The organism is Clostridium beijerinckii (assembly GCF_036699995.1).
GTDB classification, from domain to species: domain Bacteria; phylum Bacillota; class Clostridia; order Clostridiales; family Clostridiaceae; genus Clostridium; species Clostridium helianthi.
In genome coordinates this window covers 3,984,727-4,100,069 of record NZ_CP144906.1, presented here as the reverse complement: position 1 = coordinate 4,100,069, position 115,343 = coordinate 3,984,727, and the positions used below count along the sequence as shown (strand labels likewise).

At 30.4% G+C, this 115,343-nt stretch carries 98 protein-coding genes and 2 pseudogenes (1 of these 100 running past the window's edge); 85 read left to right on the top strand and 15 right to left on the bottom strand.

All coding sequences use genetic code 11. The annotated features are described in order from the left end of the window. The first annotated feature begins 388 nt into the window (after positions 1 to 388). The 9 genes from PZA12_RS18945 to PZA12_RS18905 all read left to right on the top strand — a co-directional run bounded on the left by PZA12_RS18945 (position 389) and on the right by PZA12_RS18905 (position 12,221). Positions 389 to 2,854 (top strand): GxGYxYP domain-containing protein, encoded by a 2,466-nt coding sequence (locus PZA12_RS18945; protein ID WP_078116822.1) that lies wholly within the window; start codon positions 389 to 391, stop codon positions 2,852 to 2,854. 353 nt (positions 2,855 to 3,207) lie between these two features. After that, entirely contained in the window at positions 3,208 to 4,221 is a 1,014-nt protein-coding gene (locus PZA12_RS18940) for a LacI family DNA-binding transcriptional regulator (RefSeq protein ID WP_026885641.1), read from the top strand. 100 nt (positions 4,222 to 4,321) lie between these two features. Then, positions 4,322 to 4,753: an L-fucose mutarotase gene (gene fucU / locus PZA12_RS18935; protein WP_077843138.1), complete on the top strand. Its 432-nt coding sequence runs from the start codon at positions 4,322 to 4,324 to the stop codon at positions 4,751 to 4,753. Positions 4,754 to 4,796: 43 nt separating this feature from the next. Next, positions 4,797 to 6,311, top strand: coding sequence for a xylulokinase (locus PZA12_RS18930; RefSeq protein ID WP_078116821.1), 1,515 nt, complete (start codon positions 4,797 to 4,799; stop codon positions 6,309 to 6,311). A gap of 2 nt (positions 6,312 to 6,313) precedes the next feature. Continuing rightward, on the top strand, positions 6,314 to 7,345 hold the full coding sequence (locus tag PZA12_RS18925) for a galactitol-1-phosphate 5-dehydrogenase (protein WP_017210278.1): 1,032 nt from the start codon (positions 6,314 to 6,316) through the stop codon (positions 7,343 to 7,345). 126 nt (positions 7,346 to 7,471) lie between these two features. After that, entirely contained in the window at positions 7,472 to 8,482 is a 1,011-nt protein-coding gene (locus PZA12_RS18920) for an aldo/keto reductase family protein (RefSeq protein ID WP_077843141.1), read from the top strand. Between the two features lie 168 nt (positions 8,483 to 8,650). Beyond that, on the top strand, positions 8,651 to 9,583 hold the full coding sequence (locus tag PZA12_RS18915; RefSeq protein WP_078116820.1) for a 2-keto-3-deoxygluconate permease: 933 nt from the start codon (positions 8,651 to 8,653) through the stop codon (positions 9,581 to 9,583). 142 nt (positions 9,584 to 9,725) lie between these two features. Then, complete coding sequence (locus PZA12_RS18910) at positions 9,726 to 11,222, top strand: sugar ABC transporter ATP-binding protein (protein WP_078116819.1); 1,497 nt, start codon at positions 9,726 to 9,728, stop codon at positions 11,220 to 11,222. An 18-nt stretch (positions 11,223 to 11,240) separates the two neighbouring features. Continuing rightward, positions 11,241 to 12,221, top strand: a complete 981-nt coding sequence (locus PZA12_RS18905) for an ABC transporter permease (RefSeq protein ID WP_017210282.1) — start codon at positions 11,241 to 11,243, stop codon at positions 12,219 to 12,221. Positions 12,222 to 12,539: 318 nt separating this feature from the next. On the opposite strand, the gene PZA12_RS18900 is transcribed toward PZA12_RS18905, so the two are convergent. Next, positions 12,540 to 13,823, bottom strand: a complete 1,284-nt coding sequence (locus PZA12_RS18900; RefSeq protein ID WP_103698882.1) for an IS110 family transposase — start codon at positions 13,821 to 13,823, stop codon at positions 12,540 to 12,542. Between the two features lie 394 nt (positions 13,824 to 14,217). Here PZA12_RS18900 and PZA12_RS18895 point away from each other — a divergent pair, with 394 nt between their 5' ends. The 11 genes from PZA12_RS18895 (at position 14,218) to PZA12_RS18845 (ending at position 29,652) form a co-directional block, all read left to right on the top strand. Beyond that, positions 14,218 to 15,216 carry an ABC transporter substrate-binding protein gene (locus PZA12_RS18895; RefSeq protein WP_078116818.1) on the top strand — a complete coding sequence of 333 codons (999 nt, stop codon included), beginning with the start codon at positions 14,218 to 14,220 and terminating at the stop codon, positions 15,214 to 15,216. Positions 15,217 to 15,543: 327 nt separating this feature from the next. Next, positions 15,544 to 17,238 carry a methyl-accepting chemotaxis protein gene (locus tag PZA12_RS18890; protein ID WP_078116817.1) on the top strand — a complete coding sequence of 565 codons (1,695 nt, stop codon included), beginning with the start codon at positions 15,544 to 15,546 and terminating at the stop codon, positions 17,236 to 17,238. Positions 17,239 to 17,532: 294 nt separating this feature from the next. Next, on the top strand, positions 17,533 to 18,387 hold the full coding sequence (locus PZA12_RS18885; protein WP_078116816.1) for a tagatose bisphosphate family class II aldolase: 855 nt from the start codon (positions 17,533 to 17,535) through the stop codon (positions 18,385 to 18,387). Between the two features lie 51 nt (positions 18,388 to 18,438). Then, positions 18,439 to 19,365, top strand: coding sequence for a 1-phosphofructokinase family hexose kinase (locus PZA12_RS18880; RefSeq protein WP_078116815.1), 927 nt, complete (start codon positions 18,439 to 18,441; stop codon positions 19,363 to 19,365). Positions 19,366 to 19,594: 229 nt separating this feature from the next. After that, on the top strand, positions 19,595 to 20,473 hold the full coding sequence (locus PZA12_RS18875) for an aldose 1-epimerase family protein (protein ID WP_078116814.1): 879 nt from the start codon (positions 19,595 to 19,597) through the stop codon (positions 20,471 to 20,473). Between the two features lie 359 nt (positions 20,474 to 20,832). After that, positions 20,833 to 22,650, top strand: coding sequence for a sensor histidine kinase (locus PZA12_RS18870; protein ID WP_103698883.1), 1,818 nt, complete (start codon positions 20,833 to 20,835; stop codon positions 22,648 to 22,650). Continuing rightward, positions 22,635 to 24,224 carry a response regulator transcription factor gene (locus PZA12_RS18865; RefSeq protein ID WP_078116812.1) on the top strand — a complete coding sequence of 530 codons (1,590 nt, stop codon included), beginning with the start codon at positions 22,635 to 22,637 and terminating at the stop codon, positions 24,222 to 24,224. The genes PZA12_RS18870 and PZA12_RS18865 overlap by 16 nt, the downstream gene beginning before the upstream one ends. A gap of 144 nt (positions 24,225 to 24,368) precedes the next feature. Then, a complete protein-coding gene (locus tag PZA12_RS18860) occupies positions 24,369 to 25,664 on the top strand; it encodes an ABC transporter substrate-binding protein (protein ID WP_078116811.1) in 1,296 nt (431 codons plus the stop codon). Positions 25,665 to 25,763: 99 nt separating this feature from the next. Beyond that, positions 25,764 to 26,630: a carbohydrate ABC transporter permease gene (locus PZA12_RS18855; RefSeq protein WP_078116810.1), complete on the top strand. Its 867-nt coding sequence runs from the start codon at positions 25,764 to 25,766 to the stop codon at positions 26,628 to 26,630. A gap of 1 nt (position 26,631) precedes the next feature. Continuing rightward, positions 26,632 to 27,480: a carbohydrate ABC transporter permease gene (locus PZA12_RS18850; RefSeq protein ID WP_242964562.1), complete on the top strand. Its 849-nt coding sequence runs from the start codon at positions 26,632 to 26,634 to the stop codon at positions 27,478 to 27,480. A gap of 51 nt (positions 27,481 to 27,531) precedes the next feature. Beyond that, positions 27,532 to 29,652, top strand: coding sequence for a glycoside hydrolase family 36 protein (locus tag PZA12_RS18845; RefSeq protein WP_078116809.1), 2,121 nt, complete (start codon positions 27,532 to 27,534; stop codon positions 29,650 to 29,652). Between the two features lie 163 nt (positions 29,653 to 29,815). Here the strand turns inward: PZA12_RS18845 and PZA12_RS18840 are convergent, their stop codons facing one another. Continuing rightward, on the bottom strand, positions 29,816 to 30,577 hold the full coding sequence (locus PZA12_RS18840; protein ID WP_103698885.1) for a response regulator transcription factor: 762 nt from the start codon (positions 30,575 to 30,577) through the stop codon (positions 29,816 to 29,818). Beyond that, positions 30,574 to 32,391 carry a sensor histidine kinase gene (locus PZA12_RS18835; protein WP_078116807.1) on the bottom strand — a complete coding sequence of 606 codons (1,818 nt, stop codon included), beginning with the start codon at positions 32,389 to 32,391 and terminating at the stop codon, positions 30,574 to 30,576. The genes PZA12_RS18840 and PZA12_RS18835 overlap by 4 nt, the downstream gene beginning before the upstream one ends. A gap of 146 nt (positions 32,392 to 32,537) precedes the next feature. Between PZA12_RS18835 and PZA12_RS18830 the strand changes: the two genes are divergently transcribed. The 4 genes from PZA12_RS18830 to PZA12_RS18815 all read left to right on the top strand — a co-directional run bounded on the left by PZA12_RS18830 (position 32,538) and on the right by PZA12_RS18815 (position 38,082). Continuing rightward, positions 32,538 to 33,851, top strand: a complete 1,314-nt coding sequence (locus PZA12_RS18830) for an ABC transporter substrate-binding protein (RefSeq protein ID WP_077843149.1) — start codon at positions 32,538 to 32,540, stop codon at positions 33,849 to 33,851. A 67-nt stretch (positions 33,852 to 33,918) separates the two neighbouring features. Then, entirely contained in the window at positions 33,919 to 34,797 is an 879-nt protein-coding gene (locus tag PZA12_RS18825) for a carbohydrate ABC transporter permease (RefSeq protein WP_065419034.1), read from the top strand. After that, positions 34,797 to 35,624, top strand: a complete 828-nt coding sequence (locus PZA12_RS18820; RefSeq protein ID WP_077843150.1) for a carbohydrate ABC transporter permease — start codon at positions 34,797 to 34,799, stop codon at positions 35,622 to 35,624. The genes PZA12_RS18825 and PZA12_RS18820 overlap by 1 nt, the downstream gene beginning before the upstream one ends. A gap of 16 nt (positions 35,625 to 35,640) precedes the next feature. Beyond that, positions 35,641 to 38,082, top strand: coding sequence for a TIM-barrel domain-containing protein (locus PZA12_RS18815; RefSeq protein WP_103698886.1), 2,442 nt, complete (start codon positions 35,641 to 35,643; stop codon positions 38,080 to 38,082). A gap of 849 nt (positions 38,083 to 38,931) precedes the next feature. Here the strand turns inward: PZA12_RS18815 and PZA12_RS18810 are convergent. Continuing rightward, positions 38,932 to 40,365: a DDE-type integrase/transposase/recombinase gene (locus tag PZA12_RS18810; RefSeq protein WP_168983577.1), complete on the bottom strand. Its 1,434-nt coding sequence runs from the start codon at positions 40,363 to 40,365 to the stop codon at positions 38,932 to 38,934. Positions 40,366 to 40,538: 173 nt separating this feature from the next. Here PZA12_RS18810 and PZA12_RS18805 point away from each other — a divergent pair, with 173 nt between their 5' ends. From PZA12_RS18805 to PZA12_RS18775, 7 genes are all read left to right on the top strand, one after another. Next, positions 40,539 to 42,536 (top strand): methyl-accepting chemotaxis protein, encoded by a 1,998-nt coding sequence (locus PZA12_RS18805; RefSeq protein ID WP_078116805.1) that lies wholly within the window; start codon positions 40,539 to 40,541, stop codon positions 42,534 to 42,536. Between the two features lie 161 nt (positions 42,537 to 42,697). Next, complete coding sequence (locus PZA12_RS18800) at positions 42,698 to 43,384, top strand: M15 family metallopeptidase (protein ID WP_078116804.1); 687 nt, start codon at positions 42,698 to 42,700, stop codon at positions 43,382 to 43,384. A 20-nt stretch (positions 43,385 to 43,404) separates the two neighbouring features. Next, the gene (locus tag PZA12_RS18795; protein WP_077838285.1) at positions 43,405 to 44,094 is read left to right on the top strand and encodes a response regulator transcription factor; all 690 of its coding nucleotides are present in this window, start codon (positions 43,405 to 43,407) and stop codon (positions 44,092 to 44,094) included. After that, on the top strand, positions 44,084 to 45,187 hold the full coding sequence (locus PZA12_RS18790) for a sensor histidine kinase (protein WP_078116803.1): 1,104 nt from the start codon (positions 44,084 to 44,086) through the stop codon (positions 45,185 to 45,187). Before PZA12_RS18795 ends, PZA12_RS18790 begins: the two co-directional genes overlap by 11 nt. A 207-nt stretch (positions 45,188 to 45,394) precedes the next feature. After that, complete coding sequence (locus tag PZA12_RS18785; protein WP_168982543.1) at positions 45,395 to 45,559, top strand: hypothetical protein; 165 nt, start codon at positions 45,395 to 45,397, stop codon at positions 45,557 to 45,559. Between the two features lies 1 nt (position 45,560). Next, positions 45,561 to 46,133 (top strand): zeta toxin family protein, encoded by a 573-nt coding sequence (locus PZA12_RS18780; RefSeq protein WP_077843155.1) that lies wholly within the window; start codon positions 45,561 to 45,563, stop codon positions 46,131 to 46,133. A 751-nt stretch (positions 46,134 to 46,884) separates the two neighbouring features. Then, a complete protein-coding gene (locus PZA12_RS18775; RefSeq protein WP_078116802.1) occupies positions 46,885 to 47,529 on the top strand; it encodes a YidC/Oxa1 family membrane protein insertase in 645 nt (214 codons plus the stop codon). A 334-nt stretch (positions 47,530 to 47,863) separates the two neighbouring features. On the opposite strand, the gene PZA12_RS18770 is transcribed toward PZA12_RS18775, so the two are convergent. Further along, positions 47,864 to 48,697 carry a helix-turn-helix transcriptional regulator gene (locus PZA12_RS18770; RefSeq protein ID WP_103698741.1) on the bottom strand — a complete coding sequence of 278 codons (834 nt, stop codon included), beginning with the start codon at positions 48,695 to 48,697 and terminating at the stop codon, positions 47,864 to 47,866. A gap of 140 nt (positions 48,698 to 48,837) precedes the next feature. On the opposite strand from PZA12_RS18770, the gene PZA12_RS18765 reads away from it, so the two are divergent. Then, positions 48,838 to 49,689 carry an NAD-dependent epimerase/dehydratase family protein gene (locus tag PZA12_RS18765; protein ID WP_078116800.1) on the top strand — a complete coding sequence of 284 codons (852 nt, stop codon included), beginning with the start codon at positions 48,838 to 48,840 and terminating at the stop codon, positions 49,687 to 49,689. Between the two features lie 208 nt (positions 49,690 to 49,897). On the opposite strand, the gene PZA12_RS18760 is transcribed toward PZA12_RS18765, so the two are convergent. Continuing rightward, the gene (locus PZA12_RS18760) at positions 49,898 to 50,722 is read right to left on the bottom strand and encodes a DMT family transporter (RefSeq protein WP_078116799.1); all 825 of its coding nucleotides are present in this window, start codon (positions 50,720 to 50,722) and stop codon (positions 49,898 to 49,900) included. A 193-nt stretch (positions 50,723 to 50,915) separates the two neighbouring features. Between PZA12_RS18760 and PZA12_RS18755 the strand changes: the two genes are divergently transcribed. The 7 genes from PZA12_RS18755 to PZA12_RS18725 all read left to right on the top strand — a co-directional run bounded on the left by PZA12_RS18755 (position 50,916) and on the right by PZA12_RS18725 (position 57,676). Further along, positions 50,916 to 52,250, top strand: a complete 1,335-nt coding sequence (locus PZA12_RS18755) for a PLP-dependent aminotransferase family protein (protein ID WP_078116798.1) — start codon at positions 50,916 to 50,918, stop codon at positions 52,248 to 52,250. A gap of 176 nt (positions 52,251 to 52,426) precedes the next feature. Beyond that, positions 52,427 to 53,809: an NAD(P)H-dependent oxidoreductase gene (locus PZA12_RS18750; protein WP_078116797.1), complete on the top strand. Its 1,383-nt coding sequence runs from the start codon at positions 52,427 to 52,429 to the stop codon at positions 53,807 to 53,809. Further along, positions 53,802 to 54,332, top strand: coding sequence for a hypothetical protein (locus PZA12_RS18745; protein WP_041898562.1), 531 nt, complete (start codon positions 53,802 to 53,804; stop codon positions 54,330 to 54,332). The genes PZA12_RS18750 and PZA12_RS18745 overlap by 8 nt, the downstream gene beginning before the upstream one ends. 273 nt (positions 54,333 to 54,605) lie before the next feature. Next, on the top strand, positions 54,606 to 55,154 hold the full coding sequence (locus tag PZA12_RS18740; protein ID WP_017210326.1) for a LytTR family DNA-binding domain-containing protein: 549 nt from the start codon (positions 54,606 to 54,608) through the stop codon (positions 55,152 to 55,154). 12 nt (positions 55,155 to 55,166) lie between these two features. Next, the gene (locus PZA12_RS18735; RefSeq protein WP_078116796.1) at positions 55,167 to 55,601 is read left to right on the top strand and encodes a hypothetical protein; all 435 of its coding nucleotides are present in this window, start codon (positions 55,167 to 55,169) and stop codon (positions 55,599 to 55,601) included. Positions 55,602 to 55,926: 325 nt separating this feature from the next. Beyond that, on the top strand, positions 55,927 to 56,574 hold the full coding sequence (locus PZA12_RS18730) for a CatA-like O-acetyltransferase (RefSeq protein ID WP_078116795.1): 648 nt from the start codon (positions 55,927 to 55,929) through the stop codon (positions 56,572 to 56,574). A gap of 259 nt (positions 56,575 to 56,833) precedes the next feature. After that, the gene (locus tag PZA12_RS18725) at positions 56,834 to 57,676 is read left to right on the top strand and encodes an ABC transporter substrate-binding protein (protein WP_078116794.1); all 843 of its coding nucleotides are present in this window, start codon (positions 56,834 to 56,836) and stop codon (positions 57,674 to 57,676) included. Positions 57,677 to 57,992: 316 nt separating this feature from the next. Here PZA12_RS18725 and PZA12_RS18720 read toward each other — a convergent pair whose 3' ends face one another. Continuing rightward, complete coding sequence (locus PZA12_RS18720; protein ID WP_078116793.1) at positions 57,993 to 59,216, bottom strand: MFS transporter; 1,224 nt, start codon at positions 59,214 to 59,216, stop codon at positions 57,993 to 57,995. A gap of 298 nt (positions 59,217 to 59,514) precedes the next feature. Between PZA12_RS18720 and PZA12_RS18715 the strand changes: the two genes are divergently transcribed. The 4 genes from PZA12_RS18715 (at position 59,515) to PZA12_RS18700 (ending at position 62,196) form a co-directional block, all read left to right on the top strand. Then, complete coding sequence (locus PZA12_RS18715; protein ID WP_078116792.1) at positions 59,515 to 60,114, top strand: TetR/AcrR family transcriptional regulator; 600 nt, start codon at positions 59,515 to 59,517, stop codon at positions 60,112 to 60,114. A 309-nt stretch (positions 60,115 to 60,423) separates the two neighbouring features. After that, positions 60,424 to 60,891, top strand: coding sequence for a MarR family transcriptional regulator (locus PZA12_RS18710; RefSeq protein ID WP_078116791.1), 468 nt, complete (start codon positions 60,424 to 60,426; stop codon positions 60,889 to 60,891). Between the two features lie 26 nt (positions 60,892 to 60,917). Further along, positions 60,918 to 61,493 carry a methyltransferase family protein gene (locus tag PZA12_RS18705; protein WP_078116790.1) on the top strand — a complete coding sequence of 192 codons (576 nt, stop codon included), beginning with the start codon at positions 60,918 to 60,920 and terminating at the stop codon, positions 61,491 to 61,493. Between the two features lie 247 nt (positions 61,494 to 61,740). Then, positions 61,741 to 62,196: a DUF1453 domain-containing protein gene (locus tag PZA12_RS18700; RefSeq protein ID WP_078116789.1), complete on the top strand. Its 456-nt coding sequence runs from the start codon at positions 61,741 to 61,743 to the stop codon at positions 62,194 to 62,196. A 264-nt stretch (positions 62,197 to 62,460) separates the two neighbouring features. Here the strand turns inward: PZA12_RS18700 and PZA12_RS18695 are convergent, their stop codons facing one another. After that, positions 62,461 to 63,027, bottom strand: a complete 567-nt coding sequence (locus PZA12_RS18695) for a TetR/AcrR family transcriptional regulator (protein ID WP_041898547.1) — start codon at positions 63,025 to 63,027, stop codon at positions 62,461 to 62,463. A 116-nt stretch (positions 63,028 to 63,143) separates the two neighbouring features. On the opposite strand from PZA12_RS18695, the gene PZA12_RS18690 reads away from it, so the two are divergent. The 11 genes and pseudogenes from PZA12_RS18690 to PZA12_RS18640 all read left to right on the top strand — a co-directional run bounded on the left by PZA12_RS18690 (position 63,144) and on the right by PZA12_RS18640 (position 76,860). After that, on the top strand, positions 63,144 to 63,902 hold the full coding sequence (locus tag PZA12_RS18690) for an EFR1 family ferrodoxin (RefSeq protein ID WP_078116788.1): 759 nt from the start codon (positions 63,144 to 63,146) through the stop codon (positions 63,900 to 63,902). A gap of 334 nt (positions 63,903 to 64,236) precedes the next feature. Next, the gene (locus PZA12_RS18685; RefSeq protein ID WP_078116787.1) at positions 64,237 to 64,812 is read left to right on the top strand and encodes a TetR/AcrR family transcriptional regulator; all 576 of its coding nucleotides are present in this window, start codon (positions 64,237 to 64,239) and stop codon (positions 64,810 to 64,812) included. A 403-nt stretch (positions 64,813 to 65,215) separates the two neighbouring features. After that, positions 65,216 to 66,022 (top strand): nitroreductase family protein, encoded by an 807-nt coding sequence (locus PZA12_RS18680; RefSeq protein ID WP_078116786.1) that lies wholly within the window; start codon positions 65,216 to 65,218, stop codon positions 66,020 to 66,022. Between the two features lie 463 nt (positions 66,023 to 66,485). Beyond that, positions 66,486 to 67,373, top strand: coding sequence for an AraC family transcriptional regulator (locus PZA12_RS18675; protein WP_078116785.1), 888 nt, complete (start codon positions 66,486 to 66,488; stop codon positions 67,371 to 67,373). 311 nt (positions 67,374 to 67,684) lie between these two features. Next, entirely contained in the window at positions 67,685 to 68,578 is an 894-nt protein-coding gene (locus tag PZA12_RS18670) for an SDR family oxidoreductase (protein WP_078116784.1), read from the top strand. Between the two features lie 116 nt (positions 68,579 to 68,694). After that, entirely contained in the window at positions 68,695 to 70,152 is a 1,458-nt protein-coding gene (locus PZA12_RS18665) for an MFS transporter (protein ID WP_078116783.1), read from the top strand. Between the two features lie 340 nt (positions 70,153 to 70,492). Then, positions 70,493 to 71,107 carry a TetR/AcrR family transcriptional regulator gene (locus PZA12_RS18660; protein ID WP_103698740.1) on the top strand — a complete coding sequence of 205 codons (615 nt, stop codon included), beginning with the start codon at positions 70,493 to 70,495 and terminating at the stop codon, positions 71,105 to 71,107. A 15-nt stretch (positions 71,108 to 71,122) separates the two neighbouring features. After that, positions 71,123 to 73,777 carry a phosphoenolpyruvate synthase gene (locus PZA12_RS18655; protein ID WP_103698739.1) on the top strand — a complete coding sequence of 885 codons (2,655 nt, stop codon included), beginning with the start codon at positions 71,123 to 71,125 and terminating at the stop codon, positions 73,775 to 73,777. A 12-nt stretch (positions 73,778 to 73,789) separates the two neighbouring features. Beyond that, a complete protein-coding gene (locus PZA12_RS18650) occupies positions 73,790 to 74,011 on the top strand; it encodes a hypothetical protein (protein ID WP_103698738.1) in 222 nt (73 codons plus the stop codon). Between the two features lie 201 nt (positions 74,012 to 74,212). Continuing rightward, positions 74,213 to 74,326: pseudogene (locus PZA12_RS18645) on the top strand (flavodoxin family protein); the annotation flags it as partial. A gap of 539 nt (positions 74,327 to 74,865) precedes the next feature. Beyond that, positions 74,866 to 76,860 carry a methyl-accepting chemotaxis protein gene (locus tag PZA12_RS18640; protein ID WP_103698737.1) on the top strand — a complete coding sequence of 665 codons (1,995 nt, stop codon included), beginning with the start codon at positions 74,866 to 74,868 and terminating at the stop codon, positions 76,858 to 76,860. Positions 76,861 to 77,151: 291 nt separating this feature from the next. On the opposite strand, the gene PZA12_RS24985 is transcribed toward PZA12_RS18640, so the two are convergent. After that, the gene (locus PZA12_RS24985; RefSeq protein ID WP_420912944.1) at positions 77,152 to 77,208 is read right to left on the bottom strand and encodes a hypothetical protein; all 57 of its coding nucleotides are present in this window, start codon (positions 77,206 to 77,208) and stop codon (positions 77,152 to 77,154) included. Positions 77,209 to 77,256: 48 nt separating this feature from the next. On the opposite strand from PZA12_RS24985, the gene PZA12_RS18635 reads away from it, so the two are divergent. From PZA12_RS18635 to PZA12_RS18625, 3 genes are all read left to right on the top strand, one after another. Beyond that, positions 77,257 to 78,189, top strand: a complete 933-nt coding sequence (locus tag PZA12_RS18635; RefSeq protein ID WP_103698736.1) for an exonuclease domain-containing protein — start codon at positions 77,257 to 77,259, stop codon at positions 78,187 to 78,189. Positions 78,190 to 78,280: 91 nt separating this feature from the next. Continuing rightward, complete coding sequence (locus PZA12_RS18630) at positions 78,281 to 78,415, top strand: winged helix-turn-helix transcriptional regulator (protein ID WP_023974186.1); 135 nt, start codon at positions 78,281 to 78,283, stop codon at positions 78,413 to 78,415. A gap of 66 nt (positions 78,416 to 78,481) precedes the next feature. After that, positions 78,482 to 78,922 (top strand): hypothetical protein, encoded by a 441-nt coding sequence (locus PZA12_RS18625; protein WP_103698735.1) that lies wholly within the window; start codon positions 78,482 to 78,484, stop codon positions 78,920 to 78,922. On the opposite strand, the gene PZA12_RS18620 is transcribed toward PZA12_RS18625, so the two are convergent. Continuing rightward, positions 78,912 to 79,103, bottom strand: a complete 192-nt coding sequence (locus PZA12_RS18620) for a hypothetical protein (RefSeq protein ID WP_103698734.1) — start codon at positions 79,101 to 79,103, stop codon at positions 78,912 to 78,914. The two genes, PZA12_RS18625 and PZA12_RS18620, sit on opposite strands and share 11 nt — an antisense overlap. Positions 79,104 to 79,316: 213 nt before the next feature. Between PZA12_RS18620 and PZA12_RS18615 the strand changes: the two genes are divergently transcribed. The 18 genes and pseudogenes from PZA12_RS18615 (at position 79,317) to PZA12_RS18530 (ending at position 98,450) form a co-directional block, all read left to right on the top strand. Then, a complete protein-coding gene (locus PZA12_RS18615; RefSeq protein WP_103698733.1) occupies positions 79,317 to 79,877 on the top strand; it encodes a class I SAM-dependent methyltransferase in 561 nt (186 codons plus the stop codon). Between the two features lie 17 nt (positions 79,878 to 79,894). Then, positions 79,895 to 80,581 carry a response regulator transcription factor gene (locus PZA12_RS18610; RefSeq protein ID WP_103698732.1) on the top strand — a complete coding sequence of 229 codons (687 nt, stop codon included), beginning with the start codon at positions 79,895 to 79,897 and terminating at the stop codon, positions 80,579 to 80,581. After that, positions 80,578 to 81,660: a HAMP domain-containing sensor histidine kinase gene (locus PZA12_RS18605; protein ID WP_103698731.1), complete on the top strand. Its 1,083-nt coding sequence runs from the start codon at positions 80,578 to 80,580 to the stop codon at positions 81,658 to 81,660. The genes PZA12_RS18610 and PZA12_RS18605 overlap by 4 nt, the downstream gene beginning before the upstream one ends. 116 nt (positions 81,661 to 81,776) lie before the next feature. Continuing rightward, complete coding sequence (locus tag PZA12_RS18600) at positions 81,777 to 82,709, top strand: oxidoreductase (RefSeq protein WP_078116771.1); 933 nt, start codon at positions 81,777 to 81,779, stop codon at positions 82,707 to 82,709. Positions 82,710 to 82,814: 105 nt separating this feature from the next. After that, positions 82,815 to 83,489 carry an MFS transporter gene (locus tag PZA12_RS18595; RefSeq protein WP_103698730.1) on the top strand — a complete coding sequence of 225 codons (675 nt, stop codon included), beginning with the start codon at positions 82,815 to 82,817 and terminating at the stop codon, positions 83,487 to 83,489. Continuing rightward, positions 83,464 to 83,955: an MFS transporter gene (locus PZA12_RS18590; protein WP_181006019.1), complete on the top strand. Its 492-nt coding sequence runs from the start codon at positions 83,464 to 83,466 to the stop codon at positions 83,953 to 83,955. Before PZA12_RS18595 ends, PZA12_RS18590 begins: the two co-directional genes overlap by 26 nt. A 794-nt stretch (positions 83,956 to 84,749) precedes the next feature. Next, entirely contained in the window at positions 84,750 to 86,009 is a 1,260-nt protein-coding gene (tetA(P), locus tag PZA12_RS18585) for a tetracycline efflux MFS transporter TetA(P) (RefSeq protein WP_103698729.1), read from the top strand. After that, positions 85,993 to 87,951, top strand: coding sequence for a tetracycline resistance ribosomal protection protein (tet, locus tag PZA12_RS18580; protein WP_103698728.1), 1,959 nt, complete (start codon positions 85,993 to 85,995; stop codon positions 87,949 to 87,951). The genes tetA(P) and tet overlap by 17 nt, the downstream gene beginning before the upstream one ends. 387 nt (positions 87,952 to 88,338) lie before the next feature. Then, on the top strand, positions 88,339 to 89,037 hold the full coding sequence (gene vanR / locus PZA12_RS18575) for a VanR-ABDEGLN family response regulator transcription factor (protein WP_078116766.1): 699 nt from the start codon (positions 88,339 to 88,341) through the stop codon (positions 89,035 to 89,037). Further along, positions 89,015 to 90,148: a vancomycin resistance histidine kinase VanS gene (gene vanS / locus PZA12_RS18570; protein ID WP_206490880.1), complete on the top strand. Its 1,134-nt coding sequence runs from the start codon at positions 89,015 to 89,017 to the stop codon at positions 90,146 to 90,148. Before vanR ends, vanS begins: the two co-directional genes overlap by 23 nt. A 93-nt stretch (positions 90,149 to 90,241) precedes the next feature. Then, positions 90,242 to 91,129 (top strand): carbohydrate ABC transporter permease, encoded by an 888-nt coding sequence (locus PZA12_RS18565; protein WP_103698727.1) that lies wholly within the window; start codon positions 90,242 to 90,244, stop codon positions 91,127 to 91,129. 131 nt (positions 91,130 to 91,260) lie between these two features. After that, complete coding sequence (locus PZA12_RS18560) at positions 91,261 to 92,142, top strand: carbohydrate ABC transporter permease (RefSeq protein WP_103698726.1); 882 nt, start codon at positions 91,261 to 91,263, stop codon at positions 92,140 to 92,142. 28 nt (positions 92,143 to 92,170) lie between these two features. Then, positions 92,171 to 93,442 (top strand): efflux RND transporter periplasmic adaptor subunit, encoded by a 1,272-nt coding sequence (locus tag PZA12_RS18555; RefSeq protein WP_242984860.1) that lies wholly within the window; start codon positions 92,171 to 92,173, stop codon positions 93,440 to 93,442. A 30-nt stretch (positions 93,443 to 93,472) separates the two neighbouring features. Continuing rightward, the gene (locus PZA12_RS18550) at positions 93,473 to 94,879 is read left to right on the top strand and encodes an ABC transporter permease (RefSeq protein WP_103698725.1); all 1,407 of its coding nucleotides are present in this window, start codon (positions 93,473 to 93,475) and stop codon (positions 94,877 to 94,879) included. Position 94,880: 1 nt separating this feature from the next. After that, positions 94,881 to 96,323: an ABC transporter substrate-binding protein gene (locus PZA12_RS18545; protein WP_103698724.1), complete on the top strand. Its 1,443-nt coding sequence runs from the start codon at positions 94,881 to 94,883 to the stop codon at positions 96,321 to 96,323. 57 nt (positions 96,324 to 96,380) lie between these two features. Next, positions 96,381 to 96,556: pseudogene (locus PZA12_RS18540) on the top strand (vancomycin resistance histidine kinase VanS); the annotation flags it as partial. 93 nt (positions 96,557 to 96,649) lie between these two features. Then, on the top strand, positions 96,650 to 97,612 hold the full coding sequence (locus PZA12_RS18535; protein ID WP_103698723.1) for a D-alanyl-D-alanine carboxypeptidase family protein: 963 nt from the start codon (positions 96,650 to 96,652) through the stop codon (positions 97,610 to 97,612). A 313-nt stretch (positions 97,613 to 97,925) separates the two neighbouring features. Continuing rightward, entirely contained in the window at positions 97,926 to 98,450 is a 525-nt protein-coding gene (locus tag PZA12_RS18530) for a VanZ family protein (protein ID WP_103698722.1), read from the top strand. Positions 98,451 to 99,063: 613 nt separating this feature from the next. Here PZA12_RS18530 and PZA12_RS18525 read toward each other — a convergent pair. Then, a complete protein-coding gene (locus PZA12_RS18525) occupies positions 99,064 to 99,624 on the bottom strand; it encodes a nitroreductase family protein (protein ID WP_206490882.1) in 561 nt (186 codons plus the stop codon). Positions 99,625 to 100,064: 440 nt separating this feature from the next. Here PZA12_RS18525 and PZA12_RS18520 point away from each other — a divergent pair, with 440 nt between their 5' ends. After that, positions 100,065 to 100,958, top strand: a complete 894-nt coding sequence (locus tag PZA12_RS18520) for a LysR family transcriptional regulator (RefSeq protein ID WP_206490884.1) — start codon at positions 100,065 to 100,067, stop codon at positions 100,956 to 100,958. Between the two features lie 288 nt (positions 100,959 to 101,246). On the opposite strand, the gene PZA12_RS18515 is transcribed toward PZA12_RS18520, so the two are convergent. Together PZA12_RS18515 and PZA12_RS18510 are read right to left on the bottom strand one after the other, a co-directional pair. Continuing rightward, complete coding sequence (locus PZA12_RS18515; RefSeq protein WP_103697958.1) at positions 101,247 to 102,437, bottom strand: MFS transporter; 1,191 nt, start codon at positions 102,435 to 102,437, stop codon at positions 101,247 to 101,249. Between the two features lie 243 nt (positions 102,438 to 102,680). Next, a complete protein-coding gene (locus tag PZA12_RS18510) occupies positions 102,681 to 102,824 on the bottom strand; it encodes a hypothetical protein (protein WP_181005983.1) in 144 nt (47 codons plus the stop codon). Between the two features lie 113 nt (positions 102,825 to 102,937). Between PZA12_RS18510 and PZA12_RS18505 the strand changes: the two genes are divergently transcribed. From PZA12_RS18505 to PZA12_RS18485, 5 genes are all read left to right on the top strand, one after another. Next, positions 102,938 to 103,825: a LysR family transcriptional regulator gene (locus PZA12_RS18505; protein ID WP_103697959.1), complete on the top strand. Its 888-nt coding sequence runs from the start codon at positions 102,938 to 102,940 to the stop codon at positions 103,823 to 103,825. 406 nt (positions 103,826 to 104,231) lie between these two features. Continuing rightward, positions 104,232 to 104,669: a MarR family winged helix-turn-helix transcriptional regulator gene (locus PZA12_RS18500; RefSeq protein ID WP_103697960.1), complete on the top strand. Its 438-nt coding sequence runs from the start codon at positions 104,232 to 104,234 to the stop codon at positions 104,667 to 104,669. An 84-nt stretch (positions 104,670 to 104,753) separates the two neighbouring features. Continuing rightward, positions 104,754 to 106,115 carry an MATE family efflux transporter gene (locus tag PZA12_RS18495; RefSeq protein WP_103697961.1) on the top strand — a complete coding sequence of 454 codons (1,362 nt, stop codon included), beginning with the start codon at positions 104,754 to 104,756 and terminating at the stop codon, positions 106,113 to 106,115. Positions 106,116 to 106,527: 412 nt separating this feature from the next. After that, entirely contained in the window at positions 106,528 to 107,709 is a 1,182-nt protein-coding gene (locus PZA12_RS18490; RefSeq protein ID WP_103697962.1) for a cation diffusion facilitator family transporter, read from the top strand. A 296-nt stretch (positions 107,710 to 108,005) separates the two neighbouring features. Then, positions 108,006 to 109,217: an NAD(P)/FAD-dependent oxidoreductase gene (locus tag PZA12_RS18485; RefSeq protein WP_103697963.1), complete on the top strand. Its 1,212-nt coding sequence runs from the start codon at positions 108,006 to 108,008 to the stop codon at positions 109,215 to 109,217. Positions 109,218 to 109,765: 548 nt separating this feature from the next. Here PZA12_RS18485 and PZA12_RS18480 read toward each other — a convergent pair. Next, positions 109,766 to 110,188 (bottom strand): MerR family transcriptional regulator, encoded by a 423-nt coding sequence (locus PZA12_RS18480; protein WP_077853734.1) that lies wholly within the window; start codon positions 110,186 to 110,188, stop codon positions 109,766 to 109,768. 227 nt (positions 110,189 to 110,415) lie between these two features. Between PZA12_RS18480 and PZA12_RS18475 the strand changes: the two genes are divergently transcribed. Together PZA12_RS18475 and PZA12_RS18470 are read left to right on the top strand one after the other, a co-directional pair. Beyond that, complete coding sequence (locus PZA12_RS18475) at positions 110,416 to 111,180, top strand: SDR family NAD(P)-dependent oxidoreductase (protein WP_103697964.1); 765 nt, start codon at positions 110,416 to 110,418, stop codon at positions 111,178 to 111,180. Positions 111,181 to 111,783: 603 nt separating this feature from the next. Further along, positions 111,784 to 112,140, top strand: a complete 357-nt coding sequence (locus PZA12_RS18470; protein WP_103697965.1) for a hypothetical protein — start codon at positions 111,784 to 111,786, stop codon at positions 112,138 to 112,140. A gap of 491 nt (positions 112,141 to 112,631) precedes the next feature. Here PZA12_RS18470 and PZA12_RS18465 read toward each other — a convergent pair whose 3' ends face one another. After that, positions 112,632 to 113,522 carry a LysR family transcriptional regulator gene (locus PZA12_RS18465; protein WP_103697966.1) on the bottom strand — a complete coding sequence of 297 codons (891 nt, stop codon included), beginning with the start codon at positions 113,520 to 113,522 and terminating at the stop codon, positions 112,632 to 112,634. A gap of 238 nt (positions 113,523 to 113,760) precedes the next feature. On the opposite strand from PZA12_RS18465, the gene PZA12_RS18460 reads away from it, so the two are divergent. Next, positions 113,761 to 114,939, top strand: coding sequence for an acetyl-CoA C-acetyltransferase (locus PZA12_RS18460; RefSeq protein WP_103697967.1), 1,179 nt, complete (start codon positions 113,761 to 113,763; stop codon positions 114,937 to 114,939). Between the two features lie 192 nt (positions 114,940 to 115,131). Next, positions 115,132 to 115,343: the 5' end (the start) of an epoxyqueuosine reductase gene (locus PZA12_RS18455; protein ID WP_103697968.1), read on the top strand. Its footprint extends 820 nt past the window's final position; the window shows 212 of its 1,032 coding nt (coding positions 1-212); its start codon is at positions 115,132 to 115,134; the stop codon falls past the right edge of the window.

Here is a 115,343-nt window from a genome sequence, read left to right as displayed (position 1 = left end):
TTAAAATATTTATGATTCCGGTAAGTTACCACGTAAATCAAACTCTTAAGTTGTTTATCTATACAAAATGTCTATAATTTATAGATATACTTACACATGGTGTAAAGTTCCATTTATTAATGTGAAACTATGAATGGTTTAGATTTAATATCTTATATTTGGAGGAAGAATAAAAAGTATATAAAATTACAACGAACTTTGTGATGTATTGATTCAAGATAAATACAAATAAAGTACGTATAATATCAATGTATAGACCAAGGTGAAAGAACAAGTATATTACATTTTGAATTTATATAATTTTAAATTATTATTTTGAATAAAAAGTATTCTCCTATAGGATACTATCATTATAACTAATGATTATCTACAATATAGGAGGAACAACATGAAGAGAAATTTTAAAAGGATTACAATTTTAATGCTGCTGATAGTCAGTATTTTCTCATTTGCTGTGAATAACAATGCAATAGCTGAGGTACCGTCGGATAAGGATAATGGAGTACATCTAATTTTGGATTCAGTTAATTATAATAGTGTTTTACCAAAGCATTTCCGAAAAACTACTGATTTAGCAGTTGTAAAGGACAATAAAGATTTAGATCTTAAGGGGTTAGATAAGCTGAATATTTCTGGCAGTCAACAATTTTCAGGGAATAATATAGATCTTTTAATAAAGGCAATTGATACTTCTCTCCCTACGACAGTAATAGATTTAAGGCAAGAGTGTCACGGATTCATAAATGGGTTCTCAGTTAGCTGGGCAGATGCAAAGAATAATGCTAATGTAGGACTTACAAGAGATCAAGTTATAGCTAAAGAAAAAGAGGATTTAAAAAGTATCAAGTTAAATGAACCTATAACTTTTTATAATAATTCTAAACAAACCATGGATGTTAAAACAGTTCAAAGCGAAGAAGAACTTACTAAATCAAAAAATTTAGGATATGAAAGAGTAACAGTTAGAGATGGTGGAATACCTACTGATGATATGGTTGATTATTTTATGGAATTCATAAAAAATAAACCAAAAGATTCTTGGCTTCACTTTCATTGCAAAGAGGGTATAGGAAGAACATCTACTTTCATGATAATGTACGACATGATTAATAATTATAAGGATGTCAATGCTGATGGTATAATTAAAAGACAATTGGCATTAGCAAATTTTGAGGATACTACATTGAAGTCTTTTTATAATAATGAAAGAATGGGATTCTTAAATAAATTTTATGATTATTGCAAAGCTAACGGAGATTCATTTAATACTAAATGGAGTGAGTGGAATAGTAAAGCTTCGAGTATAGATGAAACAGATAAATCTAATGCTATCAAGGTATCAAATGTAAATTCTGTTCATATGAAAAATAATATAATTCCTAAATCTTTATATGCGATTTCTTTAGATTCTATGACACCTGGTGAAAGAACAATGACAACTAGCCTTCAGGGGCTAGTTAATAATCATTGTTCTTTTCAAATATATACACTTAATTCTTCTCAGCCTGATTATAAAATATGGTTGGAAGATTTAAAAAGTAATCATAATGTACCTTATGAAATGATATCAGATCCTTGGGAGCTAATAAAAATATATAAAGACTATATAAAAGGGTACGTGCTTTATAATGGTGAAACTAAAGATCCTTCAATAAATAATGCTTGTTCCTTAGCAGGCCTTAAAAACGCTATAGTTATTGATGAAAAGCTGGAACCTAAAATAAAGGAGCTTGGTATAGAAAATAAAGGAGATTGTAGAAATACAGATGAAAATTGGGCCTATGATAATTTGTGGAATAAAGGGCTAAATCATTCTATGGTAATGGAACTTTCCCCTGATAGAATTGATGCATTAAGAGATTATGCCATAATGACTAAATCCTTAATATTTTACGAAGGAAGTGTAGATAAAACAGCTCTTAGAGATAAGGTGTTTTCGTCTATGGATAATAACGCTACATGTTTGGGCTGGGGTCCAGATGAGTTTATTAACGTGAGTACAGCTTCAAAATATGGTGTAAGCATGGTTGCAGCAGATTGGTCCTATAATTTAACTACATTAAGTGCTTTCAAAGAACCTCATATTAATAAAAACTCTTCATTAAAAGTTCCTAAAGAAGAAAATGTTCACTATGTTACTTTTATAATGTCAGATGGAGATAATCAGCAGTGGAACCTTGGAACTAATTATGGTTCGCCTAAGTGGTTTGGTTATGAAAATAGAGACAAACTTTCTTTAGGTTGGTCTATGACTCCAGCGTTATATTATTTAAGTCCTACTGTATTTGATTTATATTATAAAAGCGTAAGCAATGAAAATCCAAGGAATAATTTTATTGTGGCTCCATCTGGAAATGGATACATATATCCAAGCAAATTCCCACGTAATAAATTAAGTTCATATGTTGACTTATTAAATAATTATATGAAAAGAGTAAATGAAAATTATGTATCAATAATAGATGATTCTGCGTTTCATGATATTGAGCTTTGGAATGAGTTTACTAAAAAATCAAATATCAAAGGTTTATTTTATCTTGATTATCATAGGCACGATAATTATAAAGGAGAAATTTTATGGTCTAATAATAAACCTTTAGTGTCTTGCAGAGATCTACTTTGGAATTCACTTGAAGACGAAGAAGAGCTAGTAAAAAAGATAAATGACAGGGTCAGCTTAGGTCAAACAAATGTCCATAATCCAGAAGCATACACCTTTGTCTATGTTCATGTATGGACAAAAGAGACAAGTAATGTAGAGAAAGTTACAAACATGCTAAAAGAAAACAAAAGCGTAAGAGTCGTTCCTCCTGAAACTTTTATGGAGATTATAAGTAAGAACATTAAACATTAATACAGAGCTAAACGTATTATCCTATTTAGATGACTAATATTTTAATTATTTAATGAGGAGTTAAGAAAATAGAAATAGTACAATAAAAAATAGAATGAATCAAAAAGAGGAATGCTAAAAAGGCAAGTACTAGGCAGTAATTTAAATGATAATAAAATGAAATATAGAAACTCTAAAGTGATATAGTAGGTTGAAGTGCATTCCTCAATCTAAACACTGGCTTAGATATTTGTAATTAATGATATAAGAAAATAAATTAGTACTAATTTATTTAGTAAAATTAGACATTATCTATTGACAAATAAAATAGAAAGATATAATATTGAATTAAGCTAAACGTTTCACTTAGGGAGGTGGTTATAATAAGTGCGACAATTAAAGATGTAGCTCGAAAAACAGGCTTATCAATAGCAACTATATCTAAATACATAAATGGTGGAAATGTTTTAGATAAAAATAGAGAAATAATTCAAGCTGCCATTGAAGAATTAAATTTTACAGTTAATGAAATGGCAAGAGGATTAAAGACTAATAAAACTAGAACAGTAGGGATAGCTCTACCAGATTTAAATAATCTGTTTTTTACATCAATTGTTTCAAAAATAGAAGATGTTCTTTTGAAAGATGGTTACGGAACTATAATATGTGATTATAAGCAAGATTATGACTTAGAAAAGAAGAAATTAGAATTCTTAGTCAATAAATCAGTAGATGCAATAGTTTTAGTACCATCAGGGAAAGAAGTAAACGAGTTACGTGATATATTAGAAAGTGGAATACCAGTAATACTTATTGATAGACTTTTAAAAGACATAGAATGTGATGTAGTACTTGGGGATAATTTAAATTCATCATATAATGCAGTAGAAACTTTATTTACCAAGGGACATAAAAGAGTAGGTGTAATTGTAGGACCTCAAGAAATGTATACTGCTGAGCAAAGATTAAAAGGTTATTATAGAGTGCATGAAGATTATTCATTTAAAATTGATTCGAATTTAATAAAATACGGAGATTACAGAATGGATAGTGGATATGCTCTTTTCAAGGAATTGTTGAGCATGGATGATCCGCCAACTGCCGTTTATGTAACTAATTATGAAATGACATTAGGTGCAGTAATGGCAATAAATGAGATGGGGATTAATATACCTGATGATTTATCGATAATAGGTTTCGATAATATGGAATTAATAAGGGTATTGAATCCGCCGCTATCAGTAGTAGTTCAACCTATGGAAAAGATAGGTGAAACTACAGCAAAATTATTGCTTAAAAGAATGAGTGGGGATAATAGCAATTTCCCATCAATAAATAGACTGAAATCAGATTTAATTGTTACAAAATCTATTGGAAAAGTTAAGTGAAAATACGTGTGTAAGAAATTACACATGATTTTTAAATAAAAAAACAAAACGTTTCGCTATGATATAAAGTTAATAGGTGAAACAATTAGGAGGAGCTAATATGTTAAAAGGAATTTCGAAAATATTATCACCAGAGCTTTTGAAAATTTTAATGGAAATGGGTCATACAGATGAAATTGTGATTTCTGACGGAAATTTTCCAGCTGGAACATATTCTCAAAGGTTAGTTAGATTAGATGGACACAATGTTCCAGAAGTTCTGGAGGCTATATTAAAATTATTCCCTCTTGATACTTATGTTGAAAAGCCAGTGGCACTGATGGAAGTTGTAAAAGGTGATCCTATAGTTCCTACAATTTGGGAGGAATATAGAAAAATAGTTAAGAATAGTCATGATGATTTTACAGATTTTGAATATATGGATAAATGGGACTTTTATGAAAGATCTAAAAAAGCATATGCTGTTGTAGTTACTGGCGAATCAGCTTTATATGCAAATATTTTAATTAAAAAAGGCGTTGTAACTGAGTAAAGTTAATAGAATTAGAAATATTAATCTATAAAGAGGTGAAACAATGGAAAAGTTGTTATTAGGAATAGATATTGGAACGTCAGCTTGTAAGGTTGCAATATTTGATTTAGATGGACATGTAGTATCACAATCTAATAAGGCATATTCAGTGTATTATCCAGAAAAGGACTTTGTAGAGCAAGATGCTGAAGAATGGTGGAATGCTGTGTGTGAAGCAACAAAGGAATGCATTGAACAGAGTCATATTAATCCAGAACAAATAAAGGGTATTGGAATAGATGGACAAGGCTGGGCTGCACTGCCTGTAGATGCAGAAGGTAAACCTCTTCATAATGCAATGATTTGGATGGATAGAAGATCTACAAAACAATGTGAGGAAGTTATAAAAAAAATAGGAGAGGACAAAATATTCGAAGTTAGTGGTAATTCATTTGATGCCACATACACAACTCCTAAGATTTTATGGCTTAAAGAAAATAAGCCTGATGTATTCAGTAAAGCTTATAAATTCCTTCAAAGTAATAGTTACATAGCATTCAAATTAACAGGTGCTATGACACAAGATTTATCACAAGGATATGGGCTTCATTGCTTTGACATGAAGACAGGAAAATATGATGCTGAACTATGTGAAGAACTAGGAATACCTATGGAAAAGTTACCAGACATAGTTCCTTGTGATCAAGTTGTTGGAACTGTAAACGATATTGCAGCAAAGCAAACTGGGTTAGCAATTGGAACACCAGTAGTAGCTGGTGGATTAGATGCGGCCTGCGGAACTTTAGGAGCTGGAGTTATTGAGTTTGGACAAACGCAGGAACAAGGTGGACAAGCTGGAGGTATGAGTATTTGTTTAGATAAGCCCATTGGCCATAAAAAATTGATATTAGGATTTCATGTAATTCCTAATGCATGGCTGCTCCAAGGAGGAACAGTTGGTGGGGGAAGTCTTAAGTGGTTCAGAAATGAATTTGGAGAATACGAAAGGTATATGGAAGAACAAACTGGAGAAAATTCATTTGATGCATTAGTAAATAAAGCAAAGGGTGTAAATATTGGAGCAGATGGGGTGATATATTTACCGTACATGGCAGGTGAGAGATCACCTATATGGGATAAACATGCTAAAGGAGTGTTCTATGGACTAGGATATGATAAGACAAAAGGCCACATAGTACGATCTATATTAGAAGGAACAGCATATTCATTAGAGCATAATTTACAAACTGCAAAAGAGGTAAATGTTGATGTTGAGGAACTGATTGCTATCGGTGGAGCTGCTAATAGTTTAACTTGGACTCAAATAAAAAGTGATGTGACAGGAAAACGAATTAAAGTTCCAACTTCAGATACAGCGACTACCTTAGGAGCAGCATTATTAGCTGGAGTTGGTACTGGTCTTTATAAGGATTATAGGGAAGCAGTTCAAAGAACTATAAAAATCACTAGAGTACATGAACCTGATATGAAGGCTCATGAAATATATAAGAGATATTATCCTATATATTTAGAAATATATGAAAATTTGAAAGACACATTCAAAAAAAGCGAGGTGTAGAAATGAAAGCGTTAGTTATAACTGGTATTTCAAAGGTAGAATTGCAAGATTTAGAAATACCTAAATATAAGGATGACGAAGTATTAATAAAAGTTAAGTATTGTGGAATTTGTGGATCTGATCTTCCAAGAGCTTTAGATGGAGGTGTACATTCATTTCCTATAGTGGTAGGACACGAATTCTCTGGACAGATAGTTGAAGTAGGAGAGAATGTAAAGAATGTTAAGGTTGGCGATAGGGTTACAGCAGGAGCATTACTACCATGTGGAAAATGTGAAGCTTGTCAGCAAGGCAGACCCGCAATGTGTAGTGATTATGGATTTATAGGTTCTAGGCAAAATGGAGCTATGGCAGAGTATGTAGCAGTTAAATCTCAAAATGTAGTTAAATTACCAGATGAAGTTGATTATAAAGAAGGAGCTATGATTGAGCCATTAACAGTAGCACTACATGGTATTCAAAGAATTAATATTAAAGCAGGAGCAACAGCTTTAGTCTTCGGTGCAGGAACTATAGGTCTTTTAGCACTTCAGTGTTTGAAGGCAGTAGGTGCGGGCAAAGTTTATATGGTAGATGTTGTTGATAAAAAATTAGAATTGGCAAAAAAATTAGGTGCTGATGATGTAATAAATTCAATGAAGGTGGATTTAAATGAGTATTTAACTGAACATGGTAAGCCAGAAGTAGTAGTTGAAAATTCAGGATCACCTATAGCTCAAGCCCAATGTTTAGAAATAGTAAAAAAATGTGGATCTGTTGTATATATAGGAACTGCAACTAGAGATTTAACACTTAAACCAGAGACTTTTGAAAAGATTTTAAGAGGAGAATTAAATATAACAGGTTCATGGATGTCTTATAGTGCACCTTATCCAGGATATGAGTGGACTACAGCAGTTGAATATATTAAAGAAAAGAAAATAGATTTAAAATCAATGATTACAAATGTATATAAATTAGAAGATGGGTTAGCACCATTTGAAATAATGAGAGACAGAGAAGCTTGTGCTACAAAAGTATTGTTTGAGATTTAAAAGTTAATTATATAAGAATAGACAAGCTTAATTAATAGCTGATTAATAGCTATTTTAAGATAAATCATATTAAAGGAATTTATAAAAAATAAACTATAAGAAATAAATTAAAGAGGAGAGATAAATATGAATTTTACACCTATAGACCCAAATAAAGTACCACAAAGAACATTATATACAGGGGCTAAAATGCCTGGAATAGGAATGGGAACTTTCGGTTCAGATCGTTTTTCAGCTGAAGATATTGCAAATGCAGTAAAAGGAGCAGCTAAATTAGGATTTAGGCTTTTTGATGGAGCTAGTGTTTATGGAAATGAAGATTTGATTGGCGAAGTTTATAAGGAAATATTAGCAAGTGGAATCAAAAGAGAAGAATTATTTATAACATCAAAAGTTTGGAATGATCAACATGATAATGTTATAGAATCTTGCAAGCAAACATTAAAAGATCTTCAATTAGATTACTTAGATTGTTATTTTGTACATTGGCCATTCCCTAACTTCCATGCTAAAGGAGTATCAGTAGATTCTCGTGATCCAAATGCAAAACCATATATACATGAAGATTTCATGAAGACATGGAGACAAATGGAACAATTAGTTGAAATGGGACTAGTAAAACATATAGGAACATCTAGTGTAACAATTCCTAAATTAAAATTAATATTAAGAGATGCTAAGATTAAGCCAGCTGTTAATGAAATGGAATTGCACCCATGTTTCCAACAACCAGAATTATATAAATTCTGTAAAGATAATGGTATAGAAGTAATTGGATTCTGCCCAATCGGATCACCAACTCGTCCAGATAGAGATAAAACTGATGATGATATTGCAGATATTGAAGAACCTACAGTAGTTAAAATTGCAAAAGCGCACAATGTTCACCCAGCAGTAATTTGTGTTAAATGGGGAGTTCAACATGGACATACACCAATTCCATTTTCAATTCATGAAAATGAATACTATAGTAATCTTTTAAGTGCAATTGAAGATCCTTTAACTGATGAAGAAATGAAAGAGCTTGAAGAGGCTGATAAGAATTGTCGTCTAATTAAAGGACAAGTATTCTTATGGGAAGGTGCTAAAGGTTGGGAAGACCTATGGGATCTTGATGGGACAATAACAACTCTTTAAGAATTTATAATAATATATCAGGCACTTGTGTTTTTAAGCTGATAGAAATTTACCCATGAGTATATGCTATAAAAATTTCACTAGATCTATGCAAATTATATAAAGTAAGACTAAAATGACCAGAAAAATATAACTGAAAAAAGTATATAGCAAACAGAGGTGAATATTTTGCGAATTTTAAAAACTATAAAAAGAGTGCCTGGTGGATTAATGATGGTTCCATTAATATTAGCTGCTGTAATAAACACTTTTATACCAGATGTAATGAAAATAGGATCGTTTACAACCGCTTTATTTTCAGCACAAGGATCTGCCACGATAATAGGAATATGCTTATTTTGCTTAGGAACAAATTTTAAAATTAGAGATATCAAAGAATGTTTTAAAAGAGGATCCGTATTGTTAGCCGTCAAAGTTTTATCTGGAGCTATTATTGGAATTACATTAAATGCATATTTTGGATTTGATGGTATTTTAGGTATATCCACAATTGCAATTGTTGGAGCTGCTACTAATAGCAATAATAATTTGTATTTAACTCTAGTAAGTGAGTATGGTGATGAAAAAGATTTAGCCGCTCAGAATATACTAAATTTTAATACAGGTGCTTTTTTTACCCTTATAATTTTAGGTATAGGTGGCAAGGCTAATATATCGATAATTAGTTTTATTAGTGTAATGGGACCATTTTTAGTTGGAATGTTAATTGGAAATATAGATGAAGAGATAGGAGAGTTTTTTAAATCAGGAGTAACTATGATAATTCCATTAATGGGCTTTTGCATAGGCGCTTCTATAAACTTACAAAACGTTGTAAAAGCTGGATTAGGTGGACTTTTACTTGGACTAATTGTTCTTATAGGAACGGGAATACCTTTGGTGGTGATAGATAAGGTCATAAATAAAAGACCAGGATATGCAGGGGCTGCGCTATCTAGTGTTGCAGGTAATGCTATAGCAACGCCTTCGGCATTAGCGTTACTAGATAATAGATTTCAGATTTATGTTGAATCTGCAACTACTCAAATCGCTGCTGCAGTAATAATTACTATAATATTAACTCCGCTATTTACAATGTATGTAAATAAAAACTGGAGGTGAAAATTTCTATAATATTGTGTAATTACATATTGTAAATGATACCATAATGTGATATCATTATATAAATAACGGTTAGATGTTAATTAAATAAAAAAAGCTAAACGTTTAGCGAGAAAAATAATAGGAAGTGGTGAAGTATAAAATGGATGAATTATTAAGAATGGAAAATATAGAAAAATCATTTCCAGGAGTTAAAGCTTTATCAGGAGTTAATTTATTATTAAAAAAAGGAGAACTTAATGCTTTAGTTGGAGAAAATGGAGCAGGAAAGTCAACATTAATGAAAATATTAGCAGGGGTTCATCAAAAAGATGCTGGAAAGGTATTTATAGAGGGCCAAGAAATACAAGATTTAAATCCTGATATATCCTTAAAACTGGGTGTAAGTATAGTGTACCAAGAATTCAATCTATTTAAGGATCTAACTGTCGCGGAAAATTTATTTATTAAACGTGAGAAAATGAATAAAAGTTTTAAATTTATAATTGATGATAAAAGTCAAAGAGAAAGAGCTATAGAATTACTAGATAGTTTAAATCTTAAAATCAACCCAGATGAAAAGGTTTCAAATCTAAGTGTGGCTGAGCAGCAAATGGTTGAAATAGCAAAATCGCTACTAGTAAATTGTAAGATTCTAGTTATGGATGAACCCACAGCTGCATTGACAGAAAGCGAAACAGAAAACTTATTTAGAGTAATAGAAGAACTTAAAGAAAAAGGTGTAGGAATTATATATATATCACATAGATTAGAGGAACTTGAAAGAATATGTGATACTGTAACTATATTGAGAGATGGAAATTTTATAAAGACCTGTGCTTACAAAGACATAACGATGAAAGATATGATAGCATCAATGGTTGGACGTGATATGAGTAATAAATTTCCTACAGCTAAATATGAGGTTTCTGATAAAAAAGAAGTAATCTTAGAAATTAAAAAAGTTAAACAAGGAAAGAAGCTTGATATTGAAAATGTAAACTTATACAAAAATGAAATTTTAGGGTTCTATGGTTTAATGGGCTCTGGAAGAACAGAGTTAGCGAGAATTTTATTTGGAGCAGATAAAGCTGAGATTGTAGAATTTAAAATAGAAGGAAAAGATATAAAGGTAAGATCAACACATGATGCTATGAGCCAAGGAATAGCATACCTAACAGAGGATAGAAAAAAAGATGGACTAGCTTTAGGCCAATCAGTAGAATATAATATCAATTTATCTAATCTAGAGAAAATTAGCAAATTCAAAGTTGTAAACGATAAAAAAGCTAAAGAAAATGCTGAATCTTATATAAAAGGTCTTAGAATAAAAACACCAAGTATGAATCAATTGGCTAAAAATTTAAGTGGAGGTAATCAACAAAAAATAATAATAGGAAAATGGCTAAGTAGAAATCCTAAAATATTAATATTCGACGAGCCAACTAGAGGAATAGACGTTGGTGCAAAATACGAAGTGTATGAATTGATGCAAAGGCTTGTAGAAGGCGGAATAGGTGTAATAATGATATCATCAGAACTACCAGAAATTATTGGGGTTAGCGATAGAGTTATTATTTTCAGAGAAGGAAGTGTTGCAGGAGAGTTAGAGAAAAAAGATTATTCAGAAGAAAATATACTTTCTTATGCAATAAGTTAAAGTTTTGGAGGTATGGAGATGGAAAAAGTAGTTGTAAATTCAAAAGAAAAAACTGTAGATTTAAAATATTTAATAAAAAATTCAGGGATTCTTATCGGACTCTTATTAATGGGAATAGTATTCACAATATTAAGTGAAAATTTTTTGACTGTTAATAATTTACTTACAATAGCATTGCAGACATCAGTAATAGGTGTTTTAGCAATAGCAGAAACATATGCGATTATAACCTCAGGAATAGATTTATCTGTTGGATCAGTACTAGCGGTTTCAGGTGTTGTTTCTGGTAAACTTATGGTTTATGGAGTTCCAGTACCAATTTCTATACTAGCAGGTCTTGCAGTAGGAACTCTATGTGGATTATTAACAGGATTAGCAATAACAAAGCTTGAAATTGCACCATTTATAGCAACATTAGGAATGATGAGTATTGCAAGAGGTGCAGCGTATATTATCACAGGCGCTCTACCTGTATCAGGATTACCAGAAAGCTTTTATGTAATTGGTGGAGGTAAAGTGCTTGGAATACCAGTAGCAGTACTTATTATGTTTGCTCTAGCATTTATATTTGGATTTATTTTAAGAAAAACTACTTTTGGAAGATATGTATATTGTTTAGGAAGTAACGAAGATGCAGCACAACTTTCAGGAATTAATGTTGATAGAACTAAAATCGGCGTTTATATGATTTCAGGATTATTAGCAGCTGCCGCAGGAATAATATTAGCATCTAGATTAGTATCAGCTCAAGCTACTGCTGGACTTAGCTATGAAATGGATGGAATATCAGCAGCAATAGTTGGTGGATGTAGCCCTTTAGGTGGTGTAGGTAAAATAAGAGAAACAATAATTGGAGCTTTTGTAATAGGAGTTTTAAGAAATGGCTTAAATCTATTAAGCGTTAGTGCATTCTGGCAACAAGTAGCAATTGGTCTTGTAATTATATTTGCTGTTGCATTAGATACTTATAGAAGAAAGAAAACAGCCAAAATAATGTAAGAGAAGTAAACGATATTATTGAAATTTTATTATATGACTGATGTAATAATGAAACAGAAAATGATACGAGGAAGTATTTACTAAAGCATTATTATATCAAGATAAATAAAATTTTATAAATATAAAAATACTGAACACTATATTTTAAGTAACTGAACAAATTAAGAAGAATGAAGACGACTGGTAGTATGTCAAGATAAAATTTTAATAAAATTGGGAATTTGTTAGTTTGTCTTATGAAAAAAAGAAATCACTTAATAAGCCTTTTTTAATTTCCAAAATTTAACTGGTAATTATAAGGCTGCACACAACATCATATTAAATTATAGCTTTTCCAACTACCTCTTTAGAGGTATAAAGTTGATTATTGTGTAGCAAAGCAAAAATCAATCTTACAAGTTTACGTCCAGTTAGTGCAAGTGCTCTTTTGTGTTTATGTACTAAGGCTTCATCATATTTTTTATGATAATAATCACGGTATTCATCACTATGTCTAACGACGCTAGCGGCAGCTTCTAATAAATAGTATCTTAAATATTTATTACCCGTTTTAGTTAGAAAGGTATTGTCAGCAGTAAAATTGCCTGATTGTTTCTTTCTCCAAGTTAAACCAGCATATTTAGCTACGCAACCTTGATTATTAAATTTGGCTATATCACCAATTTCGGATATTATTCCAGCTGTCAATACAGGACCAATGCCTGGAATTGATAATAGGCATTGAAATTCATGATTATCGATTCTTTTAATAGCTTTTTCAATAGCTTTATCTAATCCTTTAACCTCTTTCTCTAAAGCTTTAATACAGTTTAGAGAAGCTGCAATAGTCGCATTTAAAGGATCATACAAAGCTTTGTCTAACCGATAAGAATCTCTAGCAGCTTTTTGAAGCAACTTGGCAGTAGCTTCTGGATTTGAGAATCTGTTTTTACTTTTCTCAACTAAAAATGCAACTAAATCTTCGATACTTGCATTAGCAAGCTCTTCGGTAGACATGTATTCTGTTAAAACAGCTAATGATGTAGCTCCAAATGTATTTGAAAAAGGATTTTCACTTTTATCAAGTACAGCTAGCTCACTAAATTTTAAAAAGATATTTGATAAAATATAAGACTTTTCACGGCTTATATTTTCCATAAGATGAAGTCTGCATCTAGTAAGTCTTTGTAATGCTATATATTGAGCACCATTCCATGGAGCAGTAGTTATTTTACCAACTCTTGCAAAGTCAGCGATAACAAATGCATCCTTTGGATCGGTCTTATCCATATCAATAAAAGATTTCTTATATGCACAAATCACTCTTGGGTTCATGCAGTGAACTTTAGGTTTAAACCATACCAAAGCCTCGTGAGTAGCTAATGTATTGGCTAAATGCCAGCTATAAAATGAGGTTGATTCCATAGCTATTGTTAGGTGTGTTAGGTTGTTTTCTTTAAGGCAAGATAAAATAGTAGAGACTATTTCTTCCGAACCTGGAAGGTTGTTATTTACTTGAAATGATAATAGTTTTTTACCAAAGAAATCTAAAGCAAAGACATAATTGGATTTTGAACTAACATCTATACCAATGAATAAGGTAGTTGTTAAAGCGTTATTCATGGTATCACCACCTTTCATTTAAAATAGAAAAAAGAACTGGCATAGGATTACCCCTAATTTGTAATGCATCAACACCCTCGCACTAATAAGAACTAAGCTATTAATCTTTTGGGATTAGTTGCTACGCTAATCGATTAATAACCCGAACAACGACTGGGTTAGAAGTTAACAATACAAGTAGGGAAACACTCTTTATAAGAAGTACCACCGAGGTGGCCAACAAGGAGAAACCGAATAGCCCTACGCCAATTCTTCATTATAAATATTGACGGTTAGAAGCAATTCTATACTGTTCTTATAATTTCCAGTTATCTTTAGGAGTTTGTAGTTAGTTAAGATACTGGAAATTGATTAAAAACTAACTACAAAATTTATTATACGAGGGAGAATTATTATGAAATTAAGAACGAAAAAATTAGCTTTAATTCTTGCATTAGCAATGGTTTCAAGTGTTGCTGTAATGGGGTGTGGAAGAGGTACATCATCAAATCAAGCAAGTAATGGTGGAAGTAGTAATGGGGGAAATAAGAAAATAACAGTAGTAGTTAAGACTGTAGAATCACCATATTGGCAAACGGTTAAAAAAGGAGCAGAAGAGGCAGCTAAAAAATATGGAGCTAGCATAGATTTTGTTGGAGCACCAGGTGGGGAATCTGATATTAATGGACAAGTTACTCTTGTTGAAAATGCAGTAAGCCAAAAACCAGATGGAGTTGTATTGGCAGCTTCAGATTCAAAGGCAGTAGCACCAGCAGCACAAAAATTAATAGATGCTAAAATTCCATTAGCTTTAATAGATTCAGCATGTGATGTTCAAGATTACTTATCATATGCAACAACAGATAACGAACAAGCTTCTTATCAAGTTGGTAAAAAACTTGGAGAATTAACTGGCGGAAAAGGAAAAGTTGCAATAGTAAGTTTTAGTCCTGGAGCTGGGTCAGCAATAGCAAGAGAAAAAGGATTTAAAAAAGCTATTAGTGAATTCTCAGGTATGGAAATTGTTCAAACAGTATATTGCGATAGTGATAAGGCTAAAGCATTGACACTTACTCAAGATATAGTGACAGCACATCCAGATATAACAGCAATCTATGGAGCTAATGAACAATCATTAGTTGGTGTTGCAAGAGGAGTTAAAGAAACAAATTCAAAAGCTATTGTAGTTGGATTTGATTCATCAGATGATGTTATTCCTTTATTACAAGATAAGACTATAAAAGCTACAGCCGTTCAAAAACCATATACAATGGGATATGATGCCGTAGAAAATATTATGAAAAGCTTAAATGGAGAAAAAATTGAAAAGAATGTTGACACAGGTTGTGTAATTGTAACACCAGAAAACTTTAATGATGATGAATCACAAAAAGTTTTATATCCATTAAAGTAGTATAAAATCGGTAAATAAAATATATTTTAGAAGTCATTGCAGCGAAATTAATAAAAATATTTTGAAATCTGCTTTAGTGAAATACAAAAAAGATATTTAAAATAGTCTGTGAGTAACTCATTATAATAAAGATATAAACGCAAAGTTTTATCAAACTTCAAGTGCTCACAGACTATAAATTTACTATTCGCATCTAAATCAAATAAATATGAATTTTAAATTTATAAGAATAACCTTGCATTAAAACTGTTTTTTAGGAAATCACTGATAAATTATAATGTTATCACCGATAACAATTTTAACTTATTGTGAGGAGCGTTGATTCAAATGTATAAGATATTTAAATCAAAATTAGAGAATTACCCTATTAAAAGAAAAATAGGGATAGGATTCTCATTGATTATTGCACTAACAATTCTTTGCGTCATCACAACATTGATAAGTTTGAGAAGTGTAGCAAATAAAACTAACACTTTATATAATGGACCTTATAATGTCACTAACATGATATGGGATATGAGAAATGACTTTATGATGATGGATAAAAATATGTATGAGGCTATGTTAGAAACAGATCCGCAAAAGATAAAAGATAATGTTGCAAATGCCAATTATGAAGCTGAAAAAATTGAGGAAAAAGTAGAGAGTCTCAGAAATTTGTTTTCTGAGCAAAAGAAGTTAATAGATTCATTTGAAGTATATATGAGTGCCTCACAAGCATATAGGGATAAGATAAGTGAAGCTCTTCTAGAAAAAAACAATAATCAGGCAATAAGCATGATGAAAGGTACATACAAGCAAAATATTGATGGTGCTTTAGATTGCTTAACTAATATTTCAAAGATTTCAGAGGAAACAGCAAGCGAATTTGTTAGTCAAACGAACCAATATAAAAATGTGGTTTTCATAATAGATATATTAATGATAATATTCATACTTGGAACAGCAATTTTAGTAGCTAAAATAATGCAAGAAATTATAATTAAAGGTATATATCATGTTATGAAGATATCCGCGGATATATCTCAAGGAAATCTGAAAGATGATGATACTTTTGTGTCAGAAGATGAACTTGGAATTATGGTTAAAAATTTAAATGAAACTGTGAAAACACTAAAATCATATATAATAGATTTATCTTCGATTTTAGAAAATATATCAGATGGAAAATTAGATATTGATATTGAAATGGAATATAAAGGTGATTTTATACCAATGAGAGATTCATTAGAAAAAATTATTTACAAGTTAAATGATATTTTTAATAATATCAACACTGCTGTCAATTTGGTTGCAAGTACTTCTATGAGCATTGCATTAACGACTCAAACTCTTTCAGAAGGTTCTATAGAACAAGCCAATGTTATAGAAAAATTAGCTTTTAGCTTTAATGAAATATTAAATAAAGCAAGAAAAAATGAACAAAATGCAGAGCAAGCAAATAATTTTTCTAGTACGACTAAAGAGATAGTGGCTGAAGGTAGTAAGAGAATGAATATACTAATGAGGTCAATGGAAGAAGTGAATGAATCATCTAGAGAAATAGCTAATATAATAAATACTATTGAGGATATTTCAAAACAAACAAATCTTCTTGCATTAAATGCCGCGATAGAAGCCGCAAGAGCAGGTGAAGCAGGTAAAGGTTTTGCGGTTGTTGCAAATGAAGTTAAGATATTAGCAGAAAAATCTTCAGAAGCAGTTAAAAATACAACACAAATAATTAGAAAATCCATAAAGGCTGTGGATGAAGAAACTAATTTAGCACAAGAAACCGTTGAATCATTAAAAAATATAGTCACAAATATTGAACAAACAACTAATTTAGTTAAAGAAATTTCAATATCTTCTGAGAATCAAACCTTAGAAATAAGTGAAATTACTAGTGGGTTAGATAGAATATCTACTGTGGCTCAGATGAATTCAAATACATCTCAAAAAGTTGCAGCAGAAATCCAAGAGTTAGCATCTCAATCACAACTATTAAAAGAGCAATTGGATAGATTTAGTTTAAAAATTTAGAAATAGAAAGATGTATTTAATAATCATAATTTTATTGCAAGAAAGGTAAATTTAGACATAAAAAATACATTTTTAATATTTAGGAAAGATATTAAATTATACTTGAAAGCAATAAGTTTTTGATATATAATGAAAAAAACATATAATTTACCATTAAAGCTAAACGTTTCGCTTTTATAAAGTTAAATAAGAAAAAACGCTTAGAAATTTAAAGCCATTATGTAATCTTTAAATGTAAATTAGAAATATTAATATAAAAAATTGTACATATTCAAATTAAGAGGAGGAGTAAAAATGATATTATCAACTAGAGAAATGTTAAAAAAAGCACAAAAGGATGGGTATGCAGTACCTGCTTTTAATATTCATAATTTAGAGACGCTACAAGTTGTAGTAGAAACAGCACACGAAATGAGATCTCCTGTAATTATAGCTGGAACACCTTCAACAATTACAGATTATGCAGGGCCAGATTATATAAAAGCGATGGCAGAAGTTGCAGCAGGGAAATATGACATTCCAATAGCTATTCATTTGGATCATTTTGAAGATGTTAATGAAATCAAAAAAGATATAGATATTGGTTTTAGATCATGTATGATTGATGCTTCAAAACATGAATTTGAAGAAAATATTGCAATTGTAAAAGAGGTAGTAGATTATGCTCATAAATTTGATACAACTGTTGAAGCTGAACTAGGAAAACTAGGTGGAAGAGAAGATGATTTAGTCGTAGATGAGAAAGATACGATGTATACAAATCCTGATGATGCAGCAGAGTTCGTAGAAAGAACTGGCGTAGATTCTTTGGCTGTTGCAATAGGTACAGCGCATGGATTATACAAAGGAGAAGCAAAACTTGATTTCGAAAGATTAAAGGAAATTAGAAATAAAGTAAATATTCCGCTAGTACTTCATGGAGCATCTGATGTACCGGACGAGCTTGTTAAAAGAGCCATTTCACTTGGAATATGTAAAGTAAATGTTGCTACAGACTTAAAGATTCCATTTTCAAGTGCTGTGAAAGAGTTTTTTGAGGTACACCCAGAGGAAAGTGATCCAAGAAAATATATGACTCCAGGTAAAGAAGCTATGAAAAAGATAGTGAAGCATAAGATTGAAGTTTGTGGTAGCGCAAATAGATATTAATTTCTGTTTTATAAGAGATAGAAAATTAATACAAGATGGAGGAGAAAAAAGATGATATTAGTTATAAACCTTAATGCCTCTGTAGATAAGAGATATGAAATAGATGATATAAAAAAAGGACAAGTAATGAGGGCAAGGTATGTAGAAAATACACCAGGAGGAAAGGGCTTACATGTAGCTAATGTAGCAACTATCTTAAAAGAAGATTGTATAGCAACAGGTTTACTTGGAGGTAAATCTGGTGAGTTTATAGAAGAAAGTCTTAAGAAATACGGGATAAAGCAAGATTTTGTAAAAATAAGTGGAGAAACTAGATCTTGTTTAGCATTTATTACTGATGATAATGTTCAGACAGAAATACTCGAACCAGGACCAGAAGTAAGTGAAATTGAACAACAAAATTTCTTAGATAAATATATAGACTTAATTGAGAAAGCTAGTGTTGTTGTAGCCTCTGGAAGTGTTCCTAAAAATGTACCTAAGATTTTCTATAGGAAATTAGTGGAGATGGCTAATTCTCAAGGTAAGAAATTTTTATTAGATACAAGTGGTGATCTTTTAAGAGAAGGTATTGAAGGAAAACCATACTTTATTAAACCTAATAAGGATGAAATAGAAGCGCTAACTGGAAGAAAAATTAAATCCGTAGAAGATGCTATAAGAGAAATAAAGGAATTCCAAGCTAAAGGAATATCACTTGTAGCTATATCCTTAGGAAAAGACGGTTCAATAGCTGGATTTGAAGGAAAGTATTATAAAGTAAATGTGCCCAAAATTGAAGCTGTAAATCCTGTAGGCTCAGGCGATTCTTATGTTGCAGGAATAGCAGTAGCGCTGCAAAGAAATTATGATATCAAAGATACTTTGAAATTTGCTTCAGCTTGTGGAACAGCAAATGCTATGGAAAAAGAAACAGGATTTGTAAGTGAATCTATAGTAAACGAACTTTTCAATAAGGTAACAGTTGAAGAAATTTAGATAAGTCCTACGTATGATATCCCCCTTAAGTTAATATATAAATGTGAGAGTTAGGGAGAATTAATAACCTAACTCTCATAATTTTTACTAAATATATATTGCAAAAATAATTCTTCATCATAATTCTAAAAATATTGTAAGAATTTTAGCTGTAATTGTGAATTGTGCATTGCAACATATATATATATATATATATCATAAATTTAATATCTATGAAAGGATGAGTTATATGATTTACTCGATAGAAAATTCAAAAATAAAAATCACAGCAAGTACTCATGGTGCAGAGTTACATTCGATAACAGGACAAAAAGAAGGCACAGAATATCTTTGGAATGGAGATGCGAAGTACTGGAAATATCATGCACCACATTTGTTTCCTATAGTTGGGAAGGTGGTGGATTCTAAACTTAAAGTTGATGGAATTCAATATGAAATGCCCGCACATGGACTTGCTAGAATATCTGAATTTACCTTATTAATAGAAAGTAATAATTCACTAACTTTTGGATTAAATTACTCAGAGGACACATTAAAGATTTATCCTTATAGGTTTTCTTTATTTGTAACATATACATTAGAAGAAAATTCTATTATAGTCACATATAAAGTAATAAATTTAGATGACAGGGAGATAGTATTCTCAATTGGCGCTCATCCAGCATTTATGTGTCCTATAGAGAAATGTGAAGAATTAGAGGAGTGTTATCTACAATTTAATAAAAAAGAGACAAGTTCTATTATTGAGGTAACTAAGGATACATATCTTTCTCGTAAAAGGATAGAATGTCTTAGAGATACTGATACATTACCACTTTCCAGCGAACTCTTTAAAGATGGAGTATTAGTATTTGATGATATAAAATCTGATAAGATATCATTGAAATCAAAAAATCACGATAAGTCTTTAAGTATAGAATTTAAAGGATTTCCACACTTAGGTATTTGGGCACCTGAAACTGGTGCACCATTTCTATGTATAGAACCATGGTTTGGACATGCTGATTATGAAGATTTTGCAGGTGAATTTAGGGATAAAGAGGGTACAATCTCACTATCAACTGATAAAGTATTTGAGTGTAGTTATAAGATATCTATTGAGGAATAGTAGTGCATGCTTGATAGAATCTTATGTAGAAGAAAATTATCAAGTACATTTCTATAATTGATTAATTACAATTCTTTATATATGTTGAAATTGAGTTTCTACATTTTGCCTTAATTGAGATCTTAGCCTACTAAAATTTGAAATGTAAATTTATTATTGCAATATATATTACTAATAATTGAATATAAAAAATACGAATAGAGCGCATTTCTTAGGAATAGGAATTGCGCGCTATTAATTTAAGTATAGATACTAAGATAGGAATTAGAAAATAAGTTAGAGATCATTAAAATATAGGAAACTATAAAGAATATTTAAGATATAAAAATATGGTGAAAAGCTAATTATGGAGATATGTTATGTTAGAGAAAATATATAAGAAATTTTTAAACATGAGTTTTTTTCTTAAAATGACTATAGGCTATTCTGTTATAGTGATTATTTCTATATCTATTACTGCGCATATAATCATATCTAAATTTTCTAGTATACTTCAGCAAAAAGAGGTACTAATAGATAGAGAAGTGGTAAAAAAAATTGAATTATATGCTGAAGAAGAATATTTACGACTATATAACCTATCAAATTTAATGCATTCAGAAAGAAATATAGGGGAAATTTTTTCGAACCTTGAAAAATTTCCAGACCAAGCTTTTGATTTAAAAACTGTAAACGTGATAAACGATTTTATGCGTGGTATTTGTATATCTGATAAAGATATTACTGATGTTATTCTTATAACAAAAAATAATGTTGTGTATTCTGATTCACCATTGAAGAGCAGAACAATAATGCCAAGCTATAAATTCATTCAGGATAGTATTATTAAAAGACTGATAGCATCTGATGAAGATATGCAAATTATTTTTGATGATACATCAAGATATTCTAATAATAGAAATGACAAAATGGTTTCATTTATAGGAAAGATATATAATCCGAGTTTATTTCCTCAAAAATATATTGTTGGGGTATATATTATGAATGTACCAATTGAAGCTTTTGAGAGAAGTTATAAGGAGTTTGAGGGAAACACAAAGGGAGAATTTATTCTAAAAAACAGAGATGGACAAATATTATACAGCTCGAATGAAGATATCGTGGGTCAAAATTATAAGAATTTACAGATAAACAATGTACATTTTAATGAAGGTGAAATAAATGAGGCATATATAACAAATTCAGTGAAAGTAGGCTTGTCTGGCATGGAGGTTTTAAATATAATTCCAAAGAATATTATGTGGTCTGAATTAAATGAACTGATTATGAAAATGTCTTCAATACTACTGATAAGCTTAATATTGACAATAATTTGTACAATATTAATATTTAACTTATTTAATCTAAGAATTAAAGCTCTCATAAAATTTATGAGAGGGGTAGAGACAGGAAAATTAAATATTGAGTTTCCTATTAAGGGAAATGATGAAATTGATCAGCTTGGGATAGCATTTAATGAGATGTGTCATAAACTTAATATTTATATAAAAAGAGTATATTATGCTGAAGTCAGGAGGAAGGGAGCTGAACTTGTGGCTTTGCAGTCACAAATAAATCCACATTTTTTATATAATACACTAGAATGTATAAGAATGAGAGCTGAACATGATAAAAATATGGAAATTTCTAATATGCTGTCTTTATTAGGAAACCTATTTAGATGGAATGTTAAAACTAAAGAAAAGATAGTCACAATTGAAGATGAGATAGACTATATTTCAACGTATCTTGAACTCCAAAGGCTTAGATTTAGTGATAGAATTGATGTAATAATCGATATCTCTGAAGAAATACTTGATATGGGGATACCTAAATTGTTGCTTCAACCAATAGTGGAGAATTCTATAATGCACGGTTTTAATGATAAAGAGAATAATTGTCTTGTAAAAATTGAAGGTAAAAATATTGGAAATAATATTGAAATTTCAGTTTATGATAATGGTGTGGGGATCAAAGAAAAAATTGTTGAAAATATCATTCAAGAAATGGATGATCCTGTGGACGATGAAAAAATAAATAACTTAGGTATAAAAAATGTATATCAACGAATAAAATTGATATTTGGAAATGATTATGACCTTAAAATCCAGAGTAAACCCAATTTTGGTACAACCATAAAAATTATCATTCCTGCTATGAGAAGAGAGGAGATGAAAAAATTATGTATGGAGTCTTAATAGTTGATGATGAATCGATAATTAGAGAGGGATTAATAGAAATAATTTGTTGGGAAGAATATGGTATGAAGATAATAGGTCAGGCATCTAATGGAGAAGAAGCTCTGAAAATTATAAAATCACATAACCCCAAGATTGTAATTACAGATATCAGAATGCCATTTATGAACGGTATAGAGCTAATTAAGGCGATAAAATTAAATAGCATGAATATAAGAACTATTGTTTTGAGTGGATATGATGATTTCTTATATGTTAGGGAAGCAATGAAATATGGTGCTGAGAATTATATTTTAAAGCCTGTTGATAAAGATGAATTAAATAATACTATAAAGGAAATTTTAGAACGTATAGAAAATGAAATGTTTTCTGAGAGTCAAAAAAAAGAAAGTACAGTGCTGTTAAGGAATAATACATTAAATAGAATAATAAGTAATGAAATTACATTGAAGGAATTTAGAGAAAAGCAAGAATTGCTTGAAATAAATCTATATTGTTCACAGATGTGTATCGCAGTTATAGAATGTAATTTTTATGAGATAAGTGAAGCTGTTGATGAGGAAAATTCTGTACATTTAAAAAGGTTTAAAGCTTTAAATATATGTGAAGAAATTATAGAGCGATATATTCATGGAATAGTTTTTGAAGATAAAATTGGAAATATAACTGTGATTTTTAGAAATACAGACGCTGAAATCACATTTGCAGAAGTTAATGAAATATTAAATAAATGCATAAATGGCATAGAAAAGCATCTAAAAATTAGTTCAGTTGCGGCTGTCGGAGCTATGATATCTTCGCATAGGGATTTGCATCGATCCTATAAAGAGGCAATAGAAAGTTTGAATTACAAATTTATCTTCGGATATAATAAGGTGCTTTTTTTTGATAGTATACGTGGGTATAAGAAAAAGAATACTGATATTTTAATGATTAATTTTGATCTAATAAGTAATCACATAAAGTTATGTAAAGAAGATGAAGTCAAATCATATATTAGTCAAATATATGACTGTATTATAGAAGGAAAACAAAATATAGAACAAGATTTAATTATAAATGGTTCATTAGAATTATTAATATGCATATTTAATGCAGCTAAAGAATTCAATATTAATGCTAAAGACTTATTAAGTTTTAAGAATCATGCTTTTAGTGAAATAGAAAATGTTAGGGATATAAATGCTTTAAAGGAAAAACTTTTAGAATCTGTAGCTGAAATATTTAATATTATTAGGCAATTGAAAAATAAAAAGTTCTCTAAAGTAGTATCTAATTCTATTAAACATATAGAAAAAAAATATTATTCACAGGAAATATCGTTAAAGACATTATCCAATAGTATGAATATAAATTCAGCATATTTAGGAAGAATATTTAAAACTGAAACTGGAGAGTTCTTTACAGATTATCTTAATAAGGTAAGAATTGATAAGGCTAAAGAGTTACTTTTAAATACAAATTTGAAGGCAAGTGATATATCAGTGAAAGTCGGTTTTGTAAATAACAATTATTTTTACACAATTTTTAAGAAATACACTGGTATAAATCCAGGAGATTTTAGAAAAGTATAATATTTATAGTCTTTGTATAATTATTGTAATTGATTGCAATTGGTGCTGAGAGTAATATTTAATTAAGGATATTGAAAAGTTTACCGGTAATATTTCTTGCCTTATATTAAAGATCAAGATAGAAATTTATGGGGGGAGTAATTTGTGAAAAAATATATTAGTTTGATTTTATTTACTTTAGTTGTAATATCACTTTTTGCTGGATGTGGGAGTACTTCAGGTAGTAGTACTGAAGCAAATGAAACAAATAGTGATGGGAAAGTTAAAATTTCCGTAGCAGTTTTTGAGACAGATAATTATACTGCCGATTTTTGGAAACATATATTTGATTCATTTGAAAAAGATAATCCAGATATAACAATTGAGAAGGTTCTTATGACTGGAGACAGCAGACCACAGTTTTTAAAGACACTTATGGCATCAGGTAATTTCCCAGATGTTAATATAGATCCTGTGGAACTTTCCAAAATAGACGGGATTTATGCAGAAGTGCCTACTGATTTATTATCTAAATTTGAGGATACAGCTAAGGTGAAATCTAATGGTAAAAATGTGCTTATTCCTGCGTACAAAGCGTATAGAGGGCAAGTGTACTATAATAAAAAGCAATTTGATGATTCGGGAATAAAAGATGTTCCAAAGACTTGGGACGAGTTTCTTGAAGATTGTGAGAAACTAAAAGCAAAGGGATATGTGCCTTTGATTACTGGCGGATCTAAAGATATTTGGGCTACAGGATCTTGCTATTGGACGGGTGTTGCGAATTCTGAAATAGAAGAAGCATATCCTAATTTTAACTCTGATGTTTTGTCGGGTAAGGTCAAGTGGAATAATCCAGTAGTTAAAGATGTTTTGACAAGATGGCAGGATCTCAATAAAAAAGGATATTTCCATAAAGGATCTATGTCATACGGATATACTCAAGCTTCCGCTGAATTTATAAAAGGTAGTGCAGCAATGATGTTTGATGGTGGATGGCTTGCTCCTTCGTTAGATAAAGCAAATAACAATGATATTGGAGCTTTTGTAATGCCTGCAAAGACAGGGGTTAAGAGCTACTGTACAATGCCTCAATATTGGGCAGTATCAAATACATCAAAACATAAAGATGCTGCATTTAAATTCTGCGAATATGTATTAGGTGGAAATAAAGAAATTTATAAATATTATTTGCAGGCTGATGGGACATTCCCTGTAACAAAAGATACTGTAACTTATGATTTAGGACCATTACAAACAAAATATATGGATAATTATAAAGGTTATAAAGAAGTTCCTGAAATAACTAAAGTTGTTGGAGATAACTCACTACCAACTGGATGGGAGGATTTTCAACTTAAATCATTACAAAAAATATTTGTAGGTGCAGACATTTCTCAAGAATTAGATAGTTGGGATGCTGAACAAGTAAGATTACAACAAGCGTCTAAACAGAATTAGCTTATATATTTAAAAAAGGTATTAGAAAGATATTTATTAGGCAGTCTCGAATTTTGTTAGTGTCGAGGTTGCCTTTAAAATAAAAGAGGTGAGTTAGTTATGAGAAAAAAATCAATGTTATTTGCAGCTCCAGCATTTATTATATATACTGCATTATTAATCATACCTATTTTGGTAGCATTTTTTTTAAGCTTTACTAATTGGAATGGTATAGCATCAAGTAGTATAAAGTTTGTAGGCATTAACAACTTCATAAATTTATTTAAAGATGCACGACTTTTAAATGCTATAAAAGTAACATTCACTATTGCAATTACAGTTACAGTTGTAGTTAATATTTTAGGACTAGTTTTTGCTATATTATTAAACAAGGCAGGAAAGTTAACGAATATTTTTAGAAGCATATTTTTTATGCCATACGTATTAAGTACAGTTGCAGTATCGTTCATATGGATATCAATATTATCATATACAGGAGCTCTCAATAGTATTTTAGGTGCTGTAGGACTTACAAGTTTGCAACAAGATTATATTGGAAATGCAAAAAATGCAATAAGAAGTATTTGTATAATTGAAATTTGGAAAACTGTAGGTTTCAATATGGTAATCTATTTAGCATCATTACAAACTGTACCAGCAGAATTATATGAGGCATGTACAATTGATGGCGGAAGTATATGGGATAAGTTTAAAAATGTAACATTTCCTATGATTATACCAGGAATTACTATAAGCGTATTAATGAGTATTATAACTGAAATGAGGCAGTTTGATCTTGTGAAAGTTATAACTGATGGTGGACCTGGAAATAGCACAGAAACAATTGCTTATAATATTATAACTCAAGCATTTGGTAATAATATGCTTGGATATTCCTCAGCAATTGCATTAATCTTATTTATTATTACTGGTACAATATCCATATTACAGATTAATTTATCTAGAAGAATGGAGGTTGAAAGCTAGTATGATGATAAATAAAGTTAAAAAAGGTAGTAAGATAGACAAAGTTTCAATAATACCTAAATTAGTTTTAACTATTTCTATTATATTCTTTGGTGCACCGCTTTATTTGACTATAATAAATGTATTTAAAACAACAGATGCAATAAGTAAAAATCCATTATCTTTTCCAATTAATCCAACTTTAGAAAATCTCAAATATGTAATCACAAGCCCAAATCTAAAGATTTCTTCAATGTATTATAACTCGTTAGTTATTACTGTATTTGGAACTAGTTTGTGTATATTAGTTTCGGCTATGGCAGGATATTATACTTCAAGGACAAAAAATGGAATGGCAAGATTCCTATATGTTTTCTTTATACTTGGACTTATGGTTCCGTACGCAATAGTGTACATGCCTTTGGTTACAATCTTTAAAAACTTTGGTCTTATGGGCAATTTTCCAGCATTAGTTCTTGTATTTGTTTCAGGTAGTATTTCATTTTCAGTATTTATGTATCACGGATTCATAGGTGCAATACCAATAGAACTGGAGGAATCGGCAGCAATTGATGGGGCCGGATCTTTTAGAATATTTTGGCAGATAATATTTCCACTTCTTAAACCATGTACTGCTACTACTGCAATATTTATAGGATTATCTATGTGGAATGATTTTTTAACTCCTTTGCTTATAGGACAAAAGCAGACTATTACAGTTGGTATATATACAGCTATAGGTCCGCATGCAGCAGAGTGGGGAAATGTTTTTGCTTTTGTGTTTTATGGAACTTTCCCTATTGTGATTCTATATTTACTCGCTCAAAAACAATTTGTAAAAGGTCTTACTTCAGGAGCAGTAAAGGGATAGAAATAATTAAAGTGAATAGATAAAAAAATAATGAGTTTTTGGAGGGAAATAATGAGTAAGGAATTACTTTCAAAATTTTGCTGCGGAGATATATTAATTCAATATATAATAGATAATTCTAGTGGAAAAATAGAATTTAACATGATTCCGACAGAGCTTGAATATCTAGTTGATTATCAGAAGCAATATAATTTAGATTCATTAATACAGATAAAAATAATTGGTGATGATTATCCAAATGGATTTGCACATGGGGTAACTATGAGAAACAGTATGACAACGCTAAATCTGAAATATCATTGCCAGACTTGTGAAGAGAAGGATGATTGCAGAATAATAAAAACAATTTTAGTTGATTCACGAGGATATTTATTAGAACATAAGGTTATATGGTACTTCGGATATAGTGCAATTGAGATAATAACAAGCTTCAAAAATACTAGTGAATCGAAAGTATCTATAGAACTATTATCAAGCTTTTCGGTAGGAGGAATAACTCCGTTTGAAGAGGATGATGCTTCTAATTCTCTTATACTACATAGAATTAGAAGTGTATGGAGTTCTGAGGGGAGATTAGAATCTATTCCAGTAGAAGACATACAGCTAGAGCCATCATGGTCATTATATGGTGTGCGTTGTGAAAGATTTGGACAAGTTGGTTCTATGCCTGTAAGAAAATATTTTCCGTTTGCAGCAATTGAAGATAAAAAGCGTAATGTATGTTGGGGAGTGCAACTTGCATGTGCATCTTCATGGCAATTAGAAGTTTATAGAAATGATAATTCTATATGTCTATCAGGCGGACTTGCAGATAGGGAATTTGGACACTGGGTAAAAGATGTTTTACCTGGAGAGAAATTCACTACTCCTACTTCAATAGTATCTGTTTCACAAGGAGATATTGATTTATTATGCCAAAGGTTAACGCAATTTCATAATAAAGCGTTGTTAGAACAAAATATTAAGGTAGAAGAAGAATTACCAGTAGTATTTAATGAATTTTGTACAACATGGGGAAACCCTACTTATGAAAATATATATAAAATTGCTAATTGCATTAAAAATAAAGGAATTAAATACTTAGTAATAGATTGCGGATGGTATAAAGCGTCAAATAGGAACTGGGATTGCAGCATGGGAGATTGGGACATATCTTCAGAGATGTTTCCAGGAGGGCTTGAAAATGCAGTTGAAATAATAAAGTCTTGTGGTATGATACCTGGAATATGGTTTGAAATTGAGGTGGCAGGACGTGATTCAGATTCATTCAATAATACAGAGCACCAATTAAAGCGTGATGGAGTTCCAATTACAACGGGTAATAGACGATTCTGGGATATGGAAGATCCATATGTTATTAACTACTTGACAAAAAAGGTAATAGATTTAATAAAAAAATATGGATTTGGATACTTGAAGATAGATTATAATGATAACATAGGAATTGGATGTGATGGTTCAGAATCATTGGGAGAAGGATTAAGAAAAAAAATTATTGCATCACAAGAGTTCATAAAAAAAATAAAGAGAGAAGTACCTAATATAGTAATAGAGAATTGTTCCTCTGGAGGCCATAGACTTGAGCCATCAATGATGTCAATAACAAGTATGACATCTTTCTCAGATGCTCATGAATGCAATGAAATACCAATAATTGCTGCTAATTTACATCGCACTACACTTCCTAGACAGAATCAGATTTGGGCTGTTTTTAGGAAGGAAGATTCAAGTAGAAGATTAATTTATTCATTAATTAGCACATTTCTAGGACGTATGTGCCTATCTGGTGATATATACAATTTAGATGAGAATCAGTGGGATATAATAGATAAAGGCATAGCCTTTTACAAAAAGATTTCACCAATAATTAAGGAGGGGAATACTCAGTTTTTTGGTAATAGAATAAAAAGTTATAGGAATCCAGAAGGGTTTCAGGGAATTCTTAGAACAAGTAATGATGGGAATAAAGCAATTATGATTATTCACACTTTTAAAAATAATGTAGAGGAAGGCATATCGATGACTTTGCCTGATAACTTTTCACTTTCTATACATTCAATTTTTGGAGAAAAGGGAATAAATGCAAAGATTATAGACGGAAGGCTTCAATGTAATCTTAATAAAAGCTTTCAAGCTGCTTGCATATATATGGAAAAAAGTGAAATTCGCTGATTAATTCATTAAACAGATTATAGATGTAAAATATCCACTAGTTATTTAGATATAATACTAGTGGATATAATTTTGGGATAATACTTTCAAATGCTCATTTCACAAACATGTATCAAATTTCTTTGCTTGAGATATTTCAAATTTTTAATGAGGAACCCTATATTTAGTTTATTAATTTTAATTGCTCTCTATAGTCAGATGGACTCATGCCGGTAATTTGTTTGAAAGTTTTACTAAAGTGAAATTGATCTGGATAGCCAACTTTTTCACCAACTGTGCTAATTGGTAAAGAAAAATTCCATAATAATTGTTTTGAGATATTAATACGATACTCTTTAATAAATTTTGAGGGAGTCATATTCATGTATTTAGTGAATATTTTTGTTAAGTAAGAAATTGAAAATCCAAAATGTGATGCAAGTGCAGCTAGATCAATTGTTTCATGGTAATTATTTTTTATATATTCAGTCACAAGCTCCACAATTTCATTAGGCTTTTTGTAAGAAAACTCATCAACTTTAAAATCGTTTTGACTTGCCAGAAGATTTTTTTCTATTTTATTCAAGGTTGTAGTTAATTCGCCAAGATTAATAGGTTTCAATAAATAGTCGGACACCCCATATCTTATGGCAGTTTTAGCATAGGAAAAATCACTATGTCCACTAATTATTACACAATGGATAAAAGGATATTTTTCGAAAATAAACTTGGAGAGCTCAAGGCCATCCATTACTGGCATGCAAATATCAGTGAGTACAATGTTTGGAAGAAAGGATTCTATTAGTTCTAATGCTTCTTTACCATTACTAGCAGTTCCTACGACTTCAAAGCTCTCATTAGCTCTATATATGTTTTTAATTATGTTTTTAGCAATTAATCTCTCATCCTCTACAACAATAGCAGAAAAAGTAATCTTATTTGTCATAATTTAATCCCTCCCATAATAACAGTCGCCCCATTTGGAGTGTTATTGATTAATCTAAAAATTTGTTTTCCATTGTATAAAATTTTAAAGCGAATATAAATATTCATAAGACCCATTCCGTTTAATTCTAAGTTTGGAAGAACTCCATTTGCGTTGATTGAATCTATCTTTTCTTGCAATTGTTTTAAATTGTCTTCTGCAAATCCACTTCCGCTATCTTTAATTTGCATTTCCCAGTGAGTATCAGTTACATAACCGGTAATATCAATATGCCAAGGCAGCTCAGTTTTTGTAGTAAATTTTACTGCATTTTCTACAATGAGCTGCAAACAAAGTTTTGGGATTTTAATGTTTTGCATCTCATCAGGAATGTTTAGGGTATACGTTAAATCGTTATCATAGCGAATCTGCATACACTGAAGATAATCAATGGTATGAGCTATTTCATCGGTTAAACTAACTAATTGTTCACTGTCTGATGAAATATATCTTAATATTCTTGAAATGCTTTGGCACATTATTATTATTTCTTCATTCATTTGTTCATCAGCCATAGCTTGGATGGTTGACAGGGCATTGTATAGAAAATGTGGATTCATCTGTGATTGAAGAGCCAACATTTTTGACTGCATTTCACGATTTTGAAGAATTAATTCATTTGTCATTGCTTTTTTTGCTTTTTGCTGCATTTTTAAAAAGGCTTTGAATAAAGTATTTAATTCAGTAATATGTGTATCTATTTCTTTAAAATTAGTAGATGCATCGTCAGTTATCTGAAAACCTCTAACTTGATTATATATTTTATTCAATGGGGTGGTAATAATTTTTGCAATAAAATAAGATAATGTTGCAGTAGCAAAGGTAATTAATAACGATAGCACTACATTTGTTTTGATATATTCATAAATGGGAGACATGAGTTTTGAGTTGTCTATTGTTGCCACAATAGTGAAATCACTATATGAAGAGGTATCAAATAATACATATTCATTTTTATATTTAAATAAATTATTGCTTATATTTTTATCGACATTAGTAGAGATAAGATTATAATAATTAGTTGTAGATGAACTTTGATCTATAGGATATATTAGTTGTCCATTTTTATAATAAATATAAACATTACTGCCATAAGCATTATTAAAATCTTTAATAATAGTAAAAATATTTTTAAATGACTTTTTAACTTCAATAATTCCTTGTGGAACATTAAGAGTATTATAGTAAACGCGATATAATGAAAGGAAATACTGACCTTCCTCATAAGGTGAATATTTGCCTAGTCGATCATCTTTATTAAAGTAAATAACCTTATCGCCTTTAGAAGATAAAACATCATCATACCATGCCTTGTTATTCACTGAAATATAGGAAGAGGAATTATCTAAACCAACTCCTAATTCAAGATTATGCAAATCATAAAGATAAATCTGATCTATAGGATGGTTAGGTCCCATCATTGTGACCAATAAATCATATAAAATTTTTGTGTTCTGAATATTATCAATTTTTTGGTGTTCAGATAGATTGGACAAAGATTCAGAATTATAATTTATATATTTAATAAAATGATCCTTGATTAAATTAGAATAGATGATATTTTGAGATAGAGTATCTAAAGAATTAATCTCAACATCTAAATTGTTATTAATATTTTTTATATTACTATTAAGAGTTGTAAGAGCATTTGTTTTAATTTTAGTAGATTCATTCATTACAAAATAAAACATAAGAAAATTAAAGATAATTATAAATAATATGGTATATGGGATAAAGAGAGTTTTTAATATGCTACGTTGTTTCAAAAGTTTCATGAGAAATCAATCCTTACAATAAATAATTTAGTCAAAAATATACATGGAATAGGAGAGATATGAACATTCAAAATCAGCTTAGTACAGATATATAATATAACCATAGCAACAAATAGTCAATAATATATAAATTGGGAGGAATTATTATGAAACATTTTAAAAAGTTATTGTCAGTTGTGACATTAGCCGGATTAACTATGTCATTAGTAAGCTGTGGTAATAGTACTAGCACTACAGAATCAGGTTCAAAAAATAATGATGTTACTATTTCTTTTATGGCAAGTCAGGATTGGATTCAAGATGCTGAATTGAATTTAGCAAAAAAATTTACTGAAAAAACAGGAATTAAGATCGATTATCAAATTGTTCCATCAGATCAATATAATAACTTGTTAATGACAAAATTAAATTCTGGAGAAGCTACTGATATTTTTGCTGTGAATGCTGGAAGGTTTGATTTAGAAACACAAGTTAATGCAGAAAAAAATGCGTTGGATTTAACAAATGCCTCTTGGGCAAAAAATATAGATAAAGAAGTTGCTGATGAGCTGACTGTAAACGGTAAACTATATGGAGAACCTATTCAAGATGTATCATCTGTTTGGGCAATTGGCTATAATAAAAAGATTTTCAAACAGTTAAACTTACAAATTCCTAAGAATTATCAAGAATTTAAAAACATATGTGAGAAAATAAAGGCATCTGGTGTTACTCCTATTTATGAAAGCGTTTCAGATGGATGGCATCACACATTATGGTTCCCAGAAATAGCCTTAGCAGCGGATACAGCAGATTCAGGATTAGTAGATAAATTAAATAATAATACTGCAAAATTAGAAGGAAATAAAACATTTGAAACTATTTTAGGACAAGTTAATGAAATGGTGAAACTAGGATATTGGGGAGATAATTATATGTCTAACAAATATGCTGATGCTCCAAAAAATATCGCTTCAGGACAATTTGCAATGACAATCGCTAACCAAGGTTTTGGTGCAGAAGTCAATAAAGCGGATTCTAGTTTCAGTGCAGATGATATTGGATATTTTGTGATTCCTTTAGCAGATAATCAAATATTAAATATTAATCCAGTAGGACCATCAAGACTTATATATTCAAAATCTAAACATGCAAAAGAAGCACAAGAGTATTTAGATTTTCTTGCATCAGATGAAAGTCTTACTTATCTAACTGAAAACGTTTCTAAATTTAATAAGCTTCCATACAGTAATGCTCCAGTTAAATATACTGATACAGTCAAAGAATTTTATAAATCATATCCTAAGAATGCTGTTGTATTACAATCAGCAGTCAAGTATATAAATCCTCAATGGATGGAAATAGGCAAAGATATGTCTGCAATGTTAGTTGGAGAGATGGGGCCAGAAGAACTTCTAAAGAATATTGATAAAAATAGAGGAGATCAGGCAAAAGCTGCCGGAGATAAGGATTGGAAGTAAAATTCTAAATTATGTAACCAGATATACTTGTCTGGTTACAGTACTATAAAAATAAGGAGAAGTGTAAATGAATAAGAAAAAAATATATCCGAGTTACTTTATATGGGGAGCACTTATAATTTATGGAGTCTTATTTGTAATTCCGGGAATTATTGGCATTGCATATTCCTTTACAGACTGGTCAGCTTACAGTGATAAAATAAATTTTGTTGGATTTGATAATTTCAAAGTAATATTTTCAGGTAATGAGAATTATATGAAGATTTTAGGTAATACCTTGTGGTTTACAATAATTACAACCATATTAAAAAATGCTATAGGATTATTATTGGCAGTATTGCTAACAAAATCTATAAAATTCTTGAATTTTCACAGAGGGGTTATGTTTATGCCATCTGTGTTATCTACATTAATTATTGGTATGATTTTTACATCAATTCTTGATCCTAAGATAGGAATTCTAAACGTTTTTCTTAGAGGCATTGGTTTAGATACATTAGCAAAACAGTGGCTTACTTCACCACAATTTGCTTTTGGATCCGTAGTTGCAGTTGATGTTTGGAGAGGGATTGGATACATTATGACTATTTTTATAGCGGGTATTTTATCTATCTCTAGTGAATATTATGAAGCGGCTAATATTGATGGAGCAACAGGACTACAAAAATTTCGATTTATTACATTTCCGTTAATACTCCCAACATTAGCTACTACTACAGTATTAAATGTAATTTATGGATTGAAAGTATTCGATATGATTTACGTATTAACAAATGGTGGCCCAGGAAAATCTACAACGGAAGTATTGTATACAATAGTATTTAAAAAATTTGGTATGGGTCAGTATGCTATTGGTACTGCATTATCATCTGTTATGTTTGTAATCATGGTATTTATTGGAGTCTTTATGATTAAAATGATGACTAAAAATGAGGTGATGGAATAATGAGAATAAAGAAAACATTACAAAATATATTTTCTAATGGAATTGCATGGGTTATAACGATTATATCTCTTATACCATTAGTATTAATCCTATTTAATGCTCTTAAAACTAGCAAAGCAGCTTCTGATATGAATCTGAAACTTCCTACATTTCCAATACCAGTTGAAAATTTTTCTACAGTAATAGAAAGAGGAAAGCTTGCAACATCTTTCATTAATAGTTGTGTTTATTCTATAGGAAGTGTAATCTTATGTGCCATCTTAGCAGCAGCAGCTTCCTATGTATTATGTAGAAATAAAACAAAATTAAATCGCATCATTTACATGTTTATTATATTAGGAATTACAATGCCTATAAATTATGTAGCCTTAATGAAGGTAATGTCTGCGTTACACTTAATGAACTCAATGCTTGGAATAGTGCTACTATATACTGCAATGCAGCTTCCGTTTTCGGTGTTTCTCCTTCATGGATTTGTGGCAAGAATTCCAGTGGAATTAGATGAAGCAGCTGTAATTGATGGATGTTCTCCAATTAGGATATTTATCTATATTATATTTCCACTATTAAAACCAGCGTTAGCAACAGTTGTAGTTCTTACTTTTTTAAATACATGGAATGAATTTGTATCTCCATTATACTTTTTAAGTAGTTCTTCAAAATGGCCAATGACCCTTTCAGTATATAATTTCTTTGGAATGTATTTTAAAGATTGGAATTTAGTTTGTTCAGATATTATGCTAACTAGTTTGCCAGTTATTGTAGTTTATTTATTAGGTCAAAAATATATCGTTTCAGGAATGACAGCTGGAGCAGTTAAAGGTTAATGAGGGCGGTGATTAAATGGAGATTTTAGGATATCGTAAGGATGGCAGAATAGTAAATTTGAAATTAGAAGATGGAATAATTCAGTTATCTGCTGTGGGTAAAGAAATTATTCGATGTACTTATACAAAAGAAAAAAATATAAAGAATTCATCAGTTATTGGAATTAACCATGAAATAGAGAAATTAAATAAATTTGTTGTTGAAGAGACACAAGATAATATTATTTTAAGAACTGGATTAATTACTTTAACTATTAATAAGAAGACAGGACAATTTGTATGGAAAAATGGTAAGAATGATGAAATATTGCTGCAAGAAAGAGATAAAGAACTTGTTTCAATACCGGTTGAAAAATATTCTACAAATGGTGAAAAAGCCATTATTAAAAGAGTACAAACTGTTGATGGAGAAAGAAGCTTCGTTGAAAATTTAAAACCATATATTGATAGAATGGCATATCGAGCAAAATTATACTTTGAGTGGCAAGAAAAAGAAGCAATACATGGATTAGGACAAGGAGAAGAAGGAATTTATAACTATAGAGGGAACTCTCAATACTTATATCAGCACAACATGAGAACTCCATTCCCATGTTTGGTATCAAATAAAAATTATGGTATTTTATTTGATTGTGGATCATTGATGACTTTTAATGATGATTCAAGAGGAGCATATGTTTATTTAGATGTAGTAGAGCAATTAGATTACTATTTTGTTTTTGGTGAAAAGCTCGATGATATTGTAGGTGGTTTTAGAAAAATAACAGGACGAGCTGCCATGCTACCAAAATGGGCGTTTGGTTATATTCAGTCGAAAGAAACATATAGAAACCAAGAAGAATTAGTTGAAGTAGTTAAAGAGTATAGAAAAAGAAATGTACCAATAGATTGTATTGTACAAGATTGGCATACTTGGGGAGAAGGTTTATGGGGGAATAAGCGATTAGATAAAAATAGATATCCTGATATAGGTAAAGCAAATAAAGAAATTCACGATTTAAATGTTCATACTATGGTTTCTATTTGGCCCAATATGAATGTAGGTGGAGAGGATTATGAAGAATTTTTACAAGCTGAATATTTATTAGGAGACAATTCTACATATGATGCTTTTAATGAAGATGCAAGAAAAATGTACTGGGAACAAGCAGAAAAAGAGTTATACAAGGGAGGCTTTGATGCTTGGTGGTGTGATTCAACGGAACCATTTAGTGGACCAGATTGGAATGGAGAAAAAATTAGAGAACCTTGGGAACGATTTATGTTAGTGGGAAATGAGCATAAAAAGTTTTTAGACCCAGCTAAAGCTAATTTATTTGCATTAATGCACGAGAAAGGCATTTTTGAAAATCAAAGAAAGGTAGCGCCTGATAAAAGAGTTCTTAATTTGGCAAGATCTGGCTATATTGGCTCTCAAAAATATGGCGTTGTTTTGTGGTCAGGTGATACTAATGCAACCTGGGGAACTTTTAGAAAACAAATTACAGAAGGTTTGAATTTATGTTTGAGCGGTTTACCTTATTGGACATTAGATATTGGAGCGTTTTTTACAGTAGGAAGTGAATGGAGAAACAGAGGATGCGGTTGCAACAATAACCCGAACCCACTTTGGTTTTGGCAGGGAGATTATAATGATGGTGTAAATGATTTGGCTTATCGTGAATTATACGTAAGATGGTTTCAATATGGTGCATTTTTACCAATGTTCCGCTCTCACGGAACAGATACTCCAAGAGAAATATGGAACTTTGGGGAAAAGGGAGAAATGTTTTACGATGCCATTGAAAAGTTTATAAATTTAAGATATAGCTTAATTCCATATTTCTATTCTTTGGCTGGGAAAGTAACGCAAAATCATTATACTATGCTTCGAAGTCTTTTATTCGATTTTAGTAATGATGAAATAGCAAAAGAAATTAGTGACGAATTTATGTGTGGAGATTCTATATTGGTATGTCCTGTTACAAATCCGATGTATTATGAGCCAAATAGTAAGTCAATTAATGAATCTAAAATAAGAAAATGTTATTTGCCAAAAGGAGCTGACTGGTATGATTTTTGGACGGAAGAACGATTAAGTGGTGGAAGCTATGTAATAGCAGACGCTCCAATAGATAAGATTCCATTATTTATACGAGCAGGTTCTATTATTCCAATGGAAGAAGGGCTACAATATGCTGAGCAAGTAAGTGATAAATCATTTCAAATTCATATTTATCCTGGGGATGATTGCGAATTTGAATTTTATGAAGATAGTGGTGATGGTTATGAGTATGAGAAAGGAATTTATAATAAGATTTTGATGAAATGGGAAGACAAAGAAAGTAAATTTACTATTGGAAAAGCAGATTATGATTTCCCACAATCTATTAAAAATCGTTCTTGTACCATTTTTCTAGATGACATGAGAATAGATTTTATTTATCGAGGTGAACCATTAACTTTTGTTATGAAATAATAAAGAATATCAAATAGAGAGCGAATTTCATATTTAAACCCTCTTATTTTTTTATACAATACTCTTATAAATTTATTATAAAAAATCTCAAACATATTTAAAATGTACCCTTTGTCAAGGACAGTTTAATTTGGTTTGGGACTTTTTTTATTCTTAAGGAAATTATAATGCAATTAAATCTAGGGATAACTTTTATAGTAGTCTATTTTACTAGGGGAGTTACTATAAAAGAATAAAAAAATAAATCATATTCGCCTGATAAAATGTTCTTATATGCAGAATAGTTCAGTATTGTAGCATAGCTACTCTTTTTATAGGTGCATAGCTGCCATTTCTTATGTGCAGATTTTTCTCACATGCGTTCGAAAAGGCAGATGCGTGAAAAAAATCTACACATATGAAAAGAGTGCGAAGCACAATACGGAACTTAACCACAGTCGCCTGCGATTTTTTTATTCTCAATAAATTTATAATAAAATCAAATTTATGAATATATTATGGGATAATATTACTTACAAATATATATTTGGAAAGGAAATAAAAAAGGAATTTGATAATTAATGACGAAATCAAGGAGTATAGAGTTAATATGATTTAACACCTAGAGAAGGTTAAAATTTTTTAGATGGGGTAGTGTAAAAAATATATGAAAAATCAATCCAACTACCATTTAATGTTAAATTATGTTTGCTAGTTGCCCTTGACACACCTAAAGATAAATGGTCTTAGGCAGTTAAGGACGGGTGAATGATAATTTTGAACATGACTAATAGACCCGCCTATTGAGATATTTTACCATTTATCTTTGTGGGCGTGTCAAGGGTGCGTTTCACCAACTGCTTTAGATCATTAGGCAGTTATTGTACAGTTATTTAGAACAAAGTCTTGAGATAGTTCAATAAATTTGCACCATCTAGTAGGCATGTTGGACATTGACTCTAACTCTTCAAGGATTACAGGAGTTTTGCCTTCAAGGGCAGAATGTGGTCTTAGAAAGTTAAAGTATGCCACAAACATAGTTACAAATGCAACCGACCCGTTAGGACTTCCGAAGCCAGTAGTAGCTCTATAATTGCCTTTAAAGGTTCGGTTAAGACGTTCAATAATTTGCTTCAATGGCCTATATTCTTTTGAAACTTCATCTTTATTGGTTAAGCCTATAACTTGAGTAACATCGAATTTTATACTATGGCTTGCAAAGAAGTGCTGTGCAAGAAGATATATAGGGTTACCATCAGTTATAAGATTAAGATCTTCAGGTATTTCTTTTAACTTACTTAGAACATCATCGATGGCTTTTACAGCCGTTTCGGTATCTCTATGTGGTGATACTCTGTAAGATAGAATAATCTTTTTAACAGCATCAAAAAAGAAGAAAATATAGTTCCACTTACCGTTAACTTTTATGTAGGTTTCATCGCCGCAGAAAGAGTCAGAAAGTTTATAATCGTAGTTATCTATAAATGGCTTAACTACAATTGAAACGGCATTAACATAGTTTAAAATTGCTTGATGAGATATTTTAATATCATGAATATCTTTAAGCAATGCAGCTGTCTTTCTGGAAGATAAACCGTAGTTAACGTAGTAAGTTAGAATGAGTCCTAAGGTGTAAGAAGAAATCATAATGTTTGGAAGAGAAACCTTTGATTTTACCGGACTTTCTTTAGAAAGTGGCTTAAAGTCAAAAGTGAAATCTCTAAATATGTATCTAACTTTGAACTTACCAGGATTCTTCTTAAAATCTTGTTTTTCAGATTTTGTCATTGATTTAAGATTATTTTGGTAAAAAGAGCAATTATCATTCTTACACTTATAAACGTAGAAATCCTTACGCGCCTTGATTCTTTCAAGTGTTTTACTGCAGTGAGGACATCTTAACACTATGGATTTCTGATAGTAATTTTTAGGATTGAATGTGGTATCACAGACTTTGCAAAGATATTGTCCTCGGCCTCCGTTATTATCGTAAAGATAGGTATGTGGAGCACCACACTTAGGACAGATAACATCCTTAGGAGCTAACGCTTTGTTTTTGCGAGGTTTCACAGGAGCAAATTCTTTGCCGTGCTTAAACTCATATTCAGCTATTAGAAGCTTATAGTTAAGTTTTTCGGGAACATCAAAGATTGGTTGATCATCTACTTGAAGCTTTCGGTATTCTTTCTTAACAGGTTCGTCCGAAATGCTTTTAAGCAAGTTTTTGCCAACCAGCAAAGTCATGAGATACTTTATAATTTCAATAAGATAAATTACAGTTTCAAGAAGAAACTTATTAATCATGGTAATAGCTTGCCTCCTTTTTTAGTTCAGTGTTTTTGTTTTGCAAGTATAAAATATCTTAACTTTTTGGGGGTGGCAAGTTATTTATATAAAAAATAAGAAAAATTAAAGGGTTGCTGCCTTAGTTAGATAAAAAACTTTGACAGTACCTAGATGGCAGGAGGGGGATAAGTATGAAATTTAATTCAATAAAGTTCAAATTGATTCTATTTATTTTTGGACTAACAATTTTACTGTTTAGTGCTAATATAGTTATCAGTACAATTAGCTTTAATTCTTATTCAGATCGTAACAATAAGACTGAAGTGATGAATGCTAATGAAACAATAAGTGAAAAAATTAAGGAATTGAAAAATGAGTCTTTAAGTATTGGAAGTCAATTGGCCTTAAATCCTAGAATAATAAAGGGAATTGAAAATAAAGATAGTCAGGGGAGTTTTAACGATTTAAAAGATATATTAAAAGATCTAGATGTAGAATTTGTTACAATAACTGATGAAAAAGGTAATGTAATTGTAAGATCTTATGAACCAGATAAAAAGGGAGATAGTATTTTAAATCAGGCAAATATAAGAAATGCTCTTGCTGGTAAATTAAACTCCCAAGTTGAAAGTGGAACTCAGATTAAACTTGCCGCTAGAGCAGGTGCGCCAGTAAAGAACGAAAATGGAGATATTATTGGAGTTGTGTCTGTAGGATACAGATTAGATTCCAATAATCTAGTAGATTATGTTAAAAGTAAATTTGGATGTGATGCTACTATCTTTATGGGAGATGTAAGAATTGCAACAAGTATAATGAAAGATGGCGAAAGAGTTGTTGGAACTAAACTTGATGAAAAAATTGCAAAAGTTGTTTTAGGTAATAGTGCATATTCTGGGGAGGCTGATATTTTAGGAAGTAGATTTGATGCATACTATTCGCCAATTACTGGAGATAACAATGAGACAGTTGGAGTTATATTTACAGGTAAAAGTAAGGCTGAAAGTCAGCTGTTTATAAAAAAATTTGTTATAAATAATATTATATCTTCTCTTATAGTGTTAATCTTGGTTGGGATAGCAATATATTTATACATAGATAAAAAGGTATCAAAACCACTAGCAAGTGCAGTGACACACTTTAAACACTTATCAGAAGGTAATTTTACTGAAAAGACATTAGAAAAAGATTTAAAACGAAAAGATGAAATTGGAGATATGTCTAGAGGAATTGAGCATATGAGGCAGGATTTAATAAATCTAATTAAGAAAATAATGAACAATTCACAAGATATGAGTGCAGCGAGTGAAGAATTATTTGCCACAGTTGAAGAATTTTCAGCAATGTCTCAAAATATTAATTCTGGAATTGGTAATATTAATTTTGGTATTCAAGAAACTAGTTCAGCGGCAGAGGAAATAAATGCTTCAGTAGAAGAAGTTGAGGCAAGTATTAATGTATTAACAAATAAGGCAGTAGAAGGAAGTTATAATGCAAGTGCTGCAAAAACTAGAGTAGAAGATATGCAAAATAGATCTTTGGAATCCATTAGAGAAATAGAAATATTGTTTAGTGAAAAAGAAGAAAAAATACTTCAAGCAATAAAAGAAGGACAAGTAGTAGAAAATATAAAAGTTATGGCGGACACTATTGCAGAGATATCAGAGCAGACAAATCTATTAGCACTAAATGCAGCTATAGAGGCGGCAAGGGCTGGTGAACATGGAAAAGGATTCTCAGTAGTTGCTGAAGAAGTAAGAAGTCTTGCAGAGCAATCTTCAGATGCCGTAGAATCTATAAAAAGTACAATTTTAAAAGTTCAAAATGCATTTAGAAATCTTTCAAACAATAGTGATGAGGTACTAACTTTCATGAAGGAAAGAGTAAATCCTAAGTTTGAAGACATGATTGAAATTGGAAAAGAAAATCATAAGGATGCAGAATTTGTAAGTAAAATGTCAAATGAAATAGCTGAAATGACTAAAGAGATTTCAATTACAATGGAACAGGTTACTAAAGCGGTGGAGAGCATGGCTGATACAGCACAAAAATCTTCACAAGAAACTGATGAAATAGTAAACAATATTGATGAAGTTAATAGAGCAACAGATGAGATAGCAAAAACGGCTCAAGAACAAACACGTCTTGCTCAGGATTTAAATGAAATGATACAGAAGTTTCAGGTTTAGTATTGCCCCCCTTTATAGTATGCAGTTAAAATAATAAAACTGTTTCTATAAAGGGGGGATTTCGTTTTTTATAAACTTAAGATTTCGTAAGGTTTATTTATAATTCTTGTAAAGTATATCTTCTACAATGAAATTATGATATTTGAAAGGAAGTAGAAGATATGAGAAAAGTATATAAAAAGATATCAGGATTTATAATAATGATGATAATAATTTGCGGATTTTGGTATATTGAAGGAAATACAAGTAATTATGGCTCAAATGATAAAGATAAGTTGGTTGAAGTAAACACTGCTAATGGGAGTGAAAAAATACTATTAGTAAATGAGAAGCATGGATTAAGTGGAAATTATGTACCAGAAGGGCTTAGCATACCCAACATACCATTTTCAAATGGATCAGATAATGAAGAAAAACACGTAGCTGGAACTGTTGTAAAGCCATTAGAAGAATTAGTAAATGCGGCTAAAAAAGACGGGATAATATTACTTGGTAATTCGGGTTATAGATCTTATAAGTCACAAGAAGATATTTATGAAAATCGTGTTATATCTCAAGGAAAAAAGCTTGCAGATGCATATGTAGCTAAACCTGGATTCAGTGAACATCAAACAGGGCTTTGCATTGATATAACTAATAAAAGTGGATATTTTGGAAAGGGAACTAAGGAGGCAGATTGGCTTGCAAAAAATTGCTATAGGTTTGGTTTTATTATAAGATATCCTTATGGAAAGAAAAGTGTAACAGGAATTGAATATGAACCATGGCATATTAGACATGTAGGAAAGGAAGCTGCTAAGTATATTCATGATAATGGAATTACATTAGAAGAGTACTTACAAAAATAATTATAAAAATGGAGGAATAAATGAATAATATTCTTGTAGTAGACGATGAAAAAGAAATAAGAAATTTGCTAGAAATAAATCTTAGAAATGAAGGCTACAATGTATTTAAGGCAAGCTGTGGAGAGGAAGCCTTAGATATTTTGGAGAAGGAAGAAATTCATCTGATAGTTTTAGATATAATGATGCCCCACATGGATGGTCTGGAGGTTTGCAGAAGGGTAAGGGAAAAATATAATATACCAATTCTTATGCTAAGTGCAAAATCGGAAGATATGGATAAGATTCAAGGGATTATGACTGGTGCAGATGACTATGTATGCAAACCTTTTAACCAATTGGAACTTATAGTTAGAGTGAAGGCATTAATGAGAAGATCATATTTCTTGAATTTAAAAATGCAAGTTTCAGAGGATCTAATAAGAATTGAATCAATGGTTATAGATAAGAGTAAACATAAGGTGACTATAGATGATAAAGAAGTAGATCTAACGGCTAGAGAGTTCGAAATATTATATTTGTTGGCTACAAATAGAGGAAGAGTTTTTAGCGCGGAGGAAATTTTTGAAAAGGTATGGAAGGAAAGATATTATCAATCTAATAATACTGTTATGGTACATATGAGTAGATTAAGAGATAAAATAGAACATCATATGGAAGGAAATAAGATAATTCATACTATATGGGGAGTTGGATATAAAATTGAAAAATAAAAGATTCTATAAATATTGGCTATCACCATTAGGTGAGATTGGAACTACGTTATTATTAACTTATATAAGCTTAATGATAGTTAGTAAAATATTAATATATTTATATTTAAATACTAAAATTCAACTCATTAATTATATTTTTAAATTTCGAAGACTCATTGATTCTGTAATGTTTGAAGGTGCAACCTATGTGATTGCTGGAATTTCGTTATTTGTAGGAGTATATTTACTTATTACTTATAGAAAAACTAAAAGTTTGGTAGCTATTATAGATCAAACTGAAATAATGGCAAGTGGTGACTTGGACAGATTAATAGAAGTTGATGGAGAAAATGATATTAGGAATTTAGCAGAAAATATTAATAATATCTCAAGGCAGCTTAAGGAGATAACAATAGTAGAAAGAAAAGCTCAACAAACTAAAAATGACTTGATAACTAATGTTTCTCATGATTTAAGAACTCCATTAACGTCTATAATAGGTTATTTAGAAATAATTGATGCTGATAAGTATAAAGATGAAGTAAGACTAAGATATTATGCTAATATAGCCTTTGAAAAGGCAAAAGCATTGAATTTACTTATTAATGACTTGTTTGAACTAACTAAAATGCAAAATAACACCATTAATTTAGATAAAGTTGATATTAATTTAGTAGAATTATTAGGTCAGGTAGTTGCGTATTTTGAATATCAATTTAAAAATGCAGAAATGCAATCGAGAATCAACTTTTCTGAGGATAAGCTAATAATAAATGCAGATGCAGGAAAATTAGTTAGAGCATTTGAAAATTTGCTGTCAAATGCAATTAAGTATGGCCGAGATGGCTTTTATGTTGATATAATAACAAAAATGGAAGAGAATATGGCAGTAGTTCAAGTTATAAACTATGGTCAATCGATATCAGCAATAGATTTGCCATATATATTTGATAGATTCTATAGAGTAGAAAAATCAAGAAATAGCGATATAGGTGGTTCTGGATTAGGGCTAGCTATCACAAAAAATATTATAGAGTTGCATAAAGGAACGATAAAAGCCTATAGTGATGATAATAGAACTATTTTTGAAGTAAGATTACCAGTTAAATAAAGAGATGGCATTAAAAACTTATAAAGTTTTGCGTTGGATATTCACAAGCTTAATGTTCTTGAAATTAGAGGTATGTACTATTTAGCAAAATTAGATTTTGTTAAAAAATATGAGAACATACTATTCTTATATTATGAAGCTAGGGTATAATATAAATATGAAAAGTGTTTTTTTAATACTAACGTATTTTTATGGAGGTATATTGAAATGAAAAATAATAATGAAAAATTATATGATATATTTTTAAACTATTCTTATAATGATTTAATGGATTTGTTTAAAAAAGCTAAATCTAAAGAAGAGCAGGATTTTTATGCTATGCTTTCTAATTTAGTGCTTCAAAAAGAAGCAGAAAAGGTCATAGGTAAATAGTATGCCAACATATACAATATTTGCAGGAGTTAATGGGTGTGGTAAAACTTCCATCTATAAATCAACGTACTATGAACAAAATAAAGGTGAAAAGAGAATAAACACCGATGAAATGGTAGCTAGAATAGGGTCTTGGGAGGATAGCAATTTGCAAATTAAATGTGCTAGAGAAGCTGTTAATCTTATAAGGCTATACATTTCTGAAAATATATCGTTTAATCAAGAAACTACATTAAGTGGTAAAAGTATTATCAGCAATATAAAAAAAGCTAAAGAAAAAGGATTCTTAGTTACTATGAATTATATAGGAGTAGAAAGTTCTCAAATTGCTAAAGAAAGAGTTAGATTAAGGGTTAGTAGGGGTGGACATGGAATACCTGATAAGGATATAGAAAGAAGATACGATGAATCTTTAAACAACTTGCTCAATGTTGCTAACTTATGTAATGAAATAAATATTTATGATAATACAGATATATTTAAATTAGTGATATTTATAAAGGATGGTAAAATAATATGGTATGATAAGAATTTACCAAACTGGACAAGAACGATAATGAGTTTAAAAGTTTGAAAAGTTCTTAACATTAACCAACATTCATCATGTTAAGACATTTGTTAATTTAGTTAAGAAATGGATTAATATCAAAGGAATTCAAGGATTTTTACAGAAGTTAATAATATGTTTTCTATTTATAAGATAAGGAGTTCTCCAGAATCATTTTGGGGGATTTTTTTGTATAAATAATACTGGCGGTTAGACTGGTGGTTCAAAAAGCTCTTATTCATGAGCATAAAAAAGATAAAAACTAAAATGTAAGGTAGTGGCATGCTTACCGATAACAGCTAAAATATATGGGAGTGGCTGATGAGAAAGTTATAAAATAGATGATAGAGAAAATAAATACATTATGGAAAAGAACTTGGAATCAATTTTAAAATAAATTATTAGACAATAAAAAGAAAAATTTGAGTTCATAAATTGAAGTTATTGTAAATAAATTCTAAAGTGATATACTATATGAATATATAGAATTTCGTGAGGTAATTTTATGAGAGCAGAGTTAATGAATACTATGCAGTTGTTTTTTGTTCTAGTGTTTCTTATAAGTATTATTACTTGTACAATTACATATTTAAGAAAATATAGAAAAAAGTTAAATTATAATATTGTAAGTAGAATTTATATTAAATACTTGGATTATTCAAGATTTATGATAATAAATGATTATATATCATATGAAAAATATGATATTTGGCGGTATTGTGTACAGTTTTAAATGAAATGATGTTTTTTATTTATTTTAAATTTTAGGAGGAAGAATATGAACATCATTTCAAATTTATTAAACGTATCACTTAATTATTTTTTTAATATTACAGGAGATTTAGGAATAGCAATTATACTATTAACTATATTGGTTAAGCTGATTCTTATGCCAATATCATTCAAGCAAAAGTTAAGCATGTATAGTCAGCAAGAGTTTTCTAAGGGGCTTGAAGAAATAAAAGAAAAATATAAAAGTAATAAGGAAAAGCTAGAAATTGAGACTCAAAAGTACTTTAAGCAAAATGCAAAGGGAATGATAGGTATTTTATCAAGTTTACTTCAGATACCTATAGTTTTTAATTTATATAGAGTGATTTTAAATATGCCTATGCAAGTTGGAACTGCGCTTATACCTTGGGTTGTTAGCTTAAAGATGTCAGATAGTTTATTTATAGTGCCTGCAATATATGCAGTTTCAATGCTTAGTCCAAATATATTACCGTATATACCTTTTCTTAGATTAAAAGCTCAAGCTAAACTAAGCAAAACTAACATCATAATAACAACTGTAATAAGTGGATTGGTTACTTTTAAGGCTCCTATTGCCTTAGGAATATATTTTATAACCACAAGCTTATTCTCATTTGTTGAAGAAGTAGCTTTTAGGCTATATGCTAAAAGAAGAGGTTTGGCAGTTTAAAAACTGATGTTTGATAATATTTAAGTAAAAATTATTTTAATTTTATAATTATTCACAAATTTAAGAGGTAAATGAATCTATATTAGATTCATTTACCTTTAATAGTTTATAATATATATTTTGAAGTTAAATTCCCATATTCTAATTCTGAACATATTTAAACGGTAGGTGCGCACAGGTTATAGACTTAAAGTTTAAAATGAAAGGTAAATAAATACGCAGAAGGAAAGTGGCTTTTGCGTATTTATTTAGGTAATTTACGAAAAATGTCTACATAGTAAATTGGTAATGTAAAGTATCTTTTTATAATTGAGCTGTCAATTACGATGTATATTCACTTGGTTGAATATATTTTTTGTTTAAGCTTTTCTAATGTAGAAGGTGAGGCTGTGTAAATCATCAATTTAAAATCAGGACAGTTTGATACTTGCAAATTCACATGTTCAAATTCCAAATCTCCAATCTCAGGGTGATTCCATAATTTATGACAGTCAGTGACAGTTTTAACTTCATAACGAGGCCAACATTTGCTGAAGAATTCACTTTCTTGCTTAAATTTCTCAATCATTTCATTTAATCTTGCATCCTGAGGATACCTAGCACAATCTGCTCTAAATCTTGCAATCATGATTTTAGCACGTTCTTCCCAATTTGGATTGATTTCTTTTTTGAATGGATCAATTAAAAATTGATGTAATATGTTTGGTTTTGAATCTATGCTGGTAGAATATGAAGGAAATCCAAATATAAATTCTGCTGAACGATTCCATAATAGTACATCCCAGTATTTATCCATTATATATGCGGGATTGGGTTCCAATGCGAAAACGGTTCTTTCTAATCCTGTACTAATTTCTTTATAAATTTTTGATTCTTCTATTTCATCAGATTTAGATAATAAAAAAAGATATCGGCGTTCATCTTCGGATAATCTTAAGGCAGTAGCTAAGCTTTCTAATATTTGATAAGAAGGGTGTACATCTTTTCCTTGTTCTATAGATGTGTACCAAGAAACTCCGATATTGGCAAGTTGAGCCACTTCTTCACGACGAAGTCCAGGTGTGCGGCGGCGTCCATGTGAAGGTAATCCAACCTGCTCTGGCGTAAGGCGTTCTCTAATTGCACGCAAAAATTCACCTAACGACTGCTGTAATGTAATTTCTTTCATTTATTTTCCTCCTCTTATCCTACTACTCTCAATCGTAGGATAACCACAATATGGTTGAATTATTTTAACTCTGATATATTAGCAATATAACATAAAAATAACTGATGAACAAAACTATTTAGATTGGAGTGAATTAATTTATGAAAATATTTGTAACAGGGGCAACAGGTAAGGTTGGAAGTCGATTTGTACCGTATTTACTTAAGCAAGGCCATGAAGTTCGTATTCTTGTAAGAAACTTAGAAGGTGCATCCACTTTAAAAGAACAGGGGGCAGAAGTAGTATTAGGAGATCTTTTAGATAATGAAAATCTAATTGAAGCCGTACGAGGTGTTGATGCTGTTGTACATATAGCAGCTCAATTTCGAGGTGGTATTAGTGAAGAAATGGCTAAAGCCATCAATATAGATGCAACTATTACACTCGCTAAAGCAGCATTAGATGCAGGTGTCACAAGATTTGTTTTTACAAGCACAGGCAATGTATATAACAATTCTCTAGTAAATAGACCATGCAGAGAAGATGATGTTCTTACAGCAACGGCATTATATCCTAAAACAAAAATGGCTGCAGAAGAAGCTCTACTTAGGTTATATAGTGAACAAGGACTAGATATTCGTATTATGAGACTAGGATTTGTTTATGGTGATAATGACCCACACATTCAAGAAATTTTACCGTTTCTAAGTAACTGGAACCCTTCAAAAGCAATGTCTGTAGTGCATCATGCAGATGTGAGTCAAGCATTACTGCTTGCTGCTAGTACACCTGGTATTAGCGGTCGCATATATAATGTTGCTGATGATAACCCTATTACTGTAGGTGAATTTTATAAGCTACAAGGGGAATCAGAGCAGGTATCTCCAAATGGTGGGTGGCCAAGTTTTAATCAATGGGATATGATATTAGATACAGCACGTATTAAAAGCGAACTAAATTTCAATGCTAAATATCCTTCTCTTTATATTGCTAGAGATATGGGAGCATTATAGTTGGATTTTGAAAAAGTGTAATGTTAAGCTATGCGAGCAATGATAAATTCAAATATTAGTTTCTTATATAAAAACATGGCAGATTATTTATGTTACAATTATAGATTGTAAATTTTTTATATACCCAAATTAAGAAAAAATAGTTATATCAAAGCCTTTAGTTCATGACTTTGTAGAAGTTATTGCTCTAGCAGAAGATTCGATATAACTATTTTTTTATACATAATTCTCTTACACTTATAGCTGTAAGTACAATTAATCCTCCTATAAAGGCATAAGTTCCGGGTATTTCACCGGTAAATAAAAATACCCAAAAGGGATTGAGCAGTGGTTCTAGGACAGGAATTAGGATTGCTTCAATAGGAGAAACCTGTTTAACAGCTAATGTATAAAATATATAAGAAATTCCTAATTGGAATATTCCTAAGATTAATAATCCCAAAATACTATTTAAGTTTGGAACTGATTGAAAGAAAAAAGGTATAGCTATAATAAATGTAATTATATTTCCCAGGAAAGTCATTTCAACAGGAGAACCATCTTTTATAAGTTTTAGAAATATAACAGTTCCAGCCATTGAAATACCACTGAGTATTGCAATAAAATTTCCTATAATATTGCCACGTCCTAAATCTCCTATAAAGAATAAAATCATTCCAAGTATGACAAAAACAATTACGGCTAAATCAGACTTTTTAATTTTTTTCTTTAGGAAAACCTTAGAAAATAATAATACCCATATAGGCGCTGTAAACTGTAGAAGTATAGCGTTTGCCGATGTTGTGAGTTTATTAGCAGTAACAAAAAATATGAGAAGGGATGAATATGCGCATGCACCTAGCAGCTTTGTCTTTCCTAAATGTATTGCTGGCTTTTTTAAGTATAATAACATAACTATTGCTGCTATACCGCTACGTGCTCCAGCAATAGCAATAGGATTCCAATTTACTAATTTGATAAATAAACCTCCGATACTCCATAAAACTGATGCAATTACAAGATATAATATTGCTTTTTTTTGATACTTTTCCATACTTAACTCCTTTATGTTTGCTTTAATTTTGTTGAAATTAAATGATTAATTGACTTACAATTTATTATTAATTATCTATATAATGGAATTATAAGAATTTAGAGCATACAGTACAATCTTTAAAAGAGTGTTTTGTACCGGTATAAAAGGATTAATATGCTTGAAAAATTAAGATAAATTGAAGGGCAAGATTATGAAAAAGAAATATGAAATTATAATAGAATATATTGAAGAACTTGCAGAAAAAAATGAATTAAAGCAAGGGCAAAGATTACCAGCAATAAGAACTTTGGTTGATAAGTTTGAATGCAATAAGTCCACAGTAATAAGAGCTTATAAAGAACTTGAAATAAATCATAGAATATACTCTATTCCTAAAAGTGGGTATTATCTTGTGGAAAATAATTCTGAAGAGAATGCTGAAAGTGGCATTATTGATTTTTCTTTAGTAGTTCCTGATTCAAGATTACTTCCGTATAAGGAATTTAATCATTGCATAAATAGAGCAGTTGAGTTATATAAGAATGACTTATTTATATATGGAGATACTGAAGGATTTAAATCTTTAAGAGCATCATTGGTTAACTTCTTTTCTGAATATCAAATATTCACATCCATGGACAAAATATGTATTACATCAGGTTCACAACAGGCAATAAGCATTGTTTCAAAAATGTCTTTTCCAAATGGGAAAAAGAATATTTTAGTTGAGCAGCCAACATATAGTTTGATACACAAATTGGTAGAGATTAATGGAGAACGATTAATAGGAATAAATAGAGATTTTAATGGCATAAATTTGGAAGAATTAGAGAACATATTTAAAAATCAAGGTATAAAGTTTTTCTATACAATCCCAAGATTGCATAATCCTTTAGGGACAAGTTATTCAGAAAAAGATAAGAGATGTATTGCAGAATTAGCTGAAAAATATGATGTTTACATTGTTGAAGATGATTATTTAGCTGATTTGGATAAAAATAAAAAATCATTGCCAATTTATTATTATGATATATGGGAAAGAGTAGTATATTTAAAAAGCTTTTCCAAAACATTTATGCCAGGGATAAGACTAGGAGCAGTAGTGCTTCAAGAAAAATTAAAAAGTGAATTTTTGAAACATAAGAGATATTATGATTTAAGTACATCAGCATTAGAACAAGGAGCCTTAGAAATTTATATTAATAGTGGGATGTATAAAACGCATATTCAAAGAATCCAATTTGCATATATGAAAAAAATGAATTATTTAAAGGACTGCTTAAAAAACATAGATACAGAGGGCGTGGAACTCTTTATTCCAGATACAGGATTTTTTATATGGATGCAGTTTACTAATCATATTGATATGGAAACACTAAATAAAAGATTAAATGAAAAAAAGATTTATATAGCAGAAGGAAAGGCGTTTTTTATAGATAGTAATTCAAGAATAAGCTGTTTTAGACTGTGTATATCTAAACTTGCAAAAGACAAGATAAAGTTAGGACTCCAGATATTATTTGAAGAGATACACAAATTGATTTAGTATATTATTAATCTAAGTAACAGAGGAGAACCAAATCCATATAGAGGAGGTTCTCTTAATTTTTGCGGATCATTAATGCATCTTATTTTATTTAAATTGCATCTTAAGCAAAATATATAGTTTTAATTCATGTTTTCTAATAGAATAAAAATATAAAAAAAACGGAGGTATTGGTTATGAAAATAGTTGTTTTAAATGGGAGTCCGAAGTTTGAGAAAAGTGCTACAATGCAATCAATGAAGTATTTGGAACAAAATTATGAAAAACATGAATTTCAGTATATCCATATTGTTAAGGAAGTAAAAAGTTATGAAAAAGATACTGAAAAATTAAAAGCTTTATGCACAATGGTTCAGGAAGCAGATGCAGTTATATGGGCATTTCCACTATATCATGCTTTAGTGCATTCTAATTATAAGAGATTTATTGAACTTATATTTGAAAATAAATTAGAAAGTTATTTTAAGGATAAGTATACTGCTGCATTTTCTACGTCTATTCATTATGCAGATATTCATGCACATAATTATATCAGGGCAATTTCTGAAGATTTAGGCATGAACTATGTGGAATATTTATCTCATGAGATGCAGGATTTAACTAAGGAAAATAGAAGAAAAGAGCTTAAAGTATTTTTTGAAAATCTACTTGATTTTGCAAATGAAGGTTTAACAACCAGTAAATTGTATAATTCAGTAAGTAAAAGTAACTTTGAATATAGTTCAGGAGTAACAGACAAAGTAATTGATACAAATAAAAAAATAATCATAATTACAGATGCTGCTAAAGAAGATACTAATCTTAATGAGATGATTGGCAAGTATAAAAGATTTGTAAAAGGTTCTGTAGAGATCCTTAATCTTAATGAGGTTGATATAAAAGGACCATGCCTTGGCTGCTGTAAATGCGGAGCTGAAAATAAATGTGTTTATGATGGTAAAGATGGTTATAGGGAGTTTTTAGACCATATCATTAATAATGCAGATATCATAATTTTTGCAGGAAGTATAAAGGATAGATATTTATCTTCACGTTTTAAGCTTATTTATGATAGAAGTTTTCGCTATAACCATGTTCCTATATTCAAAGGCAAACACATAGGATATATAATTTCAGGAAAATTAAGTGAAAATCAAAATTTAAGACAGATACTAGAGTTTCATACACAAGGAGGCAATTTAATTGGATTTGTCACTGATGAAGCTGAAGATAATTCTCTTATAGATAATCAAATATATGCTTTTGCTAAAATGAGTATAAATTATGCTGAAAGAAACTATTTCAAGCCTGAAAACTTTTTAAATATAGCTGGAAGTAAACTATTTGCAGATGCAATAGAAGGAGGGCTAGGAGCTATTTTCATAGAAGACTATAAATATTATAAGAAAAATAATCTAATTAAAAAAGTTCCTATAAAGGAAAAAGCTCAAGGGAAAGTTATGAGATACCTTATGAAAAGGAAAAAATTCAAGGAGCATGTACAGAAAAATATGGTTGATTTCATGATCACAGGTCATAAAAAGGCACTTGAGAAAGATAGAGGAAAAAATAATGGGTAGTAGTTTAAAAGCATTTCTAAATGTAACATTAAGTTTTCTGCCTTTAATGCTCTTTTGGAGTATTTCGAGTAATTTATGCTTTGTTTTAGGATTTGCTTCTATACTGATGCTTTTTATAAGAGATATAATTAATAAAAATATAGGAATTATGTCAATAGTACTAGTAGTTTATTTCACTATTTCTAATATATTGTATTTTTATTTAGGAATTAATTCCGTTATGGAATATAAATATTTAACTTCATATATAGTATTAGCTTTAACAGGTTTCATTTCTATTATGATGGGAAGACCTTATACAATGTATGATGCTAGAAGAGGATATGAAAAGGAATTTGGAAAATCTTCTTTATTTATAGAAGTTAATATAGTAATAACAAAAATATGGGCTGTAATTTATTTAATTAATGCTATTATAGAATTATCAGGGCATAATATTATGACTGTTATAATTATGAATGGGCTGGTGATTTTAGGAATTATGCTATCAATTATAATTCCAGGGGTATTGCCAGAAGTTTAAAGTAGGGGATGTGAAGGTAAATAACAAGTAAAAGATGCTATGGGATGTTCTTATATGCAGCATAGTTGCTATTTTTAAGGTGTATATTTTGTGTTGATAAGGAGCTAAAGTTGCAGGCTATTAGTAAGATTTATAGGCGAAGTATAGCACAAAATAGACTGGCATACTGATTTGTTATTTTTTTGAACATCCTCGAGAGGATAGAGTTTAAGTTTTTAATATATCCTTGTCAGAAAGGCATTGCTTAAAGTTTAAAGCAAAAGGGGAAATTACATGGAGTTAGATTTAATTTGCAGCGAAAATCTAAAAAGAATGCTGGAAGAAATCCTTACAAATCGCAAAATAAAGATTAATGAAAATGCTGATGTATGTTTAATTGAAAAAGGATTTGATTTAAAGAGCGGCAAAATAGGGATATACTTTGATATAGAAACCATAAATATTTTGATTGGTTATTTAGATTCTATTTCAGGCAGCAAAGAAGAAGCTAAAAATATAATCACAGGAAGATGTGATGAGGATGAGCTTAAAGTATTAAATTATGATGAGATATATTATTTCGAAGCTATGGGAAATGAGGTTTTTTGCATGACCAAGGATAAAAAGTATAAAGTAAAAGAAAAGCTTTATGAACTTGAAGAAAGATTGGAAGCAAAAGGTTTCATAAGAGTAAGCAAATGCTTTGTTGTAAATATAGTGAAAGTAGATAGAATAATTTCATGGTTTAACAGCAAGCTTATATTAAAGCTCATAGATATGGATGAAGAGGTATATGTCACAAGAAAATATCTAAATAACTTTAAGCAATATCTCGGATTGTGAGGTGTGTAAATCATGAAACAGAATTTAAAGGATTTTTTATTTAATCTTATTATATCCATGCTCCTTGGCGTAGTGGTTGGTATGACTCAAATGATTGTTAAAAATATAAATGCAGGAATTATAGAAGAATTAATTATGTTTTCAATTATTGGAGGTGTTATTGGTACTATTTCTAGATTTGTTTTTATTTATCTAATTGGAATAAAACAAAAAAGTGCATTACTAGCTTTTGTTTGTGTATTTATAGTAATAGGGGGGATTTCCTGCTTACCATCTATTTACTACTATTTTGTATATAAAAAAATTGCTTCAATTATAGAGTTAATAGCTATTTTAATAACTGCAGAGTTTTTGGGGATGAGTTTTTGCTATTATTCATATAAAAGAAATTTAGAATTTAATTCAAAACTTATGAGCAAAAAAAATCAGCTATTAAGAAAAAACTAAATATAAAATTGGGAGAGGTCGCAATATTCAGAGTGAAGTTGCGGCCTCTCCAATTTTTTATCTGAAAGGCTTTATATATTTTAGATGACTGTTAAGCATCTAAAATTATTATGTGAATGTACAAGGAAGATATTAAGAATATGCATTTTGAATAGAGAATAAAAATAGATTCCATTAAAACTGAGCAATATAATTTACAGTCTATGCTATAATTGATTTATAATGGGAAGTAAAATCAAAGCACAGACTATAAAATAATAGGTCTAGTAATCTTGAAATAGAAAAAATATGAATATAAAAATTAAATACAAGGAGAAAATAAAATATGGGATTTAATGTAATTAATATGAATACTTGGGTTAGAAAAGAATGTTTTAATCATTTTTTTAATAATGCAAAATGCACATACAGCATAACTGTTAATATTGATATTACAAATCTTTATAATTACATAAAAACTAACGAGTTACGATTTTATCCAACTTTTACATGGGTTGTTTCAAAGGCCATAAATAGTTATGAAGAATTTAAAATGGCATTCGATGAGGAAGGTAAATTAGGATTCTTTGATGAAATTGGTCCAAGTTATTCTGTATTAAATGATGGGACTAAAGTAATGAGTGATTTGTATACACCATTTAATAATAAATTTTTAAGCTTTTATGGAGACATGGAAAATTCTTTAAACAATTATAAACAGGATGCTAATTTTACTACAAAGTATCAAAACAATTTTTTTATTGTTTCATGCCTACCTTGGTTTGATTACACATCTTTTAATGTAAATAATGAAGGAAGTAGCCCCTTTCTGTTTCCAATGGTAACATGGGGAAAATTTTTTGAAGAGGGGAATAAAATTATTATGCCAGTAACCATTCAGGTTCATCATGCAGTTGCTGATGGATATCATTGCTCATTATTCTTCTCAGATGTAAAAGAAATATCATTAAACCCAGAATTATATTTAAAATAAGCTCAGATCATTTACTCAATATGAGTTGGTTTGACGCAGTAAATAAAAAAACATGATCTTGGAAAGTTAAATAATATGTGATGGGTGCTATTCAATAAAGGGTAAGGTAAGCTGATCATTGATCTCGCTTTAAAGGTTAACATAAAAGGCAAGCATTATTTTTAAAAGTTTGAATTTTTTTCAAATGAGGATAATTTAAATTTAAATTCCAAATAATAATTATTAAAATATGTTTAGCATTTTAAGGAGATTTCTATTTATGAAAAAAATATTTACTTCAATTGTTATTATAAATATTATTGGAATAATAATTGGACTTATGATAGCGCCTAGAGAAACTATACTGGCAGATAGCTCAATAGAAAAAGATAGATTGGAAATGATAAAAGAAAAAGGAATAATAGCTATTGCTGCACCATCAAAGGAAATTCCATTCTTTTGGATAAATCAAGAAACGAATGAGATGAGTGGAATTGATGCGGATATCATAAATGAAATTACAAGGCGGCTTGGAGTTAACAAAGTTGAAATTAAGGAAGTAACATTTGCAAATTTATTAGATAAATTTAATGGTGATGATAGTATAGATATAGCAGTTGGTGGAATATTTATAACTCCTGAAAGTGAAAACCTAGCAGCATTTACTCAGCCATTGTATAAAGAATCAGAAACTGTTATTGTACCAAGATTTTCAAAAATTAATTTTATGAGTGATTTAAAAAATGCAGTGGTTGGAGTAGAAAAAGGAACAATATTTGAAGATCTAGCGAAAAAGTGGAAGGAAAATAGCTTAATAAAAGATGTATTAAGTTTGGATAGTACAACCGATTTATTTAATGCTATAAATAATGGGAAAATTGATGCTGGCTTAGCTGATTCTATTATTATAAACTACTATATAAAGGAAAAGAACCCTTTATTAAGGCAGTTAAAAGGTTATACTCCTGAGTTACAAGGAGTAATGGGAATAGCAGTTAAAAAAGATGATGTTTCCTTATTAAACGCATTAGATAAAGCAATTAATGATATGAAAGCAGATGGTGCGTTATATTCTATTCTTGTAAAGAATGGATTAGATAAAAATAATATGATTAATAATTAAGCTCACAATTCTAAAATATTGTTAAGAAGATATATTCTTAACAATATTTATTCTTCAGAATACTAGAATATATATTCTGATATTCTGAAGAATATGCTTGTATAATGCGGGTTTGAAGATTATTAGCTTGAGAAAGTCCTAGGTTTTTGCATAATTTTAAGATAGAAAAACAGATCTTCAGATTAAGAAAGAAAAATCTTTTACTGATAATAAAATTATGGCGTTTTTTTCAAATTGGCCAAAATGTAAATCATTAAGAACAAACTCTCATGACATAGAGTATCTAAAGGGAAATTTAAAATATATTGATACTTAATTATTGATCGTTTGATTGTAGTTTGTTAACTTCTAAAGTATTTTTATATCGTAGGGCATAATTCATAAAATACCCTATGGTAACTAAAATGCATAGAAGCATATCAAAACCAATGAGTAGTTGATAGCTCTTACTGATATCAAAGGAAACACCTCCGATTAAGCTACCAATGATCCCGCCTGCTTGATGGAATAGAAGGAGACTTCCAATGAACTTTCCTTTTTCTTTTGTATTCTCGTTAGCAATTAACATTCCTCCTGGTACAGCACCTAGGTAAGTAAATCCGAAGAAGACTGCAAACACAATTGGTGACCATGGCGAATGTACAAACAAAATTATAAACGCTAAGATGCGTATCCCGTACAACAACGACATCGATGTAAATTTATTGATACGATCCAAAAGATATCCGAAAATAAGAGAACCGATTATTTCCATAATTCCTAAGGTACTCATGGATACGGCAATCAAGGCAGGCTTTACGCTAGACAATTGATAAATAGCCACTAAATTCATTTCTACAGTACCCATATTAAACCCACAAGTAAACAATGCAAAACCAATAAATAGAAATAATAACATATGAGGCCCTTTAAAAAGCATTTTCATTTTTGGTTGTTCGGATTCTTTTGCTTTCTTCTGTGGATTTTCAGGATTCCGAATAAGAAACTGAATAACTGGCAATGCAACAAAAAGGCTGAGCAGGCAAGAAATCAGAAATGCGTCCTTCCATGTCAACCAACTGTTCGAGATAAAAATTGGAGTGCAAACGGCGAGGCCAATAGATGATGAGCTTGCCAGAAGTGCAGTAGCTTTTGCTCGATGATGTTGGAACCAGTCAAATATTAGAATATATGTGGCAGAGGCTCCTATACCGTAAAAACCTGATATGACTCCATATCCGATAAAAAACAAAGCTGGATTATGCCCCACAAAAACGATACTTGTCCCTAAGATACTAAAAATTGTACTTAGTAGCATTAATTTCTTAGGTCCATAGCGGTCCGCAATCCATCCTCCTATTGGGGTGCATAATGCTGCAATTAGTAGGTTGGTTGACCATGCCATAGAAATTAAGCTTCTACTTATATTCAAATCTTGAGAAATTTGAACTTGATAAGTAGCCATAATGAAACGCAATAATGCGCCAATAAAGCCGATAATCCACAAAGCAGCCAAGCCGATCCAAGCATACTTACGTTCTTTAAACCATGTGTCGTTCATTTTCTTCACCTCATTTTAATATAATAAAAAGATACTGAACGATATCTTTTTTACTATGTTAACACACCCATTAAGAAAGTGCAAATTTATATTCATATTTCTGATGCTTGGAATATTTTTTATTATTTATAATTATATAATTGGCATTTTGGATTAAAAAATCAGGTTCATCGGAGAAATAAACCCTGGCTTGCAATAACTATTTAAATTTTTGGAGATATGCTATAATAATTAAAAAAATAACATGTGCAATGAGGATGAAATTACGAAGAATTACATTCCTTGGAGGATAGATACTATGACTAAAGGAGAAAATACACGCAAGTATATAATTAAGAAATCGGCTGAACTTTTTAACCAGCGAGGTTACGCAGGATCTTCGCTCTCTGATATTACTGAAGTAACTGGAATCAAGAGAGGGGGGATTTATCGTCACTTTGCATGTAAGGATGAGATTGCGCTTGAGGCATATGATTACGCAGTAGGAATTGTTAATGAAAAATTTACCCAAGCTGTGGATAATCAACAGTCAGCGATTGATAAAATTCTAGCTATATTTAGGGTATATGAACAAGTTACGGAACATCCCCCATTTATCGGAGGATGTCCTTTATTGAACACGGCTATTGAAAGTGATGATACTCATCCTGAATTACGAAAAAAAGCCCAAAAAAGCCTTGAAAGGATGTTGCAATATATTAAGGAAATTCTTTATCAAGGGATACAGAACTGTGAATTAAGGTCAAATCTTGACATCGATGCCCTTGCTACTTTCATTTTTTCAGCCTTAGAAGGTGGTATAATGCTAAGTAAACTTGAGGGGAATAATCGTCATATGCAATTTAATATTGAAAGTTTATCCAAGTATTTAGAACAATTTTCATTACAATCATCTTAGTTCTTTAATTCTAAATTGTAACGTTAGTGAATATGAATCAGAACCATCGGTTAAGCCGGTGGTTTTTTAGTTTTTTAGAAATTTATATTCCAGTAAAATCTGTGGACGAGGTGCTCCTTGAGGGAATAACTTAAAAAAGGCTGATTGAATAGTTTTGGTATTTTAAACAGTGGAAGTTGTTCATTAGGTATTACAAGTGCTTAATTAAATCTAGGAGTAAGTCTTTAAAGTGAAAATTGTTGACATGGAAGAAATAATATTATAATATAATATTACTTCCAAGGAAGAAATGTTAAGGGGGAAATTAATATGGATATTGTTAATGAGATTATATTTTCACTAAAGAAAATACAAGAAAATAATGAAATAGATGTTCCTAATATAAAGAATAAACTTACTTTTTCACAAATTCATTGTATTGCAGCTATAGAATATATCGAAGATGCAAATATAACTAAGCTATCACAAGAATTAGGAATGACAACAGGTGCTATAACTAAAATGTGTAAAAAGTTATTAAACGAAGGCTATGTATCGAAGTATCAAAAGGAAGGGAATAATAAAGAAGTATATTATGATTTAACGGAATTAGGATTAAATGTGTCTGAAATTCATAAAAAAATTCATGAGAAATCATATAATAAGAAAAAAGATATTATAGCTCAATATAATGATGAGGAGAAAGCCACAATATTAAGGTTTTTAGATGAGATGAATTCGGTGACAAAGGATACGTTTTTGGAAGTTACGGAAAAATATATTAAAAGTGGTGATTAAATCTAATAAAATGTGAGGAGGATTTTATGAGTAATATTACTGTAGATAGCTATATTTGGGGTATATTTTGGATTTACTGGATATTAGCAGCGATAAAAACTAGGTCAAATGTGAAAAAAGAATCAAGTGGCCAAAGGAACATACCAAGAATAGTGCATTTAATATTAGTAATAGTCTCTTATGCCATTACCTTTTTTCAGTTTAAAAATATATTCTTATGGAATAGGATATTGCCTAGTTATGAATATGTTGACTATGTAGGTATCGCAATTTTAATATTCTCTCTTTTATTTGCAATATGGGCTAGAATAGTATTAGGTAGAAATTGGAGTGGAGCGATTCAAAAAGTAGAGGGGCAAAGATTGGTTCGTAGTGGACCATATAAATATATAAGGAATCCTATTTATACAGGAATAGTATGTGGCTTTTTTGGAACTTTTATTACACTTGGAAGTTTAGCTTCAATTATAGGATTTTGTATCATTTTAATTACTTATATTATAAAAATAAATAGAGAACAAAGATTTTTAATATTGGAACTTGGTGAAGAATATGAGAAATACATAAAAGAATCATGGGCGTTAATTCCTTATATATTCTAAATTTATAATATTTATTACAGCGAGCTTAACTAAGTGAAATTCTTATGGTTAGTAAAGGTGTCATTATTAGAGACAGCTGTATCCAAGGTAGGTATAAAAATTAGGTTTACAATTACTGTTAATAATTAGACTTTAAAAGATAAGATATTGAGAGATTGTTATTATCTACAGTTCCAAAGCGCTTGTATTATTATATCAGAAAATTTTGAGGAATAGAAAATAAAGTTTAGAGGTGGAATTAGTGTCAATGGTTTATGTTTTATTGATTTTTATAGTATTAAAGTTTTTAAGAATACTTAATGGAAAGAATAAAAGAATTAAGTTCCCTAATTTATGGTTGTTACCTATACTACTTATTCTAATGATTGTTGAAGATTATGCAAAAACATTAAGTTTTTCATTGAAAGAGATTGTAATAATAATTATTTGTTCAATTATTGGTCTAGGAGTGGGAATAATTCGTGGAAGAACATTAAAATATAGTAAGGATGAAGCTAAAGGTGAGGTTTATTATAATGAATCGTATTTAAGCCTTGGGGTCTATGTTTTCCTCATCGTTGTAAAATCGGCTTTTAGGTATATTGGTGGAAATATAACTAGCTTTATAAGTATAGGAATTCTTGCATTTGGGTGTGCTTCAATGGTAGGAAGAAGTATATGGCTATCATATAAGTACTTTAAAATTTTAGGAAATGCTCAATAGTTATTTTATAAAATTAGAAGTGTCCAGTTCTTGAAATCAACAAACAAGAAATTATGTTTGAGGAAATGTATTAATTAAAGTCAGCTCAGACTCGAGAGTGTGTAACGTTCTATGTAAATGCATTTCTATGATAATATTTTAGAAATGGTATGGGAGGGAGGAGCATTCCCATAATGCATTATTAATATATTCTTAAATTAGAGTCAATTAAGTAGCAAATCTTTCTTATTCATTTCTCCTACTTGGTATATATACTGGATCTAATCAGAAATTTGTTAAGGTGATTCCAGCAATATGATTTGAAAGTCTCTCATGAACAATTTCTGCCATCTTCTCGTCACTCTCTGTCATACCACTTTTGCACCAAATCATCAATACATTAAAAAATCCCCCTGCAATGAATCCAATATTATACTTTTCAAATTCAGGAGAGCAGTCCATGGTGCATGTTATAGTTTTTGAGTATATATTAAGAAATTCGATAGACCGTTCAAGTATTAAGTGGGTTAATTTAGACCTTAGTAGGTTTTCAATAAATTTTTGATGTTGTCTAAAATAGTAAAAAAATAAACGTGTCATTTCATAATTACTTATTTCTTTATGATTTAAAAGGGTTGAATACTCTCTAAACATGTCATCCAGATGATCAATAAGGATATCTTCCATTATGCTGTAATTACGATAAAAAGCCATCCGTGATACACCAGCTTTTTGTGATACTTCTGTAATAGATATATTCTTAAAGTCCTTTTTCTCCATTAAAGACATAAGAGCACCCAAAATACTCTCTTTTGTAATCTTATTTTGTTCAGCATTGTACTTATTAGTCATAAACAATATTCCTCCTTTTGTAACAGCTAGCCTATATTCACTTGAATTATTTATGTTATCAAATTATACTATAGTTCATAAGGAGTTACAAGTGAAACGTCTGAAAGGAGTGCATTATGAAAATATTTTACTTTACAGCAACTGGAAATAATTTATATGTGGCAAAGAGAATTGGAGGGGAAAGTTATTCTATTCCTAAGTTAATGAAACTAGAACAGTTTGAGTTTGAAGATGAAAAGATTGGTATTGTATTTCCGAGTTATTATGGAGGAGTTCCTAAAATTGTTGAGGAGTTTCTAAATAAAGTTAAACTAAAAAGTAAATATATTTTTGCCGTAGTGTCTTTTGGATCTTTTTCAGGAGCAGTCATACCTGAGCTTTTAGAAATTGGAAAAAGAAATCAAATCCAGTTTTCATACATTAATGAAATACTTATGGTTGACAATTACCTTCCAGTGTTTGATATAGCTAAAGAGATAAAAAAAGAGCCAAAGAAAAATATAGAAGAAAGCCTTGCACAAATAATCAATGATATACAAGTTAAAAAAGTATATATCAAGAGACATTCTGCAGTTATAAAATGTATTGAAGCAATAATAAAAAAGTTTCATTCTAAGACTAAGGCTAACGCTCAATATGATAAGAATTTCTATGTAGAAGATACCTGTAATAGCTGCAAAGTTTGTGAGAAAGTTTGCCCAGTAAATAATATTAATGTAGATACTAAACCTGTTTATAAAGGAAATTGTGAGCAGTGTTTAGCTTGTATTAATCATTGCCCACAGAATGCTATACGGCTTAAACAGGAAAAAAGTAGAGCTAGATTTATTAATCAAAATGTTAAATTGAAGGAAATAATAGAGGCAAATAATTGATCCATTTTAAGAGGCAAAGGAATGCTTAATTATAAGGAAAAAGTTACCTTGGTTACAGAAGCGTCATCTGGTATTGGAAAAGTATATGCAGAAGAATTGGCTTCAAAGGATGCCACTTTATATTAAGATCAAAAGAGAAATTAGATATAAACTCATTTAGTGAAGTGTTTTAGGCAGAAAATTGTAGGCTAGGGTAGGGGCGCTTGTGTTGTGCCAGGTAACTTTTCTTCCCAGCATGTAATGTGCGAAAATATAGGTATGATTAAATATGTAAATAATTCTTGACCGATCGTTCTCAAAATGCTAATATTAATTCTATAAAGGAGGGAACTTGATGGGACGAAGCAGAGAATTTGATGAAAATGTAGTTCTTCAGAAAGCAATGGAACTATTTTGGAAACAAGGCTATGAAAAGACATCTTTAAATGATTTAGTAGAACATATGGGAATCCATCGTAGAAGTTTATATGATACCTTCGGTGATAAACACACATTATTCTTAAGAACTGTAGATTTTTATGCAGAATTAATAAAAAATAAAATGCAGGCTGGAATTTCACATGCAGAAACAGCAAAACAAGCCATAAAATTTATCTTTGATTTTACGATCGAAGGATATGAAGATAAACAATGGGGTTGCTTAATTGTAAATTCAGCAACAGAGATGGCTCTTAGGGATAAAGAGATAGAAGAAAAAATTGAAAAGATATTTATGCAAACAGAACAACTACTTGCTGATCTTGTTCGAAAAGGCATGGAAACAGGTGAATTTTCTTGCAAGTATGATCCAGAAGTTTTATCAGAAATACTTCAAAATACATTGCTTGGAATTCGTGTGCAGTTAAGAATGTCAGCGAGCAAAGAAAAATTACATCGTATAGCAGATTTTTTTTATGGATTTATTAAATAACTAATTTCCTTGTACTAATTAGAATGAGCGTTCTCAAAAAATTTTATGTTCTGTTGAGCCCTTTTACATAGTAGAAAAGTATAACCACTACTCAAATCAATAATACAATAAATTTAGGTAATAAAGAAAAGGCATGATATTGTGGATTTTCTGATTTATTGAATACATAATTTTTTTATATCAATTAGAATGATTGTTCTCAAAAGGTACTAAGCATAGCTAAAGGAGGTGATAATAAGACGTGATACATTTATGGAAAGGCACTGGGCATGATTTAAAATGAAAAATTAATTAGAAGAAGCAAGTTTTAGGAAAAATTTTTTAACATGTATTATAAATCAAATAAGAATTAAGTGTATTCGTATCATATGCGAGTGTAAAAATTAATAAGGAGTGAATAAAAATGAGTTTAATATCTGTAAGCAAAGAAAAATGTATAAAATGTGGAATGTGTGTGGTGGAATGTCCAACAGGAGTATTAAAACTAGAAGCGGACGGTCCAAAAGAAGTCAATCCTAATGGATGCATAGAATGTGGTCATTGTGTGGCTGTATGTCCCAAAGAGGCTATAGATAATAAGAAATCTCCATTAGCTATGCAAAGTGAGATAGGAGAAATCAAAAAGCTAAATCCAGAAGAAGCAAAGAATTTTATTAGATCACGAAGATCTATTCGTTCATATAAGAATATACCAGTTGAAAGAGAAAAGTTATTGGAACTTGTTGAGGTTGCACATTTGGCCCCAACTGCAAGTAATTCACAAGGTATATCATATCTAATAGTAGACGATAAAAAAACAATTGAATTAGCAGTTGAGGAATGCATTAATTGGTTTGAAAATAATGAAACTTTGAGTAAAGTATTAGCAGGAATGATTAGTGGCTACAAGAATACTAAAATTGACACTATCTTAAGAGATGCACCTAGTATAATTATAACTTTGGCTGATGAAGATTTTCGTAATGGTAGAGAAAATTCAGTTCTTTCATTATCGTATCTTGAATTATATGCTCCATCTCTTGGGCTTGGATCATGTTGGGCAGGAGTATTTGAAATTTGTGCTCGTAGTGATAATTCGCCAATGTACAAGATTTTTAACATTCCAGAGAAAAAGAAAATAACAGGAGTTGTAATGGTAGGATATCCTAAACATAGCTTTAAAAGATTCACAGAAAGACAACCGCTATCAGCTTCTTTTTTTGAAAAGTAAATTATTGAATAAATCAAAGTGTGCAATTTACAATGACAAATAACTAATCCAATAAGGGGAAAGTGTTATTGTATATACCCTCATAATTTCTTTAATATACCCATATACTTTTTTGAAGCACTTAAGGATGAGTTTACTTGCTGTAGTAATTACATAAAACTCTTGAAAAGAGTATTAATGTTTGATGTTAGCTTGTAAACTCTTCTATAAGTGCTTTATTTCATATAAAATGGCTGTTTATAATTCATATAATACAAGGATTTAGATGATAAACGTAATATTATGGAATTCAGTTATTGAAAATATGAAAAAAATTATATAATATTCTGCTGAAAAATTGTATTATTAAGTTATTAGATTTTATAGAGGACCATAAGTTATAAAAAATTTAAGTTGCCTGATAGGTACAATTTTAGATGATTAAGCAAAAATTCAGTGCAGTATTAGGAATCTGGGGGGAAACATGGGAAAAGATTTTATAATAGATGAGAATATGTATGGTTATTCATCAGAGACTGTAAGAGGAGCCTCTGTTAATGTAGAACACTGTTTTATTAATGGAAGAGAAAGTATTTTTCCGCCTCATTGGCATGAGCAACTATTGCTAATGTATATTAAAAAAGGGGAATTGCTGCTTAAGTGCAGGGAAGAAAGAATTTTAGCAGAGCAGGATTCAATTGCTGTTGTGAACCCAAATGAAATACATTCCATAGAAACTTTAGGTTCGGATTTGGAGTATTATTTGATAAAAATTGATCTTTTGTTACTTTTAGGTAACCAGTCTGATTTACAGCAAAATATATATACAGAGCCCCTTTTGAAAAACCGCTTATTGTTTGAAAATAAAATCACCTATGATGATTCTATATTTATAATCATGAACAATATCATTGAAGAGTTCCATGAGAAAAAAGAAGGTTACGAAATTGTAGTTAGAGGATTAGCCTGTCAGATATTTATAGCCCTTTTGAGAAGGCACAAAAAGACAGTACCAGATCAATCAGAATTGGATATGCAGTATAGAAGATTGAACCAAATCAAACCTGCTATTACATATATGGAGACGCATATGGCAGAAAAAATTACTCTTGTAGAGCTTTCAGAAGTAACACACTTAAGCCCGAACCATTTCTCTAGAGTTTTCAAAATTGTGTCTGGATTTTCACCAATGGAATATCTAAATATAATAAGGGTCCAGAAAGCTGCTCAAATTTTACTAAATACTAATAAAACTATTGTTGAAATCGCTATGGATACAGGATTTAACGATGGGAATTATTTTAGCAGAGCCTTTAAGAAATGCCGTAACGAAACTCCTAGTGAATTTAGGGAAAGGTATTTAAGAGGATGAATAAGTTAAAACATTTGTTTACTAATTCTTCTTTATAATAATAGTGAGATGATTATTGAAAGCTTTTAGTCATAAGATTATGCTAATATCTTATACAAGAATAAAAAGACATTCTAATGATGGAGTGTCTTTTTTCTTTTTCAATGATAAGATTATGCTATATTTTGATTGAATAATTCATGAACCTGAAATTTAGATATGATAAATTTATTATAGAAAGTGCAAAACACTTTTAGGGGATATTAGTCAATAGTCTCCTATAGAAAATAATAGAAATACTATAACTAAAATAAAAGAAAAGAGGGATTATAATGCGTGTATTCGTAACAGGAGCAACTGGATTTGTTGGCTCTGCTATTGTTCAGGAATTAATTAATAATGGGCATAAAGTAATTGGACTTGCCCGCTCAGAGAAGGCGGCTAAGTCTCTTATAGAGGTTGGCGCTGAGGTACATAAAGGCGATCTTGAAGATTTAGAAAGTTTGCGCAGGGGAGCGGCCCTTGCAGATGCTGTAATTCATACAGGATTTAATCATGACTTCTCAAAATTTAAAGAAAACTGTGAAAAAGATAAGAATGCAATAGAGGCTTTAAGTTCAGTTCTCGCTGGATCTGACCGCCAATTGATTATTACATCTGCTATAGGAATTCTTCCTATAGGTCAAATTGTTACAGAAGAAACTTTACCAATCTCTGGGCCTAATGCAAATCCTCGAGTAGCTTCAGAAGAGGCTGCGGCGTCTGCTATAGCACGAGGTGCAAAGGTGTCAATAGTACGACTTCCTCCATCTGTTCATGGGGAAGGTGATCATGGTTTTGTTTCGAACTTGATTGGTATTGCCCGCGCAAAGGGCATTGCAGCCTTTGTAGATGAAGGAAATAACACTTGGCCTGCGGTTCATAGATTAGATGCTGCTCATCTCTTTAGACTAGTTCTTGAAAGGGGAGTTTCGGGAGTGTATCATGCAGTAGCTGAAGAAGGAGTTCCTTTTAGGGAAATTGCTAATGTGATTGGACGCAGACTGAACATGCCAGTTGTAAGCAAAACCTTGGAGGAAGCAAATAATTATTTTACATGGTTCACCCATTTTGCAATGATGGATATTAGATCTTCTAGTGATATAACTAGAAAACAGCTCGGATGGCATCCTACACAACCTGGTCTTATGGAAGATCTTAATAGTTCGTGTTATTTTGAAATGTAAACTGGCGCCACATTTGTGGCGTCTTAATACTTTAGGCGTGAGATTGTAGGAAAGCTCATGTTACTGATAGAAATCATTTATGTAAAAATATATGCAGAAATATAAGGAGAAATATAATGGAAAAAACAAATAGATTAAGTTTAAATAAAGCAAGTAGCGGATTAGTGATTTTTGTTCTCTCACTTACAACTCTTATGTCAGCTATTGATACTAGTATTGTTAATATAGGATTACCAACTATAGCAAGGGCATTCAATGCCGATTTTACAAGCTTACAGTGGATAGCACTTAGTTATCTTCTGGCAGTTACCTCTCTTATAGTAGGTATAGGACGAATAGGAGATATATTTGGCAAGAAAAATATCTTTATTTATGGAATTATAATCTTTACTGTGGCATCCTTGTTATGTGGAATTTCAACATCAATTTATGAGCTTATTATATTTAGAGCTTTGCAAGGAATAGGCGGTTCAATACTTATAACATTATCTTTCGCCATTGCAGGAGATTTGGTTCCTAAAGAAAAACTAATACAAAGTATGGGAATACTTACGTCAATGCTGCCTATAGGATTTGCTCTTGGACCATCCGTTGGAGGATTTTTAATAAGCTTATTTGGGTGGAGATATATATTTTTTATTAACATACCAATGGGGATTCTTGCATTAATATTGACTATGAAATTTCATGAAATTTCAATATCTAAAAAGAAACAAAAATTTGATTTTTTAGGGATGTTAATATTAACTTCCACGCTTATTTGTTATGTGCTTTCTGTAACCTTAGCGGAAGAACAGGGATTTAGTGCTGAAGTTATTGGACTTGCTATTGTAGCGATTATTGGAATAATAGTATTTATATTTTTAGAAAAAAATATCACTTTTCCTTTGATAGATTTAAAGCTATTTAGAAACAGTGTGTTAAGTTCAAGTCTTGTTATAAGTATATTAGTTTATACGGTTATATCAGGGGCTGTTGTTATTCTTCCTTTTTATCTTCAACAGGCAAAAGGATTTACAACAGCAGCATCAGGACTATTAATGATGACTGGGCCTATAGGGTGTGCAATTTTTACACCTATAGCAGGAAGGGCTGCTAAACGCTTTGGAAATTTTACTGTTATGATATTTGGAATCTTAGCCTTGTGTATAGGAACTTTGCTGATGTCCATGATGAATTTATCTTCAAGTGCTGTTTTATTTGCCATAGTTTTGTTCGTATTTAATGGCAGCCTAGCATTTTTTCAAACACCTAACAATGCTTCTATTATTTCTATGGCAAAACCTGAGCAGCGTGGACTCGCATCTGGTCTCCTTAATTTATCACGTACTATCGGACAAACCACAGGGGCTGCTGTAATAGGTGCAATATTTTATCTTTTTAATAAAACTAAAACAATGGATAGTTCAAGTCCTGAGAATATCATAGCAGGTATACACAATACTTTTTTAATTGCTGCACTGATAATGGCTTGTGGATTAATCCTAGGAGTAATAACACTTTCCTCAAAAAAGAACGAGGGGACAGACAGATTAGAGAGAGTTTGTTTTGAGATCCATCGGGTGGATCTATAACAGCTCCAAGTTTTGTTGATATTATAGTATTTAATTTGTTAATTGAGGCTGATAAGACATTTATTTGTTTATCTAGACGAATTAGCAGAACCGTATCATAAATAACGTATTATTTTTTGAACAGAAGTAACGAGTGCTTCGCTTTCACCATGAACCACGACCATTTGTATGTGGCTTAAATAGCTGCTTACAGATGGTCGTGGTTTTTGTTTCAAAGTCTTAATATAAAGAATATTGACTTCTAAAAATATTTGATGTAGCATAAAATTATACGGAGTATAAAAATAAACTGAGTTCAAAAATAAACTGAGTTCAAAAATAAATTTTGGGAGGAATTACAATGATAAATAGAAGAGAACGTAAAAAAGAATTGACTAAGGAAATAATAATTGATAGTGCATTAGCTCTTTTTGAAGAAAAGGGTTTTCAAGAAACCTATATGGAGGAAATAGCAACGAAATCGGATATTTCTAAGGGTACGTTATATAATTATTTCCAAGATAAAGAGTCAATATTATCAGCTTATTTTCAGGGTCTTATAAATAATCATGATAATAATTTTAGTGAAGTTAGTGAAAAATTCAAAGAAACAAGAGATATAAAAGAAACATTGAATAAGATATTAGACTTCATAAATCATATATTTAGTGGAAATATTCAATATACAGCAATTTATTTTAGATACAGACTCCAAACACTTTTTAGCGTCAATCCTTTAGATAATCCTAATAGAAGTGGATTGGAAAATTTGATTTCAGAAGTTATAAAAAACGCACAAGAAAATAATGAGCTTAGAAATGATATTCCTTCAATAATTATGGCGAGAAATTTTCAATTCATGTATATGAATTATTTCATTTCAAGTGTTTATGGAAATAAAGATATTAATTTAGAGATATCAAAAGCTCAAATTATAGAATTGTTTATAAATGGAGCAGGGGCACAAAATAATTAGAGGGAGATGATTACTATGGAAAATAACTACATATTATATTTTGATGAAATAGATAAGAAAGATTTATCACTTGTAGGAGGCAAAGGTGCAAATCTAGGAGAGATGACTAAGTCTGGTTTTCCTGTTCCTTTTGGTTTTTGTGTAACTACAGAAAGTTATAAGGAATTTATAAATTACAATAAACTTTATGATTTTATTGTAGAAGAAATTAAAGATGCAAATCTTGAAAATATTGCTACCATAGGAGCTAAAATAAGAGAAAAAATAGAACAAGCAGAAATGCCTAAAAAAGTAGAAGAAGAAATCATTAAAGCAGCTGATAAGATTGGGATTGATAACTATTATGCTGTTAGATCCAGTGCTACTGCAGAAGATTTAGCTTTTGCCTCTTTCGCAGGTCAACAAGATACCTATCTTAATATTAAAGGAAAAGCTTCACTAATTAATTCTGTAAGAAATTGTTGGGCGTCATTATTTACTGATAGAGCTATACTTTACAGATTGCAAAATAAAATTGAGCACGAAAAAGTATATATGTCTGTAGTAGTTCAAAAAATGGTTTTACCAGATATAGCTGGTATTATGTTTACTGCAGATCCCGTATCAGGGCATAGAGGAATTATTTCTATTGATGCAAGCTTTGGACTTGGAGAAGCGTTAGTTTCTGGTCTTGTATCCCCAGATATATATAAATTTAATAAGAAGAAAAAGGAAATAATAGATAAGACTATAGCAGAAAAGAAACTTGCTATAATGCCAATTCAAGGTGGTGGAACTAAAAAAGTTTATATTACAGGTGAAAAATCTACTAATCAAGTCATGGAGGATTTTGATATAAAAAGGATTGCTGAACTTGGAGTGAAAATAGAAAAGCATTATGGATGCCCTCAGGATATTGAGTGGTGTTTGGAAAATGGTGAATTGTATATTGTACAGAGTCGTGCCATTACATCATTATTTCCACTTCCAACTCCTAATAATAATGATGATAACGCACATGTATATATTTCTATAAATCATCTTCAAGTTATGACAGATCCAATGTCTCCTTTAGGGCTTGATTTATTTAGAGATATGCTGCCTTTTGGCAAAAATATTAAAAGAGAAGAAAAATATAAGATTTTGGCTTCAGCAGGTGGTAGAATTTATGCAGATGTAAGTGGTCTTATGCGTTCAGAGAGAATAAAGGAAAAGAGTTTAGACTTATTAAAAAATGCAGATGCCTTGATGGCAGAAGCTTTAGGGGAGCTTTTAAAAAGAAAAGATTTTGAGGAAAAGTTTAGAGGAAAGAAAACTAACATTAAACCTTTCTTGAAATATATAGCTCCAGTAGCAGTTAAAGTTATAAAAAATCTTGTTTTCACTAATCCTGAGGGAACAATAGAGTTTATGAATAATTACATTAAACAGCGTGAAGAAGATGCCTTGAAGGCTATTTTAAATGCAAAGCAAGGTGCTGAAAGATTAAATATAATATATAAAAAAGCAAGTCTTTATGAGGATGCTAAAAAAGTAATTCCGTATTTAGCACCAGGAATTATTGCTTTTAAGCTTCTTGAAAAGCTGGAAATGAAGCTTCTAGGAACAAATAATTATACTAATATAATTGCAAAAGGTCTAGAAGGTAACATTACAACAGAAATGGGATTACTTACTGGAGATTTGGCGGATATGGTGAGAAAATCTCAAAGTTTAATTGATGAGTTTGAAAATGAAGATTATGAAACTTTGGTTTCAAGAATAAATGAAGTTAAAGGAAATAATGAATTTAAGAGTTTTTTTAATGATTTTATAAATATGTACGGAGTGCGTGCTTCAGGAGAAATAGATATAGCTAGAGATAGATGGATTGAAAATCCAGAGCCACTTGTAAAATCAATACTTGCAACAATCAAAACTTCAGAGGAAGGTGCTCATAGGGAAGAATACAAAAATACTATAAAAAAAGCTAAGGCAGCAACAGAAAATATGGTAGAAGAAATACAAAGAAAGCATGGTAAAATTAAAGCGAAAGTTGCAAAAAGGCTTATATTTGTTTTAAGAAATTCTTTTCCAATAAGAGAACATCACAAATTTATGATGATGAGACTTTGTATGATTTTTAAGAAGGAATTGCTAAAAGAAGCAGAAAATTTAGTTACTAAGGGTTATTTAAATGAAGAAAAGGATATTTTCTATGTAACGTTCAGTGAATTATATAGAGCGATTGAAAATAATGAAAGTCTTAAAACAATAGTAGAACAAAGAAAAGAAGAGTATGAACATTATAAAAAGTTAAATGCTCCTCGTGTTATTACAAGTGAAGGAGAAGAAATAAAAGGAGGATATAAGATAGGGAATCTTCCAAAAGGAGCACTTCCAGGCATTCCAGTTTCTTCAGGAGTTATTGAGGGAATTGCAAAGGTAATAACTGATCCTTCAAAGGCATCTTTGAATAAAGGGGAGATTCTTGTAGCACCATTCACCGATCCAGGGTGGACACCACTTTTCATAAATGCAGCTGGATTAGTTATGGAAGTAGGAGGTCTACTAACTCATGGAACTGTAGTAGCTAGAGAGTATGGAATACCAGCAGTTGTAGGAATATCAGAAGCTACCCAAAAGATTAAAACAGGTCAAAAAATAAGAGTGGATGGAAATAACGGGTATGTGATGGTAATAGAAGAATAGGCGGTGTTTTCTATGATAGGATTTATGGGAATACTCTTAAGCATGTTTGCTATGGGAATGATGCAGCTGGTACTAGCCACTGCACTTCCCTATATTGTTAATAGAAGGGCAATTTTTAGTGCAATAATTTCTGGAGCAATTATGTATGGGCTTATTACAATTCTTCCTTTATGCGGAATTGCTTTTATGAAGCAGGGAGCTTTGATAAATGAAAGTAGAATACTGTTCTTATAATAGAAGAAGAGTTCAATAGTTTTAATAATGAAACTGAAAGAAAATTAAAAAAATTATTGATAAATTATAGAGAAATAATAATTATTGATAAGGTTGATATTCCTATTTTAGTCTATGGAGATAATTGTATAGTATATAAACATATAAATAAAGAATCTGATATGAAAGATACTGATGATCAGATAGTAAAAAAATTTATAAAAGGAAATTATTCATACACAGGGTGGTTTTTATACAGAAGAAAATCTTGCAACTGTCAAAGAAAAAATTGTTAAATATAAGGATTTAAAATTTTCTACAGTTAAAATAGATTGATATTTTGTACTCTAATCGAGCTTTGAAATTATAATTCATTTTTTAGTGAACCATACCATAGATAAGTGAGGTTTTTACTAAATTTACATTAAATTATTGAGAAGATAGTGTGATTTTTAGCCTAATATATTTGGTAATGTTTAATGTTCAGCCAGAAGTAGTGAAAAAAGTGTTTGCAAAATTTCTGATAATGACTAAATAATATTTATATAGTGAGTAGTGTTGATAACGTAAATCCAGTTATCAACACTACTCGCTTTTTTGACGTTCAACTAAGATTCAGATGGGGATCAAACCCCACCTGAATCAAGTTTCACTTGATATGATAAAAAGCGAGGAAAAATTTATATATTTATACATGGTGATTTAGTTTTGGTAGAAAATGAATACATAATTGTGGTAAATTAGACATTGATTGTATTGATATGATATAATATCCATAATTTAAAAAATGAATGAAAATAAGAAAGATAAAGATACAATAATAAATATTGTGTGATCATGTTTATTATTGTAGTAGTTTAACCGAGGAGGAAATTATGAAGAGTATAAAATCAAATTTAATATTATGTCTAGGGGTGTTAATGGGAACTATATGTATAGGATTGGGGATAGTTTCATTTATAAATTCATCAAATGCACTAAGATCAAGTGTAAGTACAACCTTACCTGAAATTGCAGAACAAACAGCGGGAAGAGTTCAAGCAACAATTGAAGGAAATTTAGATACATTAGAGTCATATGCAGTATTAGATGTAATAAGCGATATGAGCATTCCTTGGGAAACTAAGCAAGCAATTCTACAAACTGAATCTGAAAGATTAGGCAGTATTAGAATTGGTATTGCTGATATAAATGGAAGGTGTATAAATACTGATGGTTCTATTAGTAACGTTAGTGGTGAAGTATATTTTAAGAAAGCAATTGCTGGTACAATGAATGTATCAGATCCATTTATAAATAGCGTAGATAAACGATTGTCAATTGCATATGCAGTTCCTGTAAAGAATGGGAATAAAGTTGTGGGAGCTTTAGTAGAAATAAGAGATGGTTATGACTTGAGTGAATTGACTAACAATGTTAAAGTAGGAGAAACAGGCAAAGCATTTATGATAAGAAAAGATGGAACCAGTATTGCTAATACTGATAATGACAAGGTTCTGAATATGGATAATTCAATTGAAGCAGCAAAAACAGATACTAGTTTACAAGCATTATCAGACATTGAAACAAAAATGGGTAACGGTGAAAAAGGTATTGGTGAGTATTCCTATGGTGGAGCAGATAAATACATAGGTTATGCCCCTGTGGAAGGAACTGAATGGTCTGTAGGAGTTTTAGTATTAAAAACTGAAATGTTATCAGAATTAGACGGTTTAAAAGTATCTATGGCAGTATCATCGATAGTATTTTTATTAATTGGATTATTAGTTATTTACTTTATTTCGAATAACTTATCTAAATTAATAAAATCAACTTCAAAACATTTAGAGTTATTAGCAGAAGGAAATTTATGTGAAGAGGTTTCTCCTAAAAATCTAAAAATAAAAGATGAAATTGGCTATATGACAAATTCAATGAAAGTAATGCAGCAATCATTAGGAAATATGATTAGAAGTATAAAAGATAATTCTTCAAATATAAATATACAATCAGAAAAGTTAGCTGCTTTTTCAGAAGGGATAGCAAGTGCAGCAGGAAATGTCACAAGTGCAATTGCTGAAATTGCAAAAGGAACAAGTACACAATCTAATGAATTAGTAAATATAACAGAGATGCTTAATGAATTTAATGATAAATTATCAGGAATGGTTAGGGAAATAGAAGTTGTAGATTCAAATGCTAGAAACATTAGTTCAATGGCAAATGATAGTAGCAATGGTATGAATGAATTAAATCAATCTGTGACAAAAGTTAGCAGTTCATTTAAAGATTTTTATAATAAGATAATGGGACTTGGTATAAATATTAACAAGATAAATGAAATCACAAATATAATAAATAGTATTGCAGAACAAACAAATTTATTAGCATTAAATGCAGCTATTGAAGCAGCTAGAGCAGGAGAAGCAGGCAAAGGATTTGCAGTAGTTGCGGATGAAATAAGAGCACTTGCGGAGCAATCAAAAGTATCATCAGAAAATATTAGCAAATTAATTAGTGGAATATCTAAGGATACTGATGTTATAGTTCAAGATTCTGTTACCATGGATGATGAATTAGTAAGCCAAGCTAATATTATAAATAATTCAATAGTATCTTTCGAGAAGATTATAACAGCGGTGAGTGAAGTAATTCCTAAAATTGAAACAGTTAAGAATTCTGCTAAAGATATAGATAATGATAATAATGACATCTTGATTAGAGTGGATGGAATATCTTCAATCTCAGTTAAAATATCAGCATCTTCACAAGAAATTTCTGCAGCATCAGAAGAAATGAGCGCTTCAACTGAAGAAGTAGCATCATTTTCACAAATGCTTACTAATATGACTAATGAAATGATTAATGGAGTAGATAAGTTTAAAGTTTAAAAGCAAATAATTTTGATACAATTCTAAATAGTGTGTTTTCTGTTTTAAGGTAGTTAATTGAAACAGAAACACACTTATTTTTTATTCTAGAGGGTAAACCTTTTGGCAGTTTGCATATCTTAATAAGCCTTATAGGTCATGTTTCTTAATAATTATTTTCTGATGATAGATGGAAGTGTCAGAATGGTATTTGTGCCTGACCTCTAATTTTCTCAATGTCTCTCTTAACATGAGATGTATTTAAATTGTCACTATTACAAAAAGTAATAGTTGATTTTGTATTGATTAACCTTAACATGAATTAATGTGTTCTATCCAAACTGAGTTTCCATTGTAATTTACATCAATTTATGATAAAAAATTAGTATCATAATTAAAGATACGGGAGAAAAATCAATGAATTTTGTAGCAATAGATTTTGAAACTGCAAATGAAAAAAGAAATAGTCCATGTTCTATAGGAATTATTGTTGTAGAAAATGGTGAGATTGTAGAAAAAGAACATCACTTAATAAAGCCTAAGGAAATGAGATTTATGCCAATAAATATTGGAATTCATGGAATAAGACCTAGTATGGTAAAGGATGAATTAGAATTTGATAAAGTGTGGGAAAAAATTAAGCAATATTTTAATGATAACTTGGTAATAGCTCATAATGCTTCTTTTGATATATCTGTGTTAAGAAGAACATTAGAGCTTTATGAAATAGAAATGCCAAAATTTCAGTATATATGTACAATGAAGCTTTCTAGAAATTTTTATAGTAATCTTGACAATGCAAGGCTTAATACAGTAAATAATTTTTTAGGATATGAATTTAAACACCATGATGCTTTAGCAGATGCAATAGCATGTGGTAATATCTTAACTAATATAAGTAAAGAATTAAACTGTAAAGATATTAATGAAATATCAAAATTAGTTGGAGTGACTTTAGGTACAGTAAATAAAAATGAATATACTCCATGTTCAATAAAAGGAAAAGTTTTAAAAAAATCCAATAAACAGTTTTCAAAACAAAATGAAAATACAGTAAAAAATCTTAATTCTACTGCATTTGAAAATGAGATTATTGTATTTACTGGTGGATTAGCTTCTATGACAAGAGATGAAGCAATAAACCTAGTTAGAAAGCTTAGTGGCACTGTAGGAAGTTCTGTAACTAAGAAAACAACATGTATAGTCACTAATACGAAAAATATAGAAGATTTGCATAGAGAAGAAATGAGTAATAAGCTTAAAAGAGTGATGGATTTAAAGCAAAAAGGGCAAAATATAAAGTTATTAAATGAAGAAGAATTCTTGAATTTATGTGAGGCGCCTTTATAAAGTCTTAGAATAAGACATCTATGTATTTTTAGGATATAATGTATTATTAAAAATAAATAATATAAAATGAAATGTGGTAGAGGAGATTTTCATGTTCATTATAATTAAAATAGGTATAAAGAGTATTAAGATAACCAGAAATCAATATAATGAAATGCCTGTGAGAGTAGAGTATACTTTAACTGATAAAGGAGAAAACACATGGGAAGAAAAAATGAGCTATTAGTAATAGGTGTAGGAGAATTATGAAACCATTTTAAAAGAAGAGTTTTTTGATAAAAAGGGAGTGTACATGTGGGTTTACAAGAATAATGAAAAAGATTATTTTGTACATTACATTGGACAAATAAAAAGGAGTTTTAGAGAAAGATTAAAAGAACATTTTAAGGCTGCATTAAGTGGAAAATGTTACATATATGACATGGAAAGTAATAATAACTTAAGAAATGAGATTATTAGAGTAGCGCATAAAGGCAATTTCGAAAAGAAAGCTTATGAAGAAAAATATGGATCACTTAGTGATGCAGGAGAGAATTATATTTCGAGTTTAGAATTTTTATTTGCACCTTTAGAAATAAATGATATAGATGCTGGGGAAAGTTATTTAATAAATAGGGTCATTAAAAATGGGAAAGAATCATACAAGCTCTTCTTAATAAATGATGTTATTCCATCGAATTGTAATATAGAATTTGAGGATAAGTTTACTGAAAACATAATAGTCAATTTCTAATATATAAGAGTGTGTTGTTAATAATGTAATTATGAAAATAAAAGCTCCAAGAATTTAGTAATCTTGGAGCTCTTAAGCTTGATAATTTAGGGAAATATAGTTGAACAGCTAATATATCTTTTGATAACATATCTCCATTTTTACATTTATAAACTAATTCTTCAATGAAATTAAAATCCATACAGACCTCCCTATGCTTATTATATAAAGTGAAAATCAAAATCTTCGACTTTCTTCCTTGAACTTAGTTAACTCATTTATGAGTTAACAATATTTTCTTAAGAATTCTTAAGATTTTTTGGGGGAGAATATTAAGCTTTTATCTTTATACTAGGACCATGTAATAATTTTGATAGCTGTCCATCAATTATTAAAAATAAGGGGAAGATTTAGTGTGAAGATAGTGAAGTTTCTGAGAGAATATTTTAAATCGCCAAGAATTGTTGGAGCCGTGGCTCCTAGTTCAAAAAGGCTAGCTGAGAAAATGATCAGCGATATTGATTTTGAAAATGCAAAGTGCATAGTTGAATACGGACCAGGTACAGGTGTTTTTACAGACAAGCTTGTAGAGGGGAAAAGAAAAGACACAATATTACTGCTGTTAGAATTTAATAAAGAATTTTGTAAGCAACTAGAGGAAAGATATAAGGGATATGATAAAATTATCTTAAAAAATGACTCTGCTGAAAATGTAGATAAATATTTAAAAGAGAACAATATTAATGAAGTTGATTATGTAGTTTCAGGTTTACCTTTTGCAAGTTTACCTAAGAATGTTTCAAATAAAATATTAAGAAAAACTAAAAGTATACTGAAGAAAGATGGGTTATTTATAACTTTTCAGTACACTATTTTAAAGAAAGAATTTATTGCAGGGTTTTTTAAAAAAATAGATTTAGAAAGAGTGGTACTTAATGTTCCGCCAGCTTATGTACTAAAATGTCAAAATTCTTAAAGCAAAGGAGTAACTTTATGTCAAACAAAATTTTAATAGTTGATGATGATAGTGAAATAAGAAAAATTACAGGGATATATTTAGAAAATGAAGGCTATGAGGTGTTTAAAGCAGAAAATGGAGAACAGGCTCTTAAATTTATTGATGAAAATAATATTGATCTTATCCTTTTAGACATTATGATGCCGATTATGGATGGGATAGAACTCTGTATGAAAATTAGAGAAGTTAATATGATGCCTATTATCTTTCTATCTGCAAAATCAGAAGAACTTGATAAAATTCATGGTCTGGCATCAGGTGCTGATGACTATATAACAAAGCCCTTTAATGCTATGGAACTTATTGCAAGAGTTAAGTCGCAGCTTAGAAGATATACAAGATACTCCACACCCCAAAATATAGCAAAGAATATAATTGAAATTGGTAACTTGATAATAAATACCGATACAAGGCAAGTGTATTCAGGAGGCAATGAGGTCAGACTTACACCAAAAGAATTTGATATACTTGAGCTTCTTGCAAGTAATAAAGGAATTGTTTTCAGTATAAAAAAGATTTACGAAAGAGTATGGGGAGAAATCTTTTATAAATCAGATAATGCAGTGATGGTACATATAACAAAGATAAGAGAAAAAATTGAGGAAGATCCAAGAAAACCTATATATATCAAGACTGTTTGGGGAGTTGGGTATAAGATATGAAATTTTCAATATTTACAAGAAAAATCAGTGTTGAACTTATATTATCAATTATAATTTCTGTCTCATTTGCATTTTTGTTAGTATATATATCTTCGACTTTTATTACTATACCTTATTTCTTGGCAAGAGATAACGCTGGGGAAGTAATAGATTATTGTATTATAAGCTTTCTTATCTCTGCAATTGGAATAGCAGCTTTTTTGGCCATTTTCTTATTATTAGTAAATAAGAAAATAAAATATATCAAATATATTTCTGAAGAAGTCTCTAAAATTGCAAATGAACAATTAGGTTCAACCTTGAAAGTACGTGGAAATGATGAATTAGCAGAACTTTGCAAAAGCATAAATTCTATGTCTTTGGAGCTAAAGGATAAGTTTGAACATGAAAGAGGAATAGAAAATACAAAAACTGAGCTAATAACCAATGTTTCTCATGATTTAAGAACTCCCTTAACAGCAATAATTGGATATATAGATATTTTAAAAAATGAAAAATATAAAAGTAAAGAAGAAGAGAAGGAATATTTAATATCAACATATAACCTATCAATAAAATTGAAAAATCTTATTGATGAATTATTCGAGTACACAAAGCTATCCAGTAGAGATATAACCTTAAAACTTGAAGAAGTGGATTTGAGTTCTATACTTATTCAAATGCTTGGAGAATATACTCCAGTGCTTGAAACTAAAGGTTTAAGCATTATAACAGATATAGCTGAAGAAATTCCTATTAAAATAGATATTGAAAAAATAGTGAGAGTTTTTGATAATATTTTAAATAATGCAGAAAAGTATAGTATTAAACCATCAGAAATAATTATCAAGGCAGAAAACATATCAGACTATACTCATATTTCTATTTCAAACAAGGGTAGACATATTGAACAGGATAAGTTAAATAAAATGTTTGAAAAATTTTATAGAGTTGATATTTCAAGATCCAGCAAAATTGAAGGTTCAGGACTGGGATTGGCAATATCACAAAAAATTATAGCACTTCATAATGGTGAGATTTGGGCTGACTGTGAGGATGATATGATAAGAATACATATTAAGTTACCTATTAGCAATTAAATTGCGTTATACTCAACAGTTACAATAAAACCAATAGATTAACATAAAGGTATGAAGTATACACAATACTCATTTACGGAATCTCAATAATTATAAAATAATAAGGAGCTGTTATTATGGCAGAAAATATGAAACAAAATTGGACTTCAAAAGATATTACTTCACAAAAAGGTCGATCAGTTGTTATTACAGGAACAGGTGGAATTGGTTATGAAACAGCATTGGAGATGACTCGTGCAGGAGCTGAAGTTATAATGGCAGGTAGAAATAAGGATAAAGGAGAAGAAGCTATAAGAAAGATTAAGAAAATAAATCCTTCTGGCAATATACGTTTTGAAAAGCTTGACCTAGCGGATCTTGCCTCTATAGAAGCATTTGGTGAACGAATGAGATCTGAGCGCAAAAGTTTAGATATTCTTATAAACAATGCGGCAGTAATGGCTCCGCCTAAGCGTTTGGTTACAAAAGATGGATTTGAACTGCAAATGGGCACAAATTATTTTGGACATTTTGCATTAACAGCACATATGCTTCCTCTTTTGAAGAAAGGAAATAAGCCAAGAGTAATCACCTTGAGTAGCTTAGCTCATCTTTCAGGAGTTATAGATTTCGATGATCTTCAAGCAGAAAGCAGCTACAACCCAATGGTAACCTATTCTCAGTCAAAACTCGCATGCCTTATGTTTGCATTTGAATTGCAACGACGAAGTGATGCGGCTGGCTGGGGGATTACCAGTATGAGCACACATCCAGGGATATCAAGAACGGAATTAATCCCTAATGGAGCTGGAAAGAATAGCCCAACTGGAATTGTAAGACGTTTAATGGGTCCGTTTTTATTTCAGCCAGCAGCTCATGGAGCATGGCCATCACTTTATGCTGCGACAGCAGAAAATGCAACAGGCGGAACATATTATGGTCCTTCAAAAATGAAAGAGATGAGAGGATATCCTACCATAGCTAAAATTGCACCACAAGCTCTGGATGTTAAGGTGGCTTCAAAGCTTTGGGAAGTATCTGAAAAACTGACGAATGTAAAGTTTATTTAATCAGAAAAACTTGATACTGTATAGCTTATAAATCACTTACGATAGTAAGTTGACTGCACGCTGAAACTTATAGAACATTTATAATCACATAATATGGAGAAAAATATGGATAGAGAAACAGCCTTGGAATCGATAAAAACACCTTTTAAGAGATTAATCGCAGGGATACTAATAATTGAGGGGAGTCAGTTTATTGCCTTAATGGCCCCTTTGATGATAATTTTGGTTTTCAAAGTCATGGAAATTGATCCGGAGTACTATACAGTATCATTTGGAATTATCACAGGATTTGGTGCGTTAGTTGCAGCTTTTGCAAATACAATTGGAGGTGCTTTAAGCGCTCGCACTAGTTTGAAATTTGGGCGTAGACGTACTTGGATACTAATTGGTTCTGTGCTTGGTTCTGCTTCGCTTATGGGGATCGCTTTATCAACAAATGTTTGGATGATAGGTATGTTTTGGTGTGCAGCAAATCTATTTTTCAATTTTGGTACTTCTTCAGCTACAGCATTAGTACCTGATCAAGTAGATGAATCACCTAGGGGACGGACATCAGGGCTTATAGGCTTGATTGTTCTATTTTCAGGAATTATGGGGATGCTTATTATGAATATTATGGGACAGACTCCATTAATTCTAAGGTTTACAGTTTTAGCTGTAATTAGTATAATAACGGCTTTAGTAGGCGTTGCATTGATTAAAGAGGGTAAGGTAGTTTATAGTTATAATGATGGCATCTCTAGCAGTAGGTTGTGTGATTGGAGGGATACTTTCGGATAAATTTAGAAAACAAAAGCTATTTATAATTATTTCTGGAATTATACTCGTGATAGGGGTTTCAATTAATATTTTTGCTCCTTCGGTAATTTACATAATGATAAGTGCTATATTTTACGGCTTTGGTTATGGTATGTTCTTAGTAGTTGATACTGCACTTATAGCAAGAATTCTACCAAATGAAAAAGATGCTGCTAAAGACTTTGGAATTATGAATATAGCTAATACAATTCCACAATCCATAGTATCTTTTAATTTATCGCGCACTATTGGACAAACTACAGGGGCTGCTGTAATAGGTGCAATATTCTATCTTTTTAATAAAACTAAAGCAATGGATAGTTCAAGTCCTGAGAATATCACAGCAGATATACACAATACTTTTTTAATCGCTGCACTGATAATGGCTTGCGGGCTAATCATAGGCGTAATAGCACTTTCATTAAAAAAGGAACAAGTGAATGGATAGAGTAGATAATATTCTTCATTATCAACACTATTATTTAACATAGCCTAAAAAATAAAAGCATTGAAAAAAATTTAAAATTCATATATGATGTAACTATACTAAAATATAAACATGAAAAGAATATAAATGTAAAGGTGATGTAAATATGCGCAAAGAGGTAGTTTTTAACTAAACTAACTGAATAGGGATTATTTTAAAAAGTATATGAAAAAAAGCTTGAATAACTCAAGTTTTATTTGTGGTAGAATCAATTAATGAAAATATTGATATTGCCATGTTTATTTGTGTACTCTAAAAATAATCAGTATTATAATGAGCATGTTACGTCTTTATCTGCATAATAGGAAGCCGTGTTCTAAACACGGTATTTTTATGCCTATTTTTGCTACATTTATAGATATGTTATGAGATTTTAATTTGTATAATTTTGGAATGTTTAAAAAAATAACAAGTCAATCTGCGGAGCCTATTTTTCATTATACTGGGTCAGCAGATTGCCCTAGTAGGTCCGCTATGAGATCAATCTGCTTCCTTGTCTGATGAAAATAATCATGGCATTTTGGATTGTTATTTTTTTTCGTATCCTTTACCAATAAGTTATATAAATTAAAGTTGTATATTTCATGTTTGTATTTAGGTTATATGATTATAAGGCTGTAAGTGAATTATTATGTTCATTTGCAGCTTTTTTTTATTTATTTTTAAGGAGAATATTATGAAAATTTATATATTTAAAATTGCAGATTACAAAAGAAAGACAAATTTTTTAAGAAATACTAGGATGGTGATTATTAATGGTTAATAAACTTTCAGCATATAAAATTTATTTATTATTTTCAGCTATTACTGCAATGTGTTTTTCGTTGATAGCGACAGTTATGATAGTGTATCACATTGAAAATGTTCATTTAAATCCACTTCAGCTTATACTTGTTGGAACTACTTTAGAGACAGCATGTTTTATATTTGAAATTCCTACAGGTATAGTTGCGGATGTATATAGTCGTAAACTATCTATTGTTATAGGTGCAATTTTAACAGGGTTAGGACTTATTTTAGAGGGCTCTATTTCTAGTTTTATTTTCGTACTTGCAGCACAGATAGTATGGGGAGTGGGTTCTACTTTCATCAGCGGATCTCTTGAAGCATGGATTGCAGAAGAAGAGAGGAGTAAAGATTTGGATCAAATTTATATGAAGGGGGCACAAGTAGGACAGATAGGATCAGTTATTGGAATAGTATTAAGCACTGTAATAGCTAATTTTTCTGTAAGATTGCCTATTATAGTTAGTGGAGTTTTATTTATTATTCTTTCATTATTTTTAGGGCTATATATGCCAGAAAATAATTTTAAGCCTTCTGCTCCAGAGGATTTAAATACATTCAAAAAGATGGGATATACTTTTAAGTCTGGTCTTAAATTTATAAAAAGTAAATCTATAATTATGATTTTACTTTCTGTAACTTTGTTTTATGGATTGTCGAGTGAAGGGTATGATAGACTTTCTAATGCACATTTTCTGCAAGATACTGCGCTTCCTAAGCTTTGGAATCTTAACCCAGTCACTTGGTTTGGGATTTTTGGAATTGCAGGAATGTTATTAAGTGCAATGGTTATGCATTTTATGTCAAATAGGCTTGATGATGATAAGAGTAATAATGGAAAGCTTTTGCTAGGTATAAATATAGTTTATATATTATTTATGTTCATATTTGCTATTACAAAAAACTTTAATTTAATGTTAGTAGCGTATTTAGCGACAAATACCTTTAGAACTATAAATGAACCTATATTTAGTGCATGGCTTAATGGACATATAGACGATAAGGCTAGAGCTACTGTACTTTCTATAAATGGACAAATAAATGCCTTAGGTCAAATTTTAGGTGGGCCAATTATAGGGATTATAGCTACAAATATTTCAGTAAGTATTGGTATAGCATGTACTTCGCTATTAGTGACACCAGTATTGGTTCTATATATTGTTTCTATGATAATGGATAAAAAGGTGTCTGATAGAGTTGGAGGTGACGATTATGAAGAAAATAATTAATATAGGAATCGTTGCACACGTGGATGCTGGAAAAACAACAATAACAGAGAATTTATTATATTATAGTGGGGCCATAAAATCTGTTGGAAGGGTTGATTTAGGTAACACACAGACAGACTCCATGGAGCTTGAACGTAAGAGAGGAATTACTATTAAATCTTCAACCATATCTTTCACTTGGAATGATATTAAAGTAAATATTGTTGATACTCCAGGACATGTAGATTTTATTTCAGAAGTTGAACGTTCATTAAGTGTTTTAGATGGCGCAATAATAGTTATATCAGGAGTAGAGGGGATTCAGTCGCAAACAAGAATATTATTTAATACATTAAAGGAATTAAATATTCCAACAATAATTTTTGTGAATAAGCTGGATAGAATTGGAGCGGATTTCAATAAAGTATTTGAGGAAATAAAAAAGAATATGTCTAGTAAAGTTGTTAGATTACAAGAAGCATATGATGTGGGAAGTAAAGATGTTTATATAAAAAATTTATCTGATATATGCATGATAAATAATGATGCAATTGATGTTATATCAGATTTAGATGAAGTGTTTTTGGAAAGATATATAAGTGGGATAGAGCCTGATAAAGAAGAAATACAAGAAAAACTTTCATTATATGCAAGGGAAGGAAATCTATATTCAGTATTTTGTGGTGCTGCAGCAATTGGACTCGGCATTGAAGAGTTATTAGATGGAATTTGCAGCCATCTTCCGTGTGCAAATGGTGATTCTGAAGATGATTTGTCTGGAGTTGTATTTAAAATCGAAAGAACAAGTGCAAACGAAAAGAAGGTTTATGTAAGATTATTTAATGGAAAAATATCTGTAAGAGATAAAATTCAAGTACCCAATAAGGATATAACAGAAAAAGTAAAAAAAATTAATAGTTTAGAAAATGGGAAAATTATTGAGGATCAGAGCATAGAAGCAGGGGATATAGGTATTTTATATGGCCTTGCGAGTTTCCAAGTTGGAGATGTAATCGGAATTTCAAATAATAAAATTAAAAATATATCCATGGCTAAACCAACATTAAAAACAACGATTTCTGCAATTGACAAAGAAAAGAATTCAGAGTTATTTAGGGCATTAACACTACTTACAGAGGAAGATCCACTATTAGAATTAGAGATGAATGATATAGATAAAGAGATTTATGTGAATTTATTCGGCGAAGTTCAAATGGAAATACTAAGTTCTATACTAAATGATTTATATGGAATAAAAGTAGAGTATTCTAATATTCAAACTATCTATAAGGAGGCACCTAAAGGTGTTGGAACATCAATAATGCATATGCAGGAAGGCTTGAATCCTTTTTGGGCAACAGTAGGATTGAAAATAGAACCAGCAGGAAGAGGTGCAGGTCTTAGATATATATCTAATGTTTCAGTAGGGTCATTGCCGAAATCTTTTCAAAATGCAATTGAAGAAGCAGTTATTAAGACTAGCAAACAAGGACTATTTGGATGGGAGGTTACAGATGTGAAAGTTACACTTACCTGTGGTGAATTTTTTAGTCCAGCCAGCACCCCAGCAGATTTCAGGAATGTGACGCCTATGGTATTCATGGAAGCATTATATAAAGCACAAACTGTTTTATTAGAACCATTACATGAATTTGAATTAAGAATTCCTCAAAATGTTTTAAGTAAAGCGATTTGGGATTTAGAATCTATGAGAGCTACCTTTGATAATCCTATTGTTATAGAGGATGAATTTTCAATAAAAGGGTTGATTCCAGTAGAAAATTCGAAGGAATATAAAATGAAAATAGCTTCATATACAGAAGGTAAGGGAATGTTTATGACAAAATTTTATGGACATAAGGAAGTTCCAGCTGAATTTGCAAAGACACGTCAAAAAACAACTTATGATCCATTGAATAAAAAAGAGTATCTGCTTCATAAATTAAACACAATTAGAGATTAAATTTAAATGATAACTTAAATTTTTATATAAGATTTAAGATAAGAGTATAGAAGTCTTAAATGATTATTACAAATAAATGAAATTAGTTATTAAGTAAATTGAATTATGTTAAAATATAACGAATTAAATTAAAATATAAACTAAATATATATTATAACTTTGTAAAAGGGATGAATATTTAAGAGAAACAAAATCAGATGAGAAATTTTATTTTAACTTTTATAAAAAACATTAGAGAATTTTAATGAGTATTTAAATGATTTACATAAAGATTAAAGCATATATTAATAAAGCCTTAAGGTTTTCATAAGAAAATTAATATGATATAAATTTTTGTTTTGAATTATTATAATAATGAGTGTTAATCAGGAAGAGGGGATAAAACTTATGAATGTAAATATTTTGATTGTAGACGATGAACAGTCCATAGCGGACCTAATTGAAGTTTATTTAAAAAATGAAGGGTTTACGATATACAAATTTTATAACGGTCAAGATGCATTACAGTGTGTTCAGTCGGAACAGTTAGATCTTGCGATACTTGATGTCATGCTGCCGGATATTGATGGCTTTACTCTCTGTCAGAAAATTAGGGAAAATCATAATTTTCCTATTATTATGTTGACTGCTAAAGAAGAAGAAATTGATAAAATTACCGGATTGACACTAGGTGCAGATGATTACATAACAAAACCGTTTCGCCCCTTGGAGCTTGTCGCCCGTGTAAAGGCACAGCTCAGGAGATTTACCAAATATAATTCTTCAGAGCCAAACCAGGAAGAACACTTGATTGCCTTTTCCGGCTTGGTATTGGATAGGGATACCCATGAATGTATGCTAAATGAAAAAAAGCTATCTCTAACTCCTACAGAGTTTTCAATTCTTTGGGTTCTTTGCTCAAATCGCGGACGAGTAGTAAGCTCGGAAGACTTGTTCCATGAAGTATGGGGAGATAAGTATTTCACTAACAGTAATAATACTGTAATGGTTCATATTAGGCATCTAAGAGAAAAAATGCACGACAACGCGGAACATCCTAAATATATCAAAACGGTATGGGGGGTTGGCTATAAAATTGAAAAGTAACAAAAAGGGCAATTACACAAACCTAAAAAGAAAAGCCTTCTTGCAAATGCTTCTGATTGCAGTTGCTGCTACTGTGACTGTTTTTTTATTGCGCTATATACTGCATGGAAAGATCGGAGATCGTATCGTTCAATTTTTAGTTAAAGCTTTTAATTTTGACAATTCGGATGCACAGACAATCTATCAGCTTGTAATTCGCAACAATATGGATATAATCCTTTTCGTTGTAACATTAATATTTTTAGTTATTCTTTTTCTGTTTTCTGTTTCTTCTTGGTTGACAAAATATTTTGATGAAATTAGTGCTGGAATGGATAAACTTTCTGAGGAATCTGATGATGAAATTACATTATCTCCAGAATTGGATTTTATGGAAAATAAGCTAAATCAGATAAAAAGTAACTTGGAAAAACAAAAGAAGGCTGCTCTTGATGCAGAGCAGCGCAAAAATGATTTAGTAGTTTACTTGGCTCATGATATAAAGACACCTCTGACCTCCGTTATAGGATACTTAAGCCTTCTGGATGAAGCTTCTGATATGCCTCCAGAGCAGAAGGCAAAATATGTGGGTATTACCTTGGAAAAAGCTTATAGATTAGAGGAACTTATAAATGAGTTTTTTGAGATCACAAGATTTAATCTTCAAACCATTATTTTGAATAAAGAAAAAATTAATTTACTGTTCATGCTCCAGCAGTTGGCAGATGAATTTTATCCAATGCTAACTGCACAGGAAAAAAAGGTATCCGTCAATGTACCTGATGGCCTTGTACTGCTAGGAGATGCAGACAAACTGGCTCGCGTGTTCAATAATATTTTGAAAAATGCTATAGCCTATAGCTATGAAAACAGTATTATTGACATTTCTGCTAAGCAACAGCAGAAAAATATTGTTATAACTTTTATTAATCAAGGGAATCCAATCCCACAAGGAAAGCTTGACACTATTTTTGAAAAGTTTTATAGATTAGATTCTGCACGTTCCACGAACACTGGTGGAGCAGGGTTAGGTTTGGCAATCGCACAAGAAATTGTCAAAGCTCACAATGGAACAATCTCTGTGGAAAGCAACCCAGAAAATACCACATTTACTATAAATATTCCATCATAAGAAAATCTTAAGAAGTTCATAAGATGGAATTCCCAAATAGCTCCTTATTCTGTGTTTAAATAATATCAGCACAGAATAAGGAGTTGTTTTATTATGGAACGAAATGCAAAAAAGGAGAACTTTAAATCAAAGGATGCTAAATTGGCTATACTTTTTCTTGCCCCCAGCATAATAGGTTTTTCTATTTTTTATGCAGTTCCTTTTATTGGAGGTTTTTACTACTCTATTATAAGCAGTCCAATTAATGGGGAATTCGTAGGTCTTAAAAATTATATAGATTTGATAAAGAATCCAAGTTTTATTAAAGCTGTAACCAACACGGCTTTATTTACTTGCTTGAGTGTGCCGCTCAATATTGTGTTATCCTTACTGCTTGCGCTTATTCTATCCAATAAAGCAATAATAGGCAGAGAAATTTTCAGAACCTTGTTCATAACACCACTGGTTGTCCCGGTTGCCTCGGTAGTTCTTGTTTGGCAGTCTTTGTTTGATATTAATGGAGCTTTAAATGGTGTGATAACTCTATTCGGATATGCCCCTGTGGATTGGATGGAAAGCGACTTAGCAAGGATTGTGATAGTCATTGTTTACCTGTGGAAAAACATTGGATACAGTATGGTGCTTTTTTTGGCAGGATTGCAAAATATACCTGCTGAATACTATGAAGCCGCTAAAATTGATGGCGCAACTCCATTTAAGCAATTTACAGGTATAACCTTAGTTTACCTTACACCAACAACATTTTTTGTTTTTATTATGTCTATAATAAATTCCTTTAAGGTTTTCAGAGAGACTTATCTCATCTCAGGAGACCACCCTAACAGCAGTATTTATATGCTGCAGCATTACATGAATAATATGTTTGTGCAGTTAGATTATGAAAAACTAACTTCAGCAGCCTTTATTATGGCATTCTTCATAGTATTCATCGTTTTTATACTATTTTTTATAGAAAGAAAAATTAATAAATCACTAAACTAGTACAAATTAGTATTATACTTCGAAGAAAGGAGATAAAAGTTCTAAATGTAAATGGACTTTTGTAGGAATCCTAGTAAGTGGAGACCGATTGAGATAGGCTATCCATTGTTTTGAATGAAAGGAGAAACTCAATGAAATACAGATTTAAGAGGATACTGATTACAGCATTACTATCATTAATGGCGATAGGCTTTCTTTTTCCTTTAGTGCTTACAGTTTCAAACTCTTTCATGAGTGAGACTGAAATAACATATAATTACAGCATGATTTCAGAGTCAAGCAGTACAAGTTCATCTATAGCTGATTCGTCAAATAAATATGCCAGTTTGAGGCTTATCCCAGAGGTCGTTGTAATAGAACAGTATTATAATGTGCTCGTTAAGAAGCCTCAGTTTCTTTTTATGTTTTGGAATTCAGTGATTATTACTGTTCCTATTGTCCTTGGACAAATAGTTGTTTCTTGTTTGACAGCTTTTGCTTTTGCTAAGCTTAAATTCAAAGGTCGGGATCAGTTGTTTTTTATATACATAATCGTAATGCTCTTGCCCTTTCAGGTAACCTTAGTTCCCAACTATTTGGTTGCTGATAAATTAGGTCTTGTTAACAACTATCTATCCATTATATTACCTGGAATTTTTAATACCTTTGGAGTATTTCTTATGAAACAGTATATGGACCAGATACCCGATTCTTACATAGAAGCTGCAAAAGTAGATGGAGCAAGTCAGTTTACAATATTTTTTAAAATCATTTTACCTATGTGCAAAAACGGAATAGCAGCAATGTTTATTTTAGTTTTTATAGACAACTGGAATATGGTAGAACAGCCTCTTGTTTTTCTTAGAGATGCTGCCAAGCAGCCTCTTTCGGTATATCTATCCAGAATAATCAGCGGTGAAAGAGGACTTGCCTTTTCAGCATCTGCAATATATATGCTGCCCATGCTCCTAATCTTCTTGTTTGGAGTAAACTATTTAATTGAAGGAATTGAACGTTCCGGAATCAAAGAATAAAACAATCTATTAATGGAGGTATGAAGAATTGATCCGTGCGCAACTCATTGAGTATACGAAAAGAAAGAAGCTTACAGGCAAATTGTTAATTACATTCATAGTGATGATGGCATTGTTAACTTTTTTCTCAAATACTATTAATAATTTTACTCTATCAAGAATCACTGTTGATACAGCAGTGAGCGGAGCACTTATTAAAGAAATAAGCGGTAAAGGTACTGTAACAGCCAATTCAATTTTCGAACAGTATATAGATGTAGGAAACAATCTTTTAGTAAAGAATGTTAATGTCAAACTTAACGATACCGTAAAAGAAGGACAGCCAATAATAACCCTTGATATAGGAGATATCAAATCAAGCTTACAGGATGAGAATGCAAAATACCGTCAGATGCAAATAGTCATTGATAAACTAAATGATAGCTCTAATCTGCTGAAACTAAATAATGATATTGAAACTGCTCTAAAAAATAAAAACCAAAAATCCAAGAGCTACCAAGATATAAAAACCCTCTTTGATTCTGACTTTGAAACTGCAAATAATCTGCAAAATGCTAAAGCTGATATGGATGAGGCTGAAAGGAACTATAACCTAGCAGTACAGACTAAAGAAGCATATATAAAAACAAATCAAGAGGATATTGAAAATGCACAGCTTAACTTAGAAATTGAAGCAAGAAAAATAGATTCTTTAAACAAGCAAATTGCTAATGGTGGAGTATATACAGCACCCTCTGATGGAGTAATCACAGAGCTAAATTTCAATGAAGGTTCCTTGGCAAATAGCTCCAAAGCTTTATTCAAATTAGCTGAAACATCAGGAGGCTTTCAGGTTTCTATTTCAGTAAACAGTGACCTTGTAACTTTTGTTAAATCAGGAGACTCAGTAGATGTGGAGATTACCTCTCTTGAAGATAAAATAATCGCCGGAAAAGTATCTCAAATAAAAGCAGATTCTAAAAATGGAGATAACAAAGAACTTATTATAGACTTAAATGATCCAGATCTTCAAGGTGGAGAGAATGCGGAGGTTAACATAATTAAACAGACTAAACAGTATTCTACCTTGGTGCCAAACAGTGCTGTTTATACAGACAATAATGGCACTTATGTATTCTCAGTAATAGAAAAGGAAGGCCCGCTTGGAAAAGAAAGTTTTGTTAAAAGAGTAGATATTATTGTGGAAGACTCTGACAGTACTAATTCAGCAGTGATAAAAGGTCTAGACTCTAGGGATAAGATAGTGGCTAAAAGTACGAAATCCTTATCCGATGGCGACAGAGCAGTAGTAGAGAAATAGGCATATAGCCTAAAGAAAAGAGGTGAAAGGTTGAAGTCGTTTAAGCTACCTTATATTATTCTGGCAGCAGGTGTATTTATTTTAATTTTTAATATCATACTTGGAGGCTCCTTAACATCAAAATATAGCGAAATAAACGGAAGCTATAAAACAAACAAAGTCGAAGTCAATGTACTAAATAATTCAAATTCACTAGAAAACAGCTCATTTAGTCAAGATGATATGCAGCATCTCCAAAAGTTCGCTTTTAAAAATACTACCACAGCATATGTAGCTGAGAAGAAATCCTCTGTTTCCTATAAAAATAGCCATAGTGATGCTGAAATTTATGGTATTAGTGATAAATATGCTATGTTTCATCAAATTAAGCTGAAATCTGGAAGTCTTGTAACTCCAGGAGATAAAAATGAACTTGTTGCAGTAGTAGATGAAACCTGTGCTGAAGCACTTTTTAATAATGATAATGTGGTAGGAATGCATATAGAACTCTTTAACCAGAAGTTTAAAATAATTGGTGTTATAGACTCAGATAAATCTATTCTGCAGATTCTCACTGAAAATGGCCTTGGTAGTGTTTACATACCAGTTGAGCAAATGCTCTTATATGATATGGATTCAAAGATTACTTCCTTTGAGGTAAATCTCTCAAGCAGTGGCACAACGGGTCAGAATATTAGTAAAGTCACTGAAGCTCTAACTTCTATTGGAAAAAGCGCAGATAATTATAAGATCATTGATTACAATATTGAAAAAGTAATTTTGGCACAGAAAGATTTGTTGATGGTCTTTATCTTAGGCATAGTTTCAATTCTCATATTACTGCTTGCTGTAAAAGATAAGTCAGTATATATATGTTCAATGATAAAATCAGATCTCAAAGGGAATTATTTGAAAGATGTTTTAAGAATGAGATCTGCTCTGGTTATCATTTCAGTAGTAGAAATAGCTTTACTTGTAACCTTTATATATCTTATTTGGGTCACAGTAAAATTCAATATATATATTCCACCAAACTTTGTGCCTTCTGAACTAATTGATACAACCTTTTACTCTGAACTTTTTAAGAGTTTAATACAAGATAAAGTCAGAAATGTAGGCTACGTTCCTACCTATCCTGAGATGAAGTTAAATTTGTTAAGCATAATGCAAAACATAAGTTTTTCCATTGAGCTGCTGACAGGTTTTCCATTATATTTCCTTGCACTTAAACTTTTAAAGCTCAAGGAGGAAAATGTATTTAAAACATTGTTATATTGCTGTATTTTACTCATTTTATTAGTAATACTAGCTTTAATTATCTTACTCATATTGAAAATGCCTATCACAATTAATGTTAAAGGGGTAATATTAGTTTTTACTTTTATATTTCTTACGCTACTACGGTATTTGGCCATAAAAAATAAAATTTATATAGATAACAAAGAGGAGTGTATTTAAAATGTATAAAAACAAATTATTTAGAATCAATATTTCAAAAAAACTTACATGTCTAGGCCTAGTCGTGTTAACGGCAATTGGTACAGTTGCCTGCAAAAGTACAGTAAGTAACAGCAGTGCGACAAATACTTCGGGTGATAATACCTTAACTATTTCTGTAATAACAAAAGATAATTATCTTGATACGGCCATAAAAAAATATAAGGAGAAGCATCCAGATACAATTATTAACATTAAGGAATATACGTCTGATCCACTGCCAGGAGGAAATGAGGGGAAAGTTTCTAGGAGTGTAGAAGATGAAAAACCTGAGGATATTGAAAAATATGTTACTGCCATGAACACAGAACTTATGTCAGGAAAAGGTAGCGATATTATATCCTTAAACACTCTCCCATATGAAAAATATATTGATAAAAATCTGCTTGCAAATTTAAGTGATATGATTAAAGATGACAAGAACTTCGACTTAAATAATTATTACTCAAATATTCTTGATGCCATGAAGTATAATGGAAATCTGTATAGTTTTCCTCTAAGCATAAGTCTTAATGTTTTGGAGACTAACAAGGCATTATTAGATAAATACAACATTAAAGTTGATGATAATAAATGGAACTGGAATGATTTTGAGGATACCGCAGCTAAGATTGTAGACGGTAGCAAAAAAGATGGTGTGCAGGGAATATATGCCCTTTCAGGCGTAGATGGGAGTATGCTAGTATCTTACCTTGTCTCTGAAAACTATAATAAATTTGTAGATAAAACCCAAAAAACTTTAAGCTTTGATTCAAAAGAATTTATTGAGCTTATGAATTTAGCAAAATCCATGATAGATAAAAATTATGTAAATACAGATACTGCTGATGGAAAAGTGGGTAATTTAACTAAGAGAGGAGGAGTAGTATTTAGCCCAACCAAGCTGAGCATGTATTTTGATTTAATGCTAAAAAAACAAGTTTATGAGGGAGGTGTGGATTTCTTAAAATATCCAGGAGAAGGAGACAATTTGTCATTCACTGCCACTACAACTTTTGGAATTAATAATAAATCCTCAAATAAAGATCTTGCTTGGGATTTCCTTAAATTTTTAGTTTCCGATGAGATGATGTCTGAGTCTTCCTGGACTAGCTTTCCAATTAACAAGACTGCATCTTCTAAAGCTGCACAGGACACAATAGATACGTCAAAGAAAGCTATAGGGAATAATAAGCTAAAGTTCGCTGATAATGGTCAAGTTATAAAAATTACTAAACCTCTTACTCAGGAAGATGTTGATATAGTTCCTGAACTAATTAGCAAGGCAAAAAAATATGCACCTGTAGACCAAAAAGTATTAGATATTGTACAAGAAGAGAGCAAAGTCTTTTTTAATGGTCAAAAGACTGCTGATGATGCAGCAAGGACTATCCAGGACAGAGTAAATACTTATATAAACGAATAATTGAAAGCAGCACTCGTTCTTAGATGAGTGTTGCTTTTGTTCATGCTCTAGTAGGGAAAGCTTGACACTATTTTTAAAAAGTTTTATAGATTAGATTCTGCACGTTCCACGAACATTGGTGAAGCATGGTCAAGTTTAGCAATAACACAAGAAATTGTTACGGCGCACGATGGTACAATTACTGTGGAAAGAATACAAAAAATATTATATTTATAGTAAAGATTCCGTCATAAGAAAATCTTAAGAAGTTCATAAGATGGAATTCTAATATAGATCCTTATTCTGTGTTTAAATAATATAAGAACAGAATAAGGGGTTGTTTTATTATGGTAAGAAAAGTAAAAAAGAAAAAGTCAAAAATATTCATAGCTGTGGCATTTCTGTTAATGATTGGAATTGAAACTTTTGTTTATAAATACATCATTATTCCAGGATATGAGTATATCTTTGGGACAGAATATGACGGTAGAATAACGTTGGCTTCCTCGTTTGATGCCTCTGTTTCAATATCTCCTGACAAGCTGAACAGTCCTAATGCGATTCTGATCAGTCTAAAAGATAATACCATACTGATGCAGAAAAATAGTGAAGAAAAAATCTATCCTGCTTCTTTGACTAAAATGATGACAGCTATTGTTGCCATAGAAAATCTACCTAATACGAAGAAAGAAATCAAACTGGCCAATTCTATGTTTCAGGGGCTGTACGGAGAAGATGCATCAATGGCAGGTTTTCAACCAGGAGAGCAGGTCAAGGCAATCGACCTATTATACGGGGCGCTGCTACCAAGCGGCGCGGAGTGTTGCATTGGGCTTGCCAATCAAATAGCAGGGTCAGAGCAGAATTTTGCAAAAATGATGAATAAAAAGGCAGCTGATCTTGGTATGAAAAATACTCATTTTGAAAATGCCACAGGGCTTCAGGATGAAAACCATTATACAACAGTCAAAGATTTGTCTATTCTTCTAAGCTATGCATTGAAAAATGATACCTTCAGGGAGATTTTTACTTCATCTCGTCATTCCACAGCACCTACGAATAAGCATCCTCGCGGGATAACCTTTAACAGTACCATGTTTGAAGAGCTAAAGAATCAAAATATTGTTGGTGGGGAAATTTTAGGAGGGAAAACTGGATATACCGATAAAGCAGGTCTATGTCTTGCGAGTCTTGCCAAAGTGGGGAAGCAGGAATATATTTTAATTACAGCCGGTGCTAAAGGGAATCACCATACGGAACAGTATAATATTATCGATGCATTAGTTGTATATAGCGGCATAGGAAAATAATAAGCTATTCATAAGAATTTATTAAGATTTTCATAAGCAAAAATTCCAACATTTCTTATCTGATTTCGGTAAGATGAAATTATCGAATAGGACAGGCTTTGATATGAAATATTAGGAAAACAAGATGCTTAACATGCGTCTTGCCGTGTAGTATGTAAAGGGCATATTAATATGTCATAGTGACGTGGATGCTTCTACTACCCGTTTTATATATAACAATAGTGAATGCTTGTATATAAATGCGAACGGAAGATTTTTATAAACTGAACATCGGAGAATAATCAGTAATCAAATGAAAAATGGAGGTATTATTATGAATAAACGAGAACGGATCAAAACATTCTTTTTATATGGTGTTTTCATTTGCTACATACTTTTATTAATTAAAATATTGTTTTTATCAAGAATCTCTAATTTGGAACATAGGTCAATTAACCTCATTCCTTTTTATAGTATAAAGGAATATCTATTTAGTGGTACTGCCTCTATAAAAAAGTTTGCCTTTGGTAATGTGGTTGGAAATATAGCTATATTTATTCCTCTTGGTGCATATTTGCTATTATTCAAAAATAATAAAAGAGTAATAACCAATTTGTTGTTTGTATTTATAATGAGTTTGTTTGTTGAAATCATTCAGGGGATTTTTGGAATTGGAGCATCAGACATTGATGACATAATTCTAAATTGTTTAGGCGGATTAATTGGCATTTTAGGATATAAGTTTTTCTTGTTTATATTACGAGATGAGAAAAAAGTACATACTGCGATTGCAATACTATCTGTTATTGCATTGCCACGTATATTATTTTATTTATTCATAACGAAAATGAGATTTTAAATATCTTTATTGTATATTCAAAAAGATGATCTACACAAAAGAAACGTAGAAATTAAGTATAATCTACAACAAACTTAATATATAGAATTCTTATATTCTTAACAATATTTATTCTTCAGAATACCAGAATATATATTCTAATATTCTGAAGAATATGCTTGTATAATGCGGGTTTGAAGGCTGTAAGGCTTAAAAAGTCCTGTATTTTTATTTAATTTTAAGATAGAAAAACAGATCTCCATATTGGGAGAAAAAATTTTTGAGTAGATAATAAAATTGTAGTGGATATTTTTAAATGGGCTAGGGTAAAATCAAGATGAAATATAAAAAGGGAGAAGCTGTTGATAAAACAGATTCCCTTGGATAATTAGAAGACTTATCTATGGTAATAGTTTAGACTATTTTATATTTGGAAGAGAGAATTATAAGAATATATATAATTGGAAATTAATATGACTAAATAAAATTTTTAATTTGCAAAGAAAATCTAGGATAATGGAGGGGGAACCGTATCATAAATAAATGCGAAACTAAAATTGAATAAAAGTATATGATTTATTCACATACTTTTATTCAGTTGTGAGCGATAATAACTTTCGCTCAGCTTTTAAATTTATTTTACAATGCTTACAGTTCCTTCTTTTCTAGGTGCCGCCTTTGCATTACTATTATTGCTAAAACCTAAAGCAGCAGTACCCAATATAGTATAATTTTCAGGAATACCAAGTTCTGAAAGTATACCTATAACCTTAGGGTCATCTCGAACGATACTTAAAGATGATATCCAGCATGAACCAATATTAAGCGAGTGAGCAGCTAGCATTATATTTTCAAGTGCTACAGCAGAGTCTGCTTCTTTTTCTGGCGAGTTTTTATCACAAGCTGTGATGATTATAGTAGGAGCGTTATAGAATGGATTGAAATTAGGTATATTCCCCATCTTTTTATATTGCTCTATAGAAGAATTTTGCAAGGCTTCTTTTATTACAGAAATTAGCTGATTGATTTTCTCTTTATTTTGAACTACAGCGAAATGCCAGCTTTGAGTGCCTTTATAACTTGGAGCAAATTTTGCAGCTTCTAAGATTATATTTAAATCCTCATCGGAAATCTGCTCATCCGTATAAGATCTTATACTTCTTCTTGTTAAAATATTTTTGATTACTTCATTCATAATTTTTCTCCTTCTTTAAAGAAATATTTTATTTTACCTTAGTGGTTATTATTGAATATGCATTTAAAAATTATAATATCTTAATAAACTAGCTTATAATCTTTATAAATATATGAGTAGATTTTATAATTAATTTATTGAGTTTTAAAATTTATTAAGAAAGTAATATTATGATATCAATAAAATTCTAAGACGTCTAATGGAACTTTTTCATTATATATATGAATAAAATTCATACATGGTTATGGTTATTTAATACTTAAACTTTTACCTAGGATATGTTTTAATAAATTTGTATTTGGCAAATAATTTACGCAAAAGTTGAAAGTAATATATTATTTTAGTATAGTAATTTTCTAACGAGAGGTTTGAGTACTACGTAGAAATGTTACCTTACCAATTGAGTTTAAAGATTATAAACTAAGGAGGTTATATATAATATGAACTGGCAGCAATTGGAATACTTTAAAGTTATAGCAGAAACGCAAAATTATACTACAGCGGCTGACTTACTATTGGTAACTCAGTCAGCTTTAAGCAAGGCAATTTCGAAATTAGAAGAAGAGTTGGAAGTTAATTTGTTTGAAAAGAATGGGAGGAATATAAAATTAACCCGCTTTGGCAGTATGTTTTTAAAGCATGCAGAAGCTGCAATAAAAGAAATTAATGATGGTATCCAGGAATTACAGAATATAATCAATCCTATGACAGGCACAGTTTCTATTTCGTCACTTTATACTATTGGAACACATTTTATTCCAACGATTATAAGCGACTTTTTAAAGGAAAATTCAAATGTAAAATTTGAATTTGGAATGAATTCGACTAGCAGTATTTTAGAGGGATTAGAGAATGGTAAATTTGACTTAGGTTTTTATGATGAACTTGAAAATATTGAAGAATATGAAAAAATAGAGTCAGTTCCAATAAAAAATGATGAGCTTGTTATAATAGTACCTAAAAATCATAGGCTTGCTGACCAATCAGAGGTAATGTTAAAAGATTTAAAAGATGAAACTTTTGCACTTTTTTCTGAAAATATAGCAAATAAAATGTGTTCTATTTTTAGAAGGGCTGGTATTATGCCAAAGACTATAGTAAAACCTAATGAGAGTAGTATGGTGGTTGCTGGCTTTGTTGGTGCAGGATTAGGTATTTCTATTATTCCTAATATACCTAATTTAATAACAGATCAAGTGTCAGTAATTAGAATAAGAGAACCTCAATGCTACAGGACTATTCATATGGGGTGGTTAAAGAATGGTTATATTACTCCAGCTGCTGAAGTATTTAAAGATTTTGTTGTAGCAACTGCATCGAAAATGAAAATTTAAACATTTATGTTAAAATTAGTGACTTTATGGGGAACTTAACAAAATGGATAATATCACTTACCTATGATACGGAGAACCATATCATAAGTAAAAGATAAATTTATTAGGCTTGGATAATAAAATGGAAAGATAACAGATGTTTTGCTTTCATTATGAATTCCATGACAATCAAAAAATGAACTTAACTATGTCAAGTGGACAAATAAAGATTTATTATTTTAACTGTCTACTTGACATGGTATAGTTCATTTTGCAACAGACTATTCTTTTAGTGTAGTAACTAACAGTCTACTTTTCTGTAGCAAAATAAATTAATGCAATAATTTGAAAAGCTATTCCTATATATAAGGCCGCATTCCAACCACCAACTGCATATGCCCATCCTCCAACAGCTGATCCAATAGCACCACCTACAAAGAAAAAAGCCATATATAATCCATTTAAACGGCTGCGATATTCAGCACCCAAAGAGAAAATAACTCGTTGACCAAGGACAAGATTTGCTGAAACACCCATGTCTAATAAAATAGATGCAATAACCAAAATTAATAATGCTAATGAATAGCCAGTTTGTGCTAATAAACATAACAACAATGAAATAATAACAATAATTAGAGCAATGGCAGTTGAGATCTTAACTAATCCTTTGTCAGCTAACCATCCAGCCACTGGTGATGCTGCAGCTCCTGAAACCCCTACTAGTGCAAATAGAGCAATGCCAGTTTGTGAAAGATGAAAAGCAGGGCTTCTAAGCAGCATGGGAACTGTGGTCCAAAACAGACTATAGGCTCCAAATACACAGGTATGATAAATAGCACGACGGCGTAAAATAGGTGTAGTTTTAACTAGTTTCCACATAGAAGCAAGCAGTATCGGATATTGTGTATTTATCGACGGTTTTCTATAAGGTAATAACTTGTATAATATTAGAATTATAATAAGAACGAATCCTGCAGATAGAAAAAACATTAATCTCCAGCCAAAAAATCCAGCTACAAGACTAGCTACAGGGCGAGCAAGCATAATACCAAGTAATAGTCCACTCATGACATTACCAACTATTCGACCACGTGAGGCTTCTGGTGATACGTGAGCTGCATAAGGAACCAATATCTGAGCAGCTACAGATCCAAGTCCAATGAAAAATGTAGCTATCAAAAATAGTGTTGCAACATTAGATGAAGCTCCAATTATTAAAGCAAAAACAGTTAATAATAATGAAGATACTACTAGCTTTCGGTTTTCCAAAATATCGCCTAAAGGCACGATAAATAATAACCCGATACAATATCCCATTTGCGTCAGCGTAACTACCAATCCTGCCGTACTGGAAGGTAATCCTATATCAGAGCTGATTAATTCAATTAATGGTTGAGCATAGTAAAGGTTAGCAACTATTACACCACATGAAACAGCTAAAAGTAGAATTAGCAAGGTTGAGATACCGCTATTAGTATTCTGATTTTTATTTGTAGTCATTTTCATACACTCCTATATATTTGCTCTTAGAATTATTCAACTTTTATAGAAACAGTTTTTCTAGTGTATAGTAATTTATGAAATTCCTATAAAACAACATAAATGTAATAATGCTAAAAGCTAAAATAATCATGAGACAATCTGCAATTGACAATGTATAATGATGGAAAAGGGCAAAAGCATTAAAAAATAAATTAAAAGAAAGCTTGTGCCTTATTATATAAAATACATTTACAACTAATTTTACTTTTCTAATTTATTATCAGTATTTTTCAAACGTAAGCAAAATACAGAAACTTCGGTATTCTTATGGAATTCTATACAAGAAGAACAATTTCCGTGTCTTTCACAATTTTTGTTTGGACAACTACAATTTTCGTTAATCATAATATCACCTCCAATACTTTTAGTCCTTGATTAACTTTTACAAATTAATTATAATTAACAAATAGATATAAGTAAAATTAATATTAAGTATAGGAGGTATATTAAATTTTTATATGCATATTAATCTTGAACTTTACAGAATTTTTTATATTACTGCACAATTAGGGAGTATATCTAAAGCAGCAAAAGAACTTTTCACATCACAGCCAGCGGTTAGTCAGTCCATAAAATTATTAGAAGAAAAATTAGGAGGACAATTGTTTTATAGAACTCCGAGAGGAGTTTCTCTCACCTTAGAGGGTGAAGTATTGTTTAAATATATAGAACAGGGTTATGGACTTATGCAGACAGCAGAAAGAAAATTTTTAGAATTAAAGAATCTTACTTTAGGCCAAATAAGGATAGCTGCATGCAGTACAACATGCAAATACTATCTTATGAAATATTTAGAAGAATATAGTATTAACTTCCCAAATATAAAAATATATATTAAAGATCAGCCAACATATAAAATAGTTCGGGCCTTAGAGGCTGGTGAAGTAGATATTGGAATCTTAAATATGAATATAGAAAATACAGATTCTCTTAATATTAATAAAGTATTTAAATTGCAAGACTGTTTTGTAGTAGGAGAAAAGTATAAGACTGTTTCTGAAAAAGAAATATCACTAAAAGAAATGCTTGATGGCTATCCTATTATTCTTCCTGAAAAAGGTAGTGATAGAAGAGATTCTATAGATAATTATATTAGTTCATATGGATTAAAAGTATTTCCGCAAATACAGTTAAGCAGTATGGATTTATTAATTGAATTTGCTAAAAAAGGATTAGGAGTTTCATGTGTTGTAGAAGATTATATTCAAAAAGAACTAGAAGAAAAACAATTATATAAGGTTTCTATTAAAGAAAAAATTCCTGAAAGAGTTTTAGGAATAGCAACCCACAAAAATATTCCTATTTCTACAGCAACTGAAGAGTTTATTAAGCTTATTAAAGTGTAATAATTTAGCTTACTGAATTAGGAGTAAATATTTTAAAAATAATAATTATGTATAACTTAAAAAGTGTCTAAAACGGCGATAAAAGCAATAGAAATGGGATTAGATAATGAAGCAATAACTAAGCTTACAGGACTTACATATAAAGAAATAAATATACTTAGAAGAGCGAAAAGTAACTAAAATATGATAACAAATAGGATATTCAAAGAATGGACATCTTATTTTAATAAAAAGGTTATCACTTACCATTGATACGGTGAACCATATCATAAGTAAAAGATAGCATGTAAAAAAAGAAATATTATAAATATAGAAATAATTATAAGAAATAAATATTGACACTTACAACTCTAATTGTTAAACTATAAATAGTTAGAATTCTAAGTGAAGTTTAGGAGGGATTTGAATGACTAAGTCTGGATACTCTGTAGAAACACCATATTCACAATTAATTAGAAGCATTGCGATAAAAATGAAACTCAGTTCTGATGAAAAAGTCAAAAAGTTAGGATTGAATTCTCAACAAGGACGCATGATAGGTTATATTTATGAACATCAAGACAGTGGTATTATTCAAAAAGATTTGGCAAAAGTCTTTCAACGTACAGAAGCAAGTATTACAAGTATGCTGCAAGGATTAGAGAAGAAAGGATATATTGAAAGAAGAATTCCTAAAGAAAATGAGAGACAAAAATATATATATGTATTGCCTAAAGGTGCTGAGCTTATAGAAGATTTTAATAAATTGGTAGTTGAGGCAGAGGAAAATATTTTTGCAAACTTGACGGAACAAGAGAAGGAAACTTTGTTAGCTTTGTTATTGAAAGTAGATAGAAATCTATAAGTTATTAATATAATAACTTATAACTAAAAACTTAGAATTCTAAGAATATGAATTCTAATAAAACTTATTATGGAGGATGAAATTATGAAACAAAAATTTTCAAACGAATATTATCTAGAAAGTGCACCGATTACTAAGGCAATTGCACATTTATCTATTCCTATGATGATCGGTATGTCAGTAGGTACAATATATAACGTTATTAATGCTTTTTTTATTGGACTATTAAACAATACAGATATGTTAACTGCTATCACTTTAGGACTACCAATCTTCACTATACTAATGGCTTTTGGAAATATGTTAGGGGCAGGAGGCGGAACATTTATAACCCGTCTTATTGCTAAACAAGATAAAGAGAAAGCTAAGAAGATAGCTGGATATTCTTTTTATAGTAGTATTATTATAGGAATTTTGCTTGGAATAATTGCCATGATAGCACTTAATCCTATTGTTAAGATTTTGGGGGCAGATACTTCTGCTATTATTAATTATACAAAAAGTTATTCTTTAACTATGTTTATTGGTGGTTTTGCAATTATAATGAACTTCGCATTGGAGCAAGTTGTGAGAGCAGAAGGAGCATCAAAAGAATCAATGTTCGGAATGGTTGTAAGTACAATTTTTGGTCTTATATTTGACCCATTATTTATACTAGTATTTAGATTTGATGTTGTAGGGGTAGCATTATCAATGATTTTAGCTAATATAGCTTCATCAATTTATTATATTTACTACTTGGAAACAAAAAGTGAGAATTTAAAAGGATTTATTAAGAATTTTAATATTTCTCTTAAAGATAAAATAGAGATATATAAAGTTGGGGTTTCTGAATTGTTCCTAGCTGGTTTTCTAATTATTACAACGCTTCTTTTGAATAATTATTCAATTAGATATGGAGAAAGTGTAGTAGCTAGTTTTGGTATTGCCTTGAGACTTGTACAAGTACCAGAATTTCTTGCAATGGGGCTTGCATTAGGAATTATTCCTTTAATTGCATATAATTTTTCTAATGAAAACTTTAAGAGATTAAAAGACAGTATAAAACAATCAGCTTTATGGATTTTAGGATTATCAGGTGGATTTGTTACTTTAGTTTTTATTTTTAGAAATGTAATTATTCATCTGTTTTCTAATGATTCAGCAGTATTAACTGTTGGAGTTTATATCATGACAGCGATGCTTATTTCCGCATTTTTCAATGGATTTACTACATTATTTACAGGAATTTTTCAAGCATCAGGTCAAGGAATACCATCTACAATTATGGGAATTACACAAGGAATTCTTTTTATTCCTGTCATAATAGTATTGAATAATTTCTATGGATTGCATGGTGTTATATGGTCTATGACCATTACAGAAATAATTACCTTTTTAACTGGAGCGATACTATATATTATTTTTAATAATAAAATAAAAAATAATCAAGTAGTAGCAAACTAGGATTAATAAATATTGTGTCTGTATAACTACCTAGATTTAATAAAGTAAGGTACATGAAAATAAATAACAAGTACGAAATTGCCATGGAAAATACACTGGCAAATGGATTTGTTATTTATTTGATTGTGCATAAATATAATAAGCGAGTAAGGAAAATGGAGTATCAACTTATTACTAATACGCTGAACCGTACTATAAATAAATGAGCTTTTTTGCCGATAATTTGCTCTAAATATATAATAAGCAGCTCATTAGCATATGAGCTGTTTATTATACTGTATAAGGAATTTTATGGTATAATATTTAATAATACGCTGAATTATTGAGTAAGTTTATAGTGTTAATTTATTGATTAAACGCATATATAAACATACGTGGAATAAATAAGATAAAACGGTGGAAGGCGAAATATATGAAATCTATTTTTGATTTTTTAATAAGAAAATTTGTTAAAGACCACAAAAATGTAAATTCCCAATCAGTAAGGCAATCTTACGGGACTCTTGGAGGAAATGTCGGGATAATAATAAATTCTTCTATTCTTATTCTAGAAATTGTTATTGGTTTATTTCTAAATAGTATAGCCATTACAGCAGATGCTTTTCATAATCTTACAGATGCATTATCTTCGTTAGTTACAATATTTAGTTTTAAACTTGCAAATCGTCCGGCAGATGATAGGCATCCTTTTGGCTATGGAAGAATAGAGTATATAACTGCGCTTTTATTTTCTGGGGCCATACTTGTAGTAGGATTTGAATTTCTAAGAAGCTCATTTTTGCGTGTTTTACATCCCGTAACTATACCTTTTGATAAAGTAAGTTTTATTTGCATGCTTTGTGCAATACCATTGCAAATTTTTCTTAATAGATTTACAAATTATATAGGTAATGTTATTGATTCATCTGCACTCAAAGCATCAGCATTAGAATCCTTTACTGATATCTTAGTGCTATCTATGGTTACATTTTCTTTGCTTATTACAAAGTTTACAACCTTTCCCATTGATGGATATATAGGATTCATTGTATCTCTTTTTATTCTCCATTCAGGTATAGAACTTGGAAGAGAAATGCTTGGTACTATAATTGGGAAGGCGCCAGAAAAGGAATTTGTTGAAGAGCTAAAAAGCAGCGTAATAAGTTATAAATATATATGCGGAGTACATGATCTTGTAATTCATAATTATGGTCCTGGTAGATATATGGCTTCTTTGCATGCTGAGGTTCCAAGCAATATATCTATTATGGAACTTCATGATGTTATAGATAAGGCTGAGAAGGAAATTGGTAAACGAATGAATGTATATCTTTCAATTCATATGGACCCAATTAATACAGACAGCCCTGAGATTACAGCCTTAAAAGAAGAAGTTTATGAAAAGATTAAAGTAATAAAGGGTATAGTATCTATGCATGATTTTAGAGTTGTTGGAAAAAGTGAAGAAAAAACTATATTATTTGATGTGGTATTGGACAAGACTAGTTTTAAAGATAGCGAAAAAAAGGAACTACAAGCTCAAATACAAGATGTGATATATAATATTAATCCTTCTTATAGGAGTATCATTACTTTCGATAGAGAGTTTTACTAAATGATATACAAAATAAATGCTATAAATAGCCTTAAACATTGATATAAAATGTTTAAGGCTATTTATAATTTTTTGGAGACGATGCTTCTACTCCTCAATGGAGATTACATCTACATAATCTTTATAAAAAACTACCTACTCCATTAAAAAGAGCACATAAACGAGTAATGCTTGAAATATGACTTCTGATGCTTGACGTCATGTGTACTAATTTATTGTTATACATATTAAAAGTATTTTGGCAAATAATAATTTTATTATAATTTAGTTAAAACTTAAGGGAGTAGATAGTTATTATGAATATACAGTATGTGCAGGGAGATTGTTTTTTTAGAAGAATTAATAAACTTAAAAAACAATATGAGTATCTAACAGAAGATATTAATACAGAGGTTATAATAGTTGGAGGGGGAGTTACCGGAGCAATCTTAGGGTATTATTTTACTAAAAATAATATTGATGCTGTTATTCTAGAGAAATCAAGAATAGCTCATGGCAGTACTAGCATAACTACTTCACTTCTTCAATATGAACTCGATAGTAAGGCTATGGAATTAAAAGCCTATACGTCTATAGATAATGTTATAAAGTCATATAAATTAGGAATGAAAGCATTAGATGAAATAGATGAATTTATAAATGAGTACGGAAATACATGCGAGTTTAAGAAAACTGATAGCTTCCTGTATACAGATAAAAAGATTGAGATAAAGGAAATTGAGCAGGAATATAAGATTAGATATGATGCTGGATTTCCGGTAGAATTTATTGATGAAACTAATAATCCTTTTTCTTTTGATGTAAAGGCTGGAGTACTTAGCAAAGGTGGAGGAGCGCAATTTGATCCATATAAATTTACTCATGCACTACTTGATTCAAGTTGTAAAAAAGGATTAAGAGTATATGAAAATTCAGAATTAACATGTATTAATTACACTGAAAATGAAGTTATATCAGAAACAGTGTATGGACATAAAGTTAGAGGTAAAATTTTATTAGTCGCAACAGGATATAATACTGAACTTTTTACAAAAAGAGCATTTGGAATCAAAACCACAGCATTCAATATAGCAACAAAACCAATAGAAAACCTTAGAGAAATCTATAAGGGTGTAGTAATTAGAGATAATGAGGTTCCATACAATTATTTTAGGACTACTAATGACAATCGGATAATAATTGGAGGAAAAGATATAAATTTTATGCCGGACATATTTAATGAGAAATTATGTGAAAAACAATATGATAAATTAGAACAAAGACTTAAAAATTTATTTCCGGACTTGAATATAGAAATAGATTATAGGTATTGTGGAGCATTTGCATCAACACAAGATAATTTAGGCTTTTTAGGAAAGGACCCAAACAATAAAAAATTATGGTATTGCTTAGGCTATGGAGCAAATGGTATTTTATTTGCTATACTGGGTGGAATTATGCTTAGTCAATTGTATTTAGGAACAGCTTCTGAAGATTTGAAACTTTTTCAGGTTAATAGATTTGATTAATGTATATATTTCAATATAAGCCGCCTATGATAATAACTTAGATTGTTTTATATCTGGAAAAAAGAATTATAAGAACTATGTAGCAGAAATTTATATGACTATACAAACTTTTTAATCAGTAAAAAGAGTTTAGAATGATAAAGAGTGAACTATATCATAAGTAAATAAGATTTATAGTCTGAGGTATTTATATGACTTGCTTCGGACTATTTTCATAGGTAAAAATACCGTATCATAAGTAATGTGAAATTAGTATATAACAATTAATAGTTAGCAGAATTTAGCGTATATGTTTTAATAATATCTTCTTGAAAAATTGTAAATAGCTAATTTTAGTAGAAGAAATAATGGTTAGACATTGAATATTTCATCTATTATAATTTTTATAAGGAATTACAACATATTTACACATGAACCACTTTATAACTTATTATATATTTATAGGAGAACAGTTTTAAATACAAATATGCACCATTAAAACTGTTTTCATAGATACATATATAAATATTTAGAGGAAGTATTAGGTTTAAGTAGAACAAGTCTGATTACTATAGTAAGTTATTTTCACGTTTTTCATCATAAAATTTTTTTCTTTCTGCGTTAATAATTTGGACTGAGTCAGGAGATGAATACCTTTCTATTTTAAAATGAATAAGGTCTAAATTTTCATTGAGTTCATTTATTTGATTTAAAATTACTTCTTGATGTTTTAAAAGTAATTCTTTTCGTGAATCTATGGTGCTAGTACCTTCCATGCAGAAATCAATATACTTTTTTATATCTTTAAGTTGCATGCCAGTATTCTTTAAACAGCAAATTGTTCTAAACAGACCTACGTCTGATTCAGTAAAAACTCTGTTTCCTGACTTATTTCTCATGACAAATGGTAGAAGTCCTTCTTTGTCATAAAAACGAATTGTATATATAGAAATTCCAAACATTTTTGATATATCTTTTATTGTATAAGTCAATTTTAAAATCCCCCTTTAAAATTTATAAAAAAAAAAGCTTGACCTAGAGATATCTCTAGGTATTAACATGAGTATAAATCATAGGAAATTAAATTTCAAGTAACTTATACCTTCTTGGATTAACATTAAAACTGATGACTAATACTATCTTTGAAGTATAAGTAGCAGTATAAATAATGAGATATTAATTTCTAAATGGTTAATAAATATTTAAAGGAGAGGTTTTTATGAACCCAAATAATAAAATTGCATTAGTTACAGGTGGAAGTCGTGGAATTGGCAGAAATTCTGCAATAACATTATCTAAAAAAGGAATAGATGTAATTATCACTTACAATAATCAAAAAGAAAAAGCAGATGAAGTTGTAAAAGAAATTGAAGCAAATGGTGGTAAAGCTGCTGCTATTCAGCTTGATGTAAGTAATATATCTTCCTTTGATTCCTTTGCATCTAAGTTATCAGATGTTTTAAAGGATAAATGGAATAGAGAGCAGTTTAATTTTTTAATTAATAATGCTGGGATCTCAAATCACACTCCTATTTTAGAAGTTACAGAAGAGGAATTTGACAAAATAGTTAATATACACTTTAAAGGAGTTTTCTTTTTGACACAAAAACTAATTCCGCTTATTGCTGACAAAGGTGGAATTGTGAACACTTCAACAGGATTAACTCGCTTTACATTCCCAGGTTCTGGACTTTATGCTTCAGCAAAAGGTTCAGTAGAAGTTTTTTCTAGATATTTAGCTGTAGAATTAGGAGCTAGAGGTATAAGAGTGAATACTATAGCGCCTGGAGCTGTTAACACTGAATTTAGTGGAGATACTTATATTAAAAATCCAGGTTTGAAAGATATTGTTGGTTCTCATGCTGCACTCGGAAGAATTGGAGAAGCTTCTGATATTGGAGGTGTTGTCGCTAGTCTATGCACGGATGAAATGGGATGGGTTACAGGTCAACGTATTGAAGCATCTGGCGGTACTTTACTATAATTAAAAGATACTATTCTTGATCAACAAGAGCTTATAAGCTTGCGTTGATTAAGAGTGTATATATGGATTCTTTTTAGGATAAGAAATCCATAGTTACTCCGTTGGCATCTGTTTCGCTAAATACCGATGTAAAAGCTACAGATAATAATACTCTGATTGGACTAAAATCTATATTATGAGATTTTAGATAAAAGGAGTAATATGCGTTGACTAATTTGAAAAGTAAAGTGACGCTGGTAACCTTTCGACACTTGATATTACGGAAGAACAATTTGGCAAATAAACATGCGGAAATATGTTTTAAAACCATATAGTATATAATTCTAGTTGCTTAGGCAACTGGTATCACTATAATTTTATAATAGTTAAAAAATTAGTAGCTATCCATGAGTAATCATTGGGCTACTATTTTTTTGTTTGGAGTGATGAAGTCCAATTTGGGCTAATAACTTGATTGATAGTCATTGTTATAGATGGTAAATTCGTGAATTAACAGTAGATTGGATATACTCTAATTTCATTACTACATTTGATAAATAGCATGGGGTTTAATTAAATTTATGGTATTATATAGTATATGAGAAAATATTGGAGGAAATAAAATTGAAAAATATTATTATCATCGCCAAAGTAATAGTAGGGGCTAGACCAAATCCCTTTGGAATGGATGGAGGATTAAATATTTTTAAAAAATCTCTTTCTGAAACTCTGAAAGAAAAGTTAAATCAAAAATTGAAAGAAAAAAATATGGATTATAAAGTTCATGTTGATTCTACATATGATGACCTAAAAAATTTAATTCAGGATGAAGATACATTACTCTTAATATCTCCATATATAAAAGACAAGGTCGATATAGATGATATAAGTAAAAATAATTATTATATATTAAGCGAAAACAATTTTAATGATGGATATGTAGAAGATATTATTACCTACCTAGAAAATAAAAAACGTTGAATGGTAAATTAGGTCGACTATTAATAATGATAGGCTCAATTTAGGAGCAGTATCTCAAGGATCTAAATATATAGTAGAAGAAAAATATAAAATTTGTAAGAATCAAAAAATCCATGCGCAGTTTAAGTGTGACCTAAGTGATAAAATGAACAAATAAACCCACCAGAAAAGTCATATATTCTGATGGGTAAAATTTTATATAGAAATATAGATATCTAAACCAAAAGATATACTTTAATATTTGTGGATCCTACTAGAAATTATATACATGTTTGTGAAAGCGGCATTTGAAATTGAGTTGTGATTGGTTCTTAGTTGAAGGTTGTTCCATTTTCTGCTTGTCCCAAACTTGTTTTTGGAGCATGCAGAAATGGGTTCAACCTTCAACTTAGAACTATCCAGCGAAAATTTCATTAGTCCGCTGGAACAAATTTGTATCTAATTTCGGTTTTGCCACACATAAATATAATTTTAAAGCTGGATATCTATAGTTATTGAATATTAAAATCTTTTCTCACCAATTCAATAAATAAAGACATTGCAGGACTGATCCACTTATTCTTGTGATAAGCATATATTGCCGTGATTTTAGCATTTAAGTCGCCTGCTTTGAGCTCTTTTAATTTACCATTTTCAAGCTCCTCCTCTATTGTAAAACGAGGTAAAAACGAAATTCCAAGATTACTTGCAACACATTTTTTTATCGCCTCAATGCTGCCAAGTTCGATTGTGTTATCTAGGAATATATTTTTATCAAAAAAATAACTTTCAAGTATTTTTCGATAAATTGATTCAACTTCATTGATGATAAGGCTTGTATTTATTTTTTGGTTAGGCGTGCTGAAATCTAATTTTTCTTGTTCAAATTGCGGTGAGCATACTAAAGCTACATCAAAATCAGAAAGCTTCACAGCATTTAAACTTTCATTTTTACTTCCCACATTATACATCAAGCCAAGGTCTATTTCACCACTGGCTAACATATTTTTTATGTCATAGCAATTTAGCGCAACCATAGAAAGTCTTACATTAGGGGCTTTTTCCTTAAACATAGCTAATACATTTTGTAATTTATAAGACATTAAAGATTCTGCAACGGCAATTTTTAATTCTCCTGTGATGTTATCGCCATATTTACCAATGCTTTCAATCTTTTTCACTGTATTAAGCAATTCATCGGCGTATGGTATTAATTCTTTTCCTAAAGGAGTTAATACCATATTACGTCCAATTTTTTCGAATAATTTTATTGAGAGCTCCTGCTCTAGCTGCTGAATTTGTGAGGTAACAGTAGATTGAGTATACCCTAATTTCATCGCTGCATTTGAAAAATTACCTTCTTCTATAATACTTTTAAAAGTTTTGAAATGTCTTATATCCATTAATTTCACTCCGATCTTTATGTTAATTCAATAATATATCGAAAAAATCGAATTGTCAATTGGAATATATCAATTTTACAAATATATAATCATCTGATAATATAAAGTCATAGAGCAGCTGCAAATTAAACTATTAAGTTTTATGAACATTCTTAAATAATTAATGCGAATAAATTTTTTATATCAAAATTTGTTAAAAAAATAACAAGTAAACTTTTCAATATGGGAGGAATACGAAATGAAAGATGTAGTAATAGTAAGTGCGGTAAGAACTGCAATAGGAGCTTATGGAAAGACTTTAAAAGATGTACCAGCAGTTGAATTAGGTGCAATAGTAATAAAAGAAGCTGTTAAAAGAGCAAATATTAAACCAGAGGAAATTAATGAAGTTATCTTTGGAAATGTGCTTCAAGCAGGCCTTGGACAAAACCCAGCAAGGCAAGCAGCTGTGAAAGCTGGACTACCTGTAGAAATACCTGCATTTACAATTAATAAGGTTTGTGGTTCAGGATTAAGAGCTATAAGTTTAGCAGCTCAAATTATAAAAGCTGGTGATGCTGATGCTATCGTAGTAGGTGGTATGGAAAACATGTCTAGTGCACCATTTTTACTTGATAATGCAAGATGGGGACAAAGAATGGGACATGGAGAATTCATTGATGAAATGATAAAAGATGGTTTATGGGATGCATTCAATGACTATCATATGGGAGTAACTGCAGAAAACGTGGCTGAGAAATGGAATGTAACAAGAGAAGAACAAGACGAATTTTCACTTTTATCACAACAAAAAGCTGAAAAGGCTATCAAGAGTGGAGAATTCAAAGATGAAATAGTTCCTGTAGTAATTAAAACTAAAAAAGGTGAAATAATATTTGACCAAGATGAATTCCCTAGGTTCGGTAATACTATAGAAGCATTAAAAAAACTTAAACCTATTTTTAAAGAAAATGGTACAGTTACAGCAGGAAATGCATCTGGATTAAATGATGGAGCAGCAGCGTTAGTAATTATGAGTGCGGATAAAGCTAAAGCTCTAGGAATAAAACCACTTGCTAAAATAACTTCTTATGGATCAGCAGGATTAGATCCAGCAATAATGGGGTATGGTGCATTTTATGCAACAAAAGCTGCCTTAGATAAAATAAATTTAAAAGCTGAGGATTTAGATTTAATAGAAGCAAATGAAGCTTATGCATCACAAAGTATAGCAATAGCTAGAGATTTAAACTTAGACATGAATAAAGTAAATGTTAATGGGGGAACCATAGCTCTTGGACATCCTATTGGTGCATCTGGAGCACGTATTTTAGTAACTTTGCTACATGCTATGGAAAAAAGAGATGCAAAAAAAGGACTTGCAACATTATGCATTGGTGGAGGTCAAGGGACTGCCTTAATAGTTGAAAGAGAATAATTATAATCATTAATTAGGATATGTGAAATAAATAACAATAACAATCAAGCATACTATATATGTTGCAATAATAAACTTACATTTATTATTCTAGTAAACAAAGAGCTCAATAAAGGGTTAAATACAGAAATTCAATTGCAACATATATAATTTATTATCTTTTTACCTAACCTAAGAAAGGGTGTAGAGAAAATGACTTTATTAGCAGATAAAATAAAAAGTGCAGCATTAAATTTAGGATATGAAAAGTGTGGAATCATTAAAATATCTGATATAGATGGCTATAAAGAAAGACTTGATGAACGGGTTGAACGTGTTCCAGAGTCCAAAGGTTTTTATCAAGGTCAATATCGTTTTACACAATTGCAAGATACTTATCCTTGGGCAAAATCAATTGTAATATG

Coding starts and splice junctions, on each gene's coding strand:
- PZA12_RS18925 (WP_017210278.1), top strand. CDS start 6,314: ATGAAAGCGTTAGTTATAACTGGTATTTCAAAGGTAGAATTGCAAGAT.
- PZA12_RS18870 (WP_103698883.1), top strand. CDS start 20,833: ATGTTAGAGAAAATATATAAGAAATTTTTAAACATGAGTTTTTTTCTT.
- PZA12_RS18595 (WP_103698730.1), top strand. CDS start 82,815: ATGGATAGAGAAACAGCCTTGGAATCGATAAAAACACCTTTTAAGAGA.
- PZA12_RS18745 (WP_041898562.1), top strand. CDS start 53,802: ATGGGTAGTAGTTTAAAAGCATTTCTAAATGTAACATTAAGTTTTCTG.
- PZA12_RS18910 (WP_078116819.1), top strand. CDS start 9,726: ATGGATGAATTATTAAGAATGGAAAATATAGAAAAATCATTTCCAGGA.
- PZA12_RS18525 (WP_206490882.1), bottom strand. CDS start 99,624: ATGAATGAAGTAATCAAAAATATTTTAACAAGAAGAAGTATAAGATCT.
- PZA12_RS18930 (WP_078116821.1), top strand. CDS start 4,797: ATGGAAAAGTTGTTATTAGGAATAGATATTGGAACGTCAGCTTGTAAG.
- PZA12_RS18740 (WP_017210326.1), top strand. CDS start 54,606: ATGGAGTTAGATTTAATTTGCAGCGAAAATCTAAAAAGAATGCTGGAA.
- PZA12_RS18505 (WP_103697959.1), top strand. CDS start 102,938: ATGCATATTAATCTTGAACTTTACAGAATTTTTTATATTACTGCACAA.
- PZA12_RS18945 (WP_078116822.1), top strand. CDS start 389: ATGAAGAGAAATTTTAAAAGGATTACAATTTTAATGCTGCTGATAGTC.
- PZA12_RS18600 (WP_078116771.1), top strand. CDS start 81,777: ATGGCAGAAAATATGAAACAAAATTGGACTTCAAAAGATATTACTTCA.
- PZA12_RS18620 (WP_103698734.1), bottom strand. CDS start 79,103: ATGGATTTTAATTTCATTGAAGAATTAGTTTATAAATGTAAAAATGGA.
- PZA12_RS18605 (WP_103698731.1), top strand. CDS start 80,578: ATGAAATTTTCAATATTTACAAGAAAAATCAGTGTTGAACTTATATTA.
- PZA12_RS18905 (WP_017210282.1), top strand. CDS start 11,241: ATGGAAAAAGTAGTTGTAAATTCAAAAGAAAAAACTGTAGATTTAAAA.
- PZA12_RS18795 (WP_077838285.1), top strand. CDS start 43,405: ATGAATAATATTCTTGTAGTAGACGATGAAAAAGAAATAAGAAATTTG.
- PZA12_RS18840 (WP_103698885.1), bottom strand. CDS start 30,577: ATGACAAATAAGATTACTTTTTCTGCTATTGTTGTAGAGGATGAGAGA.
- PZA12_RS18800 (WP_078116804.1), top strand. CDS start 42,698: ATGAGAAAAGTATATAAAAAGATATCAGGATTTATAATAATGATGATA.
- PZA12_RS18520 (WP_206490884.1), top strand. CDS start 100,065: ATGAACTGGCAGCAATTGGAATACTTTAAAGTTATAGCAGAAACGCAA.
- PZA12_RS18460 (WP_103697967.1), top strand. CDS start 113,761: ATGAAAGATGTAGTAATAGTAAGTGCGGTAAGAACTGCAATAGGAGCT.
- PZA12_RS18475 (WP_103697964.1), top strand. CDS start 110,416: ATGAACCCAAATAATAAAATTGCATTAGTTACAGGTGGAAGTCGTGGA.
- PZA12_RS18685 (WP_078116787.1), top strand. CDS start 64,237: ATGGGACGAAGCAGAGAATTTGATGAAAATGTAGTTCTTCAGAAAGCA.
- PZA12_RS18500 (WP_103697960.1), top strand. CDS start 104,232: ATGACTAAGTCTGGATACTCTGTAGAAACACCATATTCACAATTAATT.
- PZA12_RS18885 (WP_078116816.1), top strand. CDS start 17,533: ATGATATTATCAACTAGAGAAATGTTAAAAAAAGCACAAAAGGATGGG.
- PZA12_RS18565 (WP_103698727.1), top strand. CDS start 90,242: ATGGAACGAAATGCAAAAAAGGAGAACTTTAAATCAAAGGATGCTAAA.
- PZA12_RS18875 (WP_078116814.1), top strand. CDS start 19,595: ATGATTTACTCGATAGAAAATTCAAAAATAAAAATCACAGCAAGTACT.
- PZA12_RS18490 (WP_103697962.1), top strand. CDS start 106,528: ATGAAATCTATTTTTGATTTTTTAATAAGAAAATTTGTTAAAGACCAC.
- PZA12_RS18515 (WP_103697958.1), bottom strand. CDS start 102,437: ATGACTACAAATAAAAATCAGAATACTAATAGCGGTATCTCAACCTTG.
- PZA12_RS18625 (WP_103698735.1), top strand. CDS start 78,482: ATGTGGGTTTACAAGAATAATGAAAAAGATTATTTTGTACATTACATT.
- vanR (WP_078116766.1), top strand. CDS start 88,339: ATGAATGTAAATATTTTGATTGTAGACGATGAACAGTCCATAGCGGAC.
- PZA12_RS18845 (WP_078116809.1), top strand. CDS start 27,532: ATGAGTAAGGAATTACTTTCAAAATTTTGCTGCGGAGATATATTAATT.
- PZA12_RS18485 (WP_103697963.1), top strand. CDS start 108,006: ATGAATATACAGTATGTGCAGGGAGATTGTTTTTTTAGAAGAATTAAT.
- PZA12_RS18560 (WP_103698726.1), top strand. CDS start 91,261: ATGAAATACAGATTTAAGAGGATACTGATTACAGCATTACTATCATTA.
- PZA12_RS18735 (WP_078116796.1), top strand. CDS start 55,167: ATGAAACAGAATTTAAAGGATTTTTTATTTAATCTTATTATATCCATG.
- PZA12_RS18635 (WP_103698736.1), top strand. CDS start 77,257: ATGAATTTTGTAGCAATAGATTTTGAAACTGCAAATGAAAAAAGAAAT.
- PZA12_RS18535 (WP_103698723.1), top strand. CDS start 96,650: ATGGTAAGAAAAGTAAAAAAGAAAAAGTCAAAAATATTCATAGCTGTG.
- PZA12_RS18755 (WP_078116798.1), top strand. CDS start 50,916: ATGAAAAAGAAATATGAAATTATAATAGAATATATTGAAGAACTTGCA.
- PZA12_RS18690 (WP_078116788.1), top strand. CDS start 63,144: ATGAAAATATTTTACTTTACAGCAACTGGAAATAATTTATATGTGGCA.
- PZA12_RS18765 (WP_078116800.1), top strand. CDS start 48,838: ATGAAAATATTTGTAACAGGGGCAACAGGTAAGGTTGGAAGTCGATTT.
- PZA12_RS18655 (WP_103698739.1), top strand. CDS start 71,123: ATGGAAAATAACTACATATTATATTTTGATGAAATAGATAAGAAAGAT.
- PZA12_RS18920 (WP_077843141.1), top strand. CDS start 7,472: ATGAATTTTACACCTATAGACCCAAATAAAGTACCACAAAGAACATTA.
- PZA12_RS18890 (WP_078116817.1), top strand. CDS start 15,544: ATGTATAAGATATTTAAATCAAAATTAGAGAATTACCCTATTAAAAGA.
- PZA12_RS18810 (WP_168983577.1), bottom strand. CDS start 40,365: ATGATTAATAAGTTTCTTCTTGAAACTGTAATTTATCTTATTGAAATT.
- PZA12_RS18730 (WP_078116795.1), top strand. CDS start 55,927: ATGGGATTTAATGTAATTAATATGAATACTTGGGTTAGAAAAGAATGT.
- PZA12_RS18495 (WP_103697961.1), top strand. CDS start 104,754: ATGAAACAAAAATTTTCAAACGAATATTATCTAGAAAGTGCACCGATT.
- PZA12_RS18775 (WP_078116802.1), top strand. CDS start 46,885: ATGAACATCATTTCAAATTTATTAAACGTATCACTTAATTATTTTTTT.
- PZA12_RS18830 (WP_077843149.1), top strand. CDS start 32,538: ATGAAACATTTTAAAAAGTTATTGTCAGTTGTGACATTAGCCGGATTA.
- PZA12_RS18760 (WP_078116799.1), bottom strand. CDS start 50,722: ATGGAAAAGTATCAAAAAAAAGCAATATTATATCTTGTAATTGCATCA.
- PZA12_RS18820 (WP_077843150.1), top strand. CDS start 34,797: ATGAGAATAAAGAAAACATTACAAAATATATTTTCTAATGGAATTGCA.
- PZA12_RS18785 (WP_168982543.1), top strand. CDS start 45,395: ATGAAAAATAATAATGAAAAATTATATGATATATTTTTAAACTATTCT.
- PZA12_RS18865 (WP_078116812.1), top strand. CDS start 22,635: ATGTATGGAGTCTTAATAGTTGATGATGAATCGATAATTAGAGAGGGA.
- PZA12_RS18880 (WP_078116815.1), top strand. CDS start 18,439: ATGATATTAGTTATAAACCTTAATGCCTCTGTAGATAAGAGATATGAA.
- PZA12_RS18640 (WP_103698737.1), top strand. CDS start 74,866: ATGAAGAGTATAAAATCAAATTTAATATTATGTCTAGGGGTGTTAATG.
- PZA12_RS18530 (WP_103698722.1), top strand. CDS start 97,926: ATGAATAAACGAGAACGGATCAAAACATTCTTTTTATATGGTGTTTTC.
- PZA12_RS18855 (WP_078116810.1), top strand. CDS start 25,764: ATGAGAAAAAAATCAATGTTATTTGCAGCTCCAGCATTTATTATATAT.
- PZA12_RS18660 (WP_103698740.1), top strand. CDS start 70,493: ATGATAAATAGAAGAGAACGTAAAAAAGAATTGACTAAGGAAATAATA.
- PZA12_RS18780 (WP_077843155.1), top strand. CDS start 45,561: ATGCCAACATATACAATATTTGCAGGAGTTAATGGGTGTGGTAAAACT.
- PZA12_RS18825 (WP_065419034.1), top strand. CDS start 33,919: ATGAATAAGAAAAAAATATATCCGAGTTACTTTATATGGGGAGCACTT.
- PZA12_RS18610 (WP_103698732.1), top strand. CDS start 79,895: ATGTCAAACAAAATTTTAATAGTTGATGATGATAGTGAAATAAGAAAA.
- PZA12_RS18835 (WP_078116807.1), bottom strand. CDS start 32,391: ATGAAACTTTTGAAACAACGTAGCATATTAAAAACTCTCTTTATCCCA.
- PZA12_RS18705 (WP_078116790.1), top strand. CDS start 60,918: ATGAGTAATATTACTGTAGATAGCTATATTTGGGGTATATTTTGGATT.
- PZA12_RS18710 (WP_078116791.1), top strand. CDS start 60,424: ATGGATATTGTTAATGAGATTATATTTTCACTAAAGAAAATACAAGAA.
- PZA12_RS18850 (WP_242964562.1), top strand. CDS start 26,632: ATGATGATAAATAAAGTTAAAAAAGGTAGTAAGATAGACAAAGTTTCA.
- PZA12_RS18895 (WP_078116818.1), top strand. CDS start 14,218: ATGAAATTAAGAACGAAAAAATTAGCTTTAATTCTTGCATTAGCAATG.
- PZA12_RS18630 (WP_023974186.1), top strand. CDS start 78,281: ATGTTCATTATAATTAAAATAGGTATAAAGAGTATTAAGATAACCAGA.
- PZA12_RS18650 (WP_103698738.1), top strand. CDS start 73,790: ATGATAGGATTTATGGGAATACTCTTAAGCATGTTTGCTATGGGAATG.
- PZA12_RS18665 (WP_078116783.1), top strand. CDS start 68,695: ATGGAAAAAACAAATAGATTAAGTTTAAATAAAGCAAGTAGCGGATTA.
- PZA12_RS18715 (WP_078116792.1), top strand. CDS start 59,515: ATGACTAAAGGAGAAAATACACGCAAGTATATAATTAAGAAATCGGCT.
- PZA12_RS18695 (WP_041898547.1), bottom strand. CDS start 63,027: ATGACTAATAAGTACAATGCTGAACAAAATAAGATTACAAAAGAGAGT.
- PZA12_RS18680 (WP_078116786.1), top strand. CDS start 65,216: ATGAGTTTAATATCTGTAAGCAAAGAAAAATGTATAAAATGTGGAATG.
- fucU (WP_077843138.1), top strand. CDS start 4,322: ATGTTAAAAGGAATTTCGAAAATATTATCACCAGAGCTTTTGAAAATT.
- PZA12_RS18510 (WP_181005983.1), bottom strand. CDS start 102,824: ATGATTAACGAAAATTGTAGTTGTCCAAACAAAAATTGTGAAAGACAC.
- PZA12_RS18545 (WP_103698724.1), top strand. CDS start 94,881: ATGTATAAAAACAAATTATTTAGAATCAATATTTCAAAAAAACTTACA.
- PZA12_RS18900 (WP_103698882.1), bottom strand. CDS start 13,823: ATGAATAACGCTTTAACAACTACCTTATTCATTGGTATAGATGTTAGT.
- tet (WP_103698728.1), top strand. CDS start 85,993: ATGAAGAAAATAATTAATATAGGAATCGTTGCACACGTGGATGCTGGA.
- PZA12_RS18675 (WP_078116785.1), top strand. CDS start 66,486: ATGGGAAAAGATTTTATAATAGATGAGAATATGTATGGTTATTCATCA.
- PZA12_RS18670 (WP_078116784.1), top strand. CDS start 67,685: ATGCGTGTATTCGTAACAGGAGCAACTGGATTTGTTGGCTCTGCTATT.
- PZA12_RS18815 (WP_103698886.1), top strand. CDS start 35,641: ATGGAGATTTTAGGATATCGTAAGGATGGCAGAATAGTAAATTTGAAA.
- PZA12_RS18770 (WP_103698741.1), bottom strand. CDS start 48,697: ATGAAAGAAATTACATTACAGCAGTCGTTAGGTGAATTTTTGCGTGCA.
- PZA12_RS18720 (WP_078116793.1), bottom strand. CDS start 59,216: ATGAACGACACATGGTTTAAAGAACGTAAGTATGCTTGGATCGGCTTG.
- PZA12_RS18805 (WP_078116805.1), top strand. CDS start 40,539: ATGAAATTTAATTCAATAAAGTTCAAATTGATTCTATTTATTTTTGGA.
- PZA12_RS18725 (WP_078116794.1), top strand. CDS start 56,834: ATGAAAAAAATATTTACTTCAATTGTTATTATAAATATTATTGGAATA.
- PZA12_RS18750 (WP_078116797.1), top strand. CDS start 52,427: ATGAAAATAGTTGTTTTAAATGGGAGTCCGAAGTTTGAGAAAAGTGCT.
- PZA12_RS18465 (WP_103697966.1), bottom strand. CDS start 113,522: ATGGATATAAGACATTTCAAAACTTTTAAAAGTATTATAGAAGAAGGT.
- PZA12_RS18700 (WP_078116789.1), top strand. CDS start 61,741: ATGGTTTATGTTTTATTGATTTTTATAGTATTAAAGTTTTTAAGAATA.